Origin of the sequence: Paracoccus xiamenensis (assembly GCF_011308835.1) — a bacterium.
In the GTDB taxonomy this organism is placed as follows: Bacteria; Pseudomonadota; Alphaproteobacteria; order Rhodobacterales; family Rhodobacteraceae; genus Paracoccus; species Paracoccus xiamenensis.
The window spans coordinates 1-111347 of record NZ_JAAOHY010000001.1 but is presented as its reverse complement, the minus strand read 5'-3'; the positions used below and the strand labels follow the sequence as shown (position 1 = coordinate 111347).

General features: G+C 63.4%; 118 protein-coding genes, 1 tRNA gene and 1 other RNA gene (1 of these 120 running past the window's edge). 56 read left to right on the top strand and 64 right to left on the bottom strand.

Annotated elements, in window-relative coordinates; translation table 11 throughout:
- A protein-coding gene (locus G7044_RS00600; protein ID WP_166324421.1) for a Hint domain-containing protein crosses the window boundary here: on the bottom strand, positions 1 to 636 show its 5' portion. Its footprint begins 2841 nt before the window's first position; only the first 636 of its 3477 coding nucleotides appear in the window; it begins with the start codon at positions 634 to 636; its stop codon lies off the left edge, out of view.
- Between the two features lie 252 nt (positions 637 to 888).
- Between G7044_RS00600 and ssrA the strand changes: the two genes are divergently transcribed.
- The 3 genes from ssrA (at position 889) to G7044_RS00585 (ending at position 3088) form a co-directional block, all read left to right on the top strand.
- Positions 889 to 1247: a transfer-messenger RNA gene (gene ssrA, locus G7044_RS00595) on the top strand.
- 25 nt (positions 1248 to 1272) lie between these two features.
- Positions 1273 to 2538, top strand: coding sequence for a chromate efflux transporter (gene chrA, locus G7044_RS00590; RefSeq protein ID WP_166324418.1), 1266 nt, complete (start codon positions 1273 to 1275; stop codon positions 2536 to 2538).
- Between the two features lie 82 nt (positions 2539 to 2620).
- Positions 2621 to 3088, top strand: a complete 468-nt coding sequence (locus G7044_RS00585) for an SspB family protein (RefSeq protein ID WP_166324415.1) — start codon at positions 2621 to 2623, stop codon at positions 3086 to 3088.
- Positions 3089 to 3097: 9 nt separating this feature from the next.
- On the opposite strand, the gene G7044_RS00580 is transcribed toward G7044_RS00585, so the two are convergent.
- Complete coding sequence (locus G7044_RS00580) at positions 3098 to 3736, bottom strand: DUF6058 family natural product biosynthesis protein (RefSeq protein WP_166324412.1); 639 nt, start codon at positions 3734 to 3736, stop codon at positions 3098 to 3100.
- A 156-nt stretch (positions 3737 to 3892) separates the two neighbouring features.
- Here G7044_RS00580 and fumC point away from each other — a divergent pair, with 156 nt between their 5' ends.
- Positions 3893 to 5287 carry a class II fumarate hydratase gene (gene fumC, locus G7044_RS00575; RefSeq protein WP_166324409.1) on the top strand — a complete coding sequence of 465 codons (1395 nt, stop codon included), beginning with the start codon at positions 3893 to 3895 and terminating at the stop codon, positions 5285 to 5287.
- Between the two features lie 141 nt (positions 5288 to 5428).
- Here fumC and G7044_RS00570 read toward each other — a convergent pair whose 3' ends face one another.
- Positions 5429 to 5767, bottom strand: coding sequence for a zinc ribbon domain-containing protein YjdM (locus G7044_RS00570; RefSeq protein WP_166324406.1), 339 nt, complete (start codon positions 5765 to 5767; stop codon positions 5429 to 5431).
- 96 nt (positions 5768 to 5863) lie between these two features.
- Between G7044_RS00570 and G7044_RS00565 the strand changes: the two genes are divergently transcribed.
- The 4 genes from G7044_RS00565 to G7044_RS00550 are packed head-to-tail and all read left to right on the top strand — an operon-like array spanning position 5864 to position 8719.
- Entirely contained in the window at positions 5864 to 6040 is a 177-nt protein-coding gene (locus tag G7044_RS00565; protein ID WP_166324403.1) for a DUF4169 family protein, read from the top strand.
- Positions 6030 to 6269 (top strand): ribbon-helix-helix domain-containing protein, encoded by a 240-nt coding sequence (locus G7044_RS00560; protein WP_407947366.1) that lies wholly within the window; start codon positions 6030 to 6032, stop codon positions 6267 to 6269. Before G7044_RS00565 ends, G7044_RS00560 begins: the two co-directional genes overlap by 11 nt.
- Before the next feature lie 29 nt (positions 6270 to 6298).
- Positions 6299 to 7606 (top strand): adenylosuccinate lyase, encoded by a 1308-nt coding sequence (gene purB / locus G7044_RS00555; protein ID WP_166324400.1) that lies wholly within the window; start codon positions 6299 to 6301, stop codon positions 7604 to 7606.
- 60 nt (positions 7607 to 7666) lie between these two features.
- Positions 7667 to 8719 (top strand): flagellar motor switch protein FliG, encoded by a 1053-nt coding sequence (locus G7044_RS00550; RefSeq protein WP_166324397.1) that lies wholly within the window; start codon positions 7667 to 7669, stop codon positions 8717 to 8719.
- Between the two features lie 236 nt (positions 8720 to 8955).
- On the opposite strand, the gene G7044_RS00545 is transcribed toward G7044_RS00550, so the two are convergent.
- The 3 genes from G7044_RS00545 to pyrC form a co-directional block, all read right to left on the bottom strand.
- Positions 8956 to 10443 (bottom strand): replicative DNA helicase, encoded by a 1488-nt coding sequence (locus G7044_RS00545; RefSeq protein ID WP_166324394.1) that lies wholly within the window; start codon positions 10441 to 10443, stop codon positions 8956 to 8958.
- A 168-nt stretch (positions 10444 to 10611) separates the two neighbouring features.
- Positions 10612 to 11283, bottom strand: coding sequence for an orotate phosphoribosyltransferase (locus G7044_RS00540; protein ID WP_166324391.1), 672 nt, complete (start codon positions 11281 to 11283; stop codon positions 10612 to 10614).
- Entirely contained in the window at positions 11280 to 12323 is a 1044-nt protein-coding gene (pyrC, locus tag G7044_RS00535; protein ID WP_166324388.1) for a dihydroorotase, read from the bottom strand. Before pyrC ends, G7044_RS00540 begins: the two co-directional genes overlap by 4 nt.
- 123 nt (positions 12324 to 12446) lie before the next feature.
- Between pyrC and G7044_RS00530 the strand changes: the two genes are divergently transcribed.
- Positions 12447 to 12770 carry an antibiotic ABC transporter gene (locus G7044_RS00530; RefSeq protein WP_166324385.1) on the top strand — a complete coding sequence of 108 codons (324 nt, stop codon included), beginning with the start codon at positions 12447 to 12449 and terminating at the stop codon, positions 12768 to 12770.
- A gap of 91 nt (positions 12771 to 12861) precedes the next feature.
- Here G7044_RS00530 and gap read toward each other — a convergent pair whose 3' ends face one another.
- Both gap and G7044_RS00520 read right to left on the bottom strand, forming a co-directional pair.
- Positions 12862 to 13863 (bottom strand): type I glyceraldehyde-3-phosphate dehydrogenase, encoded by a 1002-nt coding sequence (gap, locus tag G7044_RS00525; RefSeq protein WP_166324382.1) that lies wholly within the window; start codon positions 13861 to 13863, stop codon positions 12862 to 12864.
- 77 nt (positions 13864 to 13940) lie between these two features.
- Positions 13941 to 14144, bottom strand: a complete 204-nt coding sequence (locus G7044_RS00520) for a hypothetical protein (RefSeq protein WP_166324098.1) — start codon at positions 14142 to 14144, stop codon at positions 13941 to 13943.
- A 224-nt stretch (positions 14145 to 14368) separates the two neighbouring features.
- On the opposite strand from G7044_RS00520, the gene G7044_RS00515 reads away from it, so the two are divergent.
- Entirely contained in the window at positions 14369 to 15619 is a 1251-nt protein-coding gene (locus tag G7044_RS00515) for a DUF5930 domain-containing protein (RefSeq protein ID WP_268935282.1), read from the top strand.
- Positions 15609 to 16127 carry a bactofilin family protein gene (locus tag G7044_RS00510; protein ID WP_166324379.1) on the top strand — a complete coding sequence of 173 codons (519 nt, stop codon included), beginning with the start codon at positions 15609 to 15611 and terminating at the stop codon, positions 16125 to 16127. The genes G7044_RS00515 and G7044_RS00510 overlap by 11 nt, the downstream gene beginning before the upstream one ends.
- Positions 16128 to 16191: 64 nt before the next feature.
- Here G7044_RS00510 and G7044_RS00505 read toward each other — a convergent pair whose 3' ends face one another.
- The 4 genes from G7044_RS00505 to G7044_RS00490 all read right to left on the bottom strand — a co-directional run bounded on the left by G7044_RS00505 (position 16192) and on the right by G7044_RS00490 (position 19075).
- Positions 16192 to 16992: a DUF2189 domain-containing protein gene (locus G7044_RS00505; RefSeq protein ID WP_166324376.1), complete on the bottom strand. Its 801-nt coding sequence runs from the start codon at positions 16990 to 16992 to the stop codon at positions 16192 to 16194.
- 83 nt (positions 16993 to 17075) lie between these two features.
- Positions 17076 to 17582, bottom strand: a complete 507-nt coding sequence (gene coaD / locus G7044_RS00500; protein WP_166324373.1) for a pantetheine-phosphate adenylyltransferase — start codon at positions 17580 to 17582, stop codon at positions 17076 to 17078.
- Positions 17583 to 17663: 81 nt separating this feature from the next.
- The gene (locus G7044_RS00495; protein WP_166324370.1) at positions 17664 to 18107 is read right to left on the bottom strand and encodes a CBS domain-containing protein; all 444 of its coding nucleotides are present in this window, start codon (positions 18105 to 18107) and stop codon (positions 17664 to 17666) included.
- 50 nt (positions 18108 to 18157) lie between these two features.
- Positions 18158 to 19075, bottom strand: a complete 918-nt coding sequence (locus G7044_RS00490; protein ID WP_166324367.1) for a LysR family transcriptional regulator — start codon at positions 19073 to 19075, stop codon at positions 18158 to 18160.
- Between the two features lie 117 nt (positions 19076 to 19192).
- On the opposite strand from G7044_RS00490, the gene G7044_RS00485 reads away from it, so the two are divergent.
- The 5 genes from G7044_RS00485 (at position 19193) to G7044_RS00465 (ending at position 24198) form a co-directional block, all read left to right on the top strand.
- The gene (locus tag G7044_RS00485; protein ID WP_166324364.1) at positions 19193 to 20692 is read left to right on the top strand and encodes a CoA-acylating methylmalonate-semialdehyde dehydrogenase; all 1500 of its coding nucleotides are present in this window, start codon (positions 19193 to 19195) and stop codon (positions 20690 to 20692) included.
- Between the two features lie 82 nt (positions 20693 to 20774).
- Positions 20775 to 21920 carry an acyl-CoA dehydrogenase family protein gene (locus G7044_RS00480; protein WP_166324361.1) on the top strand — a complete coding sequence of 382 codons (1146 nt, stop codon included), beginning with the start codon at positions 20775 to 20777 and terminating at the stop codon, positions 21918 to 21920.
- On the top strand, positions 21920 to 22921 hold the full coding sequence (locus tag G7044_RS00475; protein ID WP_166324358.1) for an enoyl-CoA hydratase/isomerase family protein: 1002 nt from the start codon (positions 21920 to 21922) through the stop codon (positions 22919 to 22921). Before G7044_RS00480 ends, G7044_RS00475 begins: the two co-directional genes overlap by 1 nt.
- Positions 22922 to 22934: 13 nt before the next feature.
- On the top strand, positions 22935 to 23810 hold the full coding sequence (gene mmsB, locus G7044_RS00470; RefSeq protein ID WP_166324355.1) for a 3-hydroxyisobutyrate dehydrogenase: 876 nt from the start codon (positions 22935 to 22937) through the stop codon (positions 23808 to 23810).
- Positions 23811 to 24015: 205 nt separating this feature from the next.
- Positions 24016 to 24198 (top strand): hypothetical protein, encoded by a 183-nt coding sequence (locus tag G7044_RS00465; protein ID WP_166324352.1) that lies wholly within the window; start codon positions 24016 to 24018, stop codon positions 24196 to 24198.
- Positions 24199 to 24203: 5 nt separating this feature from the next.
- Here the strand turns inward: G7044_RS00465 and recN are convergent, their stop codons facing one another.
- The 9 genes from recN to G7044_RS00420 all read right to left on the bottom strand — a co-directional run bounded on the left by recN (position 24204) and on the right by G7044_RS00420 (position 34930).
- Positions 24204 to 25847, bottom strand: coding sequence for a DNA repair protein RecN (gene recN, locus G7044_RS00460; RefSeq protein WP_166324349.1), 1644 nt, complete (start codon positions 25845 to 25847; stop codon positions 24204 to 24206).
- A gap of 24 nt (positions 25848 to 25871) precedes the next feature.
- Positions 25872 to 26723 (bottom strand): outer membrane protein assembly factor BamD, encoded by an 852-nt coding sequence (locus G7044_RS00455; protein ID WP_166324346.1) that lies wholly within the window; start codon positions 26721 to 26723, stop codon positions 25872 to 25874.
- A gap of 139 nt (positions 26724 to 26862) precedes the next feature.
- Positions 26863 to 27801 carry a UDP-3-O-acyl-N-acetylglucosamine deacetylase gene (gene lpxC, locus G7044_RS00450; RefSeq protein ID WP_166327206.1) on the bottom strand — a complete coding sequence of 313 codons (939 nt, stop codon included), beginning with the start codon at positions 27799 to 27801 and terminating at the stop codon, positions 26863 to 26865.
- Positions 27802 to 28030: 229 nt separating this feature from the next.
- Entirely contained in the window at positions 28031 to 29647 is a 1617-nt protein-coding gene (gene ftsZ, locus G7044_RS00445; RefSeq protein ID WP_166324343.1) for a cell division protein FtsZ, read from the bottom strand.
- A gap of 221 nt (positions 29648 to 29868) precedes the next feature.
- Positions 29869 to 31203: a cell division protein FtsA gene (ftsA, locus tag G7044_RS00440; RefSeq protein ID WP_166324340.1), complete on the bottom strand. Its 1335-nt coding sequence runs from the start codon at positions 31201 to 31203 to the stop codon at positions 29869 to 29871.
- Between the two features lie 15 nt (positions 31204 to 31218).
- Positions 31219 to 32208 carry a cell division protein FtsQ/DivIB gene (locus G7044_RS00435; RefSeq protein WP_166324337.1) on the bottom strand — a complete coding sequence of 330 codons (990 nt, stop codon included), beginning with the start codon at positions 32206 to 32208 and terminating at the stop codon, positions 31219 to 31221.
- On the bottom strand, positions 32196 to 33119 hold the full coding sequence (locus G7044_RS00430; RefSeq protein WP_328803781.1) for a D-alanine--D-alanine ligase: 924 nt from the start codon (positions 33117 to 33119) through the stop codon (positions 32196 to 32198). Before G7044_RS00430 ends, G7044_RS00435 begins: the two co-directional genes overlap by 13 nt.
- Positions 33120 to 33227: 108 nt before the next feature.
- Entirely contained in the window at positions 33228 to 34100 is an 873-nt protein-coding gene (locus tag G7044_RS00425; protein WP_166324331.1) for an NAD-dependent epimerase/dehydratase family protein, read from the bottom strand.
- The gene (locus tag G7044_RS00420; RefSeq protein WP_166324328.1) at positions 34097 to 34930 is read right to left on the bottom strand and encodes a glycosyltransferase; all 834 of its coding nucleotides are present in this window, start codon (positions 34928 to 34930) and stop codon (positions 34097 to 34099) included. Before G7044_RS00420 ends, G7044_RS00425 begins: the two co-directional genes overlap by 4 nt.
- Before the next feature lie 97 nt (positions 34931 to 35027).
- On the opposite strand from G7044_RS00420, the gene G7044_RS00415 reads away from it, so the two are divergent.
- Positions 35028 to 35687, top strand: a complete 660-nt coding sequence (locus G7044_RS00415; RefSeq protein WP_166324325.1) for a MarC family protein — start codon at positions 35028 to 35030, stop codon at positions 35685 to 35687.
- Here G7044_RS00415 and murB read toward each other — a convergent pair whose 3' ends face one another.
- The 5 genes from murB to ftsW all read right to left on the bottom strand — a co-directional run bounded on the left by murB (position 35688) and on the right by ftsW (position 41053).
- A complete protein-coding gene (gene murB, locus G7044_RS00410) occupies positions 35688 to 36626 on the bottom strand; it encodes a UDP-N-acetylmuramate dehydrogenase (protein WP_235931095.1) in 939 nt (312 codons plus the stop codon).
- A gap of 89 nt (positions 36627 to 36715) precedes the next feature.
- Positions 36716 to 37153 carry a hypothetical protein gene (locus G7044_RS00405; protein WP_166324322.1) on the bottom strand — a complete coding sequence of 146 codons (438 nt, stop codon included), beginning with the start codon at positions 37151 to 37153 and terminating at the stop codon, positions 36716 to 36718.
- A 230-nt stretch (positions 37154 to 37383) separates the two neighbouring features.
- A complete protein-coding gene (gene murC / locus G7044_RS00400; protein WP_166324319.1) occupies positions 37384 to 38811 on the bottom strand; it encodes a UDP-N-acetylmuramate--L-alanine ligase in 1428 nt (475 codons plus the stop codon).
- Positions 38808 to 39890 (bottom strand): undecaprenyldiphospho-muramoylpentapeptide beta-N-acetylglucosaminyltransferase, encoded by a 1083-nt coding sequence (gene murG / locus G7044_RS00395; RefSeq protein WP_166324316.1) that lies wholly within the window; start codon positions 39888 to 39890, stop codon positions 38808 to 38810. Before murG ends, murC begins: the two co-directional genes overlap by 4 nt.
- Positions 39890 to 41053, bottom strand: coding sequence for a putative lipid II flippase FtsW (gene ftsW, locus G7044_RS00390; protein WP_166324313.1), 1164 nt, complete (start codon positions 41051 to 41053; stop codon positions 39890 to 39892). Before ftsW ends, murG begins: the two co-directional genes overlap by 1 nt.
- A gap of 194 nt (positions 41054 to 41247) precedes the next feature.
- Here ftsW and G7044_RS00385 point away from each other — a divergent pair, with 194 nt between their 5' ends.
- The 6 genes from G7044_RS00385 (at position 41248) to G7044_RS00360 (ending at position 45563) form a co-directional block, all read left to right on the top strand.
- Positions 41248 to 41448 carry a twin transmembrane helix small protein gene (locus tag G7044_RS00385; RefSeq protein WP_166324310.1) on the top strand — a complete coding sequence of 67 codons (201 nt, stop codon included), beginning with the start codon at positions 41248 to 41250 and terminating at the stop codon, positions 41446 to 41448.
- Entirely contained in the window at positions 41448 to 42020 is a 573-nt protein-coding gene (locus G7044_RS00380; protein WP_166324307.1) for a cob(I)yrinic acid a,c-diamide adenosyltransferase, read from the top strand. Before G7044_RS00385 ends, G7044_RS00380 begins: the two co-directional genes overlap by 1 nt.
- A gap of 116 nt (positions 42021 to 42136) precedes the next feature.
- Complete coding sequence (locus tag G7044_RS00375; RefSeq protein WP_166324304.1) at positions 42137 to 42895, top strand: electron transfer flavoprotein subunit beta/FixA family protein; 759 nt, start codon at positions 42137 to 42139, stop codon at positions 42893 to 42895.
- Positions 42895 to 43821 carry an electron transfer flavoprotein subunit alpha/FixB family protein gene (locus tag G7044_RS00370; protein ID WP_166324301.1) on the top strand — a complete coding sequence of 309 codons (927 nt, stop codon included), beginning with the start codon at positions 42895 to 42897 and terminating at the stop codon, positions 43819 to 43821. Before G7044_RS00375 ends, G7044_RS00370 begins: the two co-directional genes overlap by 1 nt.
- Before the next feature lie 110 nt (positions 43822 to 43931).
- Positions 43932 to 44591 (top strand): SDR family oxidoreductase, encoded by a 660-nt coding sequence (locus G7044_RS00365; RefSeq protein WP_166324298.1) that lies wholly within the window; start codon positions 43932 to 43934, stop codon positions 44589 to 44591.
- A 96-nt stretch (positions 44592 to 44687) separates the two neighbouring features.
- Positions 44688 to 45563 carry a 3-hydroxybutyryl-CoA dehydrogenase gene (locus G7044_RS00360; RefSeq protein ID WP_166324295.1) on the top strand — a complete coding sequence of 292 codons (876 nt, stop codon included), beginning with the start codon at positions 44688 to 44690 and terminating at the stop codon, positions 45561 to 45563.
- 64 nt (positions 45564 to 45627) lie between these two features.
- Here the strand turns inward: G7044_RS00360 and G7044_RS00355 are convergent, their stop codons facing one another.
- The 6 genes from G7044_RS00355 to G7044_RS00330 all read right to left on the bottom strand — a co-directional run bounded on the left by G7044_RS00355 (position 45628) and on the right by G7044_RS00330 (position 48913).
- A complete protein-coding gene (locus G7044_RS00355) occupies positions 45628 to 46020 on the bottom strand; it encodes a DUF2852 domain-containing protein (RefSeq protein WP_166327202.1) in 393 nt (130 codons plus the stop codon).
- Positions 46021 to 46195: 175 nt separating this feature from the next.
- Complete coding sequence (locus G7044_RS00350) at positions 46196 to 46810, bottom strand: TetR/AcrR family transcriptional regulator (RefSeq protein ID WP_166324292.1); 615 nt, start codon at positions 46808 to 46810, stop codon at positions 46196 to 46198.
- 3 nt (positions 46811 to 46813) lie between these two features.
- Entirely contained in the window at positions 46814 to 47092 is a 279-nt protein-coding gene (locus tag G7044_RS00345) for an HPr family phosphocarrier protein (RefSeq protein WP_166324289.1), read from the bottom strand.
- Positions 47089 to 47505, bottom strand: coding sequence for a PTS sugar transporter subunit IIA (locus tag G7044_RS00340; protein ID WP_166324286.1), 417 nt, complete (start codon positions 47503 to 47505; stop codon positions 47089 to 47091). Before G7044_RS00340 ends, G7044_RS00345 begins: the two co-directional genes overlap by 4 nt.
- Positions 47502 to 48443, bottom strand: coding sequence for an RNase adapter RapZ (gene rapZ / locus G7044_RS00335; protein WP_235931158.1), 942 nt, complete (start codon positions 48441 to 48443; stop codon positions 47502 to 47504). The genes G7044_RS00340 and rapZ overlap by 4 nt, the downstream gene beginning before the upstream one ends.
- A 20-nt stretch (positions 48444 to 48463) precedes the next feature.
- Positions 48464 to 48913, bottom strand: coding sequence for an HPr kinase/phosphorylase (locus G7044_RS00330; RefSeq protein ID WP_166324280.1), 450 nt, complete (start codon positions 48911 to 48913; stop codon positions 48464 to 48466).
- A gap of 177 nt (positions 48914 to 49090) precedes the next feature.
- Here G7044_RS00330 and G7044_RS00325 point away from each other — a divergent pair, with 177 nt between their 5' ends.
- Complete coding sequence (locus tag G7044_RS00325) at positions 49091 to 50689, top strand: phosphoenolpyruvate carboxykinase (protein ID WP_166324277.1); 1599 nt, start codon at positions 49091 to 49093, stop codon at positions 50687 to 50689.
- A gap of 126 nt (positions 50690 to 50815) precedes the next feature.
- Positions 50816 to 52129 carry a short-chain fatty acid transporter gene (locus G7044_RS00320; RefSeq protein ID WP_166324274.1) on the top strand — a complete coding sequence of 438 codons (1314 nt, stop codon included), beginning with the start codon at positions 50816 to 50818 and terminating at the stop codon, positions 52127 to 52129.
- A gap of 43 nt (positions 52130 to 52172) precedes the next feature.
- On the opposite strand, the gene G7044_RS00315 is transcribed toward G7044_RS00320, so the two are convergent.
- The 5 genes from G7044_RS00315 to cobS are packed head-to-tail and all read right to left on the bottom strand — an operon-like array spanning position 52173 to position 58132.
- Positions 52173 to 53963 (bottom strand): aminopeptidase P family protein, encoded by a 1791-nt coding sequence (locus G7044_RS00315; protein WP_166324271.1) that lies wholly within the window; start codon positions 53961 to 53963, stop codon positions 52173 to 52175.
- A 14-nt stretch (positions 53964 to 53977) separates the two neighbouring features.
- Positions 53978 to 54853 (bottom strand): hypothetical protein, encoded by an 876-nt coding sequence (locus G7044_RS00310; protein ID WP_166324268.1) that lies wholly within the window; start codon positions 54851 to 54853, stop codon positions 53978 to 53980.
- A gap of 2 nt (positions 54854 to 54855) precedes the next feature.
- The gene (gene cobT / locus G7044_RS00305; protein ID WP_166324265.1) at positions 54856 to 56724 is read right to left on the bottom strand and encodes a cobaltochelatase subunit CobT; all 1869 of its coding nucleotides are present in this window, start codon (positions 56722 to 56724) and stop codon (positions 54856 to 54858) included.
- Positions 56721 to 57152, bottom strand: a complete 432-nt coding sequence (locus G7044_RS00300) for a hypothetical protein (protein WP_166324262.1) — start codon at positions 57150 to 57152, stop codon at positions 56721 to 56723. Before G7044_RS00300 ends, cobT begins: the two co-directional genes overlap by 4 nt.
- Complete coding sequence (gene cobS, locus G7044_RS00295; protein WP_166324259.1) at positions 57152 to 58132, bottom strand: cobaltochelatase subunit CobS; 981 nt, start codon at positions 58130 to 58132, stop codon at positions 57152 to 57154. Before cobS ends, G7044_RS00300 begins: the two co-directional genes overlap by 1 nt.
- A gap of 125 nt (positions 58133 to 58257) precedes the next feature.
- On the opposite strand from cobS, the gene G7044_RS00290 reads away from it, so the two are divergent.
- From G7044_RS00290 to G7044_RS00240, 11 genes are all read left to right on the top strand, one after another.
- A complete protein-coding gene (locus G7044_RS00290) occupies positions 58258 to 59283 on the top strand; it encodes a DUF808 domain-containing protein (protein ID WP_166324255.1) in 1026 nt (341 codons plus the stop codon).
- A 161-nt stretch (positions 59284 to 59444) separates the two neighbouring features.
- Positions 59445 to 60770, top strand: coding sequence for a sn-glycerol-3-phosphate ABC transporter substrate-binding protein UgpB (ugpB, locus tag G7044_RS00285; RefSeq protein ID WP_166324252.1), 1326 nt, complete (start codon positions 59445 to 59447; stop codon positions 60768 to 60770).
- 58 nt (positions 60771 to 60828) lie between these two features.
- Positions 60829 to 61707, top strand: coding sequence for a sn-glycerol-3-phosphate ABC transporter permease UgpA (gene ugpA / locus G7044_RS00280; protein ID WP_166324249.1), 879 nt, complete (start codon positions 60829 to 60831; stop codon positions 61705 to 61707).
- Positions 61707 to 62555: a sn-glycerol-3-phosphate ABC transporter permease UgpE gene (gene ugpE, locus G7044_RS00275; RefSeq protein WP_166324246.1), complete on the top strand. Its 849-nt coding sequence runs from the start codon at positions 61707 to 61709 to the stop codon at positions 62553 to 62555. Before ugpA ends, ugpE begins: the two co-directional genes overlap by 1 nt.
- Positions 62555 to 63568, top strand: a complete 1014-nt coding sequence (locus G7044_RS00270) for a sn-glycerol-3-phosphate import ATP-binding protein UgpC (RefSeq protein WP_166324243.1) — start codon at positions 62555 to 62557, stop codon at positions 63566 to 63568. The genes ugpE and G7044_RS00270 overlap by 1 nt, the downstream gene beginning before the upstream one ends.
- 197 nt (positions 63569 to 63765) lie before the next feature.
- Positions 63766 to 64269, top strand: coding sequence for a type III secretion system chaperone family protein (locus G7044_RS00265; RefSeq protein WP_166324240.1), 504 nt, complete (start codon positions 63766 to 63768; stop codon positions 64267 to 64269).
- 40 nt (positions 64270 to 64309) lie between these two features.
- Positions 64310 to 65125 (top strand): pyrroline-5-carboxylate reductase, encoded by an 816-nt coding sequence (gene proC, locus G7044_RS00260; RefSeq protein ID WP_166324237.1) that lies wholly within the window; start codon positions 64310 to 64312, stop codon positions 65123 to 65125.
- On the top strand, positions 65122 to 65457 hold the full coding sequence (locus G7044_RS00255; RefSeq protein ID WP_166324234.1) for a tRNA-binding protein: 336 nt from the start codon (positions 65122 to 65124) through the stop codon (positions 65455 to 65457). Before proC ends, G7044_RS00255 begins: the two co-directional genes overlap by 4 nt.
- Positions 65457 to 66410: a 2-hydroxyacid dehydrogenase gene (locus tag G7044_RS00250; protein ID WP_166324231.1), complete on the top strand. Its 954-nt coding sequence runs from the start codon at positions 65457 to 65459 to the stop codon at positions 66408 to 66410. Before G7044_RS00255 ends, G7044_RS00250 begins: the two co-directional genes overlap by 1 nt.
- Positions 66411 to 66493: 83 nt before the next feature.
- A complete protein-coding gene (locus G7044_RS00245; RefSeq protein ID WP_166324228.1) occupies positions 66494 to 66694 on the top strand; it encodes a CsbD family protein in 201 nt (66 codons plus the stop codon).
- A gap of 493 nt (positions 66695 to 67187) precedes the next feature.
- On the top strand, positions 67188 to 68150 hold the full coding sequence (locus G7044_RS00240; protein WP_166324225.1) for a magnesium transporter CorA family protein: 963 nt from the start codon (positions 67188 to 67190) through the stop codon (positions 68148 to 68150).
- Here G7044_RS00240 and G7044_RS00235 read toward each other — a convergent pair.
- A complete protein-coding gene (locus G7044_RS00235; protein ID WP_166324222.1) occupies positions 68145 to 68819 on the bottom strand; it encodes a DUF1045 domain-containing protein in 675 nt (224 codons plus the stop codon). The two genes, G7044_RS00240 and G7044_RS00235, sit on opposite strands and share 6 nt — an antisense overlap.
- A gap of 23 nt (positions 68820 to 68842) precedes the next feature.
- On the opposite strand from G7044_RS00235, the gene G7044_RS00230 reads away from it, so the two are divergent.
- The 3 genes from G7044_RS00230 (at position 68843) to G7044_RS00220 (ending at position 73144) form a co-directional block, all read left to right on the top strand.
- A complete protein-coding gene (locus G7044_RS00230) occupies positions 68843 to 69976 on the top strand; it encodes an alpha-D-ribose 1-methylphosphonate 5-triphosphate diphosphatase (RefSeq protein ID WP_166324219.1) in 1134 nt (377 codons plus the stop codon).
- An 81-nt stretch (positions 69977 to 70057) separates the two neighbouring features.
- Positions 70058 to 71092 carry a DUF475 domain-containing protein gene (locus G7044_RS00225; protein ID WP_166324216.1) on the top strand — a complete coding sequence of 345 codons (1035 nt, stop codon included), beginning with the start codon at positions 70058 to 70060 and terminating at the stop codon, positions 71090 to 71092.
- 108 nt (positions 71093 to 71200) lie between these two features.
- Complete coding sequence (locus tag G7044_RS00220; RefSeq protein ID WP_166324213.1) at positions 71201 to 73144, top strand: cation:proton antiporter domain-containing protein; 1944 nt, start codon at positions 71201 to 71203, stop codon at positions 73142 to 73144.
- A 6-nt stretch (positions 73145 to 73150) separates the two neighbouring features.
- Here G7044_RS00220 and G7044_RS00215 read toward each other — a convergent pair whose 3' ends face one another.
- The 7 genes from G7044_RS00215 to G7044_RS00185 are packed head-to-tail and all read right to left on the bottom strand — an operon-like array spanning position 73151 to position 80183.
- Entirely contained in the window at positions 73151 to 74521 is a 1371-nt protein-coding gene (locus tag G7044_RS00215; RefSeq protein WP_166324210.1) for an FGGY-family carbohydrate kinase, read from the bottom strand.
- A complete protein-coding gene (gene rhaM / locus G7044_RS00210) occupies positions 74518 to 74832 on the bottom strand; it encodes an L-rhamnose mutarotase (RefSeq protein ID WP_166324207.1) in 315 nt (104 codons plus the stop codon). Before rhaM ends, G7044_RS00215 begins: the two co-directional genes overlap by 4 nt.
- A gap of 2 nt (positions 74833 to 74834) precedes the next feature.
- A complete protein-coding gene (locus G7044_RS00205; RefSeq protein ID WP_166324204.1) occupies positions 74835 to 75821 on the bottom strand; it encodes an ABC transporter permease in 987 nt (328 codons plus the stop codon).
- The gene (locus G7044_RS00200; RefSeq protein ID WP_166324201.1) at positions 75818 to 76789 is read right to left on the bottom strand and encodes an ABC transporter permease; all 972 of its coding nucleotides are present in this window, start codon (positions 76787 to 76789) and stop codon (positions 75818 to 75820) included. The genes G7044_RS00205 and G7044_RS00200 overlap by 4 nt, the downstream gene beginning before the upstream one ends.
- Complete coding sequence (locus G7044_RS00195; protein ID WP_166324199.1) at positions 76786 to 78294, bottom strand: sugar ABC transporter ATP-binding protein; 1509 nt, start codon at positions 78292 to 78294, stop codon at positions 76786 to 76788. Before G7044_RS00195 ends, G7044_RS00200 begins: the two co-directional genes overlap by 4 nt.
- Positions 78295 to 78344: 50 nt before the next feature.
- Positions 78345 to 79346 (bottom strand): rhamnose ABC transporter substrate-binding protein, encoded by a 1002-nt coding sequence (rhaS, locus tag G7044_RS00190; protein WP_166324196.1) that lies wholly within the window; start codon positions 79344 to 79346, stop codon positions 78345 to 78347.
- Positions 79347 to 79376: 30 nt separating this feature from the next.
- The gene (locus G7044_RS00185) at positions 79377 to 80183 is read right to left on the bottom strand and encodes a DeoR/GlpR family DNA-binding transcription regulator (protein WP_166324193.1); all 807 of its coding nucleotides are present in this window, start codon (positions 80181 to 80183) and stop codon (positions 79377 to 79379) included.
- Positions 80184 to 80368: 185 nt separating this feature from the next.
- Here G7044_RS00185 and G7044_RS00180 point away from each other — a divergent pair, with 185 nt between their 5' ends.
- Together G7044_RS00180 and rhaI are read left to right on the top strand one after the other, a co-directional pair.
- Positions 80369 to 82471 carry a bifunctional rhamnulose-1-phosphate aldolase/short-chain dehydrogenase gene (locus tag G7044_RS00180; protein WP_166324190.1) on the top strand — a complete coding sequence of 701 codons (2103 nt, stop codon included), beginning with the start codon at positions 80369 to 80371 and terminating at the stop codon, positions 82469 to 82471.
- Entirely contained in the window at positions 82468 to 83742 is a 1275-nt protein-coding gene (rhaI, locus tag G7044_RS00175) for an L-rhamnose catabolism isomerase (protein WP_166324187.1), read from the top strand. The genes G7044_RS00180 and rhaI overlap by 4 nt, the downstream gene beginning before the upstream one ends.
- A gap of 844 nt (positions 83743 to 84586) precedes the next feature.
- Here rhaI and G7044_RS00170 read toward each other — a convergent pair.
- Genes G7044_RS00170 through G7044_RS00155 form a run of 4 tightly spaced genes read right to left on the bottom strand, consistent with a single transcriptional unit; the run spans position 84587 to position 88543 of the window.
- Positions 84587 to 85315, bottom strand: a complete 729-nt coding sequence (locus G7044_RS00170; RefSeq protein WP_166324184.1) for a proteasome-type protease — start codon at positions 85313 to 85315, stop codon at positions 84587 to 84589.
- A 32-nt stretch (positions 85316 to 85347) separates the two neighbouring features.
- Positions 85348 to 86163 carry a transglutaminase family protein gene (locus G7044_RS00165; RefSeq protein WP_166324181.1) on the bottom strand — a complete coding sequence of 272 codons (816 nt, stop codon included), beginning with the start codon at positions 86161 to 86163 and terminating at the stop codon, positions 85348 to 85350.
- A gap of 2 nt (positions 86164 to 86165) precedes the next feature.
- The gene (locus G7044_RS00160; protein WP_166324178.1) at positions 86166 to 87113 is read right to left on the bottom strand and encodes an alpha-E domain-containing protein; all 948 of its coding nucleotides are present in this window, start codon (positions 87111 to 87113) and stop codon (positions 86166 to 86168) included.
- Positions 87114 to 87124: 11 nt separating this feature from the next.
- Positions 87125 to 88543 carry a circularly permuted type 2 ATP-grasp protein gene (locus tag G7044_RS00155; RefSeq protein ID WP_166324175.1) on the bottom strand — a complete coding sequence of 473 codons (1419 nt, stop codon included), beginning with the start codon at positions 88541 to 88543 and terminating at the stop codon, positions 87125 to 87127.
- A gap of 196 nt (positions 88544 to 88739) precedes the next feature.
- Here G7044_RS00155 and G7044_RS00150 point away from each other — a divergent pair, with 196 nt between their 5' ends.
- The 3 genes from G7044_RS00150 (at position 88740) to G7044_RS00140 (ending at position 90200) form a co-directional block, all read left to right on the top strand.
- On the top strand, positions 88740 to 89315 hold the full coding sequence (locus tag G7044_RS00150) for a transglycosylase SLT domain-containing protein (protein ID WP_166324172.1): 576 nt from the start codon (positions 88740 to 88742) through the stop codon (positions 89313 to 89315).
- A gap of 86 nt (positions 89316 to 89401) precedes the next feature.
- Positions 89402 to 89704, top strand: coding sequence for a hypothetical protein (locus G7044_RS00145; protein WP_166324169.1), 303 nt, complete (start codon positions 89402 to 89404; stop codon positions 89702 to 89704).
- 49 nt (positions 89705 to 89753) lie between these two features.
- Positions 89754 to 90200 carry a DUF411 domain-containing protein gene (locus tag G7044_RS00140; RefSeq protein WP_166324166.1) on the top strand — a complete coding sequence of 149 codons (447 nt, stop codon included), beginning with the start codon at positions 89754 to 89756 and terminating at the stop codon, positions 90198 to 90200.
- 71 nt (positions 90201 to 90271) lie between these two features.
- Here the strand turns inward: G7044_RS00140 and G7044_RS00135 are convergent, their stop codons facing one another.
- Positions 90272 to 90868 (bottom strand): LolA family protein, encoded by a 597-nt coding sequence (locus tag G7044_RS00135; protein WP_166324164.1) that lies wholly within the window; start codon positions 90866 to 90868, stop codon positions 90272 to 90274.
- Positions 90869 to 91022: 154 nt separating this feature from the next.
- Complete coding sequence (locus G7044_RS00130; RefSeq protein WP_166324161.1) at positions 91023 to 91436, bottom strand: VOC family protein; 414 nt, start codon at positions 91434 to 91436, stop codon at positions 91023 to 91025.
- Between the two features lie 357 nt (positions 91437 to 91793).
- Here G7044_RS00130 and G7044_RS00125 point away from each other — a divergent pair, with 357 nt between their 5' ends.
- Positions 91794 to 92654 (top strand): D-amino-acid transaminase, encoded by an 861-nt coding sequence (locus G7044_RS00125; protein WP_166324158.1) that lies wholly within the window; start codon positions 91794 to 91796, stop codon positions 92652 to 92654.
- Positions 92655 to 92798: 144 nt separating this feature from the next.
- On the opposite strand, the gene G7044_RS00120 is transcribed toward G7044_RS00125, so the two are convergent.
- The 3 genes from G7044_RS00120 to G7044_RS00110 all read right to left on the bottom strand — a co-directional run bounded on the left by G7044_RS00120 (position 92799) and on the right by G7044_RS00110 (position 95871).
- Positions 92799 to 93989: an MFS transporter gene (locus tag G7044_RS00120; protein WP_166324155.1), complete on the bottom strand. Its 1191-nt coding sequence runs from the start codon at positions 93987 to 93989 to the stop codon at positions 92799 to 92801.
- Positions 93982 to 94740 (bottom strand): DeoR/GlpR family DNA-binding transcription regulator, encoded by a 759-nt coding sequence (locus tag G7044_RS00115; RefSeq protein ID WP_166324152.1) that lies wholly within the window; start codon positions 94738 to 94740, stop codon positions 93982 to 93984. The genes G7044_RS00120 and G7044_RS00115 overlap by 8 nt, the downstream gene beginning before the upstream one ends.
- 108 nt (positions 94741 to 94848) lie before the next feature.
- Complete coding sequence (locus tag G7044_RS00110) at positions 94849 to 95871, bottom strand: LacI family DNA-binding transcriptional regulator (RefSeq protein ID WP_166324149.1); 1023 nt, start codon at positions 95869 to 95871, stop codon at positions 94849 to 94851.
- A gap of 97 nt (positions 95872 to 95968) precedes the next feature.
- On the opposite strand from G7044_RS00110, the gene G7044_RS00105 reads away from it, so the two are divergent.
- The 4 genes from G7044_RS00105 (at position 95969) to G7044_RS00090 (ending at position 98821) form a co-directional block, all read left to right on the top strand.
- Positions 95969 to 96045 (top strand) — tRNA-Arg (locus tag G7044_RS00105).
- Positions 96016 to 96351, top strand: coding sequence for a hypothetical protein (locus tag G7044_RS00100; protein WP_166324146.1), 336 nt, complete (start codon positions 96016 to 96018; stop codon positions 96349 to 96351). The genes G7044_RS00105 and G7044_RS00100 overlap by 30 nt, the downstream gene beginning before the upstream one ends.
- Positions 96348 to 97439, top strand: a complete 1092-nt coding sequence (locus G7044_RS00095; RefSeq protein WP_166324143.1) for a helix-turn-helix domain-containing protein — start codon at positions 96348 to 96350, stop codon at positions 97437 to 97439. Before G7044_RS00100 ends, G7044_RS00095 begins: the two co-directional genes overlap by 4 nt.
- Complete coding sequence (locus tag G7044_RS00090; RefSeq protein WP_166324140.1) at positions 97436 to 98821, top strand: plasmid recombination protein; 1386 nt, start codon at positions 97436 to 97438, stop codon at positions 98819 to 98821. The genes G7044_RS00095 and G7044_RS00090 overlap by 4 nt, the downstream gene beginning before the upstream one ends.
- A gap of 475 nt (positions 98822 to 99296) precedes the next feature.
- Here the strand turns inward: G7044_RS00090 and G7044_RS00085 are convergent, their stop codons facing one another.
- From G7044_RS00085 to G7044_RS17850, 4 genes are read right to left on the bottom strand one after another with little or no spacing between them, the layout of a single operon-like run.
- Complete coding sequence (locus tag G7044_RS00085) at positions 99297 to 99794, bottom strand: hypothetical protein (protein ID WP_166324137.1); 498 nt, start codon at positions 99792 to 99794, stop codon at positions 99297 to 99299.
- Positions 99791 to 99949, bottom strand: a complete 159-nt coding sequence (locus G7044_RS00080) for a hypothetical protein (RefSeq protein ID WP_166324134.1) — start codon at positions 99947 to 99949, stop codon at positions 99791 to 99793. Before G7044_RS00080 ends, G7044_RS00085 begins: the two co-directional genes overlap by 4 nt.
- Positions 99942 to 100352 carry a hypothetical protein gene (locus G7044_RS00075; RefSeq protein ID WP_166324131.1) on the bottom strand — a complete coding sequence of 137 codons (411 nt, stop codon included), beginning with the start codon at positions 100350 to 100352 and terminating at the stop codon, positions 99942 to 99944. The genes G7044_RS00080 and G7044_RS00075 overlap by 8 nt, the downstream gene beginning before the upstream one ends.
- Positions 100340 to 100630 carry a zinc ribbon domain-containing protein gene (locus G7044_RS17850; RefSeq protein WP_207630132.1) on the bottom strand — a complete coding sequence of 97 codons (291 nt, stop codon included), beginning with the start codon at positions 100628 to 100630 and terminating at the stop codon, positions 100340 to 100342. Before G7044_RS17850 ends, G7044_RS00075 begins: the two co-directional genes overlap by 13 nt.
- Positions 100631 to 100734: 104 nt before the next feature.
- On the opposite strand from G7044_RS17850, the gene G7044_RS00065 reads away from it, so the two are divergent.
- A complete protein-coding gene (locus G7044_RS00065; RefSeq protein ID WP_166324128.1) occupies positions 100735 to 100977 on the top strand; it encodes a helix-turn-helix domain-containing protein in 243 nt (80 codons plus the stop codon).
- Between the two features lie 513 nt (positions 100978 to 101490).
- Here the strand turns inward: G7044_RS00065 and G7044_RS00060 are convergent.
- Positions 101491 to 103854: a heavy metal translocating P-type ATPase gene (locus G7044_RS00060; RefSeq protein WP_207630131.1), complete on the bottom strand. Its 2364-nt coding sequence runs from the start codon at positions 103852 to 103854 to the stop codon at positions 101491 to 101493.
- Positions 103855 to 103954: 100 nt separating this feature from the next.
- Between G7044_RS00060 and G7044_RS00055 the strand changes: the two genes are divergently transcribed.
- The 5 genes from G7044_RS00055 to G7044_RS00035 all read left to right on the top strand — a co-directional run bounded on the left by G7044_RS00055 (position 103955) and on the right by G7044_RS00035 (position 105903).
- Complete coding sequence (locus G7044_RS00055) at positions 103955 to 104236, top strand: metal-sensitive transcriptional regulator (protein WP_166324125.1); 282 nt, start codon at positions 103955 to 103957, stop codon at positions 104234 to 104236.
- Positions 104236 to 104559 carry a hypothetical protein gene (locus G7044_RS00050; protein WP_166324122.1) on the top strand — a complete coding sequence of 108 codons (324 nt, stop codon included), beginning with the start codon at positions 104236 to 104238 and terminating at the stop codon, positions 104557 to 104559. Before G7044_RS00055 ends, G7044_RS00050 begins: the two co-directional genes overlap by 1 nt.
- Positions 104560 to 104652: 93 nt before the next feature.
- Positions 104653 to 105132: a DUF411 domain-containing protein gene (locus G7044_RS00045; protein ID WP_166324119.1), complete on the top strand. Its 480-nt coding sequence runs from the start codon at positions 104653 to 104655 to the stop codon at positions 105130 to 105132.
- A gap of 4 nt (positions 105133 to 105136) precedes the next feature.
- Positions 105137 to 105592 (top strand): c-type cytochrome, encoded by a 456-nt coding sequence (locus G7044_RS00040; RefSeq protein ID WP_166324116.1) that lies wholly within the window; start codon positions 105137 to 105139, stop codon positions 105590 to 105592.
- A gap of 38 nt (positions 105593 to 105630) precedes the next feature.
- Positions 105631 to 105903, top strand: a complete 273-nt coding sequence (locus tag G7044_RS00035) for a hypothetical protein (protein WP_166324113.1) — start codon at positions 105631 to 105633, stop codon at positions 105901 to 105903.
- Positions 105904 to 105930: 27 nt separating this feature from the next.
- Here the strand turns inward: G7044_RS00035 and G7044_RS00030 are convergent, their stop codons facing one another.
- The 5 genes from G7044_RS00030 to G7044_RS00010 form a co-directional block, all read right to left on the bottom strand.
- On the bottom strand, positions 105931 to 106581 hold the full coding sequence (locus tag G7044_RS00030; protein ID WP_166324110.1) for a L,D-transpeptidase: 651 nt from the start codon (positions 106579 to 106581) through the stop codon (positions 105931 to 105933).
- An 80-nt stretch (positions 106582 to 106661) separates the two neighbouring features.
- Positions 106662 to 107183 (bottom strand): DUF305 domain-containing protein, encoded by a 522-nt coding sequence (locus tag G7044_RS00025; protein ID WP_235931094.1) that lies wholly within the window; start codon positions 107181 to 107183, stop codon positions 106662 to 106664.
- A 24-nt stretch (positions 107184 to 107207) separates the two neighbouring features.
- A complete protein-coding gene (locus G7044_RS00020; protein WP_235931093.1) occupies positions 107208 to 107825 on the bottom strand; it encodes a DsbA family protein in 618 nt (205 codons plus the stop codon).
- Positions 107826 to 107835: 10 nt separating this feature from the next.
- Positions 107836 to 109332, bottom strand: coding sequence for a multicopper oxidase family protein (locus tag G7044_RS00015; protein ID WP_166324107.1), 1497 nt, complete (start codon positions 109330 to 109332; stop codon positions 107836 to 107838).
- 910 nt (positions 109333 to 110242) lie between these two features.
- On the bottom strand, positions 110243 to 110881 hold the full coding sequence (locus G7044_RS00010; RefSeq protein WP_166324104.1) for a helix-turn-helix domain-containing protein: 639 nt from the start codon (positions 110879 to 110881) through the stop codon (positions 110243 to 110245).
- A 120-nt stretch (positions 110882 to 111001) separates the two neighbouring features.
- Between G7044_RS00010 and G7044_RS00005 the strand changes: the two genes are divergently transcribed.
- Complete coding sequence (locus G7044_RS00005) at positions 111002 to 111304, top strand: hypothetical protein (RefSeq protein WP_166324101.1); 303 nt, start codon at positions 111002 to 111004, stop codon at positions 111302 to 111304.
- Positions 111305 to 111347: the final 43 nt, after the last annotated feature.

Below are 111347 nucleotides of genomic sequence, written 5' to 3'. Positions count from 1 at the left end.
CACCCAGTCATCACCTTCCCCGGCATAGATGGTGTCATCACCTTCCCGGCCAAGGATTAGGTCTTTGCCGCTAACGTCGGTGATAAGATCCGCGTCAGCGCCACCGTCAAGGCTGTCATCACCGTGCGCCCCTTCAAGATTGTCATTTCCGCTATCACCTCTGAGCCAGTCAGCCCCGATGCCGCCAAAAAGGGTATCCTGGCCAGCGCCACCGATGATCGTATCGTCACGCTGCTGACCATTTATACTGTCGTCGCCTTCGCCGCCGTCAATATAATCGTTCCCGGGAAACTCTCCGCGTCCGTAGAACGGGGCGTCACCCAGCAGGGTGTCATTGCCATCATCACCATTGACTACATCTGAACCGGGCCCACCATTCACATAGTCGTTTCCTTCATTGCCATGCAATGTATCGGTGTGCCGACCCGCAAAGAGGCTGTCGTCGCCGAGACCTCCGACCAGCGAGTCGTCGCCATGTGTAGCCCAAAGGCTATCATTCCCGTCCCCCCCCAACAGCACGTCATTGCCTAGCTCCCCCGCTCGCAGCGTGTCATTGCCTGCGCCGCCGGAAATTGTGTCTGAAGATTTTGTGCCGATAAGGTTGTCATTACCGGGGGTACCATTTTTGATGGCCATGTCTTATTCCATACGTCAGATTAACATAGATCAACCGAAGGCTGAGGCGTCCCGTTAATCTTCCTAGGGTTGATTGTTCAACACTTAATACATGTTAAAATTGAATCTTTTCTCTTGACACTGACAGCACACCCGCCGACCCGTCGCCTCGGAAACGGAAGAATCAGCCAATGATTCAGACTATTTCGTGAACAAAATCATTAATCTGCGAGATATAGGCAGGATATTCGTGCGTTATCGTCGCCGCTACCGGCCCTTGCGGACGCCGGATGCCTTCCCTATATTCCCCCATGTTCGGGTTCGCCCGGACTATGGGCATAAACGCGCTCGTAATAAGCGGATCGGACCCGGGGGCGGTACCCGGCGGCTCCACCAAATTCGCCTTCGTTGGGGGGATCTGGGGCCGAAACAGGATCGACGAACGTGTAAAGGGGATGGCTTTGTCTCGGTGAGCTACCACCGTTATCGGTGCAAAACGTACAGTTGCCAACGACAACCGTGCTCCGGCAATGGCCCTGGCTGCGTAAGCAGTTCGGGTCGCCGAAACTAAGCCCTTGCGCCTAGCCGCGTAAGGCGGGGTTCGCAGGTACCTGGCAACAGAAACCTGCACTTTCCAACTTCACATCGCTGACATGTATGGCCGATAATCGGGTCCGGCAGACGGATCGGATCATGGTCAGCTATCGCGATATTTTCCTTGTTTTTCAGCGTATAGGCTGGCTGTCCTTCGGCGGCCCCGCGGCCCAGATCGCCTTGATGCACTCCGAGCTGGTCGAGAAACGCAGCTGGCTGAGCGAAGGTCAGTACCTGCGCGCGCTGTCGCTGTGCATGCTGCTGCCCGGACCCGAGGCGATGCAGCTTGCGACCTATGCCGGCTGGCGGCTGCGCGGGCTCCCTGGCGGGCTCATCGCGGGCGGGCTGTTCGTGTTGCCCGGTGCGCTGGTGATCGCGGCGCTGGCTGCGGCCTATGTTGCATGGGGGCAGCTGCCGCTGGTGCAGGCGGCATTCCTGGGCATCAAGGCCGCCGTGCTGATCATCGTGATCGAGGCGCTTTTACGCGTCTCGCGCCGGGCACTGAAGGGTCCGGCGCACCGGCTGATCGCACTGGCGGCTTTCGTGGCGATTGCGATGTTCGGCATTGCCTTTCCACTGGTGATCCTGATCGCCGCCGCGACGGGTGCCTTGTGCCTTGCCGCCAAGGCAGAGCTGACGCCCGCCAGCAGCCCCACCGCCGGCCTTTGGCTGTTTCTGCCCGGCATCCCTGTTTGGCTGGCGCCGGTCGGGATGGTCTGGCTGGCCGGATCAGAATTCCTGACGGCGCTGGGTCTGTTCTTTGCCAAGCTGGCCATTGTCACCTTCGGCGGCGCCTATGCGGTGCTGACCTATATGACGCAGACAGTGGTGCAGGACCTCGGCTGGCTGACGACTGGACAGATGATCGACGCGCTCGGGCTGGCAGAGACCACACCCGGGCCGTTGATACTGGTCACCGAATTCGTGGCCTGGCTGGCCGGTGATGCGCAGGGCGGCACGGCCATGGCGGCCATCGCCGCGGCGCTGTGTCTTTGGGTGACCTTCGTGCCCTCGTTTCTGTTCATCTTCGCGCTTGCCCCCTCGATCGACTGGATCGCCGGGCGCCCCCGGCTTGCGGCGGCGCTGGAAGGTGTTACCGCCGCCGTGGTTGGCGTGATCGGCACGCTGGCGCTGTGGTTCGGGGCACAAGTTCTGTTCGGCGGCCAGACCATCGCGGTCGGTGCGCTGCGCCTGCCCGATCCCGGCGCGCTGGATTGGCGCGCAGCGCTGATTGCCGCCGGTGCGGGGCTGGCCATGCTGCGTTTCCATGCGGGCCTTGTGCCGGTTCTGGCGGCATCGGCGTTGGCGGGGCTGCTGATCGCGGGTTGAGTCGCGCGCGCATGCCTTCGTCCCCCTTTTCATCTTGCGCCATATCCCTATGCTGGCCGGCATGGATGAGATGGGGACGGCGATGACTCGCGCAATCGACTACGGCGGAATTATGCATCGCGCCATGCAGGGGCTGATTGCCGAGGTGCTCTCGCGGGTTGCGGATGAGGGCCTGCCGGGCGAGCACCATTTCTTCATCACCTTCGACACCCGCGAGGACGGGGTCGAAATCGCCGACTGGCTGCGCGAGCGCTATCCGGCCGAGATGACAATCGTTATCCAGCATTGGTACGAGGACTTGCGCGTCAGCAGCGACGGCTTTGAAATCACGCTGAATTTCGGAAATTCGCCCGAACGTCTGGTAATTCCCTTCGACGCGCTGCGCACCTTCGTCGACCCGTCCGTGGAATTCGGCCTGCGCTTCGAAACGCAGGAACCCGATGAGGACGAAGAAGAAGAGGCCATCACCGCCGAGGTTGTGGAAGCCCCCGAAGATGACGCCCCCAAGGGCAGCGGCGAGGTCGTCAGCCTGGACAAGTGGCGGAAGTGACCGCGCGCGTCACTGCGTCGGCAGTTGCGCCCGGATATCCGTGACGCAACGCTGCCGAGAGGATATGGCCCGCTCATGCGGGGCGAAGTCCGAGGCGGCTTGATCCAGAAAATCAACAGCCTGCCGTAAAAGCTCGGGATCGACAGACGCGCCGTTCAGGGCCTCCACCATCACAACACCCATCTGCTTGCGAAAGATCGTCTCCGGCGCGCCGTCGCGCGTACAGACGCCGTACACTCCGTTCAGGAAGTGGTGCCAGGTTGCGACACGATGCGCGGCATCGAAGCCTTCAAGAATCTGCGGCACCACTGTCACAGCAGCCCGCCCCAGATCCGACGCCGCAAAACTGCGCTTTTCCGCATCATACCGTTCCATGAAATGGCCCCGCGCGGCGTCTTCCGTCCGAATATCCAGCTTGTCCAGGCCAGCTGCCCAGTCCAGATGCGCTGCAAGGTGAAGCTGCTGATCCACCGGCTGCACCTGATCCGCAACAAATGACGTGACCCGCCATTCCCCGGTCAGCACATAGGAATGGCCGGGCATGATACCCGCGCCAATCGCCTGCGCCAGTTGTTCAGGCGCCCAACCGGCGCGGCGGGCAAATTCTGTCTCGGTCAGGAAGTGCTTGCGAAGGTAGTCAAACAGCATGGTGATCCTCTGGGTTGCGTCATCAGCTTAGCCAGCAACCCACAGAAATGCTTCGATCTGCGTCGAACCATTCCAAGACAGCATACCGTCGCATACCATTTGCGAATCCCTCCCCCTGCGTCTAAAAGCTTCGCCAAATCGCGAGGGAGCCACGCCATGACCAAGACCCGCACCGAAACCGACAGCTTCGGCCCGCTGGAGGTGGATGCCTCCAAATACTGGGGCGCGCAGACGCAGCGTTCGATCATGAACTTCCCCATCGGGTGGGAGCGTCAGCCCGTGGCCATCATCCGCGCGCTTGGCGCGATCAAGCTGGCGGCAGCGCGCATCAACCACAAGGAAGGCAAGCTGCCCGACGACGTGGCCCGCGCCATGGAACAGGCCGCGACCGAAGTTTTCGAGGGCAAGTTCGACGACAATTTCCCGCTGGTTGTCTGGCAGACCGGCTCGGGCACGCAGTCGAACATGAACGCGAATGAGGTGGTTTCCAACCGCGCCATCGAAATCCTGGGCGGCGAGTTGGGATCTAAAAAGCCGGTTCACCCCAACGATCACGTCAATATGGGCCAGTCGTCCAACGACACTTTCCCGACCGCTATGCATGTCGCCATCGGCATGATGGCCCGCGACGTGCTGATCCCCGGCCTGACCAAGCTGGCCGAGGCGCTGGAGGCCAAATCGGCAGAGTTCAAGGACATCATCAAGATCGGCCGCACCCATACGCAGGACGCGACGCCGCTGACCTTGGGTCAGGAATTCGGCGGCTATGCCCATCAGGTCCGCATGGGGATCGAACGGGTCAAGCTGTGCCTGCCGCAGATCTATGAACTGGCGCAGGGCGGCACAGCGGTCGGCACCGGGCTGAACACCAAGAAGGGCTGGGACAAGGAAATCGCGGCGGAAATCGCCAAGATCACCGACCTGCCCTTCGTCACCGCCCCGAACAAGTTCGAGGCGCTTGCCGCGCATGACGCCATGGTCTTCTTCTCGGGAGCGCTGAAGACGGTGGCCGCCAGCCTCTTCAAGATCGCCAATGACCTGCGCCTGCTGGGCTCTGGCCCGCGTTCCGGTCTGGGCGAGTTGATCCTGCCCGAGAATGAGCCGGGGTCGTCGATCATGCCAGGCAAGGTCAACCCGACCCAGGCCGAGGCGCTGACCATGGTCTGCGCCCATGTCATGGGCAATGACGCGGCGGTCGGCATTGCCGGATCGCAGGGTCATTTCGAACTGAACGTCTATAACCCGATGATGTCCTATAACGTCCTGCAGTCGATGCAGCTTCTGGGCGACGCGGCCGGGTCGTTCACCGACAACATGGTCGTTGGGACCGAGGCGAATACCGCCCGGATCGACAAGCTGATGAAGGAATCGTTGATGCTGGTGACGGCGCTGGCGCCGACCATCGGCTATGATAACGCGACCAAGGTGGCCAAGACGGCGCATAAGAACGGCACCACCCTGCGCGAGGAAGCCATCGCGCTCGGCTTTGTCGATGGCGAAACCTTTGACAAGGTGGTGCGCCCAGAACTGATGATCGGGCCGGAAGACTGAGCCACCCCAAAATGACCAAGGCGCGCCCCACCCGGCGCGCCTTTTTCGTTACAAACAGGGGGCAGCAGTTCGCCGCTGCCAGCAGGTCGCGATGCACATGACCGAGTTGGCTGTTCAGCGCGACCGGTCGGCGTCGATAGCCTATTCGGCCACCTTCTTCACGAACTGCGATTTCAGCCCGATCTGGCCAAAGCCCGGCACCTTGCAGTCGATATCGTGATCCCCCTCGACCAGTCGGATGCCGCGCACCTTGGTCCCGACCTTGATCACCGAAGATGAACCCTTCAGCTTCAGATCCTTGATCACCGTTACCGTATCGCCATCGGTCAGGATATTGCCGACGCTGTCTCTCACGCTGGCGCTGCCTTCCGTCGCACCCGGCGCCCATTCATGTCCACATTCCGGGCAGACCAGCAGGGCATCCATCTGATAGGTAAAGGTCGAGGCGCATTCGGGGCACGGTGGCAGGGTATCGGTCATGGGACATGGCTATAGGGCGGCCAAGCGCCAACCGGCAAGAGGTTTGAGCGCATTCCGCGGCATTGCACGCAGCAAGATCGCCGGTATCCTGCCCCCATGACCCAGATCACCAACCTCAACCGCTTCCGCAAGCAAAAGGCCCGCGAGGACGCTCGCCAACAGGCTGACGCCAACGCCGCCAAGCATGGCCGCACCAAGACCCAGAAGCTTGCCGAAAAGGCCGACAAGGACCGCGCGGCAAAGCAACTCGACGGGGTGAAGCGTGACGATTGAGCTGCCGCCGATGGACGCGCCGGCGAAACGCTCGGTTTCCATTGACGGGCATCGCACCTCTGTCAGTCTTGAAGACGCGTTCTGGCGCGCACTCGACCGCATCGCAAAGGCGCGCGACACAACTCGCGCCGCGCTGATCGCGGAAATCGACCATGCGCGCCCGCCCGAAGTTGGCCTGGGGACAGCTTGCCGGCTGTTCGTGCTGGCAGAATCCACCAGCAAACGTTAAGGCAGCCCTGACAAATTCAGGAGGCCTCGATGATCCCGCGCTATGCCCGCCCCGAAATGACCGCCATCTGGTCGCCGGAAACAAAATTCCGCATCTGGTACGAGATCGAGGCTTACGCTTGCGACGCGCAGGCCGAGCTGGGCGTGATCCCGCGCGAAAACGCCGAGGCCGTCTGGAAGGCCAAGGATGTCGAATTCGACGTCGCTCGCATCGACGAAATCGAGGCGGTGACCAAGCATGACGTCATCGCCTTCCTGACCCATCTGGCCGAACATATCGGCAGCGAACAGGCGCGTTTCGTGCATCAGGGCATGACTTCCTCGGACGTGCTGGACACCACGCTGAACGTGCAGCTGGTGCGTGCCGCCGACATCCTGCTGGCCGATATGGACAAGCTGCTGACGGCGCTGAAACGCCGCGCCCTTGAACACAAGGACACGGTGCGGATCGGGCGCAGCCATGGCATTCACGCCGAGCCGACCACGATGGGTCTGACCTTCGCCCGCTTCTATGCAGAAATGGACCGCAACAGGGCGCGCCTTCAGGCCGCGCGCGAAGAGGTCGCCACCGGCGCGATTTCCGGCGCGGTCGGCACGTTTGCGAATATCGACCCCTTTGTCGAAGAATTTGTCTGCGAAAAGATGGGCTTGCGCCCCGAACCCATCAGCACCCAGGTGATCCCGCGCGACCGCCACGCGATGTTCTTCGCCACGCTCGGCGTGATCGCATCCAGCATCGAAAACGTCGCCATCGAGATCCGCCACATGCAGCGCACCGAGGTGCTGGAGGCCGAAGAATATTTCAGCCCCGGCCAGAAGGGATCCAGCGCGATGCCGCACAAGCGCAACCCTGTGCTGACCGAAAACCTGACCGGTCTCGCGCGGTTGGTGCGCATGACCGTGATCCCGGCGATGGAAAACGTGGCGCTCTGGCATGAACGCGATATCAGCCATTCCTCGGTCGAACGCGGCATCGCGCCGGATGCGACCATCACGCTGGATTTCGCCCTGAACCGCTTGGCCGGCGTGATCGACAAGCTGGTGATCTATCCGGACAACATGCTGGCAAACATGAACAAGTTCAAAGGCCTGATCATGTCGCAGCGGGTTTTGCTGGCACTGACACAGGCCGGTGTCTCGCGCGAGGATGCCTACCGGCTGGTGCAGCGCAACGCCATGAAGGTCTGGGAAGAAGGCAAGGATTTCAAGGCCGAGCTTCTGGCCGACCCCGATGTGACCGCAGCGCTTTCGCCCGCCGAGATCGAGGAGAAATTCGACCTCGGCTATCACACCAAGCACGTCGATACGATCTTCAAGCGCGTGTTCGGCGAGGCCTGATAACCGGGTCTTAAGCTTTCTCTGCGATGGTCGTTCCTGCGAATCACGTGGGGACGACCAATGACGCTGGAACCGGCACTGACACCGCGCCAAAAGGCCGCGGTCATCGTGCGGCTGCTGCTGAGCGATGGCGAAAAGTTATCGCTGGAAGCGTTGCCAGCTGCGGCACAGGCTGCGCTGGCGCATGAAATGGCGCTGATGGGCATGGTTGATCGCCGGACCCGCGATCAGGTGGTCGAAGAATTCTGCGAATCGCTCGAACAGGTCGGGCTGACCTTTCCCGATGGGCTCGACGGGACGCTCGACATGCTGGGCGGCACGATTTCACGCGACATTACGGACAGGCTGCGGCGTATGGCAGCCATGGCCGGGCATTCCGACCCGTGGGAACGTATCGCGTCGATGCCGTCGCGCCAGTTGGCAGATCTCGCGCTTGCGGAATCGACCGAAGTAGCGGCGGTGATGTTCTCGAAGCTTCCGGTGCCGAAGGCGGCCGAGGCGTTCGGGCTGATGCCAGCCGATCGCGCGCGCCATATCGCCTATGCCATGTCGATGACCGGCGGGATCGAGGCCCCGGCCCTGCGCCGCATCGGGGTGGCCCTTCTGCAAGCGGCCGAGGGGATTGCACGTCCGGCAATTGACGGCGGTCCCGTTGAAAAGGTGGGCGCGATCCTGAACTTCACCCCATCAGGCACCCGCGACGAGGTGCTGAACGGGCTGGACGAAGATGACGCCGACTTCGCGACCGAGGTTCGCAAGGCCATCTTTACATGGGCCAATATCCCGATGCGCATCGACCCGCGCGACATCCCGCGCGTCGTCCGCGAGGTTGATCAGCTTGCGCTGACGCGGGCCATCGCCGGTTCCGGAGAAGCCAACAAACCGACCGCCGATTTCATCTTGTCCTCCATGTCTTCACGCGCCGCCGAGGCGTTGCGCGAAGAGGTCGAAGCCATCGGTCGGGTTTCCGCCAAGGATCTGGAAGATGCCATGACCTCGGTCATCGCCGCCATCCGTCGGATGGAAGAAGCCGGCGACCTGTTCCTGATTGCCGGTGAGGGCGGGGAGGATGACGATGACAACATTACCATCAATACGCCTGCGGGCGGGTGATGCGCGCATTCCAGCAGTGTGGCGCAGCAGGTTCGGCGATGCGGCTACGCAGCCAGGATTTCAGCGAAGCGCCGTTCTTCACGGATAGGCGTCGGCACGAAAACAGCCATCGGTCTATCCCCTAGCCAACGCAAGCCATTGCCTGCTGACCTCGACAATCTTGCTCGATCTTCCTCGCTGTCCCCCGGACGCGCCAGAATTGGAAGCGTGGCTTTTCGTACCGCAATGCGCCGGCGTCAGTCCCATTCCGACTGGCGCGATTTTTCAAGGTTGCCAAAGCGGGTGAAGCGACCCTCGAAGGCCAGTTCGACCGTGCCGATCGGCCCGTGGCGCTGTTTGCCCAGGATGACCTCGGCCTTGCCATGAACCGAACTCATGACCTCCTGCCATTTGGCCATCTTTTCCAGCTCGTGATCGGCGGGCTTTTCACGCTCGCGGTAATATTCATCGCGATAGACGAACATCACGATATCGGCGTCCTGCTCGATCGAGCCGGATTCGCGCAGGTCCGACAGCTGCGGACGCTTATCCTCGCGGCTTTCGACCTGACGCGACAGCTGCGACAGGGCGATCACGGGGATGTTCAGTTCCTTGGCAACGGCCTTGAGGCCTTGCGTAATCTCGGACACCTCGTTGACCCGGCTGTCCTTGGCACTGGCAGCCTTCAGCAGCTGAAGATAGTCGACGATGATCAGGTCCAGCCCATGCGTCCGCTTCAGCTTGCGCGACCGCGCGGCCAGCTGGTTGATCGGCAGCGCCGGGGTGTCATCGATATACAGCGGGCAGGTCTGCAGGTCATTCGCGGCCTGAACGAAGCGGCGGAACTCTTCCTCGGTCATGTCGCCGGAACGAATCTGGTGGCTACCCACCTCCGAGGCCTCCGACAGGATCCGCGCCGCCAGCTGTTCGGCCGACATTTCCAGCGAGAAGAACCCGACCACGCCACCTTCGACCGCGCCGGTGCTGCCGTCGGGCTTCTGGCCGGCCTTATAGGCCTTGGCGATGTTGAAGGCGATGTTGGTCGCCAGCGAGGTCTTCCCCATCGACGGACGCCCGGCCAGAATGATGAGGTCGGAATTGTTCAGCCCGCCCATCTTGCGGTCCAGATCCACCAGCCCGGTCGAGATCCCAGACAGCTGGCCATCACGCTGGAAAGCCGCCGCCGCCGCGTCGACCGCGCCAGTCACGGCCTTCAGGAAGGACTGAAAGCCCCGCTCGGCCACGCCCTGTTCGCCCAGCTTGTAAAGCGTCTGTTCGGCCGCCTTGATCTGATCTTCAGCGTCATCCTCGACCCGGACGGAAGCGGCGCGGGACGAAATATCCTGCCCCAGCTGGATCAGATCACGGCGCAGAGCAAATTCGCGGATCATCTGCGCATAGTCGCGCGCCGCGTAGGCAGAAATTGCAGCCGCCGCGATGCGTGCCAGATAAGCCGGCCCGCCCAGATCCTTCAGCCCGGCATCGTTTTCCATGAAGGCCTTCAGCGTTACCGGGCTGGCAAGCGCATTCTTGCGGATCCGCTCGGCCGCGATTTCATAGATGCGGGTATGGACGGGTTCATAGAAATGTTCGGGCTTCAGCAGCATGCTGATGCGGTCGAAAACATCGTTGTTGGTCAGCAGCGCGCCCAGCAATTGCTGTTCGGCCTCGATCGAAAAGGGAACGCTTTGTCCTTCCGGATCGGTCGCGGGGACCGCCGTCTGCAAGGCCCTGATCTCACTCATCGCCGCTCCTGCCTGCCTTTATGAAGCCGCCTGTATGCCATGGCGCCGGCCGATTTTGAACCTGCCGGAAAAAATATCTAGTGGGCGAATCTGTGGATGTTTTTGTGGATAACCCATGCCTCGCCCCTGCCCCCTCCCGGAATACCGTGTGAGGGCAGGAAAAAGGGATCAGCTGTTCTTCGCCTGCCAGCCGCGCGGGTCGGACAGGAAGGCCTCGACCTCGGTCAGGGTGGCGGTGTCGAAGGCGGCCTGTGCCTTGGCTTCGGCCAGTACGTCCCACCAGGTGCAAAGATGATGCAGCCTGACGCCGTGATCGGCCAGCCGCTGGGTCGTTTCCGGGAAGATGCCGTAATAGAAGATCACCGCCGTATGCGCGCATGCCGCGCCGGTGTCACGAATGGCGTCAACGAAGCTGAGCTTCGAGCCGCCGTCGGTGGTCAGATCCTCAACCAGCAGCACGCGGTCGGATTCGTCCATACGGCCCTCGATCCGGGCGTTGCGGCCATAGCCCTTGGGCTTCTTGCGCACATAGGTCATCGGCAGGTCCAGCCGCTCGGCGACCATGGCGCCGAAGGGGATGCCCGCAGTTTCACCGCCGGCAACATTGGTGAACGCCTCGAACCCCGCATCGCGCAGAACCGTGGCGGCCAGGAAATCCATCAGCGTCCCACGTACGCGGGGATAGGAGATGATGCGCCGGCAATCGACATAGGTCGGCCCTTTCAGACCGGAGGCATAGGTGAAAGGCTCGGCCGCGTTGAAGTCGACGGCCTTGATTTCCAGCAATGCGCGGGCGGTCAGGCGGGCGATTTCCTCGGGTGCGGAAAAGGGCAGGCTCATGCAGGCTCCGATGTCCAGAACAGGGGGAAGCCGGGATCAAAGACGGTCACGGTCTCGTCTCCGGCAGCGATTTCGGTGGGATAGCTGACCGCGCTGTCATGTCGGGTCAGGCGGATGCGGTCCTCGTTCGGGGCCATGCGATAGAAGGCAGGGCCGTTCAGCGAGATAAAGGCCTCTAACCGGTCAAGTGCGCCGTCCTCTTCAAAGACCTGGGCCAGGATCGACACCGTATTCGGCGCAGTGAAGCAACCGGCGCAACCGCAGGGGGCCAGCTTGGCACGGTCGGAATGGGGCGCGGAATCTGTGCCAAGGAAGAATGGCCCCTGCCCCGAGGTCGCAGCCTTGCGCAGCGCCAGCCGGTGCGTTTCGCGTTTGGCCACGGGCAGGCAATAGTAATGCGGGCGGATGCCGCCGGCGAGGATGGCATTGCGATTGATGACCAGATGGTGCGTGGTGATCGTGCCGCCCATATTAGACGCGTTTTCAGTGACATAAGCCACCCCGTCCGAGGTGGTGATATGTTCCATCACCACCCGCAGTCCGGGCGTCGCGCGCCGCACCGGGTCCAGAACGCGGTCGATGAACACCGCCTCGCGGTCGAAAATGTCGACGGCGGGATCGGTCACCTCGCCATGGACGCACAGGGGAATACCGGCCTCGGCCATGGCCTCCAGCACAGGGCGGACGCGGTCGAAATCGGTCACGCCGCTGGCGGAATTGGTCGTCGCCCCGGCCGGATACAGCTTTACCGCCGCGATCACGCCCGCAGCATGGGCAGCAACCACATCGGCGGGATCGGTGGTTTCGGTCAGGTAAAGCGTCATCAGCGGCTGCAATGCAGCCCCCGACGGCAGCGCGGCGCGGATGCGGTCACGGTAAGCGCGCGCCTGGTCGCCGGTCACCACCGGCGGCACCAGGTTGGGCATGATGATGGCACGGCCGAAATCGGCCGAATACGGCGCGACGGCCGCCAGCATCGCGCCATCGCGCAGATGAAGGTGCCAGTCGTCGGGGCGGCGAAGCGTCAGCGATGTGTTCATGCGCCCCCGATTATACTGCCACGCGCCGCGTGGAAAGACGCGAAGCGGGCTTGCAATCGCCGCAGTTTGTCATTTTCTTTGTGCAGGTGCAGCATAATGCCACGCATATAAGGTGATATCGATATGAGTTTTCTTCCCGCTGGCATGGCCGAGGCGACCCGCCTTTGGTTCCAAGTCGCCCAAATCGCTATGGAATCCCAGATGGTCATCGGGATGCGCCTTGCCGGAATGATGGGTTTTCTGCCGCAGCACAAGAACGAGTCGCATCGCATGGTGCAGGAAAAGCTGGACGCCGCGCAGGAAGCCGGCACGGCGGTCATGCGCGCGATGACCCGCGGCGCACGGGCCGACCAGGTCATGGCGGCGGCACTGCGCCCTTACGGGCGGCGGACCAAGGCCAATGCGCGGCGCCTGACCAAGGCTTCAACCGGTCTGTCGCGCAAGTAATCGCGGAAGGGCAAACCGCCCCTCGGCACGAAAAAACGGCCTCCGGTTGGAGGCCGTTTTTCATTTTCTCGGCAGATCCCGATGGGTCTGATCAGACCAGCTTGCCCATGGCGACGGCGGTGTCGCTCATCCGGTTCGAGAAGCCCCATTCGTTGTCGTACCACGTCAGGATGCGGACCATGTTGCCTTCCAGCACCTTCGTCTGATCCAGCGCGAAGATCGACGAACGCGGGTCGTGGTTGAAGTCGATCGAGACGTTGGGCTGGTCGGTATAGCCCAGAATGCCCTTCAGCGGGCCATCGGCGGCAGCCTTGATGGCGTTGTTGACCTCTTCCACGGTGGTCGGGCGGCTGGCCTCGAAGGTCAGGTCAACGACCGAGACGTTCGGCGTCGGCACCCGGATCGACACGCCGTCAAGCTTGCCATTCAGTTCCGGCAGAACCAGGCCCACGGCCTTGGCAGCACCGGTCGAGGTCGGGATCATCGACATCGCCGCAGCGCGGGCGCGGTACAGATCCTTGTGCATCGTGTCCAGCGTCGGCTGGTCGCCGGTATAGCTGTGGATGGTGGTCATGAAGCCCTTGCTGATGCCAATGGCGTCGTTCAGGACCTTGGCAACCGGCGACAGGCAGTTGGTGGTGCAGCTGGCATTCGAGACGATCAGGTCTTCGGCGGTCAGCGTGTCGTCATTGACGCCATAAACGATGGTCTTCGACGCGCCTTTCGACGGGGCCGAGACCAGCACCCGGCTGGCGCCGTTTTCCAGATGCACCTTGGCCTTGTCGGCATCGGTGAAGATGCCGGTGCATTCCATCACCACATCGACATCGCCCCAAGGCAGATCGGCCGGGTTGCGGATCGCGGTGACGCGGATCGGGCCACGGCCGACATCGATGGTGTCGCCGTCCACGGTCACGGTGCCCGGAAACTTGCCGTGCACGCTGTCGAACCGGATCAGGTGGGCGTTGGTTTCCACCGGCCCCAGATCGTTGATCGCAATGACCTCGATATCCTTCCGGCCCGATTCCACGATGGCGCGCAGAACGTTGCGCCCGATCCGTCCAAACCCGTTGATTGCCACCTTCACAGCCATGATGAACCTCCGCAGACTGATTTCGCCATGCTTATGAGGCTTTTTTCCCGGCTATGGAACCCCCGCCCGGGGCCGATCTAGCGCCAGAAGCTCAGATATTCGACGAAGGCGACGAATTGCTTCCCGATGAAAACCGGCAGCCCCCAGTGGAACCACAGCGCATCGGCCGCGAAGATCAGCAGGATCAGCACGAAAATGAAGATTACGTTGCGCGTCGTCACGTCCAGCCTTCCCGTCGGAACCGTTTCGACATAACCGCGCCGGATCAAAGCGGCAAGCACTCTGCTGCGGGTTCCTTAACAGCTGCACGGCTGCAAAATATCGGCAGGATTTCGCCAACGCAGGCAGGTTTACGCCTGTCTCGCAATGTCCATCTGCAAATGAGTTGAAACCCGCGGCTGTGTCATGTTTACCACGCATAGCATCTTTCGCCCAATGCTCGGGAACGGTGCCAACCGCCCCCAAAGTGGGCCGGAAATCAATGAACTAGCCGGGGATAGCTGCCTTGCCTGACCGCTCAAATTCTGCGCTTGAACGCCTCTTGCCCGAACAGCGTCTTTTCCTGAAAACCCAGAACGCGACCCGTGTCATCCATCTGCGCCCGATGACGCAGCTGGGCCTGCTGGGCGGCACCGCCATTCTGGTCGGCTGGGCAATCGTGTCGGGCGCGCTGCTGGCTTATGACCGGATCGGTGGCAGCACGCAAAGCCAGTCCGAGCAGGCACAGACCACCTATGAGGCACGGCTGGAAGCCTTGGCCGAAGAACGCGACGCCCGCGCCGCCGAGGCACAAGAGGCGCAGCTGCGTTTCGCCGTGGCGCTGGATCAGGTGGCGAAATACCAGGCCGACCTGCTGACCGCGCAGCAGGAAAAGCACGAGCTGGAAGCCGGGCTTGACGCCATGCAGCAAAAGCTGGGCACCGCCATGGCCGCCCTGCCCCAAACCGGACAGGCTGGCGTGCAGGAGAAGGATCTGGCGCTGACGGCCCTGAACGACCAGCTGCGCGTCACCGCCGAGGCCCGCGACCGCGCCGCGCTGGTGGCCCGCGTGGCCCAGGCCGAAGCCGCCGCCGCCAAGGCCGAGCAGAAGCAGCTCATCGCCCGCAATGACGAACTTTTCACTCAGATCGAAGATGCCGTCACCGCCTCGGTCGTGCCGTTCGAGGAGATGTTCGACAAGATCGGGCTGAACACGGACGAACTGCTGGCCTCGATCGACGAAGGTTATGCCGGTCAGGGCGGTCCGCTGACGCCGGCGGCCGTTTCCACCAGCGGCAATGCCGCGATTTCCGAAACCGAGGCACGCGCCGGCGACATCATCGTCAGCCTGGACCAGGTGAACCGTTATCGCATTGCCAGCGACAAGCTGCCGCTGGCGATGCCAGTGCAATCGGCCTTCCGTTTCACCTCGGGCTTCGGCGCTCGCTGGGGTCGCGCCCATCAGGGTGTCGATCTGGCCGGCCCCGTCGGCACGCCCATCCTTGCCCCCGGTGACGGAGTCGTGACATTTGCCGGCCGTCAAAGCGGTTACGGCAATCTTATCAAGATTGAGCACGCCCTTGGCACCGAAACCCGCTATGCACATCTGTCCAAGATCCGCGTGAAGGTGGGCCAGAAGGTATCGCGCGGCAGCCACATTGGTGATATGGGCAATACCGGACGGTCGACCGGCCCGCATCTTCACTATGAGGTTCGGGTCAACGGCAAGGCCGTAAATCCCATGAGCTTCATCAAGGCGGCACAGAATGTTTTCTAAATCTCGTGTGACCGAAACCCCGGCGCAATCCAAACCCGCAACCCCCGAATCGGAACCGGCCCGCGCCGAGGCACCGGTGGTGGAACAGCCCGCGACCCCGGCGACGACCGCGGCCGCCCCGGCCCGCCGCACCGCGCCGTCGGTCCTGTCGGCCGACCTGGTCATCAAGGGCGACCTGCAGACCGCCGGTGACGTCCAGATCGAGGGCAATATAGAAGGCGACATCCGCGCCCGTCAGCTGACCATCGGCGAAACCGCCACCGTGCGCGGCGAAGTGCTGGCCGACGAAGTTATCGTCAACGGCCGCGTCGTCGGCCGCCTGCGCGGCCTGAAGGTCCGGCTGTCCTCTACCGCGCGCGTCGAGGGGGACATCATCCACAAGACCATCGCCATCGAATCGGGCGCCCATTTCGAGGGCTCGGTCCAGCGTCAGGACGACCCGCTGGCGCAGGGCGGGACCAAGAAACTGGCCCCGCCCGCCACCGATTTCAGCAAGGCCGGCGAATAAGGACAATCGGGCAGACACAGCAAGGGGGCCGCACGGCCCCCTTTCTCATGCCCAAACGACCGGCCTATTCGTCGGGCATCAGGCGGCGATACATGTGCCAGCTGGCATGACCCAGCACCGGCAGCGCCACAAACAGCCCCAGGAACATCGGCACCATCCCCGCCGCAAGAATCGCCGCGATCACCACACCCCAGACCGCCAGCACGACCGGGTTCATCATGACCGCGCGGATCGAGGTGATGATGGCAGTGATGAAGTCGATCTCGCGATCCATCAGCAGCGGCAGGCCGACCACCGTGAAGCTGAACAGCACGGCTGCAAAGCCCGCACCGATCAGGCTGCCGACCAGCAGCATGACCAGACCGCGCCCCTGCAACAGCATCTCGGGCGAGGAGGTGACGTTGGTCAGCGACGAAACGCCCATGAACAGCGCGAATGTGGTATGGGCGACGAAAACCCAGAACATGAACATCAGCAGCACCACCATCGCCATTGAGGGCAACTGCCGGTCCTTCTGGGCGAAAACCGTGCCCAACACTTCGCGCCAGATCAGCGGCTCGCCCGCCTCCAACCGGCGGCTGACCTCGTAAAGTCCGACCGCCGCAAATGGCGCGATCAGCGGAAAGCCTACGACGAAGGGCATCAGCCACCATTCCTGCCCCGACGCGGCGGCCACCGCCGTCAGCACCAGCCCGCCCAGCACGTAGAAGGCCGAAAAGAACAGCCCGTAACCCGGCGCGCGCATGAAGTCGCGCCACCCCGCGCGCAGGCTGTCGCCGATGGCCTCAAAGCCGATCTCCGCAGGTTCGGGAATCTCGTCCGGGCCGTCGTCGGGAAGGCCCAGATCGGGGTCGCTGTCGGTCATGCTGTCCTCCGCATTTTGGACAGGCTAGGCCGGCGCGGGACGTGCAATCAACCGTCTTTAAATGCGCATTTTTCCTGCGGAATTCAGCTTGCGTTCAGCGGGCCAAAGCGGCCGCGCAGCGCCTCGTTCACGGGGGTAGTCACGAATTTCGACACGTCCCCGCCAAGCCGGGCGATTTCCTTTACCAGTTTCGAGGCGATGGCCTGGCGTCGGGCGTCGGCCATCAGGAACACCGTCTCGATACTGCTGTCGAGGGCGCGGTTCATGCCCACCATCTGAAACTCGTATTCGAAATCGGCCACCGCCCGCAGCCCGCGAATGATGACCGTGGCGCCGACATCGCGGGCGCAGTCGATCAGCAGGTTCTCGAACGGGTGAACGACAATCTCGCCGCCGGTGCGGGCGACGACCGTCGCGCATTCACGTTCGACCATGGCCACGCGTTCTTCCAGATCAAACAGCGGCCCCTTGTCGCGATTGATGGCGACGCCGATGACCAGCCGGTCCACCAGCGTCATGGCACGCTGGATGATGTCCAGGTGCCCCAAGGTAATCGGATCGAAGGTGCCGGGATAAAGCCCTGTGCGCATTGGCCAGTCCTTTCAGTGGTCGCGCGCAACCGACCCGATGCGCGCGACGAAATCAACGGGCTTTTCACGGCCCGCCCTTGGTCAGGAACCCATGATCATCCCGGTCAGGGCATCACGCTCGGCATTCAGTTCCTTCAGCCGCGCCGAAACCGCGTCGCCGATGGACACCAGCCCGATCATGTTGCCGTCCTGATCGACCACCGGCAGGTGGCGGAAGCGGCCCGCAGTCATGCGCTCCAGCACCGAATTCGCCTCATCCCCGGTCACGCAGGTCGAGACCTTACGCGTCATGAGATCGCTGATCGGCGCATCCAGAACCGCTGCGCCCTGCTTGCCCAGCTCGCGCACGATGTCGCGTTCGGACAGGATGCCCACCGGCTTTTTGCCGTCGTCGCTGACCACCAGCGCACCGATCCGCTTTTCCGCCAGCAGCTTCGCGGCCTCGCCGACCGTCGCCGATGAACCGATGGTCACGATCGTGGCCGCGCCGGGATCTTTCAGCGAAAGTATCTGCATCACCAGCATGTTGCCCTCCGTGGTTGCGCAAGGCCAGTCTGTCGCAACCACGCCCGACGTCAAGCCCCGCCAATCGTCACAGCCGCAGATTCCAGCCGGGCGACCTCGGCGCGCAGGCGTTGTGCCAATTCGTCGGCCAACCTGTTCAATCTTTCAGACCGCCGGTCATCGGCATGGCGAATCATCCAGAAACTGCGGGTCAGGCCGAACTCCTCCGCCAGCACCCGCACCACTCCGGGCGTGAAGGGAATCGCGAAGTCATGGACGATCCCAACGCCCGCGCCACCCCGGATCGCCTGCATCTGGACCGACACGGAATTCGAGGTCAGCCGCGCCGCATCCGCCCCGCTGCGTGCCAGCAACGGCGCCAGATAGTCCAGTTCGGCATCAAAGATCATGTCAGGAATATAGCCGATCAGCCGATGCGCGCGCAGGTCGGCCAGGCTGTCCAGCCCCGGTTGTGCGGCCAGATAGTCGCGATGGGCGGCCAGATGCAGGCGATAGTCGCACAGCCGCTGCACCACCAGCCGGCCGCTTTCGGGCGGGCTGACGGCGATGGCGACGTCGGCCTCGCGCTTGGACAGGTTAAAGACGCGCGGCAGCGCCACGATCTGGATTTCCAACCCGGGATGGGCGTCGCACAGCCCCGCCGCGACCTGCGGCAGCAGGTAATTCGCGCAACCATCAGGCGCCCCGATGCGCAACTGCCCGGTCAGATCACCCGGCTGACCAAGCGCGTCGGCCGCCCCCGTCAGCGCGCGTTCGGCCGCCTCGGCATGGGGGATCAGCCGCGCGCCTTCGGGCGTCGGCACATAGCCCTGCGGCGACTTGACGAACAGCGCCCGGCCAAGCGCCTGTTCCAGTCGCGCCACCCGCCGGCCCACCGTTGACGGATCCATCGCCAGCCGCCGCCCGGCGCGCGACAGGCTTTCATCGCGTGCCACGGCCAGAAACACCCTCAGATCGTCCCAATCCATCGCCACCCTTGCCCGTCACGCCCTTTGCGTTTCCGCAAAACCCTTTTGCCGAACTCTGGCTTCCCACAGGCATTTCCGCAAGATAGGCTGATCCGCAAATCAGTATCGGAGGATATGATGCGCGAGATCGGCCACTGGATCGACGGCAAGGAAGTTTCGGGCACATCGGGCCGCTTTGCCGATGTCTACAACCCCGCCACGGGCGAGGTGCAGGCGCGGGTGGCGCTTGCCACGCCTGCGGAACTGGATGCCGCTGTCGCAAGTGCGGCGCGCGCGCAGATCGGCTGGGCCGCCACCAACCCGCAGCGCCGCGCGCGGGTGATGATGAAATTCGGACAGCTTATCAATGAAAACATGGACATGCTGGCCGAACTGGTCAGCGTCGAACATGGCAAGACACTGCCCGATGCACGCGGCGACGTGCAGCGCGGGCTGGAGGTGATTGAGGTCTGCATGGGCGCGCCTTCGCTGCTGAAGGGCGAATATACCGGCGATGCCGGCCCCGGCATCGACCTCTATGCGATGCGCCAGCCGCTTGGCGTTGTCTCGGGCATCGCGCCGTTCAACTTTCCCGCCATGATCCCGCTGTGGAAAATGGGCCCGGCCCTGGCTGCGGGTAACGCGATGATCCTGAAACCGTCAGAGCGGGTGCCTTCGGTCTCGATCACGCTGGCGAAGCTGGCGCAGGAAGCCGGGCTGCCGGATGGCGTCCTGCAGGTCGTCAATGGCGACAAGGAAATCGTCGACGGCATTCTGGACAACCCCACCATTCAGGCCGTGGGCTTCGTGGGCTCGACCCCGATCGCGCAGTATATCTATGGCCGCGCGGCGAATAACGGCAAGCGCGCGCAGTGCTTCGGCGGCGCCAAGAACCACATGATCATCATGCCCGACGCCGATCTGGACAAGGCGGCGGACGCGCTGATCGGCGCGGGTTATGGCGCGGCTGGCGAACGCTGCATGGCAATTTCCGTTGCGGTTCCGGTCGGCGAAAAAACCGCCGACGCGCTGATCGAGCGCCTTGTGCCGCGGATCGAGAAGCTGAAGGTCGGCCCCTATACCGCCGGCGACGACGTGGATTACGGCCCGGTCATCACCAAGGCCGCACAGGACCGGATCAACCGGCTGATCGCCTCGGGCGTGGATCAGGGCGCGGATCTGGTCGTCGACGGCCGCGACCTGAAAATTCAGGGCTATGAGGATGGCTTCTTCTGCGGCCCCTCGCTGTTCGACCGCGTCACCCCGGAGATGGAAATCTACCGCGAGGAAATCTTCGGCCCGGTCCTGTCCACTGTCCGCACCGAAACCTATGAGGACGCGTTGCAACTGATCATCGACAATGATTATGGCAACGGCACCTCGATCTTCACCGCCGACGGCGACACCGCGCGCGATTTCGCCGCGCGGGTGAATGTCGGCATGGTCGGGATCAACTTCCCGATCCCGGTCCCGCTCAGCTATTACAGCTTTGGCGGCTGGAAGAAGTCGGCCTTCGGCGACCTGAACCAATACGGCCCGGACGCCTTCCGCTTCTACACCAAGACCAAGACCGTGACGGCGCGCTGGTTCTCGGGCATCAAGGACGGCGCAGCCTTGAACTTCAAGGCCTTGGACTGACCATGACAGGGCGGGGTCGTCCCCCGCCCTTCCCGGCTGCAAACAGCCGCCAGACAAATACGAAAGACATGAGGGAGAGAGCATGGATTTCGCGCTCAGCGAAGAACAGCAGGCGATATTCGACATGGCGCGCGATTTCGGCGCCGAACATATCGCGCCCTATGCCGAGGAATGGGAAGCCCAGGGCACAATTCCCAAGGCGCTTTGGGCCAAGGTCGCCGAACTGGGCTTTGGCGGGTTGTATGTCAGCGAAGAATATGGCGGCAGCGGACTGTCGCGGCTGGACGGCACGCTGATCTTCGAGGCGCTGGCGATGTCCTGCCCATCGGTCGGCAGCTTCCTGTCGATCCACAACATGTGCGGCGGCATGATCGAGAAATTCGGATCAGAGGAGGCCAAGGCAAAATTCCTGCCCGATCTGTGCAGCATGTCGAAGATCTGGTCCTATTGCCTGACCGAGCCGGGATCGGGCTCGGACGCCGCCGCGCTGCGCACCCGCGCCGCGCGCGGCAATGACGGGTTCCGGCTGAACGGCACCAAGGCCTTCATCTCTGGCGGGGGCTATTCGGATTGCTATCTGACCATGGTGCGCACCGGCGAAGACGGCCCCAAGGGCATCAGCGCCGTGGTGGTCGAGGACGGGGCCGAGGGGCTGAGCTTCGGGGCGCCGGAACGCAAGATGGGCTGGAAATCGCAGCCGACCGCGCAGGTGCAATTCGACGATTGCCTGGTGCCGCTGGACAACCAGATCGGCGAGGAAGGGCGCGGCTTTTCCTATGCCATGGCAGGTCTTGACGGCGGGCGGCTGAACATCTCGGCCGGTGCGCTTGGCGGCGCGCAGGCGGCGCTCGACAAGTCGCTGGCCTATATGGGCGAGCGGAAGGCCTTCGGCAAAACGCTGGACCAGTTTCAGGCGCTGCAATTCCGGCTGGCGGAAATGGAAACGGCGCTGCAATCGGCGCGGATCTTCCTGCGGCAGGCGGCATGGAAGCTGGATCAGGGCGCGCCGGACGCGACGAAATTCTGCGCCATGGCCAAGCTGCAGGTCACTGACCGCGCCTTCGAGGTCGCCAATGGCTGTCTGCAACTGCATGGCGGCTATGGCTATCTGGCCGATTACGGCATCGAAAAGCTGGTCCGCGATCTGCGCGTGCACCAGATCCTGGAAGGCACGAACGAGATCATGCGCCTGATCGTCAGCCGCACCCTGCTGGCGGAGCGCGGCTGATGGAAGACCTGCTGATCCGCAAGGACCGCCGCGCCGGTCGCATCACCTTCAATCGCCCGCAGGCGCTGAACGCGCTGACCCATGACATGGCGCTGGCGATTCATGCCGCACTGAATGACTGGCGCAACGATCCGGGCGTTGATCTGGTCATCATCGACGCAGCGGGAGACAAGGCCTTCTGCGCCGGCGGCGACATCGCAGCCGTCTATCACGCTGGCCGGGCCGGAAATCATGCAGAAGGCGAGCGGTTCTTCCATGACGAATACCGCATGAACGCTGCCATTGCCGATTATCCAAAGCCCATTCTGGCCTTCATGGAGGGCTTTGTGATGGGCGGCGGTGTCGGCGTCGGCGGCCATGCCAGCCATCGCATCGTCGGCGACACAACGCAGATCGCCATGCCCGAATCCGGCATCGGCCTGATCCCCGATGTGGGCGGCAGTTGGCTGCTGGCGCATGCACCGGGGCATGTGGGCGAATATCTGACCCTGACCGCAGCCCGGATGGGTGCCGGTGATGCGCTTTATGCGGGTTTCGCCGATTATTACCTGCCCGAGGCCGAATGGCCGGCCCTCATCGACCATCTGGCCGACAGCGGCGAGGTTTCCATCGTCGCGGGCCACCCCGCGCCGGGCGCGCCCTTGGCCGACATGGACCTGTCGGCCTTCGAAGGCGCGGACATGGCCGAGATCACCGCCCGTCTGACCGCGCAGGAAAACGAGGCGATGCTGAAGCCCATCCGCCGCAACTCGCCCCTGTCGATGGCCGCGGGGTTGCAGCTGGTGCGCGCGGCGCGCGGCGATTCCCGCGTGCAGGAAAGTCTGGCGCGCGAATACCGCTATACCAGTCGCGCCACGCGTGACAGTGACTTTCTGGAAGGCGTGCGCGCCCAGATCATCGACAAGGACCGCCAGCCGAATTGGACGGCTGATGCCTCGCCGGCGGCTGTGGACGCCATCCTCGCCCCGCTGGGTGCGGGGGAACTGAATTTCGACGAATAAAGGGGGTTTCGCCATGAAGATCGGTTTTATCGGTTTGGGGAACATGGGCATGCCCATGGCGCTGAATCTGGCGCGTGCGGGTCACGAGGTGCGCGGCTTCGACGTGCTCGCCGTGCCAGAGGCGCCGCTGGCGCAGGCGAACTCGGCCGCGGATGCCGCGCGTGATGCCGATGTGGTCATCACCATGCTGCCCAATGGCGAGATTCTGACCAGCGTCGCGGCAGAGATCATCGCCGCCATGCAGCCCGGTGCCGTGCTGTGCGACTGCTCCACTGTCGATGTCGACAGTGCCCGCAAGGTTGCGGATCAGGCCCGCGACGCCGGGCTTGGGGCGTTGGACGCGCCGGTCTCTGGCGGGATCGCGGGCGCGGGCGGGGGCACGCTGACCTTCATGGTGGGCGGCGACGCGGAATCCTTTGCGACCGTCAGCCCGCTGTTTGACGTGATGGGCCAGAAGGCCGTCCATTGCGGCCCGTCGGGCGCCGGACAGGCAGCGAAGATCTGCAACAACATGATCCTCGGCGTGACCATGATCGCCACCTGCGAGGCCTTCGCTTTGGCCGACAAGCTGGGGCTAGACCGGCAGAAGCTGTTCGATGTCGTCTCGACCTCGTCCGGGTCCAGCTGGTCGGTCAATGCCTATTGCCCCGCCCCCGGCGTCGGGCCGCAATCGCCTGCGGATAACGGTTACAAGCCGGGCTTCGCGTCGGAACTGATGCTGAAGGACTTGCGCCTGGCCCAGATGGCAGCCGAGAGCAGCGATGCCGACACGCCCATGGGCGAACTTGCCGCCGCACTCTATGCCCGCTTTGTCGAGGAAGAGGACGGCCGGGGTCGCGATTTTTCCGCCATGCTGCCACGGTTTGAACAGCGCCACCGCAAAGACTGAAGCAGCGATTTTTTTTTGCGCCGCGTGCTGGAACCGAATCCGGCGCGCGGCGTTTCAGTTTGTCCAAGTAAGAAAAAAGGCCGAGCAGCCTGTGCCATTGCGCAACTCTCTACTTGCGCTCGTCGCCTCTGCGACGGTGATCGGCGTGTCCGCGGTTGATGGGGGATCGCGCGGCAACGACTCGGCACAAGCCCAGCCGCAAGTAATGGTGGGCGAGACTGCACTGCCGGGGCGGCTGCATGTGATTTCTCATCCCGGTCGCTATGGGCTGGGGCCGGAACAGCCGGGCAGCATCTACGCGGTGGTCGACAGCATGCTGGTACGCATCGACCCCGAAACGCGCGAGATCCAGTCGGTGATCCGCCGCGTCGACCGCATTCTTGACTAAAGGACTTATTTCCCGATCAATACCCGCGCCGCGTCGCGCGCCGCATCATTGATCTGTTCCCCCGACAGCATACGGGCAATTTCATCCACGCGTTCGCCTTGATCCAGGGCATGCACGCGGCTGGTGGTCATGCCATCCTCGACCTGCTTGGCGACACGGAAATGTGTGGCCCCCAGCGCTGCCACCTGCGGCGAATGGGTCACCACCAGCACCTGCGCGTCCTCGGCCAGCCGCGCCAAGCGGCGCCCCACCGCATCGGCCGTGGCACCACCGACGCCGCGATCAATCTCGTCAAAGATCAGCACCAGTGCCTCATTCCCACGTGCGAGGCTGACTTTCAGCGCCAGCAGAAAGCGCGACAGCTCGCCGCCCGAGGCGATCTTGTCCAACGGCCCTGCCGGGGCGCCCGGATTGGTGGCCACGGTGAAAGACACCATGTCGCCACCATCCGGTCCCGGTTCGCCTTCGGAAATCCGGGTTTCGAAAACGGCGCGCTCCATCTTCAGCGGCGCAAGCTCGGCGGCCATGGCGGCGTCGAGCCGCCCTGCCGCCGCCACGCGTTCCGCGTGAATGCGCGCGGCTTCGGCGGCATAGGCAGAATCAGCCGTCGCCAGTTCGGCTTGCAGACGGTTCAGGTCCTCGGCCCCGGCATCCAGCGCGCTTAGCCGGGAACGCAAGATATCGGCCAGATCGGCCAGATCGTCAGGGATGCTGTCATGCTTGCGCGCCAGCGCACGCAGGGCGAACAAGCGCTCCTCGGTGGTTTCCAGTTCATGCGGGTCAAAGGCCATCTCGCGCAGGGCGTCCTCGACCCCGGTCGAGGCCTCGCCCAGTTCGATCAGCGCCCGCGACAGCGCCGAAATCGCCCCGTCCAACCGGCCTTCGGCCTTTTCCGCCGCACCATCCAGCCAGCGGCCCGCATCGATCATTGCGCCTTCGGCGCCGTCAGGCCCCAAAGCCTGCATGGCGCGCGCAACATCGCCCTGAATGCGCTCAGCCGCTTGCATGGTCCGGCGGGCGACGTCCAGCCGCGCATCCTCTCCGGGTTCGGGGGCGAAATCGTCCAGTTCCTTGACGGCGTGGCGCAGGAACTCCTCCTCGGCCCGTGCCTTTTCCAGCCGCGCCTCGGCATCGCTCAGCGCGGCAGCCACGCGACGCCGCGTGGCCCATGCCTCGCGCAGCGGCCCCAGATCGGTGCCGGCAAAAGCGTCGAGCAATTGCCGATGGCCGCGCGGGTTCAACAGCCCGCGATCATCATGCTGGCCGTGCAGCTCGACCAGGGTTTCCGACAGCGCCCGCAGCACCTCTCCCGAGGCGCGGCGGTCGTTGATCCAGGCGGTCTTGCGCCCGTCAGCACTGTTGACGCGGCGCAGGATCAATTCCGCCTCTGCCTCGATCCCGGCTTCCGCCAGCACGGCGCGGGCCGGATGGCCCTGCGGCAGGTCGAAAACAGCAATCACCTCGCCCTGCGCAGCCCCGGCACGGACCAGTTCGGCGCGACCGCGCCAGCCCAGCACAAAGCCCAGACAATCCAGCAGGATCGATTTGCCGGCCCCGGTTTCACCGGTCAGCACGTTCAGCCCGGCACCGAAATCCAGCTCGATACGGTCGATCAGAAGAATGTCGCGGATATGCAGCTCGCGCAGCATGGGTTTACCTGCCCGAGGGCAACGTCACAGCCACTTGCCCTGAATGACCTGACGGTACACGTCGGTCAGCCAGCTTTTGCCTTTCGGCGTCGCCGTCAGGCCGCGACCGCGCAGCTGCGCATAGGCATCCTGATAGAAGGGCGAGGACTGGAAGTTGTGACCCAGAATCGCACCTGCCGTCTGTGCCTCATCCGTCAGGCCAAGGGCCAGATAAGCCTCGACCAGACGCATCAGCGCCTCGGGGGTGTGGCTGGTGGTCTGGAATTCCTCGACCACGACGCGGAAACGGTTCACCGAAGCCGTATAGTGGCCACGCTTCAGGTAATAACGCCCGATTTCCATTTCCTTGCCGGCGAGGTGGTCGAAGGCGAGGTCAAATTTCAGGATCGCGCTGCGGGCATATTCGCTGTCGGGATATTCCTCGATCACGTCGCGCATGGCCTGCAATGCCTGGAAGGTCAGGCCCTGATCGCGACCGACCTCGTCGATCTGGTCGTAATAGGACAGCGCCAGCAGGTATTTCGCATAGGCCGCATCGTCATCGCCGGGATAGGTGTCGATGAAACGCTGGGCGGCACCGCGGGCCTCTTCGTATTTCCTGGCCTTGTGATAGCCGTAGGCCTGCATGATCAGCGCCCGCTTGGCCCATTCGGAATAGGGGTAGAGCCGCTCGATCTCCGAGAAGTAATAGACCGCATTGTCGGGCTTGCGGTTGTTCTCCAGCTCGTATTCGCCGCGCTTGTAGATCTGCTCGGCAGTGAAGTTTTCCACCGGGACGCGTTCGCTGGCACTGTCGCCGTCGCGGCTGCAACCCGCCAGAACAGCAGCTGCCAGCGCCACGGCCATCAGAGTCTTGGAGGAGGGAAAGCGGACCATCGGAACCTGCCTGTCTGAACTTGCACACCGGTTAACGAGTCGGCCCCGCCGCGGCCCGGACGTCCTAGCATAGAACATCGGGGGGCGCAAAATGGCAATGTGGTGATTTTACTAAGGCTTGCACGAGATCGCGCAAGCCTCAGGCAACGGCATTCAGGGCCGGTGCATTGACCGGGCCATAGGCGGCAACGCCGGCGCCCGGCAGCCGGCATTCCAGATCAGTGGCGCAGGTCACCCATTCCCAGGCGTCCGGATCCGCAAACAGCTCGCGCAGCAGTTTGTTGGTCATCGCATGACCGGCGCGATTGCCGGTATAGCGCGCCAGCAAAGGCGCGCCCGCCAACGCCAGATCGCCCATGGCGTCCAGCATCTTGTGGCGCACGGCCTCGTCCTTGTGGCGCAACCCGCCGGGGGTCAGCACCTTGTCACCATCGACGACCACGGCATTCATATAGGTACCGCCAAGCGCCAGACCGTTCGCCCGCATGGCGTCGACATCGGACTGCCGGCAGAAGGTGCGGCTGTCCATCAACTCGCGCACGAAAGCGCCATTGGCCATATCCAGCACCTTTTCCTGCCGCCCGATGGCGGCATCGGTGAAGTCGATGTGAAAATCGATCTCAAGGTGATCGGCCGGGCTCAGCCGGGCGACGGCATCGCCTTCACGATACTCGACATCGCGCTTGACCCGAATCGCGCGCTGCGGCGAATCCTGAGTGTGAATGCCGGCATTGAGAATACCAGCGACGAACTGCGCCGAGGAACCGTCGAGGATCGGCACTTCCGGCCCATCGATGCGGATCAGTGCATTCTGGATTCCCGTGCCGGCCAGTGCCGCCATGATATGCTCGATCGTCGACACCGAGGCGCCCTGACCGTTCTCGATCAGCGTGCACAGTTTCGAGGGCGTGACATTGTTCCACAGCGCCGGAATGCGGTTCGTGCCGGCGGGCAGGTCGCTGCGTTCAAAGACGATCCCGTGACCCGCAGGCGCCGGAACGATATCCATGCGAACGCTCGCGCCGGTATGAAGCCCGACGCCCCGGAATTCTGCCGCTTTCGCAATGGTTGCCTGCATGGTTCTGCTCATCTTCTTTCTGTCGGGATTAACTTTTCCCGTATCATCCAGTTAGGAGCCACGGCCTGCATCCTCAACTAACGTTTTGTGACTCTCTGTAACAAAGCCCCGGCTAAAAACGCCCGGATTCCCGTGTATTGCGCGCTTTGATGCGAAAAGGGCCACCTTGCGGCGGCCCTTTGTAACGCTTTTGTACACGCGGCCGTGATCGCGGCCGGACTGTCTGTGATCAGTTGGCCTGACGGCGCAGGAAGGCTGGGATCTCGGTGTTGCCGGCCTGCGAATCGTCGGCCAGATCGTCGAAATCAGCGTCCAGATTGCCCTGACGACGCGCCGAGAGGCGTTCGCTGACGCGGTCGGCAATCGACGCGGCCGAGGGCTTTTCGCCGCCATGACCAGCCATGCGTTCAATCATGCGGCCCAGACCAGCCATGCGGCTTTCGCCGCGGGCGGGCGCTTCGGGCTCGGGCTTGCGGGCCGGGGCCTGCGGGGCGCGGGCTTGTGCGCCGGGCTGGGCGGCAGCTGCGCGGCGCATCCGCTCCAGAACGTCAGCCGGGGGCGTGCCACGCGGTGCAGCGCCACGGGGGGCGACGAAGTTTTCAGCGCTGTCACCCAGCGGATCGGCCGGGGCGGCTGCGCTGGGCGCTTCCTTCGGCTGATAGGCCGGGGCCGGCATGTCGTCGTCCAGCGAGGCTTGCGGGGCCAGATCGACCCGCGCAGCTGCCGGCGGCGCCACCCGACGGGCCGGAACTTCGTCATGGTATTCGGCGCGCGGCGCGGCAGCAGGTGCCGGGGCGGGCGCGGGCGCGGGCTGCGGGGCCGGCTGAGGAGCCACGGCATCAACACGGCGGCGCGGTGCCGGCGGAACAGCTTCTTCGACCACGGTGTCGATGCCGGTGGCCACGACCGAAACGCGGATCGTGCCTTCCATCGACGGATCCAGCGTCGAGCCGACGATGATGTTCGCCTCGCTGTCGACCTTGTCGCGGATGATGTTCGCGGCCTCGTCCAGTTCGAACAGGGTCAGGTCGGTGCCCCCGGTGATGTTGATCAGCACGCCCTTGGCGCCGTTCAGGCTGATTTCGTCCAGCAGCGGGTTGGCGATGGCCTTTTCGGCGGCCTGCACGGCACGGTTCTCGCCCGAGGCCTCGCCGGTGCCCATCATTGCCTTGCCCATCTCGTCCATCACCGCGCGCACGTCGGCGAAGTCGAGGTTGATCAGGCCCGGGCGCACCATCAGGTCGGTCACCCCTTTGACGCCCTGATACAGCACGTCATCCGCCAGCGCGAAGGCTTCGGTGAAGGTGGTCTTTTCGTTGGCCAGACGGAACAGGTTCTGGTTCGGGATGATGATCAGCGTGTCGACATGCTTTTGCAGCTCGGACACGCCGCTGTCGGCCTGACGCATCCGCTTGGTGCCTTCGAACTGGAAGGGCTTGGTCACGACGCCGACGGTCAGGATACCCATCTGGCGGGCGGCCTGAGCGATGATCGGGGCTGCACCGGTGCCGGTACCGCCGCCCATGCCGGCGGTGATGAAGCACATATGCGCGCCCTGCAGGTGATCAACGATGTCTTCAATCGTTTCCTCGGCGGCACGGGCACCGACTTCGGGCTTGGCGCCTGCGCCCAGCCCTTCGGTCACTTTCGGGCCCAGTTGAATGCGGCTTTCCGATTTCGATTGTTTCAACGCCTGCGCGTCGGTATTGGCGACCACGAAAACGCAGCCCTCAAGCTGCTGTTCGATCATGTTGTTGACCGCGTTGCCGCCTGCACCGCCGACACCGAAGACGGTGATGCGCGGCTTCAGATCGTCGTCGTCGTTCATCATCAGATTGATGTTCATGGTTTCCGCCTGTTGTTATGAGTTGCGCCCGGGACCGCCCCCGGGAGAATCCCCCGTATTTGTCAAATTGTAACCAACGCGCGACCTATCGTCACCCGAAAAACAGGGGGAAAACGCAAAATATTGTGGGCATACCATAGGGATCAGGCGGTATCTTGCCGACACCTCTGAATATAGGGGAAACGCAAAATTACCCCACCACCAGTGATTTCAGTTACCTATCACCAATTGTTGCGAAACCAGCGATAGGCGCGGCGCAGTGAACGCGCCGGATAGGTTTCAGCGGGCATTTCGAAATCCCACCATTCGTCCTGCGGATGGGCCGCAAACAGCGCCAGACCGACGGCCGAGGCGAAGTTCGGACCGGTCAACTGATGGGGCAGCCCATGGATGCGCAACGGCCGCCCGATGCGGACATTGCGCCCCAGCATCCGCGCCGCCAGACCGTCCAATCCGGGGATCTGGCTGCCACCGCCGGTCAGCACGACCTGCTGGCTGGGCATATGGTCAAAGCCCGCAGCGTCAAGGATCGCGGCGACCTCCTCCAGGATCTCCTCGACCCGCGGGCGCATGATGCCGATCAGATCGGCCCGGCTGACGGTGCGGCGGTCGGTTTCCCAGTCGCCGGTTTCGCCGCCCAGCTCGATCAGGTCGCGGTCGTCACGGCCGGTCGCCTCGACCCCGCCATTCAGGGTCTTCAGCCGCTCGGCCACCGCCATCGGCACCTTCAGGCCCTTGGCGATGTCCTGCGTGACCAGATCGCCGCCCATCGGCACCGCATCGGCAAAGATCATGTGCTTGCGCACGAAGATCGACACCCCGGTCGCACCGCCGCCCATATCGACGCAGGCGGCACCCAGTTCCTGTTCATCCTCGACCAGCGAGGACAGCGCCGACATGTAAGACCCCGAGGCCACGCCGGCCAGTTCCATGTCGCAGCGGCGGATGACGTGGATCAGGTTGTCGATGGCATCCCCGTCCACTGTCAGCACATGCATGTCCACACCAAGCGACTGGCCGGAATGTTCGCGCGGGTCCATCAGGCCAGAGCGCCCGTCGACCATGAAGTTCACCGGCTGCGCATGCAGCACCTGCCGACCCCGCCCGAAATCGGGCACCTCGCAGGATGCCAGCACATGGGCGATATCGCCCTGCCCGACCTTGCCGTTCTTCAGCGGCGCATCGCCCGCCAACCCGTAAGAGGCCGGGCGCGCGCCCGCGATGCAGGCAATGGCGTGATCGACCCGGACCCCGGCCAGCTTCTGCGCGGCCTGAACGGCGGTGCGGATGGCGCGTTCGGTTTCGGCCATGGTCTCGATCTCGCCAAAGCGCACCCCGCGCGACCGGGTGGTCGCAGCCCCGATGACGCGGAAGTTGGTCTGCCCGGCCATCGGCCCCACGCCGTCGGTTTCGCGGTAAACGCCGGGGCCGTCGAATTGCAGCACGAAGCAGGCAACTTTCGAGCTGCCAATATCCAGAACCGCGATCACCCCGCGTTGCAGCGCGGCCTGCCGCATGTTCCGCATCGCGCGTTGCTGCTGGTAAAGATCCTTCATGCCCGTCCCTGCCCCTCAGCTTTTCTTGTCTTCGTCTTGCGGCAATTCGCGCCCGTCAGGCCCAAGCAACGGCCGGCCTTGAAAGGCGCGGATCTCGTTCTGGGCCGCAATGCCCACCCGCGCCACCGGGCGCGTCCCGTCGCGCATATCCACGACAGAGATGTCGCGGCCCAGCATGTCCTCGGCCTGGTTCAGTACGATGACCCGCTCCAACGCCGCGACCGGGCCATTGGCGGGCAGCATGATGCGTTGGCCGCGATCCAGCACCAGGTCCCAGCGCCGCTCACCCACGCGTTGAAGCCCGCGCACACGCGGCAGCATGGGACCAGCGGCGGCGAAAATCTGGATCGCCTCGCGCGCGACTTTGTCAGCCCCCTCGCCCGCGATCAGCGGCAGCTCGGAGCGCACCGCCCGATCCGTGACCGAGGCGACGCGGTGCCCGGTTTCGTCAAGCTGTTCGATCCCGCGGGCATGGCGCCACAACAGCATCGGCTGGCGCTCGATCACCTTGGCGGCCAGCACCCCGTCGGGCTTGATCCGCAACTCGACATCGCGCACCGCATCCAGCATCAGGATGTCGCTGCGCAGCTGGTCCAGATCAATGTCGAAGCTGGAAGCCGGCAGATCCACCGGCAGCATCATCCGCAGCGCCTTGTCGACCGGGCCGGACGCCCCGTCGATGGTCATCACCTTGACCATGAAGCGTTCGCGGTTCTGGACCGCCTCGACCATGCCGGTCAACCCGCCCGCCAGCGAAGCGCGGCGGTCATCATCCGACAGCCACAGAAGCGACAGGAAGGCGAACAGGAACGCCGGCAGCCCGACGCGCGTCAGGCGACGGAAATACGGCGTCAGCCACATCCGGTGCAGGCGGTAAGCCAGCCGCGAGGGCGCAGGATCCCGCTTTGGCTTCTGCGCGGTCTGCTGCGGGCGCTGCCAGCCTTTGCGCGGCGGCGTCGGCTGGGGCGAAAACCCCGGATCATAGTCGCGATCTACGCCCTGCATAGCGCATCCTCGACCAGCCAGCTGACGAGCGCCGGAAAGTCCATGCCCACCGCCGCCGCCTGTTCGGGCGCCAGCGAGGTCGGCGTCATGCCGGGCTGCGTGTTGGTTTCCAGCAGATACAGACCTGCCAGACCGCGTTCTTCGTCCCAGCGGAAATCGGTGCGGCTCATGCCGGTGCAGCCAAGTGCCTGATGGGCGCGCAGCGCGTAATCCAGACAGGCGGCGGTGATTTCCGCTGGCACAACCGCCGGGATCACATGGCGCGATCCGCCGGTCTTGTATTTGGCATCATAGTCATACCAGCCATCGGTCACGATATCCGTCACGCCCAGCGGCCGGTCGCCCAGCACGGCAACCGTCAGCTCGCGCCCCGGCACATAGGTTTCGACCATCACCTCGGCCGGCATCTGCTGACCGATATGCGCCGGACCATTGGCACCGTCGCGAACGATATAGATCCCGACGCTGGAGCCTTCCGCATTCGGCTTCACCACGTAAGGCGGCGGCATCGGGTGTTCGCGCCGCGCCTGTTCGGTCGGCACGATGATGCTGTCCACGACCGGCAGCCCGGCCTTGCGGAAAACTTCCTTGGAGCGGGTCTTGTCCATCGCCAGCGCCGAGGCCAGCACGCCCGAATGCGTATAGCGATAGCCAAGCCATTCCAGCAGGCCCTGCACCACGCCGTCCTCGCCCCAGCGGCCATGCAATGCGTTAAAGACGACATCGGGCGCGGCATCGGCCAGTCGCGCGGGCAGATCGCGCCCCGCGTCGATTTCGACAACCTCATAGCCCGCCTGCCGCAGCGCCTTGGCGCATTCCGCCCCCGAGGACAGAGACACCTCGCGCTCAGCCGAGGGTCCGCCCAGAAGGACTGCGACTTTTGGGGCTGCCCTGCTCGACATGCCCGCCACTTTCGCCTTTCTGCCCGGTTGAGATCCGGGTCCGGTTTTGCCGCCCGGTTTTCCGGGTCGTGCCTGTTCACCGAAGTCTAGCGAAGCGAAGCGAATCAGGGAAGGGGCTTATGCGTCCTTCGGCAAAATTCCCGCCTGCTCAGCCATTTGACGCAAAGCCGGGCGCAACCGCGCGATTCCGCCCGGACAAACGCCCAGCCGTTGCAGCCTGGCGGTGTCCATCTGGTTGTATCCACGGGCATCGGCGCGCTCGGGAAGCCTGCCGTCGATACCGGTGACTGATTGCCATTCCGCCAGCAGATCGCGCCAGTCCAGCAGCATGTCCGAAACGTTATAGATCCCGTCCGCGCCTTCCCGGCCGCGCCGGACAGCCAGGCCCAGGCATTCGCCATGAACCTCGGTGCCCACGCGCGGGTCGATCCTGCGGCCGGCGGCAAAATCGTCGAAAAGATCGGCCCATTTGTGCCGCTGCCCCGGGCCGGGAGGGCCATAGACACCCGTCACACGCAGCACGGTCGCAGGCTGGCCCGTCGCCAGCAACGCCTGTTCGGCCGCCAGCTTGGCCTGCCCGTAAAGCGTGTTGGGCCGGCATTCCATATCCTCGGTCAGCGTGCCGTCCTGGGGACCGTAGACCGCACGGGTCGAGATGAAGACCACGCGGGCACCCGCCTGCGCCGCGGCCTCGAACAGGCGCAGCGATCCGTCGAGATTGCGCGCCAGAAAGCCCGTCGGATCGTCACCCTCACCCCCGCGATAGCGGCCGGGGACATGATCGAAAGCGGCATGAACTATGGCGTCGAATTTTCTGATATTTATGTCATTATCTGACAGATCATAGGGCAGGTGTGCGACCTCGCGCCTGAAAAATCCGGGCGTCGGCGGGCTGCGCGTCATGACCGTGACATCATCGCCCGCCCCCAGCGCCTCATTGACCAGAAACCGCCCGACCAGCCCGGTTCCGCCGGTGACCGCGACCCTCATGCCGGGTCCTGCATGCCGGTGGGATCAAGCCGCGGCCCCTGCCCCGCAAAGCCGCGCCAAAGCTCGATCAGCGGGCGCAGACGATCAGCCTTGTCGTGATCCTGCCAGGGCTTTTCATATTGGAAATGAAGGATGTGTATTTCATCCCAGGCCCACAGTTCGGGCATGTTGAACCAGACATATTGCAGCATGTTGAAAAACACCGGCAGCCCGTGCCAGTCGGGAAAGAAGTCCTGCAAAAACGTCTGATCGGTGCGCCGCCAGAAGACGCCGGGCCGGTCCAGCCTTTCCAGCATGGCGGCGAATGTGTCCACCGAGGGGCGCGCCGTGAACACACCAGAATTCAGCCGGTGAAAATCGCCAAGGCTTTCATAGACATTCGGGGCGGCGCAGAATTCGGGATAGGCGAACAGCTTGTCGCAATTCTTCAGCATGATCGCATCGGCATCAATGAACACGACCGACGCATATTCCACCAATTGCCACAGGCGCAGCTTGGCGAAGTTGTCCAGCGGCGTGTGGAAGGGCGGCTTCACCCCCTTGGTGAAGGCGGCGCGCGCGTGCAGCGCATCGCGGGCATGGGCGCGGTTGAAATCCTCCGAGGTGTCCAGCAAATCCACCGCGATCAGCCGGGCACCGGCGCCCCGCAGCGCCGCCAGCCCATCCTCGGGAACCGCGGTATGCAGGACCACACAATCGGCCCGTGTGCCGCTGGCCCTGATCGAATTTACCAATGCCAGCGCGCCAAGCGCATAATCCGCATTCGTCGCGAGCGTGACATAGGCGTTTTGACTGTTGGGCGGGCATTCTGGGCGCAGACCCTCAAACATGTGATCCTCCGGTATGTTACGGGCCTTGCGATAAGTCGCAGGCGATTGTTACATCAAGATCACGGCCCCCCGAAACCTCGAACAAGACAGGATCTAGATGGACGCGAGCGCCATAATCAGAGAATTTGTGACGCTGTTCGTGGTGATCGACCCCATCGGCTCGGTCCCGGTCTTCCTGTTCGCGACCAAATACGTCCCCCGCGCGCTGCACCGCCGCTTTGCCATCCGGGCCGTTCTGGTGGCAACGATGGTCCTGCTGGGCTTCCTGTTCTTCGGCCAGTTCGCATTGGAAGCGATGGGCCTGCGGCTGGGGTCGTTCCAGATCGCCGGCGGGATTGTGCTGTTCATCTTCGCAATGACCATGATCTTCGGCGATTCAAAGCCGCAGCGCGAGATCGAGGAGGCAGAGCGCGACCATCTGGAAGGTGCGGTTTTTCCGCTGGCGATCCCCTCGATCGCATCCCCCGGGGCCATGCTGGGTGTCGTTGTTCTGACTGACAACCATCAGAACTCATTCGGAGATCAGATGATCACGGCAGGTGCGCTGCTGGTGGTTCTGGCGATCACGCTGGCGCTGCTGCTGGCAGCAACGCGTGTGTATAAATATATTGGCAATACCGGCGCGAATATCATCAGCCGAGTGATGGGGATGCTGCTGGCCGCGGTCGCCGTCGACGCGATTCTGGGTGGGATGGACGTGATGGGGTTGGCGACAGTGGTCGGTGGCGCGGGCGAAATGCTGTCTGGGGCAAAGTGATCAGACAGGGTCACCGACGCGGATCACTTCCCATTGCAGCAGATGACCCGAAGCTGCCTGTACCCGTTCGCGCACCAGCTCGCCCAGGGCTTCCAGTTCTGATGCCGTGGCTCCTTCGGCGTTCAGCAGGAAATTGGGGTGCTTTTCCGACATCTGCGCACCGCCCAGGCGATAGCCACGCAGGCCGGCATCCTCGATCAGCTTCCAGGCCTTCAACTCATGCGTATCGTCCGCCCGCCCGGTCGAGCTGAAGCCCGCCGGATTGCGGAAGGTCGACCCGGCGCTGCGGTCGCGGGTGGGCTGGGTCGCATCACGCTTGGCAAGCTGCTCCTCCATCCGCGCGTGCAGCGCCTCGGGCGCGGCCGTGTCGGCGCGGAAGCGGGCGCTGATCAGCACGCCCCCCTCGGGCAGTTCGGCATGACGATAGGCAAAGCGCAGATCCGCAGGCGACAGCACAATCTGCTGGCCGTCCCGGGTCACCGCCCGCGCATCGATCAGGTGATCGGCAACATAGCTGCCATAGCAGCCCGCATTCATCCGCACCGCCCCACCGATACTGCCGGGGATGGTGCGCAGAAAGGTCAGGTCAAGCCCGGCATCGGCGGCCTTGCGCGCAACATGGGCATCCAGCGCGGCGGCACCGGCCGTGACGATGCCGTCCGCGATCTCGATCCCGTTGAAGCCGCGGCCCAAGCGGACCACGACGCCGCGGATGCCGCCATCGCGCACGATCAGGTTCGAGCCGACGCCCATCGGAAAGACCGGCACCGCCGCGTCGAGGCGGCGCAGGAAATCGGCCAGATCGTCCTGATCGGCGGGCTGGAACAGCCAGTCAGCCGGGCCACCCACGCGCAGCCATGTCAGCCCGTCCAGCGGCCGGTCGGGCGTCAGCGCGCCGCGCACATCGGGCATCGGGATCGTTGGGACGGCGTCTGGCATGATCGGCTCCTTCGGAAGATGGGGTTTCCTAGACGATCCGCCCCCGCCCTGCAAATATCGACCGGGCACCGACCCGCGATGATCCGCCGTTAACCCAAAGGCCGCACGTCCCGAAGGGCGCCTGTCGCGGCGCCCAGCAACATCGGCAGCGCCAGCAAGATCAGCCCTTGTTGATAGACGAAAACATCAGAGCGCGCATCCGTTGGGAACAGCAGCGGCAGCAACCAACCTGCACCCGCATAGGCAGCGACAGCCCCGCCCGCAAACAGGCGCAGCGCCAAGCCCGCCCGCCACATCAGCCGGAAGGCGACCAGAAAGCCGCCCAGCATCACGCAAGCGCCAGTCAACGGCAGCCCGATGCTGAACGGGCTAATCCGTGCCAGGACCGGGATCAACAGCACCATGCCGACACAGAGGCCCGCGAAAATCAGCGCATGTCGCATGCGCACCCCAAGCGCCGCGATCAGGGTCACGCCTAGCCCCAGCCCCATACCGGTCAGCACATAGATTTCCGCGAGGGTGTTCATGCGCCACCTAGCCAACCGGCAAGGCCACCCGCCAGCAGAACCCAGCCTGTCAGCCATACCGCCACGACGCCCTTACCCCCAGCAAACCTTTACCCGCCGCGGCAAGCGCGGCCCGTCAGCCAACCCGGCAGCGGTCCGTAAGTTGCACCGGACACGCCAAGCGGCGGCCAGATCATGCACAACAAGGCCCTGACCCGGCTGGTCCTTCCCGGGTGGGCAGCGCGCCCGCCTCAGGCCGCTTTTTCGGTCAGACGTTCCGGCAGCGCATTCGCCCATGCCGAGATCGTGCCCGCGCCGAGGCAGACCACCATATCGCCCGGCCGTGCCTGTTCGCGGACCAGCCGCGCCAGATCCGCCTCGTCCACGACGGCGCGGGCGTGGCGGTGGCCATGGGCGATCAGGCCGGCGACCAGATCGTCGCGGGACGCGCCGGGGATGGGATCTTCGCCCGCAGCATAGATGTCGGCGATGCCAACAACGTCAGCTTCGTTGAAGCAGGTGCAGAAATCCTCGAACAGGCTCGACAGGCGGGAATAGCGGTGCGGCTGGTGCACGGCGATGACGCGGCCTTTGGTGGCCTGACGCGCGGCCTTCAGCACGGCGGCGATTTCAACCGGGTGATGGCCGTAATCGTCGATGATGGTCACGCCACCCACCTCGCCCACGCGGGTGAAGCGGCGGCCGACGCCGCCGAATTTCGCCAGCGCGTCGCGGATCTCGGCGCGTTTCATGCCCAGATGACGGGCGACGGCCACGGCCGCCAACGCGTTCGAGACGTTGTGATCGCCCGGCATCGGCAGGGTGCAGCTTTCGATCACTGGCACTTCGCCGTCGTTCAGATCGGCCTCGCCCTGCAGGGCCACGTCGAAATGGGCGATGCCGTTTTCGTAACGCAGGTTGATCGCGCGCACATCGGCCTGGGCATTGAAGCCAAAGGTCACCACGCGGCGGTCAGAAATCTTGCCCACCAGCGCCTGCACCTCGGGGTGATCGGTGCAGCAGACCGCGAGGCCATAGAACGGCACGCCCGACACGAAATCGTAAAAGCCTTTGCGCAGCCGGTCGAAATCGCCCCAATGCTCCATATGCTCGGGGTCGATATTGGTCACGATGGCGATGGTGGCCGGCAGGCGGTTGAAACTGCCGTCGGATTCGTCTGCCTCGACCACCATCCATTCGCCGGCGCCGGCGCGCGCGTTGGAACCATAGGCATGGATGACCCCGCCGTTGATGACGGTCGGGTCGAAATTGCCGGCATCCAGCAGCGTCGCCACCATCGTCGTGGTCGTGGTCTTGCCATGGGTGCCGGCGATGGCCACGTTGGATTTCAGGCGCATCAGCTCTGCCAGCATCTCGGCACGGCGGACGACTGGCAGGCCCTTGCGCCGAGCCTCTTCAAGCTCGGGATTGCCCTTCTTGATCGCGGTCGAGATCACCACCACGCCCGCATCACCGATATTTTCCGCCCGCTGACCTTCGAAGACCCGCGCCCCCAACTTTTCCAGCCGGTCGGTGATCTTGGATTTCTTCGCGTCCGAGCCCTGCACGTCATAGCCAAGCGTCATCAGCACCTCGGCGATGCCCGACATGCCGATGCCGCCAATGCCGATGAAATGGATAGGGCCCAGTTCACCGGGCAGTTTGGTGGCTGCATTCATGGGGCAAGCTCCGTCACGAGGTCATAAAGACGCCGGGCCGCATCCGGGCGGCCGATGGCGCGCGCCGCTTCGGCCATGTCGCTTGCGCGGGTGGCGTCGGAAAGGATTGCGGCGATGTCGCGCGTCAGGCTTTCTGCGTCAAGCACGGATTCGGGCAGCAGGATCGCAGCCCCCGCATCGGCAAGAGGCCGCGCATTGGCCGTTTGGTGATCGCCCGAGGCAGCCGCATAGGGGATCAGGATGGCCGGCCTGCCGATCGCTGTGATATCGGCAACCGACGACGCCCCGGCCCGACTGATGACCAGCTGGCAATCCTGCAGCCGCTGCGGCACGTCGGTGAAAAAGGGCTGCACATCGGCCTCGATCCCGGCATCTGCATAGGCCTGCGACACGCGGTCGTGGTCCTCTGCCCGCGCCTGATGGGCGACGCGCAAGCGGTTGCGCAGGTTGGGCGGCAGGGCCGCGACGGCCGCTGGAACGATGTCCGACAGCACCCGCGCGCCCTGGCTGCCGCCGATCACCAGCAGGTTCAGCGCACCCTCGCCGGGCGGCACATAGTCCGCGCCAGCCCGGTCCATCACCGCCTGCCGGACGGGGTTACCGGTATGGACGGCATCGACCCCTTGCGGCAGCGCTGTGGGCCAGATCCCGCAGGCGACCTTGTTCACGCGCCGGGCGAAGGCGCCATTCACACGCCCCATGACGCCGTTCTGTTCGTGGATCATGCGTGGCATACCCAGCGTCAGCGCCGCCGACATGGCCGGAATGGTCGGATAGCCGCCAAAGCCCACCACCACATCGGGGCGGTCGCGCCGGAAGGCACCACGCGCAGCCAGCACACCGGCCGCGATCTTCAGGGGCGCGGTCAGCTTGCCCGCAATCCCGCCCCGCGCCGTCGTGGCCGAGGGCAGGATTTCCCGTGTCACCGCGTCGGGAAAGCCCCCGGCATAGCGCGCGCCGCGATCATCGGTCGACAGCTTGACCCGCCAGCCATGGGCCAGCAGAACCTCTGCCAGGGCCTGCGCGGGAAACATGTGCCCGCCGGTTCCACCGGCGGCGATCAGCGCGTATTTTGCCATCAGCGCCCCCGCCCGATCAGGTCCGACATCTCGCCCTGCGCACGATGCCGCGTCAGCGCCAGCAGCATCCCCACCGCGATCCCCGAAGCAATCACCGACGAACCTCCATAGCTGACGAAGGGCAGCGTCATCCCCTTGGCGGGCAGCAGCCGCACGGCCACACCCATGTTGATCAGCGCCTGCACGCCGAAGGCGCAGGCCAGCCCAGTGCCGGCGATCCGCGCGAACGGGTCGCGTTCCCGCAGCAGCCGCATCAATGAGCGGAAGACCACGGTGGCGTAAAGGGCGATGATGACCAGCACCATGACAAGGCCGTATTCCTCGGCCGCGACGGCAATGATGAAATCGGTATGGGCATCGGGCAGCGACCATTTGACGGTTCCCTCGCCCACGCCGACGCCGAAGAAGCCGCCCTCCTGAATGGCGTTCGTGGCGTATCCGATCTGGGTGCGCGGGTCGATCTCGTTCTGCAGGAAGCCGTCGATGCGGCGGGCGAAGTGCTCGGACGAGCCATAGGCGAAAACGCCGCCGATCCCGGCCAGCCCGACCACGCCCAGCAGAAAGGCCAGCGGCGCACCGGCGACGAAGAACATCACCCCCCAGGAAAACAGCACCAGCGAGGCCTGCCCGAAATCGGGCTGTGAAGCCAGCATCAGCACCACCGCGACAACGATGCCGAAGCTGATGGTTTTGCCGGGCGGGCCGCCGACCTCTTGACTGGCGGCCATGCACCAGGCGGCAGCGGCAATGAAGCAGGGCTTCAGAAACTCGGACGGCTGAACGGATGCAAATCCGAGGCTCAGCCAGCGGGTCGCCCCCTTGCCGAAATCGGTACCGATCACCGGCAGGGCGGCCACGACGACAACGCTTATCAGGAAGCCGGTGACACCCAGCCTGCGGATCTGGCGCGGGTTCATCAGCGAGATGACGAACATCACCATCAACCCGACCGTGCCAAAGAAGGCCTGCCGCGTTACGTAATAGAAGGGTGGCAGGTTGTTCTTTTCCGCCAGCGGAACCGAGGCCGCCAGCCCAAGAAGCAGCCCGATCGCGAACAGGCAAAGAACCGCAGCCAGCGACCATCGGTCAACGGTGCGCCACCATTTGGGAAGAATCGGATCGCCCGCCCGCATGGGCGTGGCGCCAAAGACCATCTCGGTCATGGGAATACCGCCGTCACTGCCTGTACCAAATGCCCGGTTATCCGGGTCTGAGGGTCAGCATAGCGCGATTGTCATGGCCGCGCTACAGATGATTCGCGGCAATGGGCGAAGGCTTGCGCAGGCACCTTGCCGACATTCGCTGGACCCGCCTCTGCAGCGGGGATAGGGTAACGCGCTGACGGAAAGGCCCTGACATGACCCAAGATCCCTTTTTCATCGTGATCCTGATCGCAATGTTCGCGGTGGTGGCCATTCTGGCCGTGGGCATCGGCGGCTTTGGCATTGGCGGCGCCTTCAACGCCAAGAACGGCAACCGGATGATGCGCTGGCGGATCATCGCCCAGGCCATCGCCATCGCGCTGATCCTGCTGTTCTTCTGGGTGCGTGGCAGCTGATGGTGGTCCTGAACCGCATCTATACCCGGACCGGCGATGACGGCGATACGGCGCTGTCCGACGGCAGCCGTGTGCCCAAGCATGACGCAAGGGTCGAGGCCTACGGCACCGTGGACGAGCTGAACGCGACCCTTGGCCTTGCACGGCTGCATGCGCAGGGCGATATGGCCGCGCAGGTCGCGCTGATCCAGAATGAGCTGTTTGACCTCGGCGCGGACCTCTCACGACCCGACATGGCGGGCGATGAAGCCCTACCCTATCCCGTTCTGCGCATGATCCAGACCCAGGTCGACCGGCTGGAGGCAGAGATCGACGCCATGAATTCCCGGCTGGAACCGCTGCGCAGCTTCATCCTGCCCGGCGGCAGCGCGCTCGCCGCACAGCTGCATTTGTCGCGGACGGTGGCGCGTCGGGCGGAACGTTGCGCCACCGCGCTCGCTTCGGCAGAAGCCGTGAATCCAGCCGCTCTGCGCTATCTCAACCGGCTGTCGGATTGGCTGTTCGTCGCGGCGCGGCTGGCCAATCTGGATGCCGGCGGCGATATCCTGTGGATCCCGGGCGCCAGCCGGTAAGCACCTGTTTACGTTCGCGTCAACGCAGCGTCATCAGATTTTTCCCTGTCCCTGCCCGGATCAGCCCGCTATCAATTGCGGCGAATTAGTGGCCACGATTAGGGGAGTGAGTGCCGATGAAGGTTCTCGTGCCAGTAAAGCGCGTGATCGACTATAACGTCAAAGCCAAGGTGAAGGCCGATGGCTCGGGCGTCGATCTTGCCAATGTGAAGATGTCGATGAACCCGTTCGACGAGATCGCCGTGGAAGAGGCGATCCGGCTGAAGGAAAAGGGCGTCGCCGAAGAAGTCGTGGTGGTGTCCATCGGCGTCAAGCAGGCGGCGGAAACGCTGCGCACGGCGCTGGCGATGGGTGCAGACCGCGCCATTCTGGTCGTTGCCGCCGATGATGTGCACACCGATATCGAGCCGCTGGCGGTCGCCAAGATCCTGAAGGCGGTGATCGACGAAGAACAGCCGAAGCTGGTCATCGCCGGCAAGCAGGCCATCGACAACGACATGAACGCGACGGGCCAGATGCTGGCGGCACTGCTGGGCTGGGGTCAGGCGACCTTCGCCAGCAAGGTCGAAATCGAGGGCGAGGCCGCCAAGGTCACCCGCGAGGTCGATGGCGGGTTGCAGACCATCGAGGTCAAGCTGCCGGCGATCGTCACCGCCGATTTGCGCCTGAACGAGCCGCGCTATGCCTCGCTGCCGAACATCATGAAGGCGAAGAAGAAGCCGCTCGATGAGAAGACGGCGGCGGATTACGGCGTCGACGTGACCCCGCGCCTGAGCGTGGTGAAGACGGCAGAACCCGAGGGCCGCAAGGCCGGGATCAAGGTCGGCTCGGTCGATGAGCTGGTGTCGAAACTGAAAGAAGCGGGGGTTGTGTGATGGCTGTTCTGCTGCTGGGTGAAGTCACCAATGGCGCGCTGAGCGTCGATGCCACCGCCAAGGCGGTGAACGCGCTGAAAGCCCTGGGCGATGTGACGGTGCTGTGCGCCGGATCGGCGGCCAAGGCTGCCGGAGAGGCTGCGGCGAAGATCGACGGTGTCGCGAAGGTGCTGGTGGCCGAGAATGATCTGTATGGTCATCGTCTGGCCGAGCCGACCGCGGCGCTGCTGGTGTCGCTGGCGGGCGATTACGACCACATCGCCGCACCGGCCACCACCGATGCCAAGAACATCATGCCGCGGGTCGCCGCGCTGCTGGATGTGATGGTGATCTCGGATGTGTCGAAGGTCGTCGATGCCGACACGTTTGAACGCCCGGTCTATGCCGGCAACGCCATCCAGACGGTGAAATCCTCGGATCCGAAGAAGGTGATGACGATCCGCACGGCGTCCTTCGATGCTGCTGGCCAGGGTGGCTCGGCAAGCGTGGCCGATCAGGCCGCTGCGGAAGATCCGGGCCTGTCGAAATGGGTCGCCGACGAGGTGGCCAAATCCGACCGCCCCGAGCTGACTTCGGCCGGCCGTGTCGTTTCGGGCGGTCGCGGCGTGGGTTCGGAAGAAAACTTCGCCATTATCGAGAAGCTGGCCGACAAGCTGGGCGCCGCTGTTGGCGCGTCGCGTGCGGCGGTCGATTCAGGCTTTGCGCCGAACGATTGGCAGGTCGGCCAGACCGGCAAGATCGTCGCACCCGAGCTTTACGTTGCCATCGGCATCTCGGGCGCGATCCAGCACCTTGCCGGGATGAAGGACAGCAAGGTCATCGTCGCCATCAACAAGGACGAAGAGGCACCGATCTTCCAGATCGCCGATTACGGGCTGGTCGGCGACCTGTTCCAGATCGTCCCGGAACTGACTGAAAAGCTGTAATCCTTACCGGATTGCCTGCTGAGAGCGTGAAACGCCCCGGAACTATCCGGGGCGTTTTTTCTTGGGTTTCACGGGCAGTTCCACCAAAATTCGATGCAGAGGAGGGCAAAATGACGGGAGTATTCATCATAGGCGGCGCCGGCGGTGTTGGTCGACGGCTGGGGCCAATTCTCGCGGCAGGCGGCAAGGGTGTTGCGGCAATGGCCCGCAGACCCGAACAGCTGGAGCCGCAACGCGCAAGCGGGGTTACCCCGGTGACGGGGGATTTGCTGGGTTTGGACGCGGCTGGGTTGTCGGCACTGATGACCGGCTGTGACACCGTGGTTTTCAGCGCCGGCGCTGGTGGCAAGGGCGGACCGGAAATGACCCGCGCGGTGGATGGCGACGGGTTGGAAAAGGCCGTCAGCGCTGCCAAGGGCGCGGGGATCCGGCGTTTTCTGCTGGTCTCGGTCTTTCCAGACGCGCTGCGCGGACAGCCGGCCCCCAATGACCGGTTCGAGCTGTATATGCAGGTCAAGCGCAAGGCCGATGTTCACCTGGCCGACAGCGGGCTGGACTGGGTGATCCTGCGGCCCGGCACGCTGACCGATCAGCCCGGAACCGGCAAGGTGCGCGCGGGCGCGGCGGTCCCTTATGGCGAGGTCAGCCGCGACAATGTCGCCACCGTTCTGGCCGAGATCGTCGCCACGCCGGGGCTGAACCGGCGCATCATCGAAGTGACCGATGGCGACACGCCCGCAGCGCAGGCAGTCGGCGCATTGGTGAATTAAAGTCCTACTGGCGCGACGTCACGCTCTGACGGGGTGTTCCGCATTGATCCGCGCCGCCCGCCGCCCTATCGTCCGCCGAACAACAGGGGGAACGGCATGACCATACAATCGGTGGGTGTGATCGGGGCGGGACAGATGGGCAACGGCATTGCCCATGTCTTCGCGCTGGCGGGCTATGACGTATTGCTGACCGATGTCAGCGAGGAGGCGCTGAAAAAAGCGCTGGCGACGGTGACGAAAAACCTCGACCGGCAGGTCAAGGGAGACAAGATCACCGCGGCCGACAGGGATGCCACCCTCGCACGCATCAGCACCACGCTGACGCTCACCGATCTTGGCCCCTGCGATCTCGTCATCGAGGCCGCGACCGAGAAGGAAGACGTCAAGAATGCCATCTTCGCCGAGCTTCTGCCGCACCTGAAGCCGGAAACGATCCTGACCTCGAACACCTCGTCGATCTCGATCACGCGGATGGCCAGCCGCACCGACCGGCCGCACAAGTTCATGGGCTTCCACTTCATGAACCCGGTCCCAGTCATGCAACTGGTCGAGTTGATCCGTGGCATCGCCACCGACGAAGAAACCTACAAGACCTTGGTGGAGGTCGTCGAAAAGATCGGCAAGACCTCGGCCACAGCCGAAGACTTCCCGGCCTTTATCGTCAACCGCATCCTGATCCCGATGATCAACGAGGCGGTCTATACGCTGTATGAGGGTGTGGGTTCCGTCAAATCCATCGACCAGTCGATGAAGCTGGGCGCCAACTGGCCGATGGGTCCGCTGGAACTGGGCGATTTCATCGGGCTGGATACCTGCCTGGCAATCATGAACGTGCTGCATGACGGGCTGGCCGATACAAAATACCGCCCCTGCCCGCTGCTGGTGAAATATGTCGAGGCAGGTTGGCTGGGCCGCAAGACCGGGCGCGGCTTTTACGATTATTCCGGCGAGACGCCGGTGCCGACGCGCTGAAAACGGCGCGAAAACAAAAGGGCCGGGAAGCGCAAGCCCCCCGGCCCTTTTCATCTGGTTGCGATCAGTCCTGATCGCGCGGGCTGTCCTGGCCCTGCGCAGGCGCTTCACGGCGGTCAGCCATGAATTGCTCGAACTCGGCCCGGTCACGGGCTTCGCGCAGGCGGGTCAGGAAGGCCATGAACTCCTCGTGCTCGTCTTCAAGGCGTTTCAGGGTCTCGGCGCGGTAAGCGTCGAAGGCGGTATTGCCCGAACTGCGGCCATATTGGCGGGTCGAGGACTGACGGCGATTTGCACAGCTGAACATTCGATTGGTCCCGATCATATAGACAAGAAGCGCCAGGCCGACCGGCCAGACGAAGATGAAGCCGGCGATCATGGCCAGAATCCAGGCCGGACGGCCCCGATCATCCAGCCAGTCACGGCCCCGCCCGAGAGCGTGCTTGGCGCGGGTCATCAGCCCCGGCTGCCATTGCCTCGTCGGGTGGTAATAGGTGGTCGAACCATAGTCCATCGTTCTCTCCATGTTAATGTGAATGGTATTCACATTAATCAATGTGGTGAAGCTGCGGCCCCGATCAAGTGGCCGATCCGGAAAAATGCGACATGGCCGCAGCGGGGTCGAAAATGGGTCAGTCGCCGATCAGCCCCAGGCCGCGCAAATAGATCAGCACGCCCGAATTCAGCATGTCTTCGGCCGAGATGGGCGAACGCACCCCGGGCTTGCCGCGCGCGAACAGTTCGACCACGCCATGAGACAGCGCCCAGATGTGATTGGCGAACATCCGCGCCGGCGGCCTGCGGTCCTTGGGCAAGGGCGCGGACAGTTCCTCGGCCGCGTGAATAAGCATGCCAAAGCCGCGTTCCGAGGCTTCCCACAACGCGACATTGTCGGACATGGTGATGTCGCTTTCAAACATGGCGACATAGAAGGCGGGACGTTCGCGGGCGAAGTCCAGATAGCATTGGCCCATGCGGCCAAAAGCAGCCAGCGGATTGGGCCGACCGTCATCCCATGCAGCCTTCATGGCGTCGGCGAACTCATCAAAGCCCCGCCGTGCGATTTCCTCCAGCAGGTCGTCGCGCCCTTTGAAATGGCGGTAGGGCGCAGCCGGCGAAACGCCGGCGCGACGCGCGGCTTCGGCCAGGCTGAAACCGCGCGGCCCGTTCTCGGCGATCAGGCCGATGGCCGCCTCGATCAGGGCCTCGCGCAGATTACCGTGATGATAGGGCCGGCGATCAGGCAAAACTCAAGCGTCCTCGCCAAATCGCTGAGCGACCAGGTCCGTCAGCGCATCGGCGAGTTCGGCCGCCTGCGGGCCAGAGGTCTGCAATGCAATCTCGCAACCGCGCCCCGCGGCCAACATCAGCAAACCCATGATCGAATCGCCCGAGACCGTCATGCCGTCGCGGGTCACCCGCGCCTCGGCATCGAATCGTTCAACCGTTTCGACGAATTTCGCCGAAGCCCGGGCGTGCAGGCCTTTTTCGTTGACGATCGGCAAAACCCGACTGGTGCCGTCGGTCATTGCGCGACCCTGCGGGGGGCCACATCCTCAAAGACATTATAGCTGTCGATGTATTTGCGCCCGGCTTCGGCAGCCATGGCTGCGGCCTGATCGGCCGGCAGGTGGCGCAGCTTGGCCAGCTTGACCAGCATGGGCAGGTTGGCACCGTAAAGAATCACCCGATTGCGGGCCGAACAGGCCGGCAGCGACAGGTTGGACGGCGATCCGCCGAACAGGTCAGTAACGACAACGACCCCGTCGCCTTCATCGACCTCATCGGTGGCGATACAGATCTCGCGACTTTTGGCAGCGCGGTCATGGATATCTTCGATGGTAACGGTGCGCACACCGGCCTGCGGGCCCACGACATGTTCCATTGCCGCGAGGTATTCCCGCGCCAGGCCGCCATGTGCAACGATGACAATTCCGATCAAATCTGCGTTCCCTGAAGCGTGGAAGCCGAAACTGTATGATGTGCCGCGTCAGCATCGCGGCGTTCGAGTTCTCTGTGGCGTTTAGACACCTGCCAGCCGTGTTCGGCAAGCGCCAGCGACATCAATTCCGTCAATGTGACGGAACGATGTTGTCCGCCGGTGCAGCCGAATCCGATTGCAAGATGGGTTTTGCCTTCGGACAGATGCGCCGGCAACACGAAAAGAATCAGGTCGCGCACCCGGTCGAAGAATTCCGTGAAGCGCGGATCGGCCTGCACGAAATGCTGAACGGCCGCATCGCGGCCGTCCTGTGCACGCAGCTCGGCGTGCCAATGCGGATTGTCGAGGAACCGGCAGTCGAACATCATGTCGATCCCACGCGGAACCCCACGCTTATACGAAAAGCTCTGGACCGAGACCGTCAGCCGGTTGGCCGCGACGGTTTCGAAAAACCGCGCCAGTTCGGCCTTCAGGTCATGGGGCGTCATCTCTGACGTATTGACCAGAACATCCGCCCGCCCCTTGATCGGCCCCAGCAGGTCCTTTTCAGCCTGAATTCCATCCAGCGGCGCGCCGGCCTCGGCCATCGGATGACGGCGGCGGGTTTCATTGAAGCGACGCACCAGCGTCGTGGAATCGCAATCCAGATACAGTACTTCGGGCTGATAACGCGGGTTGCGGGTCAGCCGGTCGATCAGTTCGATCACCGCCGAGGCCGAGAAGTCCCGGTTGCGCACGTCCAGCCCAAGGGCCAGCGGTGCCGGCCGGGATGGTCCGTCCAGCAGTCGGGGGACCAGCGACAAAGGCAGGTTGTCGATGGCCTCATAGCCGAGGTCTTCCAGCACGTTGATCGCCGTGGAGCGCCCTGCCCCCGACGGTCCTGTAACCAGCACCACCCTGGTCTGCACATCTTCGGTGCCGCCCTCTGTCGTGGTCATGTGCTGGGCGGAAATATCAATCATCGCGTTTCCGGTGACAGATCTGATTCTGGATCGATGCGCCCGCCCCGCAATAACAGGCAGATCGCCGGTGAAAGATGGGCCGTTAACGGTCCAAGAACAAGGGGTAGCGGCATATCCATTAGGCTAGTGTGGCGGATTGGCGGCAGCCGTTCCGGCTCGGTCCGGCCCAGGTCCACCACCAGCCGAAGGGGCGCAGGGCCGCAGGGCACGCGGATCAGCCCGATCCCACGCGCCTCGATCAGCCCATCAAGGGCGGCCGGTGCGGACGCGACGATCGCATCATCGGCGCGATGCAGTACGATCCGGTCATCGCCGATCAACTGACCACCCAGACCGATCAACTGCAAGGCGAGTGACGACTTCCCCGATCCCGATGGCCCAAGGATCAGCACCCCCCGCCCTTCCAGCGCCACCGCACTGGCATGAATCGTCTCGGTTCGAATCACTTTCTGGCCCTTCGTCACAGCTAGATTCGGCTATCGCCTCAGCGTCCCCTACGCCATGATTGCGCTAACCGCGAGTGATTTCGCTAACATGCGGTTAACGCCTCTGTTTTCACAAAATCTCCATGTTATAGGGACCGATATGGACGCTCCTGTCCTCGCCAAGCGGAGATATTCCCCATGTCGCACCCTCGGGTAAACCCAAATTTCAAACTGGAAGATCAGGGAATCGAGGGCGTTGGCGCGGTTTACTATAACCTGCTGGAACCCGCTCTGATTGAACACGCCGTATCGCGTGGCGAGGGCAAGCTGGGTCTGGGCGGCGCTTTTCTGGTTTCGACCGGAAAACACACCGGTCGGTCTCCCAAGGACAAATTCGTCGTCCGCAGCCCCGAGGTCGAGGACTCGATCTGGTGGGAAAACAACAAGCCGATGTCGCCCGAGTCGTTCGACCTTCTGCATGCCGACATGCTGGCGCATATGAAGGGCCGCGAATATTTCGTGCAGGACCTCTATGCCGGGGCCGATGCCGAACAGCGCCTTGACGTGCGCGTCGTGTCCGAACTGGCCTGGCACAACCTGTTCATCCGCCACCTGCTGCGCCGTCCCGAAGCGTCGGAACTGGCCGGCTTCATGCCCGAATTCACCATCATCAACTGCCCCAGCTTCAAGGCCGACCCGGAACGCCACGGCACCCGCAGCGAAACCGTGATCGCGCTGAACTTCGAAAAGAAGCTGATCCTGATCGGCAACACCGAATATTCGGGCGAGAACAAGAAAAGCGTCTTCACACTGCTGAACTATATCCTGCCTGGTCGCGGCGTCATGCCGATGCATTGCAGCGCCAACCATGCGCCCGGCGACGAAAGCGACGTGGCGATCTTCTTCGGGCTGTCGGGCACTGGCAAGACCACGCTGTCGGCGGACCCGTCGCGGGTTCTGATCGGCGATGACGAACATGGCTGGTCCGATAAGGGCGTCTTCAATTTCGAAGGCGGATGCTATGCCAAGACCATCAACCTCTCGCCCAAGGCAGAGCCGGAAATCTTTGCGACCACGCATAAATTCGGCACCGTGATCGAGAATATGGTCTATGACGCCGAGACGCTGGAACTCGACTTCGAGGATAGCTCGATCACCGAGAACATGCGCTGTGCCTATCCGCTGGACTATATCTCGAACGCGTCGGCGACAGGTCTGGGCGGTGTGCCGAAAAACATCATCATGCTGACCTGCGACGCCTACGGTGTGCTGCCGCCGATCGCGCGGCTGACGCCGGCGCAGGCGATGTATCACTTCCTGTCGGGCTTCACCTCGAAGACGCCGGGGACGGAAGTGGGCGTGACGGAACCGACGCCGACCTTCTCGACCTGCTTCGGCGCGCCGTTCATGCCGCGCCGACCGGAAGCTTATGGCGAGTTGCTGCAACAAAAGATCGCCGCGACGGGTGCGACCTGCTGGCTGGTCAATACCGGCTGGACCGGCGGCGCTTTCGGCACCGGCAGCCGGATGCCGATCAAGGCCACCCGCGCGCTGCTGACGGCGGCGCTGGATGGGTCGCTGAACGACGCGCAGTTCCGCAAGGACCCGAATTTCGGCTTTGAGGTTCCGGTATCGGTGCCGGGCGTATCGGACGTGCTGCTGGAGCCGCGCCGGACCTGGGATGACGGTGCTGCCTACGACCGGCAGGCGCAGAAGCTGGTGCAGATGTTCTCGGACAACTTCGCGCAGTATTTCGACAAGGTCGACGATCAGGTCCGGCTGGCCGCCATCGGCTGATCGCATCCTCCACTGACGACAAACGCCCGCCATCCGGCGGGCGTTTTCAGTTTTGGCTGCACGCGAAGGTTGCCCTTAGGTTTCGCGCATAGCAAGCTGAACTTCATTAAAAATGAGGAGGAATTCATGCTGCGCATCCTGTCGCGCCCCGCCACCCGCCTGATGGAGCGGTGGCTGCCGGACGCATTCGTGTTCGTCTTGATTCTGACGCTGGTGGTCATGCTGGCCGCCATCGGCATCGAAGGTTCGAACCCGCTGGACATCATTGCGATGTGGGGGGACGGCTTCTGGAAACTGCTCAGCTTCGCCATGCAGATGCTGCTGGTGTTGGTCACGGGCTTCATCCTGGCGACCTCGCCACCGGTCAAGCGGATGCTGGAACGGCTGGCAGCTTTTGCCACCTCTGCCGGTTCCGCGATTATCCTGGTGACGCTGGTGTCGCTGGCGGCCAGTTGGCTGAACTGGGGTTTTGGCCTGGTCGTCGGCGCGATCTTCGCGCGCGAACTCGCCCGGCAGGTCAAGGTGGATTACCGGCTGCTTGTCGCCTCGGCCTATTCGGGCTTCGTGGTCTGGCATGGCGGAATTTCCGGCTCGATTCCGCTGACGGTCGCCACGCCGGAACATTTCACCGAAAGCGTGATCGGGATCATACCGACCTCTGCCACCATCTTTTCCTGGTGGAACCTGCTGATCGTGGCGCTGATCTTCGTCGCCCTGCCGCTGATCAACTACATGATGATCCCGCGCGAGGATGAAACCGTTCTGGTCGACCCGGCCAAGCTGGGCAGCAATACCGACCCCGAGCCCCTGCCCACCAATGCCACCCCGGCAGAGCGGTTGGAAAACTCGCGGATCCTGATGTGGGCCGTGGGCATTCCCGGCGTGATCTGGCTGCTTAGCTATTTCCTTGGCGGCGGCGGGCTGAACCTTGACGTGGTGAACTTTATGTTCCTGTTTGTCGGCATCGTCCTGCATGGCACCGCGCGCAGCCTGCTGGCAGCGCTGGAACAGGCCGTAAAGGGCGGCGCCGGCATCGTGCTGCAATTCCCCTTCTATGCCGGGATCATGGCGATCATGACCGGATCGGGGCTGGCGGCGACAATGTCGGAATGGTTCGTGGCGATCTCTACCGCGCAGACCCTGCCCTTCTGGAGCTTCATCTCGGCCGGGATCGTCAACATCTTCGTGCCCTCGGGCGGCGGACAATGGGCAGTTCAGGCGCCGATCATGCTGCCGGCCGCGCAGGCGCTGAACGCCGATACCGCCAAGGTCATTATGGGCGTGGCCTGGGGTGATGCCTGGACGAACCTGCTGCAGCCGTTCTGGGCGCTGCCGATGCTGGGGATCGCAGGACTGAAGCCGCGCGACATTATGGGCTTCTGCGTCGTGGCCTTGCTGTTCACCGGCGCCATCATCGGCGCGGTGCTGCTGCTGGCCTGAATAAAAAACGCCGCGCCTTTCGGGGCGCGGCGTTCACCAAGGATCAGATCAGGGCTGTTGCCGATTGCAGCCAGGTCCGGGTTTCCGCATCGACCAGCGGGCCGATCTTGCGGAAGACCTCCTCATGATAGCGGTTCAGCCAGTCGCGTTCGGCGGGTGACAGCATCTCTGTCACGATCATGCGCCGGTCAATGGGCGCGAAAGTCAGCGTCTCGAAGCCCAGCATCTCGCGCCCGTCAGGGCTGTCTGCCGGGGTGATGACGATCAGGTTTTCGATGCGGATGCCGAAGGCACCCTCGCGGTAATAGCCGGGTTCGTTCGACAGGATCATCCCGGTTTGTAACGGCACCTCTGACGCGCGGCTGATCCGTGCCGGGCCTTCATGGACGCAAAGCGCGGCGCCGACGCCGTGCCCGGTGCCGTGATCGAAATCCAGCCCGGCAACCCACAGCGGCGCGCGCGCCACCGCATCCAGATCGCGCCCGGCCACACCCTTGGGGAAGCGCAGCCGAGAGAGGCCGATCATGCCCTGCAACACGCGGGTGAAGGCATCGCGGACCTCTGGCCCCATCTCACCCACGGCCACGGTGCGGGTGATGTCAGTGGTGCCATTCGCATATTGCCCGCCCGAATCGACCAGCAGCACCTGCCCATTGGCCAGCGGCAGGTTGCTGTCCTTGGATACGTGGTAATGCGGCAGCGCTGCATTCGGACCGACGCCCGCGATGGTGTCGAAACTGATGTCGAGGATCCCTGCCTCGCGCCGCAGCTCCTCCAACTTGGTGACCACGTCGATTTCGGTCAGCCCGCCCGGCGCGGTCCTGTCCAGCCAAGCCAAAAACCGCGCCATCACCGCCCCATCTGTCAGGTGTGCCGCGCGCATACCGTCGATTTCAGCGGAATTTTTCAGTGCCTTGGGCAGCACCACCGGGTCATCTGCCGCGATGACAGTGGTGCCCTGTTCGGTCAGGATCTGGAACACCGCCTCGGGTGCCGAGGCAGGATCGACCCGGACCGTACCGTCAAGCGTTGCAAGAGCGGCCGGGAAACCGTCGGCGTGGATGATAGAAACTTCGTTACCCAGATGACGCCGCACGGCGTCGTCGAATTTCGCCGGATCGGCAAAGACCTGCACCGCGCCGCTATCGTCAATCACCGCAAAGCCCAGCACCACCGGGTTGCGGGGCAGATCGGCCCCGCGAATATTCAGCAGCCATGCCAGCGAATCGGCCAGCGTGATGACCGCCGCGCCCTGCCCGGCCTTGGCCAACGCAGCTGCGATCTGTGCGCGCTTCTGTGCAGCCGTCTGGCCCGCCAACGCGTCATCATGCAGCCGCACCTGCCCGACGGGCGCATCCGGCCGGTCGGTCCAGACCCGGTCGACAAGGTTCGCGACCGGCAACAGCGCGATCCCCTCAACTTCCAGCCGCTTGCGCAGATCCGCGATCTCGCGATGGGTATGCAGCCACGGATCAAAGCCGACGCGGCCACCATCGGGCAGCGCCTCGGTCAGCCAGTCGGCGGGCTTCATCTCGGGGAAGGGGACGGGGGTGAAATGGTCCAGGTCGACCTCGGCCTTGACCTGCACGCGATAGCGACCATCGACGAAAACACCCGCCTGATCGACGGTCACGATCGCCTGCCCGGCACTGCCGGAAAACCCGGTCAGCCAGCGCAGGCGCGCATCGGCATCGGCGACATATTCGCCCTGATGCGCATCGGCGCGCGGAACCATGAAGGCGTCCAGCCCTTCTGCCGCCATGGCCTTGCGCAGCGCGGCGAGGCGCGGCGCATGTTGTGCGGGGTCCGAGGTTTCGGTGAAGGTCTGAAACATGGTCTTCCTGTCGGTTAATGAGGCAAGCCCGGCGCGTCCTGAGCAGGCAGAAGCGACCAGCCGTCATCGGTCCAGTAAAGGATCTGATGCGGTGCGATTGCATGGGCGGGAACTTCATCGCCCGGTGCCGCGACGATCTGCAGCAGGCGCATGGCCTCTGCATCGGCGCTATTGGCATAGATCACCACGTTGCGGGCGGCAAACAGCGCGGCAGGCGGGGCGCCGAATTCGTCCTGAATATCGTCCCACAGACCTGACAGGAAATAGGTGCTTGCCTCGTAATTCCCGTCCAGCTGCAACTGGAACAGCTTGTCGTCGATAGAACCGACCTGAAGGTCGCGTTCGTGGCAGAAGCGGGCCAGATCCTGCATGGCCTGCTGGCGCGCCATGTCCAGATCCAGTCCGGCCCCTGCCAGTTCGGCCTCGGAGACAGAGCGCATCATCTGCGGCGTATCGTGCATCAGCACGACATTCAGCCCGGTGCGCAGCGGCTGATACCAGAAAGGCAGCGGCTGGTCGGCGGGCGCGCCCGCCTCGCGCAGCTGTGCCTGCACGGTTTCGATATAGTCGGCGCCCTTCAGCACCGGCAGCAGATAGCCCTCGTCCTCGGACGGCTCTGTCAGCGCATCATCGAGGATGTCCATCACCGCCTGCCCGTCCGGGGCCTGCCGCAGAAAGCCCAGAAGCTCCGACACATCCAGCGCCATTTCACCGCCGCTGTGATAGCGTAGGCTGACCGCCCCGCCGTCAAAGTCGGCCGCCGCGATATCCTCGCGCAGGCGGGCGAAGGCGGCGATCTTGGGGCCGATCAGATCGGCCGAGGCGAGATCCTCGGCCGAGATTTCCAGCACAACCTCGTTCTCATCCGGATCGTTCGGATTGCCCGCCATGGCTATCTTCCCCCGATGCGTGAACGCCCCATCGCCCGCGCGCGCTGGCGCGGGTCGGCCTCGAACAGGCCGGCCAGCTGTTCGGTCATCGCCCCGCCCAGCTGTTCGGCATCAGTGATCGTGACGGCGCGTTCGTAATAGCGGGTCACATCATGGCCGATCCCGATGGCCAGCAATTCCACCTGCCGGCGCTTTTCGATCATGGCGATCACGTCGCGCAGATGCTTTTCCAGATAGTTGGCGGGGTTCACCGACAGCGTGCTGTCATCAACGGGCGCGCCATCGGAAATCACCATCAGGATCTTGCGGGCCTCGGACCGTTTGACCAGCCGGCGATGCGCCCATTCCAGCGCCTCGCCATCGATGTTTTCCTTCAGCAGCCCTTCCTTCATCATCAGGCCAAGGTTCGGACGCACCCGCCGCCAGGGCGCATCCGCGCCCTTGTAAATGATGTGGCGAAGATCGTTCAGCCGGCCCGGCAGCGCCGGGCGGTTGTCCTTCAGCCACTGCTCGCGGCTTTGGCCGCCCTTCCAGGCGCGAGTGGTAAAGCCGAGGATTTCGACCTTGACCTGGCTGCGTTCCAGCGTGCGGGCCAGCACGTCGGCGCAGATGGCGGCGATGCTGATGGGGCGGCCGCGCATGGATCCCGAATTGTCGATCAGCAGCGTCACCACGGTGTCGCGAAACTCGGTGTCCTTTTCGATCTTGAAGGACAGGGGCGTCGTCGGGTTAGCGACCACGCGGGCCAGACGGCCCGCATCCAGCACGCCTTCTTCCTTGTCGAATTCCCAGCTGCGGCTTTGCTGCGCCTGCAACCGGCGCTGCAGCTTGTTTGCCAGCCTGCTGACCGCCCCGCGCAGGGGTTCCAGTTGCTTGTCCAGATAGGCACGCAGCCGTTCAAGTTCCGCCGGTTCGGCCAGATCCTCGGCCTTGATTTCTTCGTCGAAGGCCTGCGTATAGACCTTGTAATCGGCGCTGGCATCGCTGACCGGCGGCGGCAGTTCCTGCGGCATCTCGCTGTCGGGCATGTCGGCTTCTTCCGACATCATCTCCTCGGACGAATCGTCCATCGAGACCTGCGCCTGCCGTTCGTCCTGCGTGCGTTCCTGGCTGCGTTCGGGCGAGGCCTCGTTATCCTCGGATTCGTCCTGATCGCGGGCCTGATTGTCGCCGGATTCGGGATCGGGTTCGGCTTCCTCGCTGGCATCGTCTTCCGGTTCGGCGTCCGGGTCTTCGCCCAGTTGGTCGCCGTAACCGAGATCAGAGATCATCTGCCGCGCCAAGCGTGCGAAGGCAGCCTGATCTGCCATCGTCTCGCGCGCCGCGTCCAGCACATGACCTGCTTGCTGGGTCACAAAGGGTCGCCACAATTCGGCCGCATGGGCCGCCGCCGGGGGCAGCGGCCGCCCCGTCGCCGCCTCGCGCAGCAGATAGCCGGCAGCCACGGCCAGGGGCACATCGGCGGGCTGGCGGACTTGAGCATAGCCGCGCCGCTCGGCCTCGGCCCCCATCTTGGCGTCGATATTGGACAGCGCGCCCGGCATGTCGCGCGCGCCAAGCGCCTCGACGCGGGTGGTTTCAACCGCATCGAAGATTTCGCGCGCCATCGGTCCGGCGGGGGCGTATTTCGCGTGGGTCGCCGGGTCGTGATGGCGCAGCCGCATCGCCAGCGCATCGGCGGTGCCGCGCGCCTGCACGATCTCGTCGCGGGTCATCCGGCGCGAGACCTGCGGCAGCCGCATCGTGTCGCCCGTCACCCCCGAGGGATCGGCGGTAAAGGTCACGCTCAACTCGGCTTCGTCCGCCAGCGCGCGCGTCGCCTCGGTCAGGGCCTTCTTGAACGGATCGGCGGGGTTGTCGGTCTTGTTCATGGAACCTCCAGCCTACCTGCACCGATGAGATCGTCGATCATTCCGAGGCAGCCATAGTATTGCTCTATCATCAACCACTGCAATGCGACTCGTCCTTCGCTGTCGCCCTCACTGGCGGACCAAGGGGTAGCCCATTTCGATTCACTCTGGCTGACCATGTCCGCGAAAGAGCGAGATTCCGAAATCACGTTCAGGCTCCGAGCGACTGAAGGGAGATTCGGCGCGGCTGCGTCGAAAAGCAATCTCGGCTCATTCGGGCCAATCTCGACACGATTCTCCGCCATGAAGCGGTGGAGACCTGCGCAACGGGCGAGACTGTCCGGGGTTGCCGCCAAGTGGGGAAACCCTTTGACGTCGAGGCGTTGCAGCACGTCCTGCGCCGCTGCGGCGCTAAAGACAAGAACGCTCGCGACGGCCAGAGCCCGCATCACCCCGCCTTCGCCGCCGCACTTTCCGGCAGTTCCTCATCGAACAGGCGCTGATAGAACTCGGCCACGGTCTGGCGTTCCAGCTCGTCGCATTTGTTCAGGAAGGTCAGGCGGAAGGCATAGCCGACATTGTTGTCGAAGATGCGGGCGTTCTGCGCCCAGCTGATCACCGTGCGCGGCGACATGACCGTCGACAGGTCGCCCTGCATGAAGGCGGTCCGGGTCAGGTCGGCCAGCGTCACCATCTTGGAGATGACCGCCCGGCCCTTTTCGTTGTTATAGTTCGGGTTCTTGGCCAGAACGATTGCGGCCTCGGCATCATGCGACAGATAGTTCAGCGTCGAAACCAGCGACCAGCGGTCCATCTGGCCCTGGTTGATCTGCTGGGTGCCGTGATAAAGGCCGGTCGTGTCGCCCAGACCCACCGTGTTCGCAGTCGCAAACAGCCGGAAATATGGGTTCGGCGTGATGACCTCGTTCTGGTCCAGAAGCGTCAGCTTGCCGTCGGCTTCCAGCACGCGCTGGATCACGAACATAACGTCAGCGCGGCCGGCATCATATTCGTCAAACACGATGGCGGTCTGGTTGCGCAGTGCCCAGGGCAGGATGCCTTCGTGGAAGACCGTGACCTGCTTGCCATCGACCAGCTTGATCGCATCCTTGCCGATCAGGTCGATCCGGGAAACGTGGCTGTCGAGGTTCACCCGGACGCAGGGCCAGTTCAGCCGCGCCGCGACCTGTTCGATATGGGTCGATTTGCCGGTGCCGTGATAGCCCTGGATCATCACCCGGCGGTTATAGGCAAAGCCCGCAAGGATCGCCAAAGTGGTGTCCGGATCGAATTTATAGGTCGGGTCGATCTCTGGCACGCGCTCGGTCCGTTCGGCGAAACCCTTGACCTTCATGTCGCTGTCCAGCCCGAAGACCTCGCGCAGGTCGATTTCCTCGGTTGGCTTCGCGTTCGCGTCCAGATCGGCCATGGCCCTTGCCCTTTCCCAGAATGTCGCCCGTGTGATGAAGCATTCGCGCGCCCGGTGCAAGCATTGGCAGGCTGGAACCTTCCCGCCCCGGCAGTATTATGCAAAGGAACAGGAAAGGATCGCGGATGAGCGGATTGATCGCCCTTTTGGACGATGTGGCAGGGATCGCCAAGGTTGCGGCGGCCTCGATCGACGATGTGACCGGCATGGCGGCGAAGGCCGGGGCCAAGGCCGCCGGCGCGGTTATCGACGACGCGGCCGTGACGCCGAAATACGTGACCGGCTTCGACGCCAAGCGCGAGCTGCCGATCATCTGGAAGATCGCCAAGGGATCGATCTTCAACAAGGTGGTGATCCTTCTGCCGATTGCATTGCTGCTGTCGGCCTTTGCGCCCTGGCTGATCTCTCCGCTGCTGATGCTGGGCGGGTCGTATCTGTGTTTCGAAGGGGCAGAGAAGGTCTATCACGCGATCTCGCCGCCCGACGATCCCCATGACCATTACGAAGGCGGCAAGGGTGATCCGACCAAGCTGGAGGAAACCAAGGTCGCCGGTGCGATCAAGACCGACTTCATCCTGTCGGCCGAGATCATGACCATCGCGCTGAACGAAGTCACCGCGCTGATGGCGGGCGGCACCCTTGTCGGTGCGGCGAAATACGGCATGGAAGCGGGCGTTCTGTTCGTCGTCGCCTTGGCGATCACCGTGATCGTCTATGGCTCTGTCGCGCTGATCGTCAAGGCTGACGACGTGGGCGTTGCCATGGCCGCGCGAAATACCGGCCCGATCGCCGCGCTTGGCCGTGGCATCGTCAAGATGATGCCGGTTCTGATGAAGATCCTGACCATTGTCGGCACCGCAGCGATGATCTGGGTCGGCGGCAATATCATCGTCCACGGTCTGCACGAGATGGGCTGGCATGCGCCCTACGAGTGGATCCATCATCAGGCAGAGGCTGCCGCGCAGGCGGTTCCGCAATTCGCCGGCCTCGTATCTTGGGCTGTCACCGCGTTCTTTGACGGCATCATCGGGCTGGTATGGGGGCTGCTGCTGATCCCGCTGTCGGAATACATCATCGTGCCACTGTCGAATGTGACCATCGTGCCGCTTATCAACGGCGTCAAATCCTTGTTCGGGCGCAGCGAGGCATAGGCCGCACAGAGTCCAGGCATGGAGGGCGGCAAGAATAACCTTGTCGCCCTTTTTTCAGACAGTTGACCGACGGCTCAATTCTGTCACATTTCCTTCACAGATCCGACACCCGCCATTCATGCGGCGGGAATAGTCAGGCGACGCCCTCAACAGGAAGGACAATGTTAATGACCCGTATCTTTACCGCATCGGCCGTGGCGCTGATCGCTTCGCTTTCCGCAGCCAACGCGGCAACCGAGATCCAGTGGTGGCACGCCATGGGCGGCGAACTGGGCGCGAAAGTCGAAGAAATCGCGAAGAACTTCAACGAATCGCAGTCCGACTATGTCATCGTCCCTTCCTACAAGGGCAACTATGTCGAAACCATGACCGCCGCCATCGCGGCCTTCCGTGCCAAGGAACAGCCCGCCATCGTGCAGGTGTTCGAAGTGGGCACCGGCACCATGATCGCCGCCAAGGGCGCGATCTATCCGGTCTATCAGCTGATGGCCGACAACAGCGAACCCTTCGATCCGGCCAGCTTCCTGCCCGCCGTGGCCGGTTACTATACCGATACCGAGGGCAATATGCTGTCGATGCCGTTCAACAGCTCGACGCCCATCATGTATTACAACAAGACCGTGTTCGAAAAAGCCGGCCTTGACCCGAACGCCCCGCCCAAGACCTGGGCCGAGATGGAAGCGGCGTCGAAGAAGATCATCGAATCGGGGGCTGCGACCTGTGGCTTTACCACGGGCTGGGTCAGCTGGATCCAGACTGAAAACCTGTCGGCATGGCACAATCAGCCCATCGGGTCGCTGGAAAACGGCTTTGGCGGGCTGGATGCCCGGCTGGAGGTGAATGGCCCCGTGCAGGTCAAGCATTGGGAAAACCTGAAGAAATGGGCCGACGAAGGCCTGTATAAATATGCCGGTCCGGTCGGTGGCGATAACGCGCCGCCGATGTTCTACAGCCAGGAATGTGCGATGGTGATGAACTCTTCGGGTTCGCGCGCCGCTGTGGTCGAGAACTCGAAGGACTTCGATCTGGGCTTCGCCATGCTTCCCTATTACGACGATGTCGAGGGCGCGCCGCAGAACTCGATCATCGGTGGCGCGACGCTGTGGGTGCTTCAGGGCCGTGACGATGCCGAATATCCGGGCGTCGCCAAGTTCTTCACCTATCTGTCCAGCCCCGAAGTTCAGGCCGACTGGCACCAGGTGACGGGCTATCTGCCGATCACCACCGCCGCCTATGACCTGTCGACCGAACAGGGTTACTATGAGGCCAATCCGGGCGCAGACACCGCGATCAAGCAGATCACGCTGAACGCGCCGACGCCGAATTCCAAGGGCCTGCGCTTTGGCAACTATGTCCAGATCCGCACCATCATCGACGAGGAATTCGAGGCGCTTCTGGCCGGCAACAAGGACGCCCAGGGCGCGCTGGATGCGGTCGTATCGCGCGGCAATGCGCTGATCGAAGAATTCCAGTCGCAGAACCAGTAACCGAACTCAGCGCCCGCGGCTTCACCCCGCGGGCGCTTTCCCTTTGCCGGAGCCGTCGATGAAGCGGGTATTTTTCAACAACAGATGGCTGCCATGGCTGCTGCTTGCCCCGCAGCTGATCATCACGGCGATCTTCTTTCTGTGGCCCGCCGCGCAGGCGGTCTGGCAAAGCTTCCTGCGGGAAGACGCCTTCGGGCTGAACACGACCTTCGTCGGGCTGGCGAATTACAAGCAGCTTTTGAACAGCAGCGAATATCACAACAGCTTCTGGGTGACTTTCGTCTTCACGACCTCTGTCACCGTGTTCACCATGGCCTTTGCCCTGCTGATGGCCATCGCGGTTGACCGGCTGATCAAATCCGAAAAGGTCTATACCACGCTTCTGGTCTGGCCTTACGCCATCGCCCCCGCCGTCGCGGGCATCCTGTGGTGGTTCATCTTCAACCCATCCATCGGCATCCTGACCTATGTGCTGGCGCAGGTGGGCATCCGCTTCAACTATGTGTCTGACCCGACGGACGCGATGATCCTTGTCGTGCTGGCGTCAAGCTGGAGCAGGATTTCCTATTCCTTCCTGTTCTTCCTTGCCGGCCTGCAATCGGTGCCGGGATCACTGCGAGAGGCGGCCGCCATCGACGGGGCCGGTCCGGTCAAGCGCTTCTTCACCATCACCCTGCCGCTTTTGTCGCCCACCACCTTCTTCCTGATGGTCGTCAACCTCGTCTATGCGATGTTCGAAACCTTCGCCGTGATCGATTCCACCACCTACGGCGGGCCGGCGCAGTCGACGAATATCCTTGTCTACAAGGTCTATCAGGACGGTTTCGTCGGCCAGAACCTTGGGTCGTCTGCCGCGCAATCGGTGATCCTGATGGCCATCGTCATCGTGCTGACGGTGATCCAGTTCCGCTATGTCGAAAAGAAGGTGGCTTACTGATGGTCGAAAATCGCCCCTTCCTGAATTTCCTCGCACATGTCGTGCTGATCTTTGGCGTCGTCGTGGTGGCGCTGCCGGTCTGGGTGGCGCTTGTCGCCTCGACCCACGAATCCAACGCCTTCCTGCGCGGCACCGTGCCGATGTGGTTCGGCGATCAGGCTGTGCATAATTACAGCCGGATGCTGGGCACCGGCATCTCGACCTCAGGCATGCCGCCGGTGGGTTGGATGATGTTCAACTCGCTGATCATGGCGCTTGGCGTGGCGCTTGGCAAAATTGCCATCTCGCTGACCTCGGCCTTCGCCATCGTCTATTTCCGCTTCCCCTTCCGCATGGCTGCCTTCTGGATCATCTTTTCTACCATGATGCTGCCGGTTGAGGTGCGTATCGTGCCGACCTTCAAGGTGGTGGCGGATCTGGGGATGCTGAACAGCTATCCCGGCCTGATCATCCCGCTGATCGCATCCGCCACGGCGACCTTCCTGTTCCGTCAGGTCTTCCTGACCATGCCGGACGAACTGACCGAGGCCGCCCGCATCGACGGCGCAGGCCCGATGAAATTCTTCCGCGACATCCTTCTGCCGCTGTCGCGCACCAATATGGCGGCGCTTTTCGTGATCATGTTCATCTATGGCTGGAACCAGTATCTGTGGCCGCTGCTGATCACCACCGGGTCGGACATGTATACGATCGTCGCCGGCATCAAGCGCATGTCCACCGTCGCGGATACCGATCCGCAATGGAACTATATCATGGCGACCGCGGTCCTCGCGATGTTGCCCCCGCTGCTGGTGGTCATCTTCATGCAGCGGCTGTTCGTCAAAGGCCTTGTGGAGACCGAAAAATAATGGCGCAGATCACCATCGAAAATCTCGGCAAGGTCTATCCGGGCGGCACCCGCGCGGTCGAGGATATCAATATCGACATCGCGGATGGCGAATTCATCGTGCTGGTCGGCCCGTCCGGCTGCGGCAAGTCCACGCTGCTGCGCATGGTCGCGGGGCTGGAATCGATAACCGAGGGCACCTGTTCCATTGGCGGGCGCGTCGTCAATGACATCGAGCCGGCTGAACGCGATATCGCAATGGTTTTCCAGAACTATGCGCTGTATCCGCATATGACCGTGCGCCAGAACCTCGCCTACGGGCTGAAGAACCGCCGCACCCCCAAAGCCGAGATCGACCGCCGCGTGGCCGAGGCCGCCGAGATTCTGCAGATCGGCAGCTTCCTCGACCGCAAGCCGCGCGCCCTGTCGGGCGGACAGCGGCAGCGCGTCGCCATGGGCCGCGCCATCGTGCGCGAACCCGCTGCCTTCCTGTTCGACGAACCGCTGTCGAACCTAGATGCCAAGCTCCGCATCACCATGCGGTTGGAGATCAAGGAGTTGCAGCGCCGGCTCGGCACAACTTCGATCTACGTCACCCATGACCAGCTAGAGGCGATGACCCTGGCCGACCGGCTGGTGGTGCTGAACAAGGGCCGGGTCGAACAGATCGGCACGCCGCTGGAGGTGTATCGCAATCCGGCATCTGCCTTCGTCGCCAGCTTCATCGGCAGCCCGGCGATGAACCTGATTGCCGCCCGCGCCGTGCCGCATCTGCCAGGCACCGGTCACGCGGGCCTGATCGGCATCCGGCCGGAGAGCCTGATTCCCTCGGCTGACGGCCAGATCGAGATGACTATTGATGCGGTCGAGGAATTGGGCGCCACCCGTCTGGTGCACGGCCATGTCGGTGGCGAGGCGCTGACCGTAACCATGCCCGCCGATGCAGACCTGCCCGAAACCCTGCGTCTGAAGGTCGATCCGCAGGATATTCACCTGTTTCAGGCGGAATCCGGCGCAAGACTCGCCCGGGCTTGACCTCGGCGCCGAATCACGCATCTGGTGTTCGGCGCCGATTCATCCACAAGATTTTGCTTCCGTTAACGGAAATTCACTTTACAGCACGGCCCCTGTCAGCCACCCTGATGTGGTAGGGCTGACGGGCCAAACCACATCCTGTCGTGGTCCTACGCAAGAAAAGGTGGGTGTACCACCATATGCAGGGGACGACAGGCATGGCGCAGGCGGACAACTTCATCCACTCCAACGAAATCCACCCCATCGACATCGTTGAAACGGTGGCGACTCATCACGAATGGGATTTCGACCGCCTCGCCGATGACCAGATCGCCATGACCGTCGAGGGTCAGTGGCGCACCTATTCGATCACCCTCGCCTGGTCGGATGCCGAAGAAATGCTGCGGCTGATCTGCACTTTCGACATGGACCCGCCCGCGGCCCGCATGCCCGAGATTTACGAGGCCCTGAACCTGACCAACGATCAGGTCTGGGACGGCGCTTTCACCTTCTGGGCCAATCAGCGGATGATGGTCTGGCGCTATGGTCTGTGCCTGGCGGGGGAAACCATTGCCGGTGCCGAACAGATCGACCACATGATCCGCAACGCGCTGGAACAGGCCGAGCGTTACTATCCCGCCTTCCAACTGGTGGCCTGGGGTGACACCCAGCCAGAGGCCGCTCTGGACATCGCGATGGGTCCGGCCTACGGACGAGCATAAGACGGGCCGCATTCGGCGCGGCCCCAGACAGGGGGACGCAATGAATCTTGCCGGAGACTTTTCCGAAATCAATCAACGTGGTCTGGTGCTGGTCGGTTGTGGCCGCATGGGCGGGGCGATGCTGACAGGCTGGTTGGCCAACGGCATCGATCCCGCCGCCGTCACCGTCATCGACCCCAATGCCCGCCCCGACTGGGCCGATAAGGGCGTGCGCCTGAACGCCGCCCCGCCCGAAAGCCCGGCGGTGCTGGTGCTGGCCGTGAAGCCGCAGATGATGGGCAGCGTGCTGGATCAGCTGGGCGTCGGGCCGGATACGCTGGTGCTCTCGGTCGCGGCAGGGGTCACGCTGGACGCCTATGCCCGCGCCTTCCCGGATGCCCCGGTGGTGCGCGCCATGCCCAACACACCCGCCGCCATCGGGCGCGGAATCACCGCACTGATCGGCAATGATCTGGCTGGCCCTGCGCAGTTGGATCTGGCCCACAACCTGATGGCCGTGGTGGGCGAGGTCGTCCGCCTGTCGGACGAATCCCAGATGGACGCGGTGACGGCTGTGTCAGGCTCTGGCCCGGCTTACGTCTTCCACATGGTCGAGGCGCTGACCGCCGCAGGCGAAGCAGAGGGCCTGCCCGCCGATCTGGCGCTGCAACTGGCCCGCGCCACTGTCGCGGGTGCGGGCGCTCTTGCCATGGCGGACGACACGCCCCCTGCGGCCCTGCGCGAGGCGGTGACATCGCCGGGTGGCACCACCGCCGCCGGGCTGGCGGTGCTGATGAACGCCGATACCGGACTGCCGCCGCTGGTCGCGCGCACCGTCGCCGCCGCCGCCGCCCGCTCGCGTGAGTTGGGCAAATGACCATCACCTATGATGATTTCCAGACTGTAGACATCCGCGTCGGCACCATCACCCGGACCGAACCTTATCCAGAGGCCCGCAAGCCCGCGATCAAGCTTTGGGTCGATTTCGGTGCCGAGATCGGCGAAAAGCGCAGCTCGGCCCAGATCACCGTGCATTACGTCCCCGAAGAACTGGTGGGCAAGCAGGTGCTGGCGGTGGTGAATTTCCCGCCGCGCCAGATCGGCAAGTTCATGTCCGAGGTTCTGGTCCTCGGCCTGCCCGACACCCGCGGCGAGGTCGTGTTGATCGGCCCAGATCACCCGGTCCCGAATGGCGGAAGGATGTTCTGATGAAGCTGCTGGTCACCCGCCCGATGACGCAAGCGGCCGAAACCGCCATTCGTGCCCGTTTCGACACCCGTTTCCGTGACACCAACGCGCCGCTGACGCTGGACGAGGCGGCCGCCGCGCTAGCTGATTACGATCTGATCATGCCGACGCTGGGCGATGCCTTCCGTGCGCCTGCCTTCCGCGCAGCGCCCCCGCGCGCGAAGCTGTTGGCGAATTTCGGTGTGGGCTTCAACCATATCGATATCGCCGCAGCAAAGGACGCCGGCGTTGCCGTCACCAACACGCCCGACGTGGTCACCGACGCCACCGCCGATCTGGCGGTGACGCTGCTGCTGATGACCGCACGCCGCGCCGGCGAAGGCGAACGGCTGGCCCGCAGCGGTGATTGGGAGGGCTGGCACCCAACGCAAATGCTGGGCACCCATGTCTCCGGCAAGACAGCAGGCATCATCGGCATGGGCCGGATCGGCCGCGCCATCGCCAAGCGGCTGCATTACGGCTTTGGCATGCAGATCCTGTTCTTTAACCGCTCAACCCTATCGCAACAGGAGGTACCCTCTCAGCAGGTGCCCACGCTGCCCGAACTGATGGCGCAATGCGATTTTGTTGTCATCGCCGTGCCGGGCGGGGCGGAAACGCATCATCTGGTCGATGCGACGGCGTTGTCGGCGCTTGGCCCTGATGGCATCCTGATCAACATCGCCCGCGGCGACGTCATCGACGAGGACGCGCTGATCAGCGCCCTGACCGAAGGCCGCATCCGCGCGGCCGGGCTGGACGTCTATGCCGAGGAACCGTTCATCCCGACCGAACTGCGGGCGATGGAAAACGTCGTGCTGCTGCCCCATCTGGGCACCGCAGCCGAGGAGGTCCGCACCGCCATGGCATTGCGCGCGCTGGCGAACCTGACGGCCTTTGCCGAGGGCGCCCCCCTGCCCGATCCGGTGGCATGACACCACTTAACCTAGATTAACGAAACCCCCGTTTTCACGGCGCGTTAACCCGGCAGAAACAAAGGCAACCGGAAGGAAACGCCATGAACTGGGATATTATCGAAGGTAAGTGGGAACAGATGAAGGGTTCGGTCAAAGAGCAGTGGGGAAAGCTCACCGATGACGAACTGACCGAGATCAACGGCAACCGCGACAAGATGGCTGGCAAGCTGCAGGAGCGCTATGGCTGGACCAAGGAAGAAGCGGACGAGAAGTTGAACGATTTCTTCCGCGACAAGAGCTGACGCGAACAGAATTCCAGAAGCAAGAAGGACGCCCTTTCGGGCGTCCTTTTTTATGCAGCCGCGGCTGTGTCTTTCGACACAGCCGCCACTCTACCAAGGTACTCGTTACACAATGTGAACGTAGCAAACATTTGGGGTTTTGCGCACCTCAAATTCCCGTTCCGACCTGTCTTTTTGGCCAGATATGGGTCACAAAATTGCTCAAATCAGGGGGCAGCGAGGGGTCACACTGAACATTGTTCAATCATCCACGAATCGTTCTTCCGAATCGCTCACGGACCCGTGATTTTTTCGTCGCCGCCACGCCCCTTTGCGTTGCCGCGTTAACCGGTCCGACGGAAGGAAGGTTTTCCTTCGAACACGCGGGCTGCTGTCATACCGGCGATGCCAGCCAGATGCGCCCACCATGCCGCGCAACCATGACGGCGATGCGCGCTTGACGGACCGGCCCTGCCCGGTCACCAAGGGGCCGTTACCACACCCCGGAGGGCCAATGCTGCGCGCCTATGCCAAGGATGGCAATCGCCTGAAACCGCTGCTGCCCGGCGCGTCCCTTACGGAAGCCGCGTGGGTCGACCTGTATCGCCCCCTGCCCGAGCAGGTGGTGCAGACCAATGCGTTGGGTGTCGAGGTGCCGACGCTGGAAGACATGTCGGAAATCGAGATCTCCTCGCGGCTGTTTCTGGATGGCGGCAATGCCTATATGACGGCGGTTCTGCCGGGGCTGACGCCAGATGGCGAACCGATTTCCGGGCCCGTCACCTTCATTCTGGCCCCCGACCGGCTGGTGACCATCCGTCACCATGCGCCCCGCCCCTTCGACACCTTTCCCGAACGTGCCGACCGCTCGGCAACCGGAACCCGCAGCGCTGAGCGAATCTTCCTTGGTCTGGTCGAGGAGATCATCGCCCGGCAGGCCGACCTGCTGGAGGCATCAGGGGCGGTGCTGGACAAAACCCTGCGGGCGGTTTTCTTGCCGCAGGCACGCAAGCGGCCGGCCGCATTGCAGGGGGCGTTGGAACGGATTGGCACTGAATCCGACCTGATCGCGCGTATTCGCCTGGCGCTGCTGTCGCTGGAACGCGTGCTTACCTTCTACGCCGCGACACAAGGGGTGCGGTCGGGCGACACCGGCAAGCTGAAGGCTATCCTGAAGGGCCACCAGCGCGATTTGCAGGCTTTGCAGGAACATACCGACTCGCTGTCGTCGCGCGTCAGCCTGGCGGTCGATGCGACCATCGGCATGATCGGATTGCAGCAGAACGACACCGTGCGGGTGCTGTCGGTGGTGGCGGCGCTGTTCCTGCCGCCGACGCTGATCGCCTCGACCTATGGGATGAACTTTCAGCGCATGCCGGAACTGCAATGGACCTACGGCTATGAATGGGCACTGGGGCTGATGGTGGCGACGGTGGTCGGCACCTGGCTGCTGCTGCGCTGGAAGAACTGGCTATAGCGCCATCCGCCGGATCAGGTGGACGCGACCAGAGGCATCCTCGCCCATCAGGCTCAGCGCGTCCAGCGTGAAGGGACGCGGGACCACCGCCAGCCGGGGCGCAAGTTGGGCGGTCACCGCGTCCAGCGTGTCGGCATCCAGCGCGCCGGTGAGGGTCATGTGAAAGCGGAACTCCTCGAAGACATAGGGATAACCCCAGAGGTCCAGCAACGTACGCTGGCGCGGCGTCAACCGGTCGGGGTTGCGGCGCGCGCGCTCTGCCTCGTTCATGGGGGCGCGAAACGGATCGAGTTCCTCAACCACCCGTGCGGCTAGCGCGTTCAGCGCACCAGTGTCACCGGTCGGCGTCAGCGCCAGAAAGGCGCCGATCCGGGTCAGTTCCAGCCCATCCAGAGTAAGCGGTTGCAGTTGTGCGGCCAACGCAGCGACGGCATCGGCCAGTTCATCGGCGCGCGCGCCCTCGACCAGTCGGAAGGGCGCTTTCAGCGTGGCGTGAAACCCGTATTTGCGCGGCTCGGCGGTCAGGGCGGCAAGGTCCAGCCCCGGCAGAACCGGCTGCGCCACCGGCATCCCCCGCGCGGCGTCCCAGCCCAGCCAGGAAGTGCCGAAATCGGCGAATTCGCCCTGCGGCGGGGTGTAATACAGCGCGTATCTGCGATAGTCATCCATGCGAACCTGCCCGGGAATTGAAGATGCACGAAACCGTTCTGGCCCATGCGACGCTAATCCTGCCCGATCGTATGGTGAAAGGCCACCTGGTCATCCGCGACGGCCTCATCTCGGAAATCGGCGAAGGCTCGGCCCCACGCGGCGCCATTGACTGCGAAGGCGATCACATCGCCCCCGGCCTGATCGAGCTGCATACCGACAATCTGGAACGCCATATTCAGCCCCGGCCGGGCGTCGACTGGCCCCATGCGGCGGCGATTTATGCCCATGACGCCGAACTGGCCGGCTGTGGCATCACTACTGTCTTCGACGCGATGCGGGTGGGTTCCATCCCGTCGCGCAAGGACTATTCCCCCTATGCGCGCAAGCTGGCGTCCGAACTGCTGACCCAGATCGACGCCGCCAACCTGCGCATCAGCCACTACCTGCACCTGCGCGCAGAGGTCTGTTCGGAAACCCTGCTTGACGAAATCTCGGCCTTTGGCGAGGCCGACCGCGTGGGTCTGGTCAGCCTGATGGATCACACGCCGGGGCAGCGCCAGTTCCGCGATACCTCGGCCTTCCGCGTCTATCTGCGCAGCAAGGTGCAACTGACCGAGGACCAGATCGACGCCTATTTCGACCAGTTGCGCGATATCTCGGCCCGAAACGGTGCCGCGCACGAGGCCGGCGCTGTGGCCTTTGCCGCACGCGTCGGTGCGGTGCTGGCCAGCCATGACGATTCCAGCCGGGAAGAGGTGGCCAGGTCCGCCGCGCATGGCATCCGGTTGGCAGAGTTTCCGACAACCCGCGAAGCCGCCGAGGAATGCCACCGCCATTCCATCCGCACCATCATGGGCGCACCGAACCTGATCCGGGGCGGGTCGCATTCCGGCAATGTTGCCGCGCGCGAACTGGCCGAGGCCGGGCTGCTGGATATCATCAGTTCGGACTATGTGCCCTCGGCGCTGCTGTCGGCGGCGGCGCTGCTGGCGGATATCTGGGGCGACTGGCCGCGTGCCATGGCCTGCGTCACCGCGACGCCCGCCGCCGCTGCGGGCTTGTCCGACCGCGGCCGGATCGCGCCGGGGCTGCGCGCCGATCTGATCCGCTTTCGGCTGGTCGGCGCCACGCCGGCACTGCGGCAGACCTGGGTACGGGGTGCGCGCGTCGCCTGACATTGCCGTGCGACAGCGACGCACTTGCGCCGAAAGCGCCTGCGTCGTTTACTGCCGCCACGCCTTTCCCGGAGCGGACATATGCGCGGAACGCTTTCCTATCTGAAATGGCCCCTCATCGTCACCGCCCTTGGATTGGTGCTTGCCGCGTTCATCGGCTGGCGCTTCAATGGCCAGACCGGGGCGATATCCTTCTTCCTGATCGCGGGCGTGTTGGCGGTGCTGGAAATCTCGCTGTCCTTCGACAATGCCATCGTCAACGCCAACAAGCTGCAAACCATGCGGCCCGAATGGCAACGCCGTTTCCTGACCTGGGGCATCCTCATCGCCGTCTTTGGGATGCGGGTGATCTTTCCGCTGCTGGTGGTGGTCATCGCGGCCCGGATCGGCCCGATCTCGGCCGTCAATCTGGCGGCGACCCAACCCGCCGAATACGCCCGCCTGATCCACGAGGCGCATCTGCCCATCGCCGCCTTCGGCGGCAGCTTCCTGATGCTGGTCGCGCTGAATTACTTCTTTGACCAATCCAAAGAGGTCGACTGGATCGGCGCGTTCGAGCGCTGGCTGCGCGCCTTCGGGTCCGTGCGCGGGATGGAGATCGGTTTTGTCCTTGTCACCGTGCTGGTCTTTGTCTGGCTGCTGCCACCCGAGGACGAAGCCACATTCATGTATTCCGCAATCTGGGGTGTGGTGACCTATCTGGGTGTCGATGCGCTGGGTGCCGTTCTGGACCGCTGGGGGGCTTCGCATACCGGGGCGGCGCAGGCGGGGCTGGGCGGTTTTTTGTATCTGGAGGTACTGGACGCATCCTTCAGCTTTGACGGGGTGATCGGCGCATTCGCGCTGACACAGAACCTGTTCCTGATCGCCATCGGGCTGGGGATCGGGGCGATGTATGTGCGTTCGATGACCGTGATGCTGGTCGAGAAAGGCACGCTTGCAGAGTTCCGCTATCTGGAAAACGGCGCCTTCTGGTCGATCCTGGTTCTGTCGGTGGTGATGTTCGCGCAGACCATGTGGAAAATCCCCGAGGCCGCGACGGGTCTTCTGGGCGCAGGCTTCATCGGCACCGCCTTCGTCAGCTCGCTGCTGTGGAACCGCCGCAACGGCGACTAAGCGCCCGCGACGCCGCGCCAGATCGGGTCTGGACGCGGGCAGACCTCTCTATAAATTGAATTCATCATTTCCCGCGCAACATTCTGCGCGGTCAAAACGGAGGATGCGATGACCGGGTTCCTGCTGCTTGCGACCTTGTTTCTTCTTGCAGGCGTCATCGCCGTGCCGCTTGCCAGCCGCTTCGGGCTGGGTTCGGTGCTGGGGTATCTGGTCGCGGGGATTGTCATTTCGCCCATCCTCGGCTGGCTGCATGTCGACGTGGTCTCGATCCAGCATTTCGCCGAATTCGGCGTGGTGATGATGCTGTTCCTTGTCGGGCTGGAGTTGGAGCCGAAGATGCTGTGGCAGATGCGCAGCAGGCTGCTGGGGCTTGGGGGTTTGCAGGTCATCCTGACCTCGGCGCTGATCGGTGCCGCCGGAATTGCCTTTGGGCTGTACTGGACCATCGCGCTGACGCTGGGCATGGTCTTTGCGCTGTCTTCGACCGCGATCGTGTTGCAGACCTTGGGGGAAAAGGGGCTTTTGCGGACCGAGGGCGGGCAGTCATCTTTCGCTGTTCTGCTGTTTCAGGACATCGCGGTCATCCCCATGCTGGCCTTCATCCCGCTGCTGGCGATGCCCGGCCTGATGGACCCCGCGCCGGTGGTCGAACACGCGACCGAGGCCGCGCATGAAAGCTTCAGCCTGGTCGAGGGCCGGCCGGGCTGGCAGGCCGCGCTGATCACGCTGGCCGCCATCGCTGCCGTGATCGCGGCCGGCACCTATCTGACGCGCCCGGTCTTTCGCTATGTCGCCATGGCCAACCTGCGCGAGATCTTTGTGGCCACCGCGCTGGCTTTCGTGGTGGGCATTGCGCTGCTGATGTCGATGGTCGGCCTGTCGCCCGCGCTTGGCACCTTCCTTGCCGGGGTGGTGCTGGCCGGCAGCGAATACCGGCACGAGTTGGAAAGCGATATCGACCCGTTCCGCGGCCTGCTGCTGGGTCTGTTCTTCATGACCGTGGGGGCCAGCATCGACTTTGGCCTGCTGCTTGACAATGCGCTGATGGTGGTCGGGCTGACGCTTGGGGTGATGGCGCTGAAAGCGCTGGTGCTGCTGGCGCTGGCATGGGTCTTCAAGATCCGGGGCGGCGACCGTTGGCTGTTCGCGCTGTCCCTGGCGCAGGCGGGCGAATTCGGTTTTGTGCTGCTGTCCTTCACCGTCGCGCAGGATGTGATCCCGCAAAGCGTGGCCGATATCGCCCTGCTGATCGTGGCGCTGTCGATGCTGCTGACGCCCTTGCTTTTCATCCTTTATGACCGTGTGGTTGCGCGCCGCTTTGTCGACAGCCAGCAGCGCGAGGCCGATCAGATCAAGGAACCCGGCAAGATCATCGTGCTGGGTCACGGTCGTTTCGGCGGCATCGTCGCCCGCATCATGCGCGCGCTGGAAAAGCAGGTGGTCGTTGTCGACTATTCCTCGAAGCAGCTGGAAATGCTGCGCAGCTTCGGCGTGCAGGCCTATTTCGGCGATGCCACCCGGCCCGACATGCTGCACGCCGCCGGCATTGCCGGGGCCGAGGTGCTGGTCATCGCCATCGACAACAAGGACCAGATCACCGAGATCGTCGAATATGTGCATCACAACTATCCGAATGTGCATATCGTCGCGCGGGCCTTCGACCGCTTCCACGTCTTCGAACTGTTCCAGTCCGGCGCGCAGGATATCATCCGCGAGACCTTCGACAGCTCGATCCGGGCCGGGCGTTCGGTGCTGGAAGCGCTCGGCATGACCCGCGCCGAAGCCGAGGACGTGACGCGAAGCTTCGTCAAATCCGACCAGACCCACATGCGCGCCATGGCCGAGGCCCATCGTCGAGATGTTCCCGCACATCAGAACGCGGACATGGTTCGCATCGCCCATGACCAGACCGAACAATTGGAGGCCGAGGTGCGCCGGGTCCGCGACCGGATCCGCGCCGCCCGGATGAGCACCGCTGCAGCTGCAGAGGGCGAATCCGCCATCACGACCGGGCTGCGACCGGATGACCCTGAATCCGCCTCGGCGGAATAGGGCCGGTCAGGCCGGACGGGATTGCTCTGCCGCCGCGCGCCAGATCGCCGCGTAATCCAGAAGCGCCCCTGCCCCTTCTGGCCGGGGTACTTTTTTCGTCGCCGGCGGGTCCGCCTGCCCAAGACACAGCAGTGCCGCCCCGACCGAGGTGCCGGTGGCCGAGGCCGCGATCTCGACCACGTCGGCACGCAGCGCGGCCAGCATGGCGCAGTAATCGGGATTGCGGGCGAAAGGCCCCTCGACAATGACCGGGCCCTGCGCGCCGATCAGGCCAAGGCAGGTATCGGTCATCAGCGCCAGATAGAAGGACAGGGCCACCATCCGCTCGCCCTCTGTCGCCGCCGCGCCATGCCAGCGGAAGGCACGGCCGGGAAACGGGCCTGAACCGGTCTCGACCGAAGGCAGGATCATCGTGCCCGCGCCCAGCACGGCAGCACGGTCGGCCTCGGTCGGCGTTGTGTCGGCACCGGCGCGGATGATCTCGTATTCACGCCCGCCCATGAAACGGGCCGAAGGCACCGCCTGCCCATTGGCCGCGACATTGACCAGCACATCGCGCCCGGGATCCAGCGCAACCGCATCGCCCCCCACGGCCATGGCGATGACCCATGTGCCGGTCGAGACGACGGCGAACGGTGCTTTACGCCCCAGCACATACGGATACAGCGAGGCATTGCTGTCATGGATGCCCACGCTGACCGGTGTGTCCGGCGCAAGCCCGGTCCGGGCCGCAATTTCGGGCAGCAGCTGGCCCAGAACCTCGCCCGGACGGCGCGGCGGCGCGATCCGGTTTTGCAGGCCCAGCCTGTCGACCAGATCCGAAAACTCCCCGCGCCACGGATCCCACAGGTCGGTATGGCAGCCCAGCGAGGTCACGTCACTGGCGATCTGCCCGGTCAGCCGCAGCCCCCAATATTGCGGATAGGTCAGCACCCAACCAAGCCGGTCACTCAACCCCGGCAGGGTTTTCAGCATCCAGTGCAGCTGCGCGCCCACATTCAGCCCCATCGGCAGGCGCGGCGATCCGGTCCGGGCGAAGTCGGGGCGCAGCGCGTCATATTCCGCCGCCACCGCGTCGGGGCCGGGATGTTCGTAATCCAGCATCGGCGCCGCCAGCCCGCCCTCGCGGTCCAGCACCACGCAAGACGCGCCATGCGTGGTGATCGAAATCGCGTCGATGCCATGCCGGGCGTGGAAATCGGCCAAGTGATGCAGGAAGAAGTCCCAATGCCCATCCAGATCGAAATGCGGCCAGGGTGGCCCGGGCAGCACCTTGTTGGGCCGGGTCACAACGTCGATCTCGGTCAGGTCAGCGCCATCCACCAGCGCCAGCTTGGCATTGGTCTTGCCAATGTCGATGACGGCGATCCGGGTCATGGCAGGTGGAACATCGGCACCAGAGGCGCCGCGACCGGTGCGCCGTCGGGTTCGGTGGCCATGATATCGGCCATATGCGCCCACCATTCGCGCATCAGCGGATGGCTTGGCAGATCGTCCATGCGGTGATCCTCGGCCCGCCACAGCACGGCGAACAGCGCATCCGTTTCCGGGTCGAGATGGATGGAATAATCGCTGATCCCGGCATCTTTCAGCAGCGCGGCGAGTTCGGGCCAGATCTGATCGTGGCGGCGGCGGTATTCATCCGCGGCACCGGGGTTCAGTTGCATGCGAAAGGCATATTTCTGCATCGCTACCTCCTGACCATCGACCACAGGCGCGGCAGCGCGATCACCGCGATCAGCAGCGCACCGACGATGATCGACATGACGATCCCCGGCACGTTCAACAGGCCCAGCCCGAAGGTCACCAGCCCCATGACGAAAGCCGCCAGCACCACGCCGGGGATCGACCCAGAGCCACCCAGAATGCTGACCCCGCCAAGGACGACGATCGTCACCACCTCCAGCTCGAACCCCGCGGCGATGCTGGGCCGCGTCGAGCCAAGCCGAGAGGTCAGGCAGATCGCGGCAATCCCGCTCATCAAGCCGGTCAGCAGGAACAGGGTGAACTTGATCCGCTCGACCCGGATGCCGGAAAACCGTGCAGCGGTGGCGTTATTGCCGATGGCATAGACCATGCGCCCGAAATTGGTGCGGTGCAGCAGGACACCGAAGACGATGGCGGCAAGGGCAAAGATCACCAGCTCGACCGTGATGACCCAGAACACATAGCCCTGCCCGAACCAGCCAAAGCTGGCCGGATAGCCGGTGAACGCACTGTCCCCCAGCACGATGTAAGAGATGCCGCGAAACAGGCTCATGGTGCCGATGGTGACGACGATCGACGGCAAGCCGAAGCGCGCCACCAGCAGCCCGTTGAACGCCCCGCAGGCCAGCCCGGTGCCAAGACCCAGGGCGACCAGTACCGGCGTCCCCGCCCCCGCCGTCATCGCCAGCCCCATCACGGTCGAGGCGAGCGCGATGATCGCGCCGACCGACAGGTCGATCTCACCCGAGATGATCAGCAGCGCCATCGCAAAGGCGATCATCGCCTTTTCGGTGAAGTTGAAGGTCGCGTCCGACAGGTTCCACGGATCGAGGAAATAGGGCGAGGCCAGCGAATTGGCGATGAAGATCGCCGCGGCCACGACCAGCAGCAGGGCCTCCCAGCTTTTCAGGGCGCGCGACAGCGGGCTGGTCAGGCGGTCGGGGATCTGGCGTCCGGTCTGCTCGGTCATGTCCGGTGCTCCGCGCGTTTCAGGATGATGCGGCCGGGGGCCCGGTTCGATCGCGCGTTGAAGGCAATGGCGATCAGGATGGCGCTGCCGGAAATCGCCATCTGCCAGAACGGCGAAATGCCAACGACCGGAAGCGCGTTCTTGATGATGCCCAGAAACAGCGCCCCCATGACGCAGCCCGCCACTGTGCCCGACCCGCCGGCAATGGCGATGCCGCCGATGACGCAGGCCGCGACCACGTCCAACTCAAACCCGCCGGCGATATCGACATAGGCCACCGCATAGCGCGCGACCCACAGATAGCCGGTCAGCCCGGCAAGCGCGCCCGCGATCACGAAGGCCGCGAATTGCGTGCGCCCGACCGAAATGCCGGTATAGACCGCCGCGTGTGGGTTGCCGCCGACCGCATAGAAAGCGCGGCCAAGCGGCGTGCGGTTCACCAGCACGGCGAAGACGGCGATCACCGCCACGGCGATCCAAGCCATCACCGGCAGCCCGGCGATGATCGCGCGCGGGAAGGCCTTGAAGGCGTCGCTCATCTGATGGGCATTGATCCATGCGCCATCGGTCAGCAGGAAGATGGTCCCGCGAAAGATGGTCATGGTGCCCAGCGTCACCACGATGGACGGAATCCCCAGCAGCCAGACCAGCAGCCCGTTCACCGCCCCCAGTGCTGCGCCAAGTGCGACCACTACAAGCAGGATCGCCGGCAGGGGCACCCCTGCCCCGTCCATCAGTGCGGCAATCATTCCGCACAGCGCAAGGTTGGCCGCGACCGACAGGTCGATGCATTTCGTCAGGATCACCACCATCTGCCCCAGCGCCAGCAGGATCAGCGGCGAGGTGTCGGTAAAGACATTGGCAAGGTTCGCCGGGCGCACAAAGCCAGGGAAGCGGCTGGCCACCACCGCCAGCAGCACCAGTATGGCCAGACCGAGGATTGCCTCGCGGGATTTCAGGATGCTCATGCGGCTTCTCCGATGCCTACCGCGGCGCGGACAAGGTTTTCCGGGGTCATCTGGTCGCCCGCGAATTCGGCGGCGATGCGGCCCTCGCGCATGACGATGACGCGGTCGGACATGCCCAGCACCTCGGGGATCTCGCTGGAGACCATGATGACGGCCAGCCCCTCGGCGGCGAGTTCCGACATGAAGTCATGCACGGCCGCCTTGGACCCGATGTCGATGCCCTTGGTGGGTTCGTCCAGAATGATGACACGCGGTCGTGTGGCCAGCCATTTGGCGATTACCACCTTCTGCTGGTTGCCGCCCGACAAAAGACCCACATCCTGATCGAGACTTGCCGCCCGCAGATCCAGCCTTTGGGTATATTCGCGGGTCAGCGCAAATTCGCGCGCCAACCGCAGGAAACCGTTGCGGCTGGTTTCGCGCAGCGATGGCAGGGTGACGTTCTGAAAGATCGGCAGCCCCTTGATGGCGCCCTGCCGGCCACGATCTTCGGGGACATAGACGATGCCCGCCTGCACCGCCTGCGCGGTCGAGCGGATCACACGCACCTCCTCGGCGATGCGGGTCGCCCCTTTTGAGGGCTGGGTGATGCCGAACAGCGCCTGCATCACCTCGCTGCGGCCGGCGCCGACAAGGCCGTAGAAGCCCAGGATCTCGCCCCGATGGAGGGTGAAGCTGATATCCTCGAATTCGGTCGGGTGGCTGTATCCGGCGACGGTCAGCGCCGGTGCGCCGATCTCTGCCGGGCGTTTGGGATAGATCTGGTCGACGGCGCGGCCGACCATCAGGCGGACAAGCTCGGCCTCGGTCACGCCTGCCATCAGGCCCTCGCCCACGAATTGCCCGTCGCGAAAGACGGTCCAGCGGTCGGCGATGCGGAAGATTTCGTCAAACTTGTGGCTGATGAACAGGATCGCCTTGCCCTGCCCCTTCAGGGTCTCGACCAGCTCGTAAAGCTCGGCGATTTCCTTGTGGGATAGCGCGGCGGTGGGTTCGTCCATGATGACCACGCGGGCGTCGATGGACAGCGCGCGGGCAATGGCGACCAGGTGCTTTGACGCGATACCAAGATCGCGCAGGCGCACGGCCGGGTTCAGATCGGCGCCGATGCTGGCCAGGATTTCACGCGCGCGGCGGATCATGGCATTGCTGTCGATCAGGCCGAACCGGTTGCGGGGGGCATGGCCGATGAAGATGTTCTCGGCCACGGTCATATCGTCGAACAGCACGGTTTCCTGATGGATGGCGGTCACACCCGCATGTCCCGCCGCCTGCGCGGTCGGGAAATGCGTCTCGGTCCCGTCGACCAGGATCTGCCCCGCATCGGGCTGATAGATCCCGGTCAGGATCTTCACGATGGTGGATTTACCGGCGCCGTTTTCACCGATCAGTGCGGTGACCTGACCGGGATACAGGTCCATCTGCACCCCATCCAGCGCGCGCACGCCCGGAAATGTCTTGACGATGCCGCGCAAGGACAGCACCGGCGTTGCAGCATCCTGCATGAGAACCCCCTTCAGCAGATGGGGCCCGGCCGGACCGGGCCCCGACACGTTCAGAAGATCGAGCTGAACTCGTCGATGTTGCTGGCGTCATAGGTGAAGGGATCGGCCATGGCGGCCTCGGTATTCTCGTCCAGCGTCACCTCGCCCATGCGGCCGGTGGGGATCACCGCGCCCGGTTCGGCCGTGGCGTCGCCCTTGGCCAGATGATAGGCGATCATCGTCGCGGAATAGCCAAGGTCGATCGGGTTCCAGATCGCGAAGGACTTGGACGCGCCCGATTTCACATGCCCGGCCATTTCAGACGGCAGGCCAAGCCCGGTGACATTCACCTGCCCGACCTTGCCCGCATCCGTGACCGCCTGCGCCGCCGCCACGATCCCGACGCTGGTCGGCGCGATGATCGCCTTGAGGTCAGGATAGGTCTGCATCAGGCCCTGCGCCTCGCGATAGGACTTGTCGGCCAGATCATCGCCGTAAACGGTGCCGACGACGTTGACGTTCGGGTAGTCGCCCTTGACCTTGTCCATCTCGGCGATCCAGGTGTTCTGGTTGGTCGAGGTGGTGGTCGCCGACAGCACCGCCACATCACCGCCCTCGGGCAGGTGATCGGCGGCCAGCTTGATGATCGTGTTGCCGATCAGCGGCGCCGAGGACGGGTTCAGCTGCATCTGGCGGCCTTCCGGAGCCACGCCCGAATCCCAGCTGATGACGGTGATGCCGCGATCCATGGCCTTTTTCAGCGTGGGCACCAGCGCATTCGTGTCATTGGCGCTGATGGCAATCGCATCAACGCGCTGCGCGATCAGGCTGTTGATGACCTCGATCTGACCTTCCGCCGTGGTATCGGTCGGGCCGGTATAGATGATCTCGACATCGCCGAGCTCTGCCGCCGCCTCTTGCGCGCCCTTGTTCGCGGCCTCGAAGAAGCCGATGCCCAGGGCCTTGGCGACAAGTGCGATGCGCATCTTCTCGCCGTCCTGCGCATATGCCGATCCCGCGATCAGCGCGCTTGCCAGCGCCGCCGTGGTCAGTGCCTTTTTCAGAATGCTCATCTTTTCCTCCCAAATGAGCGGTAATGCGCGTCACTCCTCTGCGCGCTTTTGACGGTCCGATGCGGCGATTTCGGCCACGATCAGACGAATATCTGCGGCTTCCAGCATAGAGGCCGTGCGGTCCTCGATTCCGTCATCGGTGATGACGGTGTGAATGCGGTTCAACGGGCACAGCAGCAGGCTGGAGCGCTGGTGAAACTTGGAACTGTCGGCCAACACGACCAGCTCATCCGCCTGCCCGATCAGCTTCTGTTCGGCCTGCACCAGCAGCGGGTCACCCTCCATCAGGCCCAGCGGGCCAAGCCCGCGGCAGCCCATGAACATCCGCTTGGCATAGAAATGGCTGGAGCCGTCGGCGTCGAATGGCGACAGGATGATGTTCTGTTCGCGGTAAATCGCGCCCGCCGGCAGCAGCACGGTGTTTTTCGACTGCTTCAGCAGATGCTCGGCAATCGGGAAGCTGTTGGTGAAGACCTGCATCCGCTTGGTCGCCAGCGGATGAACCATCTGGAAGGTCGTCGTGCCGCCATTGATGATGATCGCGTCGCCGTCTTCGCACAGATCGACCGCCGCCTGCGCGATGGCGCGCTTTTCGGCGATATGCAGGGTCTGGTTGACGGCGAAGGGGCGGGCATTGATGCCGACGAATTGCGGCGGCGCGATGGCTTCGGCACCCCCACGCACCCGGCGCAGCTTCTTGGCCAGATGCAACTGGCCAATATCGCGCCGGATCGTCGCCTCGGACACGCCGGTCAGCGCGCACAGATCGGCCACCGTGACCACCGGCCGTTCCTGCACGGCCGAAAGGATGATTCGATGGCGCTCAGTTTCCAGCATAAGGACCTCTCATTTTTAGCGAAGCTTCCATCAGTCTCGCGCATTGTCAATCATTTTCAATCGCAGAAAGTCATTCTGCGCCTGCATTGTGCGCGTTTTTGATTGAAAATGATTGACGCTGCGGCGTCGGCGCGTGTATCCGACATGAGAGGGCGGCCCGGCTGGCCGCATAGCGGGAGGCATCAATGACCGACAAGAACCCCGAAAATCGACTGAAAAATCTGTGGGATAGCGCCAAGGCCGCCCAGATGAGCGAATCGGAAAAGCTGCTTTACCGGTCGAATCTGCTCGGCTCGGACAAGCGGGTGACGAATTACGGCGGCGGCAATACCTCGGCCAAGGTGATGGAAACCGATCCCCTCACCGGCGAGACGGTCGAAGTCCTTTGGGTCAAGGGTTCCGGCGGGGACATCGGGTCGATGAAGATGGACGGCTTTTCGACCCTGTACATGGACAGGCTGCAAGCACTTAAGGGCAAATATCGCGGCCTTGCACATGAAGATGAGATGGTCGGCTATCTGCCGCATTGCACCTTCGCGCTGAACCCGCGCGCCGCCAGCATTGATACGCCCTTGCACGCCTATGTCCCCCGCAAGCATGTCGATCACGTCCATTCCGACGCGATCATCGCCATTGCGGCCTCGGTCAATTCGAAAGAACTGACGGCCGAGATCTTCGGCGACGAAATCGGCTGGCTGCCATGGAAGAGGCCGGGGTTCGAGCTGGGTCTGTGGCTGGAAAAATTCGCCAAGGAGAACCCGCAAGCGAAGGGCGCCGTGCTGGAAAGCCACGGGCTGTTCACCTGGGGCGACACCGCCGAGGAATGCTATCAGACCACGCTTGACGTCATCAACAAGGCGGCCGCCTGGCTGGAGGCGAAGACGGATGGCAAGCCGGTTTTCGGTGGTGCAAAGCTGCCCACCCTGCCCGCAGAACAGCGGCGCGAGATTGCGGCAAAGCTGATGCCGGTCATTCGCGGGCTGATTTCCAAGGACCGCCACAAGGTCGGACATTTCGACGATCAGCAGGCAGTGCTGGATTTTGTCGGCTCGGAAATGCTGGACGAATTGGCGCCGCTTGGGACCTCTTGCCCGGACCATTTCCTGCGCACCAAGATCCGCCCGCTGGTCGTCGATTTCGACCCGGCCAACCCGGATCTGGACCGGACGCTGGCCAGCCTGCCCGATGCCATCGCCGCTTACCGCGACGATTACGCGGCCTATTACGACCGCTGCAAGCACCCCGACAGCCCTGCCCTGCGTGACCCGAATGCGGTCGTCTATCTGGTCCCCGGCGTCGGCATGATCACCTTTGCGCTGGATAAGGCGACGGCGCGAATCTCGGGCGAGTTCTATGTCAACGCCATCAATGTGATGCGCGGGGCCTCGGGCGTTTCCACCTATCAGGGCCTGCCCGAACAGGAAGCCTTCGATATCGAATATTGGCTGCTGGAAGAAGCCAAGCTTCAGCGCATGCCCAAGCCGAAATCGCTGGCGGGCCGGATCGCGCTGGTGACCGGCGGCGCGGGCGGCATCGGCGCGGCAACGGCCGAAAGGATGCTGCGCGAAGGCGCCTGCGTCATGCTGGCCGATATCGACGCCGGCGCGCTGGAAGAAGTCACCAAGGGCTTCGCCGCCCGCCACGGCGCGGATGTGGTGCGCGGCGTGCAGATGAACGTCACCGACGAGGCGCAGGTCGCGAAGGCCTATGCCGAGACGGCGGTGGAATTCGGCGGCCTGGATATTCTGGTATCGAATGCCGGGATCGCGTCATCCTCGCCCATCGAGGACACGACGCTGGCCCTGTGGAACAAGAACATGGACATCCTGTCCACCGGCTATTTCCTGGTCAGCCGCGATGCGTTTCGGATGCTGCGCGCGCAGGATATCGGCGGCTCGGTCATCTTCGTCGCGTCGAAAAACGGGCTGGCCGCCAGCCCCAATGCCAGCGCCTATTGCACCGCCAAGGCCGCCGAGATTCACCTCGCCCGCTGCCTTGCGCTGGAAGGGGCCGAAGGCGGCATCCGCGTCAACGTGGTCAACCCCGACGCGGTGCTTCGCGGCTCCAAGATCTGGGAAGGCGATTGGCTGGATCAGCGCGCCTCGACCTACAAGACCGACAAGGAAGGGCTTGAGGAAATGTATCGCCAGCGCTCCATGCTGAAGCGCTCGGTTCTGCCCGAGGATATCGCTGAAGGGATCTATTTCTTCGCCAGCGACCTTAGCGCCAAATCGACCGGGAATATCCTGAATGTCGATGCCGGCAATGTGCAGGCGTTCACGCGATGATCGACGCATCCCTGATCGAAGGCGAAAACGCCACCCGCAACGCCGATCTCGCCAGTGATTACGACGCCCTTGGCGAACGTCTTTCCCGGCGCGGCGTCGATATCGAAACCCTGACCGACCGCGCCATGCGCTTCGGCGTGGCCGTACCCAGCTGGGGCACCGGCACCGGCGGCACCCGCTTCGCGCGCTTCCCCGGCAAGGGCGAGCCGCGCGGCATCATGGACAAGCTGGACGATTGCGGCGTGATCCACCAGCTGACCAAGGCCACGCCCCGCGTCAGCCTGCATATCCCCTGGGACAAGGCCGATCCGGCGGATCTGCTGGCTAAGGCCGCCCTGACGGGCCTCGGCTTTGACGCCATGAATTCGAACACGTTTCAGGATCAGCCGGAACAGGCGCGCAGCTATAAGTTCGGCTCGCTGTCCCACACCGACGCGGCCACCCGCCAACAGGCGGTCGAGCATAATCTGGAATGTATCGAGATCGGGCAGGCCATCGGGTCGAAGGCGCTGACCGTCTGGATCGGGGACGGGTCGAACTTTCCCGGCCAGACCTCGCTCAGTCGGCAGTTCGACCGCTATCTGGATTCCATGAGGCAGGTCTATGCGGGCCTGCCGGAAGATTGGCGGATCTTCAGCGAACACAAGATCTATGAGCCCGCCTTCTATTCGACGGTGGTGCAGGATTGGGGCACCAGCCTGATGACCGCGCAGGAACTGGGCGACAAGGCGCAGTGCCTGGTCGATCTGGGCCACCACGCGCCGAATGTGAATATCGAAATGATCGTGTCGCGGCTGATCCGCGCCGGCAAGCTGGGCGGGTTCCATTTCAACGACAGCAAATATGGCGATGACGATCTGGACAGCGGTACCATCGACCCGTTCCGCCTGTTCTTGGTCTTCAACGAGCTGGTCGAGCTGGAGGACACGCCCGGCCTGAACCTGTCGCATATGATCGACCAGAGTCACAATGTCACCGACCCCATCGAAAGCCTGATCGTCAGCGCCTGCGAGATCCAGCGCGCCTATGTGCAGGCCTCGCTGGTCGACCGGGTGGTGCTTGAAGGTTACCGGCAGGACAATGACGCGCTGATGGCGGCGGCGACGCTGCGCGCGGCCTTCCGTACCGATGTCGAGCCGATCCTGGCCATGGCCCGCGCCCGCGCGGGTGCGGCCATCGACCCGGTGGCGACCTATCGCACCTCTGGCTATCGGGCGCGGGTCGCGGGCCAGCGTCCGCAATCGGCGGCAGGCGGCGGCGGGATCGTCTAGCCCCCGCGAAGGTGGATGGCAGCCGGATACGGCCTGCTGCCTGCGCCCGCGCCGGCAGAAACGAATGAGCCGGACCTTTGCAGGCCCGGCCACATCCCATCCTACGCCCAGCGGTATGCTGCTGCACCAACCCGGCGGCACTTATTAACAACTAAACGTGCGACTCGTTACGTAACACTATGCTGACCTCGCCCCACATGGCGCAGGGTCAGTCTCCGCCCCACCCGATCGCACGCCAGTACGGTCGGGGCAGAGCAGTATTCAGTTCGGCCGAGATGACCACGGCTGACACCGCCAAGACGCGGCGCGGATCGAAGTGCCATGCCTGGCCCGGCAGACCGGCGCGACTGTAGATGCAGGGTCTCACCCTTGTCAGGGCCGTCCTGCGCGATCCAGAAGCCGACACCACCTCCACGCGTGGCTTTCGACGGAAACCGGATCACAGAAAGCGCCAATTCCACCTCCCTACAGAAAGAGACGCTGACACGCTGCGCCTCTGTTCGATGGGCAATAAAATCAACCAGAGCGTTCAGTTTGGATCGCTACGCTTCGATCAATTGCCCTTGTCGAAACGCTAACACACAAGAGCGGTTTCACATATTGTCGGATTAGCCTGCATGACTGTCCTTTTGGACAGATATTCGCCCTTTCAATGCAAGGTTGTGGATAATTTTGCCCCCGAATCACCATCAGTAGCCCGGCAAGACCTAATTCCACCGACGTGGTGATTCGGCCAAGATTTGCCGATGGACCGTTTTCCACCGTCGGCCGGTCTGGCCCCGCTGGGCGCAGAAAACCACTGGACAGGTGGCGCGCAGGCTCGGCCACGGGCCGAAACCTGAGGTCAGAGGGGCATTTTCACGAAGGCATCGCGCAGCGCCTCGGACCAGGCATCGGACATCGCCGAGAATTGCGGGTCGCCGTTCATGATCCGCCGCTTGGCACTGACCCGGCAGGCATCCTTTTCGATCACCGCAAGGTCCAGCGGCATCCCCACCGACAGGTTCGACTTCATCGTCGAATCCATCGACAACAGTGCCGCCTTCTGCGCGTCCTCAAGGCTGGTCGCCGGCGTCACCACCCGGTCGAGGATCGGCTTGCCGTATTTGTGTTCGCCGATCTGCAGATAGGGCGTGTCCTCGGTGGCTTCGATATGGTTGCCTTCGGGATAGACGAGGAACAGCCGCATGTCGCCGCCCACCCGCTGGCCGGCGACAATCATGCTGGCCGAGGCCTGGCTTTGCTTCAGATCGGAACATTGGCTGGCGATCTCGCGCCGGGTACGCGCCAGCGTATCGCCGATGATATCGGCCACGCCAAGCATGGTTTCGGCCCGCATGATCGAGGTGCGGCCATCAGCATCGGGGTCGTCAATCGCCTCGCGCAAGCGGGAAATGGCGGTCTGCGTGACCGACAGGCTGCCCGCCGTCATGATCGCAATCACGCGCTCGCCCGGTTCTTCGAAGAAGAACATCTTCCGATAGGTGGCGATATTGTCCAGCCCGGCATTCGTCCGGGTATCGGAAAGAAGCACCAGTCCGGCATTCAGTTTCAGCGCAACACAATAGGTCATCGGCAGCTCAACGGATTTCGTAACTCCGCAATCTAGGGTGCGACCGGTTCGACCGCAACCGTGACGTCAAGCTCCTCGGCGCGCATGCCGGTGCTGGCGCGGACGCCCCGAATCGGCGCTGCATCGCGGGCATCCAGCCCCGAGCCAGTGCGGACATAGCGGTCATCGGGGCAGCAGCGATTGGCGGCGTCAAAGCCGACCCAGCCAAGCCCGTCCACATGGATTTCCGCCCAGGCATGCGCGGCCTCATGTTCGGCGCCATCGGCATCGGCGCTGAGATAGCCCGAGACATATCGCGCTGGCAGCCCACGCAATCGCGCCAGCGCGATCAGCGCATGGGCGTGGTCCTGACAGACCCCCTCGCCCAGACTCAGCGCCTCGGCGGCCGTGGTATTCAGGTGCGTGACGCCGGGCCGATAGGCGATTACCTCGGATACGCGCGCCGACAGCGCATGGGCCAGATCCAGCGGCGACAGGTCGGCCTCGGGCTCCTCTGCCAGCGCGCGCAGGGCATCGTCAGGTGCCGTGGCATCGGTCGATTGCAGATAGACCATCGGGTGGATCATTTCGCGATGGCCGCGCAGGACCCCCGAAAGATCGGCGGTCTCGACCACGCCCTCGATACGGACGGGAACCTCGGTGACCGGGCCGCGCATGGTCCAGACCTGGACCCAGTCGCCGGCACCGTCGCGAAAGCCGGGGCCGGGTTCGGCGCCGTCGATATCGACCTTCCATTCGATGACCTTCTGGCCATCAAAGACCGAGGGCGTCAGCCGCAGGCTTTGCACCACGAAGCCGACCGGGGCATCGTAACGATAGACGGTTTGATGAGTGATCTTCAGGCGCATCCTCAGCCCCTTCCGTGGAAATAGTCAGCCTGCACGCGATTGGCGATGTCACCGATCTCGCGGATGAAATCGGACAGGAATTCGTGCAGGCCTTCGTCGAAAATATCCTCGATATCGGTACTGCCCAACCGGTCCGCCAGCGCCTGCGCGCGGTCGCGGGCGGAATGGGGCACGTCCTGGCCATAGCGGCGGACAAGCGCGTCCAGATGCGACAGCGCCTCCAGTACCGAGGTCATCAGCGAGCGCGGCGATTCATCGTTCAGGATCAGGAAATGCGCCACGCGCCCGGCACTGACATCGTCGCCGTAAGCCCAGTGAAAGGCCCGATGCGCCGACAATGCCCGCAGGATCACCTGCCATTGATAGCTGTCGAGGCCAGAGCCCACGAACTCCACCCGCGGCAGCAGGACGAAATATTTGACGTCCAGCACGCGGGCCGTCGAATCCGCCCGTTCCAACGCATAGCCGAGCTTCATGAAATGAAAGCCATCGTTGCGCAGCTGGGTGCCGTCGATGGCCCCGTGGACGGTGGCGGCATGACGGGCGACGAAATCGGCCAGATCGGCGGCGTCTTCCTGTCCCGGCTCCATGCCGCGCATTTCCTGCCAGGACACGTTCAGCGCATCCCAGACCCGGCTGGTCAGTGCGGTGCGCACGATGCGGCCGGATTCGCGTGCGTCATGCATGCAACTGGCCACCGACGAGGGGTTATCGCGGTCGAAGATCATGAATTTCTCCATGTTCTCCTCGCTCACCTCGTCGTAGCGGGCAGCAAAGCGGTCTGACACGCCGGTGGCGCGCAGCAGCGATTGCCATTCGTTCTGATAGCCCTCGGCGGTGTTGGGCAGCAGCGTGATGCGTGCCCCCACCTCGAACAGGCGCGATGCGGTTTCGGCGCGTTCCATGTGGCGGCCAAGCCAGAACAGGTTGGATGCGGTGCGGCTGAGCATGGTCTTCCCCCTTATTCCGACAGGACCCAGGTGTCCTTGACACCCCCGCCTTGCGACGAGTTCACCACAAGGCTGCCCTCTTTCAGCGCCACGCGGGTCAGGCCACCCGGCACCAGCTCGATCCGCTCGCCGCACAGGCAGAAGGGTCGCAGGTCGACATGGCGCGGGGCCACGCCTTCATTGACGAAGGTCGGGCAGGTCGACAGCGATAGTGTCGGTTGGGCAATGTAATTGGACGGGTTCGCCTTGATGCGCTGCCGGAATTCCTCGATCTCGGCCTTGGTTGAACGCGGGCCGACCAGCATCCCGTAACCGCCCGAGCCGTGGACCTCTTTCACCACCAGATCGCCGAGGTTGTCCATGACATATTTGAAATCGTCATCCTTCCACAGCGTCCAGGTGTCGACATTCTTCAGGATCGGCTCTTCACCCAGATAGAAGCGGACCATTTCGGGCACGAAGGTATAGATGGCCTTGTCATCGGCCACGCCCGCACCCGGTGCAGAACAGATCGACACACCGCCGGAACGGTAGACATCCATCAGCCCCGGCACGCCCAGCATGGAATCGCGCCGGAAGGTCAGCGGGTCGATGAAAGCATCATCGAGGCGGCGGTAGATGACGTCGACGCGCTTTGGCCCCTCGGTCGTGCGCATATAGACGAACTCGCCCTCGACAAACAGATCGGCGCCTTCGACCAGCTCCACCCCCATCAGATTGGCAAGGAAGCTGTGTTCGTAATAGGCGCTGTTGAAATGGCCGGGCGTCAGGATGACCACGCGGGGGCGGCCCTGACATTTCGCGGGTGCCACGGTTTCCAACGTTCGGCGCAAGAGGTCGGGATAGCCGTCCACCGGCTCGATCCGGTTGCCGCGGAACAGTTCGGGGAACATCCGCATCATGATCTCGCGGTTTTCCAGCATATAGCTGACGCCCGAGGGAGTGCGGCAATTGTCTTCGAGCACGAAGAACTCATCGCGGCCGGTGCGCACAAGGTCGATGCCGATGATGTGGCTGTAAACCCCGCGCGGCGGCACGAATCCCACGACGGCCTTTTCATAGGCATCGTTCTGATAGACCAGCCGGGCCGGGATGCGGCCGGCGCGGACGATCTCTCCCCGGCCGTACACATCGCGCAGGAAGGCATTCAACGCACGGGCGCGCTGCTTGATGCCGCGTTCCAGCCTGCGCCATTCGCTTTGGGTAAAGATGCGGGGCATCATGTCGAAGGGGATCAGCCGGTCCGGGTCGCCGCCCTCACCATAGACGGCGAAGGTAATGCCGATGCGGCGGAACAGGGCCTCGGCCTCGGCCTGTTTCATCTGGCGGATCTCGGCGGGCATCTGATCGACCCAATCCGACAGGCCCGCATAGGCTTCGCGTACCTTCGTGCCGTCTAGCATTTCATTGTAATACATCAGAACCCTCATACAGCCGAACCTTGAAGGTCAGCATGACGTGGCTTTCGGACATTGAAAAGTCGGTGACACTGACCTTTCACCATCGGCGACTGCGCGGATTTCCGCGCCTGCCGCTTCCTTGGGCAGCGTGCCTGCCGAGGGGGATGTTTATCCGCGCGGCCAAATCCCCTAACATGCGGACAAAAGAACAAGAGGCAGTGCAGTCATGAACAGGTTTCTGAAACTGGCGATCCTGATGTTGGTCGCGTCCTGCGGCGGCGGAAACTATTCCGCGCCGCGTCAGTTGGACAACGCCTGCGCGATCATCCGAGAGCGCCCGGCCTATTACCGCGCCATGCAGCGGGCGGAACGCCGCTGGGGGGTGCCGGTTGCGGTGCAGATGGCGGCGATCCACCAGGAATCTAAATTCATCGGCGACGCGCGCACGCCGCATCAATATGCGCTTGGGATCATCCCGATCGGCCGCCAAAGCTCTGCCTATGGCTACAGCCAGGCGCTGGATGGCACCTGGGAGGAGTATCAGCAGGAAACCGGCAACCGCCGCGCCTCGCGCGATGACATCCGCGACGCCACCGATTTCATGGGCTGGTACATGGACGGCTCGACCCGGCGGCTGGGAATCTCGAAATGGGACGCGCGCGCGCAGTATCTGGCCTATCACGAAGGACGCTCGGGCTATGCGCGCGGATCTTATCGGTCGAAAGGCTGGCTGGTCGCAGTGTCGAGCAAGGTACAGGCGCGGGCAGAGATGTATCACGCCCAGCTGCGCAGCTGCCGCTAAGGCGCCGCCGCGCGGGACATTCCGCCGCAGCCCGATCAGATGCGCGGCTATTGCCAGCGCATGACCCAGCGGCATAGGTTCGCGTCATGGTTCTTGTGCGCGCAATTCTGATGCTGGCGATCCTTGCCATGACGCCGATGAATGTCGCGGCGGCGGCCGGCCTGCCTTTTGCAGCACAGTCTGAGGCCATGGCGCATACGGAGATGCCCGATTGCTGCCAGGACAGCAGCCACCGCACCCCCGCCTGCCAGATGCAGACTGGACTGCGCGAGGCCGCGCCGCTGGTCGCACCTGACCGCCCGGCCCATGCGCTGCGCATAGCCTTCCGGGCCGAACGCCTGACCGGGCGGATGCCCGACCCCGCGCAGCCGCCGCCCCGCCGGATCTGATGACAGCCGCGCCTGCTGGCGCTTCCTCATCAGATCACGGAGAATACAGATGAATCGCAGAGTTTTCGGGTTGGCCGCCCTGATGCTGGCCCTGTCCGGCCCTGCCTTTGCCGAAGGCACCGCAATGCGCGTCCACAAGGATCCGTCATGTGGCTGCTGCACCGCCTGGGCGGATCTTGCGCGCAAGGCCGGCTATGATGTCACGGTCGTAGAGACCCCAGATATCGGCGCGGTCAAGGACAAGGCCGGGGTGCCGGGCGCATTTTGGTCCTGCCACACCACCAAGGTCGACGGCTACGTGGTCGAAGGTCACGTCCCCTTCGACGCGCTTGCCCGCTTGCTGGAAACCCGCCCCGACGTGACCGGTATCGCGGTCCCCGGCATGCCCGAGGGCTCGCCCGGAATGGGCGACGATCCCGCCGCCCGTTTTGACGTCATCGCCTGGGGCGGCGAGGCCGGCGAGGGCCGGTTGTTCCACCGGGCCGGCGTCCAATAGCGCGGGGCGCTAAAAATCAATGCAAAAGGGGCCGCATGGATGCGGCCCCTTTTCTGTCGCGATCTGGCCGCTTACTTGCGGCGGTCGATCTCGCTTTGAATCACGAAGGTCGAGGGCTTGAAGCTGACGCCCTTGCGCATTTCGCCCAGGATCACCGTCGTCTTCTTGCCGGTGTCGTCGGTCACGACCCATTGGCGCAGCTCGGTCGGCGAGGTGAAGATCATCTCGATGCTGCCATATTGCGGATGGGCCGGGTCATGCGCCTTCACCACGGTGGTGTTCTTGCGTTCCGAATGGCCGGTCACCATACCCTTGCGGGCCAGATTGACGTTCTGATCCAGGATGATCGACAGCGGCGTCTGGCTGAGCGGATAGACCTGCGGTCCCTGGTTCGATTTGGCATCGAACACCGCAACCTGCCCGCCCGAGGCCAGCATCAGCTGTTTCGAGTTCTTGTATTCGAACCGCACCCGACCCGGGCGCTGGATATAGACCGTACCGGCAGAGATCGTGCCGTCAGGGTTCACCTGAGTGAATTCCGACTGCAGCGTCGAAAGACCGTTCAAGTAGTTCGAAATGGCGTTCAGGGGGATCTTCTCGGCCAAGGCGGCCGGGGCCGTGGCAAGAAGGGCGATGACGGGCGCGACAGCGAGAGCGAGTTTTTTCATGCGTCCTGTATGGCAGTCCTTCGTTAAGCTTGCACATCACCTTGCGGCGACGGTTGCAAGCGAAACGCGCACGACACCGTGACCGTTCCGGGCCGTCGCAGCGATTTGATGCCGCGATTGCGGCGCGGCACAGGACTTGTGCAACACACGCCCCTCAGCGCGCGAAGATGCCGTCCCAGTCGGCGAAGCCCTTGACCTCGATCGGATTGCCCGAGGGGTCGGTGAAGAACATTGTCGATTGTTCGCCCGGCTCGCCCTTGAAACGGGTCTGCGGCGGCAGGATGAATTGGGTGCCTGCGGCCTCCAGCCGGTCGGCAAGCGCTTGCCAGTCGGCCTGCCGCATCACCAGCCCCAGATGCGGCATCGGCACCATGTGATCGCCGACCTTGCCAGTGTTGCCGGTCTTGAAGGGCTCGCCCAGATGCAGGCTAATCTGATGGCAAAAAAAGTCGAAATCGACCCATGTGTCGGTGCTTCGGCCCTCTTCGCAGCCAAGGACGCCGCCATAGAAGGCGCGGGCCTCGTCAAGGTCGCGGATATGGTAGGCGAGGTGAAAGCGGGTATCCATTGCGGGTTCCTTGCTGGGGCGCATCGGCGCAGCTTGCCCGGTGCCGGGGCAAAAGGGAACCGCAGAAGGCCGGGCCGCAGGAAGGAAGGCTGCGCGAGGTAAAGGAAACAGGCCCCCCACCGGATCGGCGAAGGGCCTGTCTCCTCCCGCAGATGGGTGCCCTGGCCTCCCCGCCCGGCACCCTGCGTATACGAATGCGTCTGTGTGGATCACGGCTGCGTGACGCTATACCACTTCTGCCTGACGGTGCGGCATTCTGTCAACTGTCCTGTTGCACCAGTGACATGTTTCTGCCGCTTGACGCCCTGCCCCTGCAGGCGCATGACGGCACCGTGCCAGAAATCACAGGAGCCGCGCATGTCCCGCATCGTTTACGTCAATGGCGAATACCTGCCCGAAGGTGACGCCAAGGTCTCGATCTTTGACCGCGGCTTTGTGATGGCCGATGGCGTCTATGAGGTGGTCAGCGTGCTGGACGGCAAGCTGATCGACTTTCCCGGTCATCAGGCCCGACTGAACCGCTCGCTCGACGCGCTGGAAATCGGCCAGCCGATGACCGATGACGCCTATCTGGAGATGTTCCGCGCGCTGGTGGAAAAGAACCGGATCAACGACGGCTTGATCTATCTGCAGGTGACCCGCGGCAATCCGGGTGACCGTGACTTCGCCTATCCGCCGAAAGACACCCCGCAGACCGTGGTTGCCTTTACCCAGTCGAAACCCGGCCTGGCCGAGAACCCGGCCGTAAAGACCGGCTGGCGTGTCATCACCCTTCCCGACCAGCGTTGGGACAGGCGCGACATCAAGACGGTCCAGCTGCTGTATCCGTCCATGGCGAAGATGGCCGCCAAGGCGCAGGGGGCCGATGACGCCTGGCTGGTTGAGGACGGCAAGGTAACCGAGGGCACATCGAATAACGCCTATATCGTCAAGGGCAACAGCATCGTCACGCGCGAGCTGTCCAATGACATCCTGCACGGCATCACCCGCGCCGCCGTGCTGCGGTTGGCGCGCGAGGCGCAGTTGCAGGTCGAGGAACGCGGCTTCACCCCCGAGGAAGCCGCACAGGCGGATGAGGCATTCGTGACGTCGGCCTCGGCCTTCGTGATGCCCGTCGTGGAAATCGACGGCGCAAAGATCGGCAGCGGCGCGCCGGGCAAGATCGCCGAGCGGCTGCGCGAGATCTATCTGGACGAAATGCGCAAGACCGCGCTGTAATTCCCAAGGCTCGGCCCATGCGCCGGGCCTTTTTCATTCCGATGATCTCCGCAACGGCGGTGCCCGCTGCCCCCCCCACCGCTGACCATCAAGCGGCCGACCGGAAGGCACCACCAGCACGGCACCTTCAGGCTGCCGGACTAACTAGCGGCGCGGATCGATCCGCAGCACCGGGGCCAGCACCACCGCCAGCAGCGCCAGCATTGCCAACATCCCGAATGACACCCGCAGCCCGGCAATCTGGGCCACGAAGCCCACCACCGGCGGCCCCAGCAACATGCCGCCGTAACCCACCGTCGCCACGCTGGCGATGGCCGGTCCCGATGGCACGTCGGGGTCGTTGGCGGCGCGGGAAAAGACAAGTGGCATGACCACCGCATAGCCCACCCCGATCATCGCAAACCCCAGCAACGCAACCGCAAGGTTGTTCGTCGTCAGCACGACAAGCAGCCCCAGAAAGGCCGTCAGGCCGCTGATGCGCGTGACCTTGACCGGTCCCATCCACTGCACCAGCACGCCCCCCGACAGCCGCGTCAGAACCATCGTGGCGCTGAACGCGGCATAACCAAGCGCTGCCTGCGCCTCGCTGACCTTGATCAGCTGCTCCATGAAAACCGCGCTCCAATCCGCCATGGCCCCCTCGCCCATGGACACGCAGAAGGCCACCAGCCCAACCAAAGCCAGCCGCCCCGAGGGCAGCGCCAGAAAGCTGCCACGCCCCTTCACGATATGCGGGGCCGGCTTTGGCCCCCTCTGCGGGATCATCAGCCACAGCGCCAGCGCGCCGCCGATCACCGCGACCATTGTGAAATGCGTCAGCGGCGACAGCCCGACCCGCACGGCAGCATAGCCGCTGGCCGCGCCCAGACCTGCACCGAGGCTGAACATGGCATGGAAGATCGACATGGTTGACCGCTCCATCCGGGTCTCGACCTTGGCAGCCCAGCCATTCATGCAGACATCCATCGCACCATGCAGCGCCCCGAAAGCGAACAGCGCCACCCCTAGAGCCAAGGGCGTCGGCGCCAGCGCCAACCCGATCAGCGCCGGGCAATACAACATCGCGCAAAGGATGGTCATCCGCGACGCGCCCCAACGTTCGCTGAGCCCCCCGGCCAGCGGGAAAGAGGTAATCGCTCCGCCCGCAAGCGCCAGCAGCAGAAAGCCCAGCGTCGCCTCGGACAGGGCGAAGCTTTCCTTGAAACCCGGCACCCGCGAGGCCCAGACCCCGAACAGCATCCCGTTCAGCGTGAAGGCGGCAGTGACCGCGCGCCAACCGGCATCGTTCCACAACGCGCCTTCATGCCTGCCCGGCCGGCTTGTGACTTCAGACATAATGCACCTCTATTCCGGCCGCGCAGAAAGGCGCCATATCGGGCGCATCCGCATCGGTCACCAGCAGATCAATTTCTTCCAGCGCAAGGACGTTGTGCCGCCCGCGCCGTGCCAGCTTTGACGCCGCCGCCACCACCGCGACCCGGCCAGCGGCCCGCGCCATCGCCCGTTTGACCCCCGCCTCGGCGCTGTCTTCGGCGCTGAGACCAAAGCCCGGCCACAGCCCGCAGGCCCCCAGCAGGCAAAAATCCGCGGCGATGCCAGCGATGGCGCGTTCAGCGTCGCCCCCCGTCGCCATGGCACCATCGGGACAAAGCGCGCCGCCGATCAGATGAACGCGCGCGCCCCGCGCCAGCGCCGCCAGCGCGACCGAGGGCGCAGGCGTGACCACCAGCCCGCCGAAGCCGGCCGGCAGCTGTGCCGCAACCGCGTTCATCGTCGTGCCACCGTCCAGAAAGACCGTCCCGACCCCTTCCAGCATGGGTGCCGTGGCGGCTGCCAGCCGATCCAGCGCCGGCTCGGGCGCTTCGACGCGGACGGAATATGGCGGCAGTGGCGGGGTCAGGGGAATTGCACCGCCGCGCACCCGGCGCAGCAAACCGCGCTGTTCCAGCGCGATCAGGTCGCGCCGCAATGTATCGACGGAAATGCCAAGTTCATCGGCCAGGGACGCGGCGATCAGCGGCTGGCCGGAATCAAGCCGATCCGAAATCAGCGACTGTCGGGTCTGCGGACAGTTGAGATCGAGCATTGCAAGGACCTGCATTGTTTTGCAGTTCAGTGCAGGATTGCACGAAAAGTTGCAAGACCCGGGTCAACCTCGATACAGCAGGGGCTGAAACCCGGCCGAAAGCCGCCGTCAGGCCGGCGTGCGAATGGTATCGCCGGGCATGAAATAGGGCGTCAGGACCAGCTTGCCGCTTTCCGGGCGCAGCTCTTTCCCGGCGACGATACGCGCAGCACGGCGTCCGATATCCACTCGGCGCGCATCAGTCGTCGCCAGACGCATCGGCAGCCCGTCCAACAGGTCCACGCCGTTGAAGCCCGCAAGCCCCAGTTTGCCGGGAATGTCATAGCCCTTTTCGCGGCACCACAACAGCCCGCCCGCGCCAATCATGTCGTTGGAATAATACAGAAAATCCAGGTCCGGTTCACGGGTCAGAATGCGCTCGGTCAGCTCGACCCCTTTCGCCAGCGACGACCCGCCCTGATAGAACTCGCGCGCCGCCAGCGGCACCCCGGCTTGCGACAGCGCGGCCTCCAACCCTGCCAGTCGTTTCTTGGCGCGATGATCTTCGGGCATATGGGTGCCGATAAAGCCGATCCGGCGATAACCCGCCCCAAGGATCTCGGCCGCCATCTGCCGCCCGGCCTCCAGATGGCTGATCCCGACCGCGGTGTCGATCACGTCGCCGTCGATATCCATGATCTCGACCACCGGGATCGACGCCGCCTCCAGCATCGCGCGCGAGGTGCGGTTATGTTCCAGCCCCGCCAGAATCACCCCGGACGGCCGCCAGGACAGCATGTCGTAAAGCACCGCTTCCTCGCGCGAGAGCGAATAGTTCGTCACCCCGATCACCGGCTGGAAGGGCGTGTCATCCAGTTCAGCCGAAATCCCGCTGAGCACGTCGGGAAACACCAGGTTGGCCAGCGAAGGAATAACCACGGCGACCAGATTGACGTGCTGACTGGCCAGTCCGCCGGCGATCTTGTTTGGCACATAACCCAGCGTCTTGGCGGCGGTCAGAACCTTTTCCCGTGTCGCTGCCGAGACGTCGCCACGATTGCGCAACACGCGGCTGACGGTCATTTCCGACACGCCCGAAGCTTCGGACACGTCGCGCAGCGTCAGCGGGCGGCGTTTCTTGCGTTGGTGCATTCGTTTGTCCTGACCAGTTTGCTTGAGTTAGCGCATGACAGCCCCGCAGGGCAAGCACCTTGCCAAATGACGTCAGGATCGGCAGAAGGAGGGCGACGGCCCCGTGGCTCAACTGGATAGAGCAGCCCCCTCCTAAGGGGCAGGTTGCAGGTTCAAATCCTGCCGGGGTCACCAAAAAATAAAATAAAAGCAGTTGGTTGTGCTGAAATTTCTGAACGGACTTGCAGCATCGTGCAGGATTTTCCGGCTTTTGCACGGGAACATGTAAAGAACACCGGTACAAAACCCGTACAGCCCGATCCGGCACCTGGAGAATTCCGACGATACAGTGAAACAAAAAATCCCTGCCCGGCGGCAACCGGAACAGGGATCAAATCAAAAACAAAAGCGCTCAGCTTTCTTTGCCAGAATAGCACCAGGTACGACCGCTACGCAACTATCGGATTATTTCGCGCACTGCACACCAGGGTGCTGCCATGACACGGCACCTCACACATGGCGGTTTGCCGGAGGGTATGACGCGTTGGCAGTTCTTCAGATTGATCGAAAACGCCCGACGGCAACTTGGCCTCAGCAAAGGCGCGATCGCTTATCTGAAAGTCGCAATCTCCAACACAATGGACGAGGACTACCTGGCAGGCCGGATTTGCAGCTTCTGGACTTCGGTTACCAAGATTGCGGCTCAGGCGGGGCTCGATAGGCGACAGGTTGCGCGCATTGAGGCTGATCTGCTTGTGCGGGGGCTGCTGGCAAAATCTGCTTCGGATCACAGTCGTCGCTGCGGATCACGCGAGGGTGGGAAGATCGGTCATGAGTTTGGGATCAACCTTGCACCACTAATTGCCAATGCGGTCGAGATTCAGGCTGCTTCCCAACGGGCTTCTTTCGAAGATGCCGAAGCCGATAGATTGCGCACCCGAATCAAGAAGCTGTTCGGCGACATCCGGAGGCTGCGTTTTGACGGTGCGATGGAGGCTGCCGAGGATATCCTGCCCAATCGTCGCCCGTCGACAATCCAGAGCTTTGTGCGCCTTAAGCAGGTTGCCGACGCACTGGAAGCCGTCTGGGCAGACTTTTCGACGGAAATCGGTAGGGGTGAAAAGTCCCACCAGTGCGACATTTCACCCCCACCCAATACAAGTAAAGAAAATATCAATAAAACCTGTAGGGCTGAGAAGCAGTGCGAAGCGCGGCCGGTGCGCGTCACCCCGGCGCTCGCGATACGACTGGCTGGCCCGAAGTTTTGTGAGCTTGCTGAGTTTTACGCGATCAGTGAGCCAGGGGGATTACCAACATGGCGAAGCCTTGAAATGGCGGCGCGGGAGCGCGCCCATCAGATCGGCATCACCCAAGGAGTCTGGCAACGCCAATGTGAGATGCTTGGTGGATCGAGGACGACGCTCTGCCTTTTGGTCGCCGATCACAATGCGTGTCGCTCCGGCAAATACCGGGTCAGGAATGCTGCTGCGGCTTTTATCGGCATGGCACGGGGCGAAACCCGACAGAGCGCCGTTCTGGACCGTCTGATAGGAGAGCTGCTTGCTTTCGCCCAAAGGGGCGAAATATGACTGACGTCCCTGCAGCGAGCGGGAAATCTATCTTCGCCCACAAGCAGACCTATAGCCAGAAGGGAAACTCCAAAAGCCGTTCTGTCCGCTCAATCATCGAAGAACTGGAACGCCTGGAAGGTGCCTGCTCGCATGTTCCAAACCCTCAACCGCCGGGCATCCTGGAAGGGATTCAGCCGCATGACCTGATCGGCATGATCGATTCCCGTGTGACCGAACAAAACCGGGCCTTACGAAAAATGCGCACGGAATCTCCGGACCAGAAGGCCGAACTGCGCGGGATCCGCGTCGATACGCATTTACTGATGGCATCGGTGTTCAGCTATCCCGACACTGTCGAAGACATGGATGAAGAAGAGTATCGGGCGTGGCGCGATGATGTGATCGCATTCGCCAGACGGGATGCAGCGGCAAACGATCTGGAAATCATGACGATTGTGGAACACCGCGATGAATCGCACCCGCATCTTCATGTGCTCGCCTTGCCGCTGATCTCGGAGACCAATCCGCGTATGAATGCCAAGCTGTGCCACGAAGGGCACGTTGCCCAAGACCATCACATCCGGAATGGCTGGTCCGGGTCGCCATCAAGATCCTATCGGCGGGCAATGAGCGCCTGGCAGGATCGATATTACGCTGAAGTTGGCTCAAAGCACGGGCAGGCGCGCACCGGACCAAAGCGCCGCCGACTCGACAGGGCGACCTGGAAGGCCGAACAAATCCGTATCGCGCTCCAAAAGGGCGCAGAGAAAGCTGAGCGCAGCGCGGCGGCGGCCAATGACCGGGCCGAACAGGCTGAGGTCCGCGAGCAGGCCGCAGCAAAGCGCACGGCAGAGCAGCGGCTGCAAGACGCTGCAATCGGGCAGCGGCTGGCCGAGGAAGGCCTGATCAGCGCGCTTGCCGCTACTGAGGCCAACGAGCGCCTGCTGGCGCGTGTGACACGCCGGATAGACCCGCGTGGCTATCCGGCCCGGAACGCAGATGAAAACGCAGAACTGCACGCCCGCGTGGATCCGATGATCCGGCAGGGATTGGAGGCATTGAGCGGCACATCTCCGAACGTCAGCTTATCAGAGCAGTTCCGCGACATCTTCGCCATGGTGATCGACTGGACCCAGCGATTGGCTGAAGCAATCCCCCGCTGGCTGAAATGGGACGAGCTGGTGGACCGGATCACCCGCAGCGCGCAGATCGCCTTCGGCTGGTCATCCCGACCCAGCACACTGGCGGGCGTCATAGAGGCAACGCCAGCCTGGCGCGATATCGAGGACACGGCCCGGCGAGATCTGGATCGTGCGCGTGGCGTTGCGGCATTGGTCGCCAAGGATTCACAGCCGGACAATCCCCGACACAACGCTGTTTTCCGTTTCACCTCCGAATGATGGTGGGGCCGGAGATGACCTAAGTTGATCCATCATGACCTATCTTCGTGGTTTCCGCTAAGTATTAGTGACCGACTATTATTTTACGGGGCCCGGTTGCTGACGCACCCACCCGCAAAATGTCGATCAGGGCGCTGCGCCCCTGAACCCAGCCTGTCAGCGAGGACGTTGCCGAATTTCATGATTGCCGACTGTTGATCCGGGCATATCCGCTCAAAAGCCATCGTTCGCGGCGACATGATCTGGCCGCTGGACCGAAAGCCTCATGCATACTACTGGCGAACCCAACCACCGAAACGCGCCTTCCCCTGCCTTTTGGGCTGGCGATGTCAGTCGCGTTTCGATTGCAGCGGCAGCCGGAAAATCCACATGAGCGAGACGCCAAGGATCGAGCGATTGTGGGGTTTCCAGCGGGGCTATTGTCCGCGACAGTAAAATAGCGCGATGGCACTATCGCTCTATTTCGCAATCGTACTTATCGCAGATAAGGCTGGATCGCATCCAGTGCCTTTGCTGACCCCGCAAGGCTGAACTTGTGCGAGCGCCCGCCAAAGCTGATCTCGACCCATTTCGCGGCGCGGATGTTGTCCACGAACATCCCTGTCGCACCCATGCCAGCGGTGGAATAATTGTCGAACAGAACTTCGCCGCCGCGCGCCTCGAAGTCCAGCGCTTGGCCATTGGCGAAGGCGATCTGCACCCGGTCCCGAGCCGCCGGGACCTGTCCGCCCAGCATCACCTTCACGGCGCAGTTCTCGAAGGTGCATGCCCCGTCTGACCCAAGATCGCCGATCTGATCCGAGCGGATGATCCAGATTTCATCGCTCCGGTTGCGGCGTGGGTTGGCGTCTCCTGTGGCGTTGGTGAACGTCCAGAATTCGGCGCCGCCTTCAAGTGACGCTTCGAAATACCAGCCGTCCGCGAATGCCGGGGTGGCGAGTGCGGTGAAAGCAGCGGCAATCTGCCACTTCATGATTTCAGATCCTCCGCCGGTAAATCCACACCGATCTTTGCCAGCCCCTGAATGATCAGTTGGTTCATGGTCAGGCCGCGCTTCAGCGCCTCGATGCGCATCGCCTTGTGGCCCTCTTCGCTCAGCGTGAAGGAGGTGTGTTTCTTGTCAGCCATCGTTGCCCCACATGTTCAGCAGCACACGGACCAGCATCGCCATGGCCTCGAAGCGCAGGTTGTCGCCGATAAAGTGCTGATCGCCATGTTCAGCGGCCAGCCGGTAGCCGCCGCCCGGCAGCACCGACAGCCGGAACATCGGCCCAGATCGTCCGGTGGAAATCCCGCGCGGAGTAGACCAGTCGATCTCCTCATCCGCCGGGACCAGCTCGCGATAGATGCCGGGCAGGCTTTCATCCAGAGCGTCGATGAACTGGTCCAGCATATCGGCGGCGCATTCCAGATCGGCTTGGTTGGGCTGACCTTCGGGCGCGTCGTACCAATAAGGCGCGGTGAAGGGCTGCACCAGAGCGCGCATCCGCCGAGCGACCCCCTTCGGGTCCTCTAGCATCAGCGGTACCATTTCTCTTTCCCTCCCGACATGACCAGCGTCACGATGGCCAAGGAACCCACGAACAGCGCCACAACGGCCATCAGGATGAAAATGCCACCTTGCCCGGCGATCAGGAAACCGACGCCGATGAGCAGGAAGAACCCGGCGAGCGCGGCGATCACCTTGGCGCGGCCCACATAGTCATCCGCCGTCCATCCCGGCCCATAAACACCCTTCTTTGCGCCGCAGGAGGGGCAGACGGATGCCTCGTCATGTATATCGGTCATGCAATGGGGGCACTGGGCCATGAGACGCCTCCGCACATTTGTGTAAATCAGCAAATCGATAACCTAAAATGGGATAATCCTCAAGCAAGATTATCCGAATTCCGGATTTATTCGGAGTTCACAACATGGGACGAACCTTGCGCAGTCCGGGGCATCTTGCGCTCATGGCGGCATTGAAGCAGGCACGGCTGGACGCGGGGCTTACCCAGACCGAGCTGGCTGACCGTCTCAAACGGCCTCAATCATTCGTCGCGAAATACGAGAACGGAGAACGGAAGGTGGAGGTTGTCGAGTTCGTCCAGATCGTGACCGCCATAGGATGTGATGGAAGTAGCATCATGGACGCTATACGGAGGGCAGAGGATTAGGGTGGTTGGGTGGAGAGCCGACTTGCGGCAGCGCGGCGCAGCATTTGCAACAATCTGTATAAGCCGACATTCAGGGGCTAGATCACGAGAGACCGGAACGACCTACTGGTCGGGCGGGATTTGAACCTACGACCTTCAGGTTATAAGCAGATCAGAGGCGAAATTCGGGAGCCCAGTAATTTCAGCACGTTACGCGACAATCGTTTGATTTATTGCGATTTCCATGTCGACGCTCAACTGCATTGAGCGACATCCGACGGAACAACCTGCGCGAAAACTGCAGCCAAGGGTTGAGGTGGCGTTGAGGTAGATGATTTTTCCACCATCGTAAGTCCGCCAACAAAAGTGCGGCCCATGCGTTGCCAGCAAGAGAGGGCTCGCTGAGAAGAAAACTCACATTGCCAACGGTCGTCGTTAATGTCGTCGCCCTGATGGAAAGCCGCGACCTCTGTTTGGGACTACCCTGATCGGGCTGAAACCGAAATTTCAAACCCACACACCGCTCCCTCAACCCTATAGCTTCACTCGCTTCAGCCGCAACGCATTGGCGATGACCGAGACCGAGGACAGCGACATGGCCGCCGCCGCGATCATCGGCGATAGCAGCAGGCCAAAGACCGGATAGAGCAGCCCTGCCGCCACCGGAATCCCGGCTGCGTTATAGATGAAAGCAAAGAACAGGTTCTGTCGGATGTTGCGCATGGTGGCCACGGCGAGCTTGCGGGCGCGGACAATGCCGGTCAGGTCGCCGCCCAGCAGGGTCAGCCCGGCGCTTTCGACCGCCACATCGGCGCCGGTGCCCATGGCGATACCGACATCCGCCGCAGCCAGCGCTGGTGCGTCGTTTACCCCGTCGCCCGCCATGGCGACCTTGTCCCCCTTGCCGCGCAGCCCGTCGATCAGATCCTTCTTGCCCTCGGGCAGCATTCCGGCGCGGACCTTGTCAATGCCCAAGCGGCTTGCCACGGCCAGCGCCGTGCGTTCGTTGTCGCCGGTTGCCATGATTACCTTTATGCCCAGATCGTGCAGGTCACGGATCGCGGCTTCTGCGGCCGGCTTGATCGGGTCGGCCACGGCGACCAGCCCCGCCAGCCTGCCATCACGCGCCACAAACATGGCGGTCTTGCCTTCACCGCGCAGACGATCGGCGGTGTCCTCGCCCGTGTCGCAGTCGATGCCAAGCGAGGTCATCAGCGCGTTGTTGCCAAGCGCCACGTCCCGGCCATCTACCTTGCCGATCACCCCCTTGCCGGTGATGGCCTCGAACTCCTCGCCATTGCCAAGGCTCAACCCGCGCGCCTTCGCGCCCTCGACAATCGCCTCTGCCAGCGGGTGTTCGGATGCGCGTTCCAGCGCGGCGGCGGCGGCCAACAACTCATCCTCGGGCACGTCACCGAAGCTGGTCACATCGGTCAGCGCGGGCTTGCCTTCGGTCAGGGTGCCGGTCTTGTCGACGATCAGGGTGTCGACATCGGCCATCAGTTCCAGCGCCTCGGCATTCTTGACCAGCACACCGGCCTGCGCCCCACGCCCCGCCGCCGTGGTGATGGAAATCGGCGTCGCCAGCCCAAGCGCACAGGGACAGGCGATGATCAGCACCGAGACCGCCGAGGCGACGGCGAAGATATAGGACGGGCTGGGGCCGAAGATCAGCCAGACGAAAAAGGCCGCGATGGCGATCACCACGACGGTCGGCACGAAGATCGCCGAGACCCGGTCGGCCAGCCCCTGAATCGGCGCCTTGGATCGCCGCGCGCCCGCGACCATCTGCACGATCTGCGACAGCACCGTATCGGCGCCGACATCGGTGGCGCGGATCGCCAGCGTGCCGTTCTTATTAATCGTGCCGCCGGTCACGCGGTCGCCCTGCACCTTCTCGACCGGAACCGGCTCGCCGGTGATCATGCTTTCGTCGACGGAAGACCGCCCCTCGACCACCTCGCCATCGACCGGCACGCTGTCGCCGGGCCGCACGCGCAAGAGATCGCCCGCCGTGATGTTTTCCAGCGGCGCGTCATACTCGCTGCCATCGGGCAGGATGCGCCGGGCGGTCTTGGGCGCGAGATCCATCAGCGCCCGGATTGCATCGCCGGTGCGTTCCCGCGCGCGCAATTCCAGCACCTGCCCGACAAAGACCAGCGCGACAATGACCACGGCGGCCTCGTAATAGGTGCCGACCATGCCGCCCATCCGGTATTCTGCGGGAAAGATGCCCGGCAGAAATGTCGCGAAGAGCGAATAGAGATAGGCCGCGCCGACACCCAGCGAGATCAGCGTCCACATGTTCGGCGAGCGGTTTTTGAAGGAATCCAACCCGCGCTGAAAGAAGGGCCGCGCCGCCCAGAGCACGATGGGCGTGGCCAGCAGGAACTCTAGCCATACGGCGGTGCGGTGCCCGATCCAGTCACGGACCGGGATGCCCACCATCTCGCCCATGGTCAGGATCAGCAGCGGCACGGCGGCGGCCATGCTGACCCAGAGCCTGCGGGTGAAATCGGTCAGTTCATGGCTGGGTTCATCCGAGGGGATCATCGGCTCCAGCGCCATGCCACAGATCGGACAGGCACCGGGTTCGTCGCGGACGATCTCGGGATGCATCGGGCAAGTCCACTGCGTGCCTGCCGGCGCGGATTTGTCGGCCTTGGCCGCCGCGCCCGAGGCGTAGAACCACGGATCGCCGTCGAACTTCGACTGGCAACCGTCCGAGCAAAAATAGAAGGTCTGTCCCTCATAGTCGCGGTGCCGCGCCTCGGGCTTGATCGTCACCTGCATGCCGCAAACCGGGTCGATGGCCTTGCCGGGATCAGCCTGTGCCGGTGCGCCACCGTGTGTTCCGTGATCGTGATGCCCATGCGAATGCTCGTGCTTATGGTCCATGATTCTCTCCCGGTGGATACCTATAGGGGGTATATCAGACTTGCTCTATACCCCTTGAGGGTATAGCACAAGCCGCAGATGTTGAAGATCGGAGCCCTCCTTGGCGCATGACAAGCAGAACCGGGACGCGATCCTGAAGCGGCTTTCCCGCCTGAACGGTCAGGTGCAGGGCGTCTCGCGTATGGTCGAGGATGGGCGCTATTGCGTCGACATCCTGAACCAGACCGCCGCCATCCGGTCCGCCCTGCGCGGGGTCGAACGCCTGCTGATCGAGGATCACGCGCGCAGCTGCATGGAAGACGCGATCCAATCCGGCGATCAGGACCGGCAGCGGGTCATGTTCCGCGAGGTCGTCGAATTGCTGGAAAAGGTGCGAGACTGATGCGGTTCCTGCTGTCGGCCCTGCTTGCTGTCATGCTGGCGGTGATGATGCCGCTGGCCCTGACGGGCGCCGCCTCGTCTGAAGCATCGCCGACGGCCTCGAAGGTCGAAACATCCCTGTCGCCAGCCGCGCATGAATGCTGTACCCCGCAGCCCGACTCTCCACATGGCGACTGTGCGGCCTGTGCCGCCATCGGCCATGCCGAAACCACGCCGAACGCGGCCCGGTTGCCACGCCGAATCCGGCACATTGCTCCACTGGTGGATATGAAATCCGCCAGGCCGCGCTTGCCGCTGCCCCCTCCGCGCACCGCTGCTCTCTGACGCCACCTGGCCCAAGGGGTCACAAGCCGATTAACCGCGCCACGACAGGGGTGAATGACCCTACGGCGCGCAACATCCTGAAGGACATCAGATATGAGCAATCATCACTTCTCGCGTCGCGGGGCGATCCTTGCGGTCGCCGCGATGCTATCGACAAGCTCTAACCTTGCCTTTGCCACCACCGGTTCGGACGAAAAACCGAACCTGCTGAGTGTCACCAAGGACCCCGGCTGCGGCTGCTGCGGCGCCTGGGCTGATATGGCCATTGAGGCGGGGTTCGAGGTCGAGATCACCGAAAGCAGCAACTATGTCGGCATGAAACGTGACGCTGCCGTGCCCGAAAACCTGTGGTCCTGCCACACGACCCGGATCGGCGGCTATATCGTCGAGGGCCATGTGCCCTTCGCGGCCATAAGGCAGCTTCTGGAACAGCGCCTGGACATCACGGGAATCGCCGTGCCGGGGATGCCCGCCGGATCGCCGGGCATGGGCGGCGGGGTCGAGGCCACCGCCGAGGTCATCGCCTGGGGTGGCATTGCCGGTGACGGGCGCGCCTTTCCGCTGGGCGGGTAGCAAAATGGGGCGCAACGCACTCATCTTCATCGCAGCAGTCGGTCTGGCCGCTGCGATCCTGATCCTCTGGCGCGGCAGCGGGGCCACCGGAACAGCCGCGCAGGATCAGGCCGTGATCGCGCTTGGCCAGCGGCTCTACGCAGAAAACTGCGCCAGTTGCCACGGCGCCGATCTGGAGGGTCAGCCGGACTGGCAGACCCCGCTGGCAAATGGCCGCTATCCGGCGCCCCCGCATGACGAGACCGGCCACACATGGCATCACGCCGACGCGCTTCTGGAACAGATCGTCCGTGACGGCACCGCCGCCGTGGTCGGGGATGGTTATGAAAGCGACATGCTCGGCTTTTCCGATGTCATGAGCAACGCCGAGATCACCGCCGTTCTGACCTATATCAAATCCACCTGGCCCGAACGGGAACGTGCGATCCAGAGCCGGATCACCAAGGACAGCGCGCCGTGACACCCCGGCGCATCACCACCATAGCCAAGGAGTTTCCCATGCAGATAAGAACCGCCGCCATCGCCCTGACGCTGCTCATCCTTGCCGGATGCGCGGCCCAGACGCCCGATATCGCTGCCGAGGAGGCCTCGCCCTATCCGATCCCGAACGAGGTCGTCGCCATTGCCGGTCCCAATCAGGATCTGACCACGGCGCGCGTCGACCCGGCGGATGACTGCTATTGGTATTATCATGCCGGGCCGGTCGAAACGACGCTGGTGCCGCTGCGCGCCGCGAATGGCAACCATATCTGCAACGCGCGCACGTCCTGACGCCCGGCATCGCCGGAGGGCAGCCGTTCAGCTGATGGCCGTCACGCTGCCTTCCGGCGAATAGAGATAGGCGGTCGCGCCGATCTGGACCCGTGGATAGAGCCCGTTGATATGGGCCATGACCATACGGACGCAGCCGGAGCTGGCGCGGCTGCCGATCGAGGTCGGAAATGGCGTGCCGTGAATGCGCAAATAGGTGTCGCGCTCGCCGAGATAGAGATAGAGGGCGCGCGAACCCAGCGCATTCCGGGGGCCGGGCTCCATGCCGTTTTCATATTGCGCATAGACCTCGGGCTCGCGCTCGATCATGTTGCGGGTCGGGGTCCAGTGCGGCCATTCGGCCTTGCGCTTGATTGTATAGGTCCCCGGCTCGTAAAGATCGCCCCGACCGATGGCCACTCCATAGCGCATCGCGGTGCCGCCCTCTTCGATGTGGTAGAGGTATCGGGCCACGGCATCGACGTGGATATCGCCCGGCACCAAACCGTCATTCGCGACAATCCGCTGCGGCAGGAAACGCTGGTGCAGGCCCCATGGATTGGGACCACCGGCTTCCACCTCGGCATCCCAGGCGGCCTTCTGCGCCGCATCGGGCCAGGACGAGGCCATCAGCGGGCTGGCGGCGGCAGCCGAGAACAGCGCGGTTGTCGTTCGGATGAAATGTCTGCGTGTCAGCATGTGATTGCTCCCCGTAATGGTTTAACCTTCAGATGACTGCGGCAAGCGCAGCGGAAGCCGCGATTGCCGAACGTATCGTCTCAGCGCCCGTCAACCTCTGGCGTCGCCGCAGGTCCGCCTTCCAGATCGGCGATCAGCGCCTTCATCTCCGCGATTTCCAGTGTCTGGGCCTCGATGATGCTGTCCGCCAGCGCCCGGACGCGAGGATCCGAGATATCCGCACGGGTGGATGTCAGGATCGCAATCGAGTGATGCGGAATCATCGCCTTCATCCAGGCGGTGTCGTCGACCGTTGCCTGACTGCGAACCAGAAACAGGCCGAGGGCAAATGCCAGAATTGAAAGGCCCGCGACGATCAAATTGGCACGCGGATTGCGGTACATCCCCAGCATGAAGGCCAGCATGATCAGCGCCATGGCGCCGCCCATGTAGAGCGCCATCCACATCCGGGTCTGGCTGAAAAAGACGTGATCCATTGCCCAGGTGTTCAGATACATCAACCCGAACATGACCACCGTCGAGGTAACGATCATCGCGGCAAAGCGGCCATAGCTTCCGCCGCTCATGTTTCCGTGGCTCTTGTGTCGATCAGAATGATCCATAGCATTGTCCTTTCTTGAAATTTGTCAGTTCCGGCGCGAGGCCGCGACCAGTTCGGCCAATTCGGATGAAGAAATGGCACCAAAGCGCGAATCCGATCCGGCGATGAAGGTGGGGGTGCCGACAAGCCCCATCGCCTCGGCCAGCGCATTGGACTGCTGGATATGTTGGGCGATCTCCGGGCCGCCCATATCGCGCTGCAACTGCTGAGTGTCTACACCCATGGATCGCGCAACACGCAGAACGCTGGCCCTTTCGGCCCGGGCTTTCTGACTCATCAGGGCGCGATGAAAGTCGGCGTAGCGGCCCTGCTTGCGCGACGCCAGCGCCGCGCGGGCCGCGAAAACCGACCCCTCGCCAAAGACCGGCCATTCCCGCATCACCATCCGCAATCCGGGATCGGCTCCTAACACGGTATCCACCACCGGCATCATCGCGCGGCAGAACTGGCAGTTATAGTCGAAGAACTCGATCAGAGTCGCATCGCCGTCAGGATTGCCGAAGATCGGAGCATTCGCGTCACGTTCAAGCTGGCTGCGGAATTCGGGTGGCAGCGAATGACCGGCCCAAGCAAGGCGCGGTACGATGGCCATGGTCGGGGCAGCAAGTGCCAGGGTCAGGATATCGCGTCGTTGAAACATCATAGCTCCCCTGTCAGGCTGAGACCGCGAACGTCGTCATCATGCCGCTGGCCAGATGCGGCATGTGGTGACAATGCAGCATCCATTCCGCCGCCTCGCCCGCATCCAGCGCCACCGTGACCATCGACATGGGCGGCACATAGACCGTGTCGCGCAATGCACCGGAAAACCGTCTGCCATTGATCGCGACGACCTGAAAATGATGGCCATGCAGATGCATGGGATGGCCCATCATCGACATGTTGTGGAACATGATCTCGACCCGTTGGCCGGATGCGGCCGTGACCGGAACCCGATCCTCGAACACGCGGTCATTGATGGTCCAGCGATAGGGCTGCATCTGCCCGCCCAGCATCACCATGGGTGATGCATCGGCAGTTCGTTCCGTCAGCGGCGCAACGGCCCGCAAAGCGGCTTCCTGCGAAAGGTCGATATCGAATGCAGGTGCAGGATCGTCGGCAATTCCGAGCATGACAGGCACCTTTGCGCCAGCGGTCGCAAGGATCAGGCCGGCGCGCTCATGCGCGCCTTCACGCAGCGCAAGGATCGGCCAGGCGCCGCCTTCGGCGGGCAGGTCAAGCTCGATATCAAGGCGCTGCCCCATGGCCAGACCGAAGCGCGTTCCTGAAAAGGGCTGCACCGGCTGGCCATCCACCGCCACAAGCCGTCCCGGAACCTCGCCGCTGTCGAGCCAGAACACCGTGGCCGCAGCCGCATTGATGACCCGCAGCAGGACCCGGCCACCCTTTTCCACCTGCACGACCTCGGGGTCGCCCAGGGTGCGGTCATTCGCCAGATAAGCGTCGAAATCGAAATCGTTGAGGTCCATCTGCATCCCGGTCATGCCGGGCATGGACATGCCGCCCATTTCCGACATCCCATTCATGGCCATACCATCGCCCATGTCATGACCGGCATGAGGATCGGCTGGTTGCGACATTTCGGCTTCGGCGGCCTCATCATGCCCCTTTCCCGAGCGGATTTCGTCCAGCACCTCTTCCGGCGAGCGGAACGAAAAGTCGTGAAGGAACATGGTGACCTCTTGCCGATCAACTCGCAGATCCTCAGGGCGGCGGACGATCAGGGGTGCGGCCAGCAACTGCATCTCCTGAATGGGCACATGGCTGTGCATCCAGTGCGTGCCTGCGGCGGCCTCAAAATCATAGGCACGCGTCTCTCCTGGCTGCAGCAGCGGCATCGGCATATCGGGAACGCCGTCCTGCGCGTTCGGCGGGATCTGTCCATGCCAATGAATGATCGTCGGCTCGGTCAGATCATTGGTCAGGTCCAGCAGGAAACGCTGGCCCGGATCCAGAACCAGACCGGGCGTTCCGTTGCCGTTGATCAGCCCGAAAACCGTGGCGGCGCGGCCATCGATGTCAAGTGTGCGCGTCGTTGCCTGCAATGCCAGCGCGGCTGGCTGCGCCATGCTCGTGCGTGGGATGGCAAAAGCTGCGGCCATGGCAGCGGATGCGGCCAGAAAGCCGCGGCGATTCAGTGTGCAAGTCATATGAATAATCCATCAGACCCCGTAGGGCGAACCATGTTCGGCACCTTGAAAGGTGCGGCAAAGCAAGTGTTCAGATGGATTTCGGAGGGCGGTATCCGGGGCCGACCAGAAGGCCATCACGTGTCACCGCTATAGAGTGCCATTTCAGCGAATGCTCGGTCTCAACAGGCGCAAGTTGCGCGGCAGCAAGCCAGGGCGTAGGTGTGCCGACACATACAATCGCACAGGCATCGGTCATATCGTGCCGAGAGGTTTCCCCCGAAGAGCCGTGCTCATGCCCGCCTTTGTCACCGGGATGGCTGATCGAAGCGACAACTTGATCGGCCGACAGTCCGGCTGTGCCAGTACTTTGCCCATGCTGCGTCACGCCCGCGAACACGAGCAGGACAACAAGCAGAGAACATATCGCGCGGCACATCATGTGGTTGAGTTGGAACCTATGAAACTAGCTTGACAATAAGCAGGACAGACTCTCGTTGCAATTCACGGAGTAGTCAACAGAGGGTGTAGGTTTTTCCCTTCAGAGCCATTGACCGGCGGCGCTCCCTCGAGGTTCCGCCTCCCCGCCGGTCTGACCAGCGATGTCTGACTTGCCGTGCGCGCGAGGATGAGCCTTGTGTGGGACGCGAGAAGGAGGCCTGGGCCGGACGTGCGATGTGAACATTCCGCAGACAGAAGGCATCGTAAGATTTGGTCTGTGCACAACACGGCAAGGTTCTACCATCCGCGAAGCGCTGATGCGTCCTGCGAGAGGGAGAAGAGCTGGAAATGTCAGAGCGAGAATGACGGTGAATTCGTTGGCAATTGCCGCTATCGGTTCATGCGAAACCCACCCCAACCCAACAAAGGAGGGCCGCACCATGTAGGTAGCCAAAGGGCTCGGTGTCGAGGCTTGGACGCTGTTGAAAGGCTAGTCTCTATCACCTAATCCTTCATCCACCATCGCCTGCCATTCGGCCTGCTTCCGTTCATAAAGTTCAGGGTTGTCCTTATAACGATCCGGATCAGGCGGAGGAGGCAGTTCCTCGGGATGAAACCGGTAGCGCGTTATGATCTTCACTGACCCTTTGACCATTTCAGGGTGGGTACGGGGCCAGTCGCCAGTATCAGCCGAGACTGCATGACGCGCCACCTCCAGCCTCGTCTTCATATCCATCGCAGGATACTCGGCGACCAAATACTTCATGATCAGCATCATGTCGTCGATGGCGGCACGGATCGTTTGGAGATCATCTCTTGCAGCACGCCCCATAACGATCTCGTTCAGATCGGCCTCAGTCATCGTCGCTAGTTTGGCCAACGCATCCGAGGGGACCGGCCTCTGCCCCTCCTCATAGGCGTAATAACTGCGCGCGGTGACACCCATCATTTCGGCAATCTCCTGCTTCTTCAGTCCCTTTCTGATGCGGAAACGGCGGAGATTTTGATGCAATGGTGAATCGGGGCCGTGAAGAGCTTCCATGTAGGCTCGGTCTCGATGTTTCTGATACTCCCTCTCTGCCGCTTCTTTTTCAGCCAGTGTCAACGGAGCAAATTTGAAAGCTGTCATGAATTTCACCTATGAATCGGTCATATATTTCCGTTTTTTCGGATTTTTGTAGAAACATCATGACAGATTGGCAGGACATTGCAATTGATTGCGGGAGTTGACACACGGAGGAAACATCTGATGTCGGAGATCCTGTCGCAAGGCCAGACACCCGAGGCCTGGAGCGAGAGCCTGAAAGAGCATGGTGTGTATGTGTCGCCGCGCCTGATCCGTTCCAAGGCGCACAAGACCGGCCAGTTCCACAAGATCGGGCGGCTCATGCTACTGACCCCGGCCCAGATGGAAACGCTGATCATGTCACCCGCTCGCGTTCCGGATGTCGAAAAGCCGACGACTTGGCGGCGGTGTCAACGGCGGCGTAAAACCCAGCCACTGGGCGGCGCAAAAGTCGGCCACCCTTGCGCGCGGCTGAGACCGCCGTGAGGGCGTAGCCCGAGCGGGGGTCTCAGCCGCGTGGTTCGATTTT

Coding starts and splice junctions, on each gene's coding strand:
- G7044_RS00235 (WP_166324222.1), bottom strand. CDS start 68,819: ATGGATGACTATCGCAGATACGCGCTGTATTACACCCCGCCGCAGGGC.
- rapZ (WP_235931158.1), bottom strand. CDS start 48,443: ATGACCACGACAGAGGGCGGCACCGAAGATGTGCAGACCAGGGTGGTG.
- G7044_RS00345 (WP_166324289.1), bottom strand. CDS start 47,092: ATGACCGACGGCACCAGTCGGGTTTTGCCGATCGTCAACGAAAAAGGC.
- G7044_RS00455 (WP_166324346.1), bottom strand. CDS start 26,723: ATGGTCCGCTTTCCCTCCTCCAAGACTCTGATGGCCGTGGCGCTGGCA.
- rhaM (WP_166324207.1), bottom strand. CDS start 74,832: ATGCAGAAATATGCCTTTCGCATGCAACTGAACCCCGGTGCCGCGGAT.
- G7044_RS00290 (WP_166324255.1), top strand. CDS start 58,258: ATGAGCGGATTGATCGCCCTTTTGGACGATGTGGCAGGGATCGCCAAG.
- G7044_RS00310 (WP_166324268.1), bottom strand. CDS start 54,853: ATGGCGGGCAATCCGAACGATCCGGATGAGAACGAGGTTGTGCTGGAA.
- G7044_RS00115 (WP_166324152.1), bottom strand. CDS start 94,740: ATGCTCGATCTCAACTGTCCGCAGACCCGACAGTCGCTGATTTCGGAT.
- G7044_RS00230 (WP_166324219.1), top strand. CDS start 68,843: ATGCACGAAACCGTTCTGGCCCATGCGACGCTAATCCTGCCCGATCGT.
- ugpB (WP_166324252.1), top strand. CDS start 59,445: ATGTTAATGACCCGTATCTTTACCGCATCGGCCGTGGCGCTGATCGCT.
- G7044_RS00050 (WP_166324122.1), top strand. CDS start 104,236: ATGCGGTTCCTGCTGTCGGCCCTGCTTGCTGTCATGCTGGCGGTGATG.
- G7044_RS00505 (WP_166324376.1), bottom strand. CDS start 16,992: ATGACCGACAGCGACCCCGATCTGGGCCTTCCCGACGACGGCCCGGAC.
- G7044_RS00085 (WP_166324137.1), bottom strand. CDS start 99,794: ATGAAGTGGCAGATTGCCGCTGCTTTCACCGCACTCGCCACCCCGGCA.
- murG (WP_166324316.1), bottom strand. CDS start 39,890: ATGGCAAAATACGCGCTGATCGCCGCCGGTGGAACCGGCGGGCACATG.
- G7044_RS00035 (WP_166324113.1), top strand. CDS start 105,631: ATGCAGATAAGAACCGCCGCCATCGCCCTGACGCTGCTCATCCTTGCC.
- cobS (WP_166324259.1), bottom strand. CDS start 58,132: ATGGCCGATCTGGACGCGAACGCGAAGCCAACCGAGGAAATCGACCTG.
- G7044_RS00200 (WP_166324201.1), bottom strand. CDS start 76,789: ATGAGCATCCTGAAATCCCGCGAGGCAATCCTCGGTCTGGCCATACTG.
- G7044_RS00040 (WP_166324116.1), top strand. CDS start 105,137: ATGGGGCGCAACGCACTCATCTTCATCGCAGCAGTCGGTCTGGCCGCT.
- G7044_RS00360 (WP_166324295.1), top strand. CDS start 44,688: ATGACCATACAATCGGTGGGTGTGATCGGGGCGGGACAGATGGGCAAC.
- G7044_RS00045 (WP_166324119.1), top strand. CDS start 104,653: ATGAGCAATCATCACTTCTCGCGTCGCGGGGCGATCCTTGCGGTCGCC.
- G7044_RS00145 (WP_166324169.1), top strand. CDS start 89,402: ATGGTTCTTGTGCGCGCAATTCTGATGCTGGCGATCCTTGCCATGACG.
- G7044_RS00160 (WP_166324178.1), bottom strand. CDS start 87,113: ATGCTCAGCCGCACCGCATCCAACCTGTTCTGGCTTGGCCGCCACATG.
- G7044_RS00125 (WP_166324158.1), top strand. CDS start 91,794: ATGTCCCGCATCGTTTACGTCAATGGCGAATACCTGCCCGAAGGTGAC.
- lpxC (WP_166327206.1), bottom strand. CDS start 27,801: ATGCAGGCAACCATTGCGAAAGCGGCAGAATTCCGGGGCGTCGGGCTT.
- G7044_RS00490 (WP_166324367.1), bottom strand. CDS start 19,075: ATGGATTGGGACGATCTGAGGGTGTTTCTGGCCGTGGCACGCGATGAA.
- G7044_RS00355 (WP_166327202.1), bottom strand. CDS start 46,020: ATGACCCGCGCCAAGCACGCTCTCGGGCGGGGCCGTGACTGGCTGGAT.
- ftsZ (WP_166324343.1), bottom strand. CDS start 29,647: ATGAACATCAATCTGATGATGAACGACGACGACGATCTGAAGCCGCGC.
- G7044_RS00580 (WP_166324412.1), bottom strand. CDS start 3,736: ATGCTGTTTGACTACCTTCGCAAGCACTTCCTGACCGAGACAGAATTT.
- ftsW (WP_166324313.1), bottom strand. CDS start 41,053: ATGACCGAGATGGTCTTTGGCGCCACGCCCATGCGGGCGGGCGATCCG.
- G7044_RS00250 (WP_166324231.1), top strand. CDS start 65,457: ATGAAGCTGCTGGTCACCCGCCCGATGACGCAAGCGGCCGAAACCGCC.
- rhaS (WP_166324196.1), bottom strand. CDS start 79,346: ATGAGCATTCTGAAAAAGGCACTGACCACGGCGGCGCTGGCAAGCGCG.
- G7044_RS00530 (WP_166324385.1), top strand. CDS start 12,447: ATGAGTTTTCTTCCCGCTGGCATGGCCGAGGCGACCCGCCTTTGGTTC.
- G7044_RS00465 (WP_166324352.1), top strand. CDS start 24,016: ATGGTGGGCGAGACTGCACTGCCGGGGCGGCTGCATGTGATTTCTCAT.
- chrA (WP_166324418.1), top strand. CDS start 1,273: ATGGCCGATAATCGGGTCCGGCAGACGGATCGGATCATGGTCAGCTAT.
- cobT (WP_166324265.1), bottom strand. CDS start 56,724: ATGAACAAGACCGACAACCCCGCCGATCCGTTCAAGAAGGCCCTGACC.
- G7044_RS00380 (WP_166324307.1), top strand. CDS start 41,448: ATGGTGGTCCTGAACCGCATCTATACCCGGACCGGCGATGACGGCGAT.
- murC (WP_166324319.1), bottom strand. CDS start 38,811: ATGAATGCAGCCACCAAACTGCCCGGTGAACTGGGCCCTATCCATTTC.
- ugpA (WP_166324249.1), top strand. CDS start 60,829: ATGAAGCGGGTATTTTTCAACAACAGATGGCTGCCATGGCTGCTGCTT.
- G7044_RS00130 (WP_166324161.1), bottom strand. CDS start 91,436: ATGGATACCCGCTTTCACCTCGCCTACCATATCCGCGACCTTGACGAG.
- G7044_RS00325 (WP_166324277.1), top strand. CDS start 49,091: ATGTCGCACCCTCGGGTAAACCCAAATTTCAAACTGGAAGATCAGGGA.
- G7044_RS00415 (WP_166324325.1), top strand. CDS start 35,028: ATGGACGCGAGCGCCATAATCAGAGAATTTGTGACGCTGTTCGTGGTG.
- G7044_RS00365 (WP_166324298.1), top strand. CDS start 43,932: ATGACGGGAGTATTCATCATAGGCGGCGCCGGCGGTGTTGGTCGACGG.
- G7044_RS00565 (WP_166324403.1), top strand. CDS start 5,864: ATGACCCAGATCACCAACCTCAACCGCTTCCGCAAGCAAAAGGCCCGC.
- G7044_RS00075 (WP_166324131.1), bottom strand. CDS start 100,352: ATGGTACCGCTGATGCTAGAGGACCCGAAGGGGGTCGCTCGGCGGATG.
- G7044_RS00585 (WP_166324415.1), top strand. CDS start 2,621: ATGACTCGCGCAATCGACTACGGCGGAATTATGCATCGCGCCATGCAG.
- G7044_RS00150 (WP_166324172.1), top strand. CDS start 88,740: ATGAACAGGTTTCTGAAACTGGCGATCCTGATGTTGGTCGCGTCCTGC.
- pyrC (WP_166324388.1), bottom strand. CDS start 12,323: ATGAACACATCGCTGACGCTTCGCCGCCCCGACGACTGGCACCTTCAT.
- ftsA (WP_166324340.1), bottom strand. CDS start 31,203: ATGAAGGATCTTTACCAGCAGCAACGCGCGATGCGGAACATGCGGCAG.
- G7044_RS00485 (WP_166324364.1), top strand. CDS start 19,193: ATGCGCGAGATCGGCCACTGGATCGACGGCAAGGAAGTTTCGGGCACA.
- G7044_RS00270 (WP_166324243.1), top strand. CDS start 62,555: ATGGCGCAGATCACCATCGAAAATCTCGGCAAGGTCTATCCGGGCGGC.
- G7044_RS00385 (WP_166324310.1), top strand. CDS start 41,248: ATGACCCAAGATCCCTTTTTCATCGTGATCCTGATCGCAATGTTCGCG.
- G7044_RS00030 (WP_166324110.1), bottom strand. CDS start 106,581: ATGCTGACACGCAGACATTTCATCCGAACGACAACCGCGCTGTTCTCG.
- G7044_RS00140 (WP_166324166.1), top strand. CDS start 89,754: ATGAATCGCAGAGTTTTCGGGTTGGCCGCCCTGATGCTGGCCCTGTCC.
- G7044_RS00265 (WP_166324240.1), top strand. CDS start 63,766: ATGGCGCAGGCGGACAACTTCATCCACTCCAACGAAATCCACCCCATC.
- G7044_RS00225 (WP_166324216.1), top strand. CDS start 70,058: ATGCGCGGAACGCTTTCCTATCTGAAATGGCCCCTCATCGTCACCGCC.
- G7044_RS00545 (WP_166324394.1), bottom strand. CDS start 10,443: ATGAGTGAGATCAGGGCCTTGCAGACGGCGGTCCCCGCGACCGATCCG.
- G7044_RS00205 (WP_166324204.1), bottom strand. CDS start 75,821: ATGACCGAGCAGACCGGACGCCAGATCCCCGACCGCCTGACCAGCCCG.
- G7044_RS00015 (WP_166324107.1), bottom strand. CDS start 109,332: ATGACTTGCACACTGAATCGCCGCGGCTTTCTGGCCGCATCCGCTGCC.
- fumC (WP_166324409.1), top strand. CDS start 3,893: ATGACCAAGACCCGCACCGAAACCGACAGCTTCGGCCCGCTGGAGGTG.
- G7044_RS00005 (WP_166324101.1), top strand. CDS start 111,002: ATGTCGGAGATCCTGTCGCAAGGCCAGACACCCGAGGCCTGGAGCGAG.
- G7044_RS00090 (WP_166324140.1), top strand. CDS start 97,436: ATGACTGACGTCCCTGCAGCGAGCGGGAAATCTATCTTCGCCCACAAG.
- G7044_RS00165 (WP_166324181.1), bottom strand. CDS start 86,163: ATGCGCCTGAAGATCACTCATCAAACCGTCTATCGTTACGATGCCCCG.
- G7044_RS00180 (WP_166324190.1), top strand. CDS start 80,369: ATGACCGACAAGAACCCCGAAAATCGACTGAAAAATCTGTGGGATAGC.
- rhaI (WP_166324187.1), top strand. CDS start 82,468: ATGATCGACGCATCCCTGATCGAAGGCGAAAACGCCACCCGCAACGCC.
- mmsB (WP_166324355.1), top strand. CDS start 22,935: ATGAAGATCGGTTTTATCGGTTTGGGGAACATGGGCATGCCCATGGCG.
- G7044_RS00540 (WP_166324391.1), bottom strand. CDS start 11,283: ATGAGCCTGCCCTTTTCCGCACCCGAGGAAATCGCCCGCCTGACCGCC.
- G7044_RS00020 (WP_235931093.1), bottom strand. CDS start 107,825: ATGATGTTTCAACGACGCGATATCCTGACCCTGGCACTTGCTGCCCCG.
- G7044_RS00245 (WP_166324228.1), top strand. CDS start 66,494: ATGAACTGGGATATTATCGAAGGTAAGTGGGAACAGATGAAGGGTTCG.
- G7044_RS00375 (WP_166324304.1), top strand. CDS start 42,137: ATGAAGGTTCTCGTGCCAGTAAAGCGCGTGATCGACTATAACGTCAAA.
- G7044_RS00315 (WP_166324271.1), bottom strand. CDS start 53,963: ATGTTTCAGACCTTCACCGAAACCTCGGACCCCGCACAACATGCGCCG.
- G7044_RS00475 (WP_166324358.1), top strand. CDS start 21,920: ATGGAAGACCTGCTGATCCGCAAGGACCGCCGCGCCGGTCGCATCACC.
- G7044_RS00240 (WP_166324225.1), top strand. CDS start 67,188: ATGCTGCGCGCCTATGCCAAGGATGGCAATCGCCTGAAACCGCTGCTG.
- G7044_RS00065 (WP_166324128.1), top strand. CDS start 100,735: ATGGGACGAACCTTGCGCAGTCCGGGGCATCTTGCGCTCATGGCGGCA.
- G7044_RS00095 (WP_166324143.1), top strand. CDS start 96,348: ATGACACGGCACCTCACACATGGCGGTTTGCCGGAGGGTATGACGCGT.
- G7044_RS00420 (WP_166324328.1), bottom strand. CDS start 34,930: ATGTTTGAGGGTCTGCGCCCAGAATGCCCGCCCAACAGTCAAAACGCC.
- murB (WP_235931095.1), bottom strand. CDS start 36,626: ATGCCAGACGCCGTCCCAACGATCCCGATGCCCGATGTGCGCGGCGCG.
- G7044_RS00480 (WP_166324361.1), top strand. CDS start 20,775: ATGGATTTCGCGCTCAGCGAAGAACAGCAGGCGATATTCGACATGGCG.
- coaD (WP_166324373.1), bottom strand. CDS start 17,582: ATGCGCACAGGGCTTTATCCCGGCACCTTCGATCCGATTACCTTGGGG.
- G7044_RS00170 (WP_166324184.1), bottom strand. CDS start 85,315: ATGACCTATTGTGTTGCGCTGAAACTGAATGCCGGACTGGTGCTTCTT.
- G7044_RS00425 (WP_166324331.1), bottom strand. CDS start 34,100: ATGAGGGTCGCGGTCACCGGCGGAACCGGGCTGGTCGGGCGGTTTCTG.
- G7044_RS00155 (WP_166324175.1), bottom strand. CDS start 88,543: ATGAGGGTTCTGATGTATTACAATGAAATGCTAGACGGCACGAAGGTA.
- G7044_RS00010 (WP_166324104.1), bottom strand. CDS start 110,881: ATGACAGCTTTCAAATTTGCTCCGTTGACACTGGCTGAAAAAGAAGCG.
- G7044_RS00495 (WP_166324370.1), bottom strand. CDS start 18,107: ATGCTGGTGATGCAGATACTTTCGCTGAAAGATCCCGGCGCGGCCACG.
- G7044_RS00080 (WP_166324134.1), bottom strand. CDS start 99,949: ATGGCTGACAAGAAACACACCTCCTTCACGCTGAGCGAAGAGGGCCAC.
- G7044_RS00370 (WP_166324301.1), top strand. CDS start 42,895: ATGGCTGTTCTGCTGCTGGGTGAAGTCACCAATGGCGCGCTGAGCGTC.
- G7044_RS00570 (WP_166324406.1), bottom strand. CDS start 5,767: ATGACCGATACCCTGCCACCGTGCCCCGAATGCGCCTCGACCTTTACC.
- ugpE (WP_166324246.1), top strand. CDS start 61,707: ATGGTCGAAAATCGCCCCTTCCTGAATTTCCTCGCACATGTCGTGCTG.
- gap (WP_166324382.1), bottom strand. CDS start 13,863: ATGGCTGTGAAGGTGGCAATCAACGGGTTTGGACGGATCGGGCGCAAC.
- G7044_RS00025 (WP_235931094.1), bottom strand. CDS start 107,183: ATGGATCATTCTGATCGACACAAGAGCCACGGAAACATGAGCGGCGGA.
- G7044_RS17850 (WP_207630132.1), bottom strand. CDS start 100,630: ATGGCCCAGTGCCCCCATTGCATGACCGATATACATGACGAGGCATCC.
- purB (WP_166324400.1), top strand. CDS start 6,299: ATGATCCCGCGCTATGCCCGCCCCGAAATGACCGCCATCTGGTCGCCG.
- recN (WP_166324349.1), bottom strand. CDS start 25,847: ATGCTGCGCGAGCTGCATATCCGCGACATTCTTCTGATCGACCGTATC.
- G7044_RS00510 (WP_166324379.1), top strand. CDS start 15,609: ATGTTTTCTAAATCTCGTGTGACCGAAACCCCGGCGCAATCCAAACCC.
- G7044_RS00550 (WP_166324397.1), top strand. CDS start 7,667: ATGACGCTGGAACCGGCACTGACACCGCGCCAAAAGGCCGCGGTCATC.
- G7044_RS00220 (WP_166324213.1), top strand. CDS start 71,201: ATGACCGGGTTCCTGCTGCTTGCGACCTTGTTTCTTCTTGCAGGCGTC.
- G7044_RS00255 (WP_166324234.1), top strand. CDS start 65,122: ATGACCATCACCTATGATGATTTCCAGACTGTAGACATCCGCGTCGGC.
- G7044_RS00195 (WP_166324199.1), bottom strand. CDS start 78,294: ATGCAGGATGCTGCAACGCCGGTGCTGTCCTTGCGCGGCATCGTCAAG.
- G7044_RS00120 (WP_166324155.1), bottom strand. CDS start 93,989: ATGTCTGAAGTCACAAGCCGGCCGGGCAGGCATGAAGGCGCGTTGTGG.
- G7044_RS00110 (WP_166324149.1), bottom strand. CDS start 95,871: ATGCACCAACGCAAGAAACGCCGCCCGCTGACGCTGCGCGACGTGTCC.
- G7044_RS00300 (WP_166324262.1), bottom strand. CDS start 57,152: ATGCGGGCTCTGGCCGTCGCGAGCGTTCTTGTCTTTAGCGCCGCAGCG.
- G7044_RS00135 (WP_166324164.1), bottom strand. CDS start 90,868: ATGAAAAAACTCGCTCTCGCTGTCGCGCCCGTCATCGCCCTTCTTGCC.
- G7044_RS00185 (WP_166324193.1), bottom strand. CDS start 80,183: ATGCTGGAAACTGAGCGCCATCGAATCATCCTTTCGGCCGTGCAGGAA.
- G7044_RS00320 (WP_166324274.1), top strand. CDS start 50,816: ATGCTGCGCATCCTGTCGCGCCCCGCCACCCGCCTGATGGAGCGGTGG.
- G7044_RS00060 (WP_207630131.1), bottom strand. CDS start 103,854: ATGGACCATAAGCACGAGCATTCGCATGGGCATCACGATCACGGAACA.
- proC (WP_166324237.1), top strand. CDS start 64,310: ATGAATCTTGCCGGAGACTTTTCCGAAATCAATCAACGTGGTCTGGTG.
- G7044_RS00405 (WP_166324322.1), bottom strand. CDS start 37,153: ATGAACACCCTCGCGGAAATCTATGTGCTGACCGGTATGGGGCTGGGG.
- G7044_RS00215 (WP_166324210.1), bottom strand. CDS start 74,521: ATGACCCGGATCGCCGTCATCGACATTGGCAAGACCAATGCCAAGCTG.
- G7044_RS00435 (WP_166324337.1), bottom strand. CDS start 32,208: ATGCAGGGCGTAGATCGCGACTATGATCCGGGGTTTTCGCCCCAGCCG.